Source organism: Actinoplanes sp. NPDC051537 (assembly GCF_055586105.1).
Map to the genome: position 1 here is coordinate 109,974 of NZ_JBVJIU010000015.1, position 110,963 is coordinate 220,936.

112 protein-coding genes and 2 tRNA genes (1 of these 114 only partly in view) are annotated in these 110,963 nt (G+C 71.3%); 61 read left to right on the forward strand and 53 right to left on the reverse strand.

Going from position 1 to position 110,963, the window contains the following annotated elements; all coding sequences use genetic code 11:
- The 5 genes from ACZ6TB_RS33075 to ACZ6TB_RS33095 form a co-directional block, all read left to right on the forward strand.
- Positions 1–393, forward strand: partial view of a M16 family metallopeptidase gene (locus tag ACZ6TB_RS33075; RefSeq protein WP_465561092.1) — the 3' portion only. Its footprint begins 927 nt before the window's first position; only the last 393 of its 1,320 coding nucleotides appear in the window; its start codon lies off the left edge, out of view; the stop codon is at positions 391–393.
- Complete coding sequence (gene nudC / locus ACZ6TB_RS33080) at positions 390–1,343, forward strand: NAD(+) diphosphatase (RefSeq protein WP_465561095.1); 954 nt, start codon at positions 390–392, stop codon at positions 1,341–1,343. The genes ACZ6TB_RS33075 and nudC overlap by 4 nt, the downstream gene beginning before the upstream one ends.
- 102 nt (positions 1,344–1,445) lie before the next feature.
- The gene (locus tag ACZ6TB_RS33085; RefSeq protein WP_465561098.1) at positions 1,446–2,339 is read left to right on the forward strand and encodes a phytanoyl-CoA dioxygenase family protein; all 894 of its coding nucleotides are present in this window, start codon (positions 1,446–1,448) and stop codon (positions 2,337–2,339) included.
- A 20-nt stretch (positions 2,340–2,359) separates the two neighbouring features.
- Positions 2,360–2,836, forward strand: coding sequence for a hypothetical protein (locus tag ACZ6TB_RS33090; protein WP_465561100.1), 477 nt, complete (start codon positions 2,360–2,362; stop codon positions 2,834–2,836).
- 419 nt (positions 2,837–3,255) lie between these two features.
- Positions 3,256–3,729, forward strand: a complete 474-nt coding sequence (locus ACZ6TB_RS33095; RefSeq protein WP_465561103.1) for a hypothetical protein — start codon at positions 3,256–3,258, stop codon at positions 3,727–3,729.
- Between the two features lie 10 nt (positions 3,730–3,739).
- Here the strand turns inward: ACZ6TB_RS33095 and ACZ6TB_RS33100 are convergent, their stop codons facing one another.
- Complete coding sequence (locus ACZ6TB_RS33100) at positions 3,740–3,982, reverse strand: mycoredoxin (RefSeq protein WP_465561105.1); 243 nt, start codon at positions 3,980–3,982, stop codon at positions 3,740–3,742.
- Between the two features lie 81 nt (positions 3,983–4,063).
- On the opposite strand from ACZ6TB_RS33100, the gene ACZ6TB_RS33105 reads away from it, so the two are divergent.
- From ACZ6TB_RS33105 to ACZ6TB_RS33115, 3 genes are all read left to right on the forward strand, one after another.
- A complete protein-coding gene (locus tag ACZ6TB_RS33105) occupies positions 4,064–6,211 on the forward strand; it encodes an ATP-dependent DNA helicase UvrD2 (RefSeq protein ID WP_465561108.1) in 2,148 nt (715 codons plus the stop codon).
- Positions 6,212–6,332: 121 nt separating this feature from the next.
- Positions 6,333–6,650: a hypothetical protein gene (locus tag ACZ6TB_RS33110; RefSeq protein WP_465561111.1), complete on the forward strand. Its 318-nt coding sequence runs from the start codon at positions 6,333–6,335 to the stop codon at positions 6,648–6,650.
- A 140-nt stretch (positions 6,651–6,790) separates the two neighbouring features.
- The gene (locus ACZ6TB_RS33115; protein ID WP_465561113.1) at positions 6,791–7,153 is read left to right on the forward strand and encodes a WhiB family transcriptional regulator; all 363 of its coding nucleotides are present in this window, start codon (positions 6,791–6,793) and stop codon (positions 7,151–7,153) included.
- Between the two features lie 284 nt (positions 7,154–7,437).
- Here the strand turns inward: ACZ6TB_RS33115 and ACZ6TB_RS33120 are convergent, their stop codons facing one another.
- The 4 genes from ACZ6TB_RS33120 to ACZ6TB_RS33135 form a co-directional block, all read right to left on the reverse strand.
- Positions 7,438–8,703 carry a M18 family aminopeptidase gene (locus tag ACZ6TB_RS33120; protein ID WP_465561115.1) on the reverse strand — a complete coding sequence of 422 codons (1,266 nt, stop codon included), beginning with the start codon at positions 8,701–8,703 and terminating at the stop codon, positions 7,438–7,440.
- Positions 8,704–8,716: 13 nt separating this feature from the next.
- Positions 8,717–10,066: an ABC1 kinase family protein gene (locus ACZ6TB_RS33125; RefSeq protein ID WP_465561117.1), complete on the reverse strand. Its 1,350-nt coding sequence runs from the start codon at positions 10,064–10,066 to the stop codon at positions 8,717–8,719.
- A gap of 112 nt (positions 10,067–10,178) precedes the next feature.
- Positions 10,179–11,177: a hypothetical protein gene (locus tag ACZ6TB_RS33130; RefSeq protein ID WP_465561120.1), complete on the reverse strand. Its 999-nt coding sequence runs from the start codon at positions 11,175–11,177 to the stop codon at positions 10,179–10,181.
- A gap of 199 nt (positions 11,178–11,376) precedes the next feature.
- Positions 11,377–11,538, reverse strand: coding sequence for a DUF5679 domain-containing protein (locus tag ACZ6TB_RS33135; RefSeq protein WP_015625326.1), 162 nt, complete (start codon positions 11,536–11,538; stop codon positions 11,377–11,379).
- 447 nt (positions 11,539–11,985) lie between these two features.
- Here ACZ6TB_RS33135 and ACZ6TB_RS33140 point away from each other — a divergent pair, with 447 nt between their 5' ends.
- Positions 11,986–12,519, forward strand: a complete 534-nt coding sequence (locus ACZ6TB_RS33140) for a M48 metallopeptidase family protein (RefSeq protein ID WP_465561123.1) — start codon at positions 11,986–11,988, stop codon at positions 12,517–12,519.
- A gap of 30 nt (positions 12,520–12,549) precedes the next feature.
- Positions 12,550–13,134, forward strand: coding sequence for a hypothetical protein (locus ACZ6TB_RS33145; protein WP_465561499.1), 585 nt, complete (start codon positions 12,550–12,552; stop codon positions 13,132–13,134).
- Positions 13,135–13,137: 3 nt separating this feature from the next.
- Here the strand turns inward: ACZ6TB_RS33145 and ACZ6TB_RS33150 are convergent, their stop codons facing one another.
- Entirely contained in the window at positions 13,138–14,430 is a 1,293-nt protein-coding gene (locus ACZ6TB_RS33150; RefSeq protein WP_465561125.1) for a zinc-dependent metalloprotease, read from the reverse strand.
- Positions 14,431–14,540: 110 nt separating this feature from the next.
- Between ACZ6TB_RS33150 and ACZ6TB_RS33155 the strand changes: the two genes are divergently transcribed.
- The 4 genes from ACZ6TB_RS33155 to ACZ6TB_RS33170 all read left to right on the forward strand — a co-directional run bounded on the left by ACZ6TB_RS33155 (position 14,541) and on the right by ACZ6TB_RS33170 (position 21,751).
- Positions 14,541–15,569, forward strand: a complete 1,029-nt coding sequence (locus tag ACZ6TB_RS33155; RefSeq protein ID WP_465561128.1) for a YlbL family protein — start codon at positions 14,541–14,543, stop codon at positions 15,567–15,569.
- 82 nt (positions 15,570–15,651) lie between these two features.
- Positions 15,652–18,612, forward strand: a complete 2,961-nt coding sequence (locus tag ACZ6TB_RS33160) for a UPF0182 family membrane protein (RefSeq protein ID WP_465561131.1) — start codon at positions 15,652–15,654, stop codon at positions 18,610–18,612.
- A 68-nt stretch (positions 18,613–18,680) separates the two neighbouring features.
- Positions 18,681–18,754, forward strand: a tRNA-Met gene (locus ACZ6TB_RS33165).
- A gap of 1,206 nt (positions 18,755–19,960) precedes the next feature.
- Positions 19,961–21,751, forward strand: a complete 1,791-nt coding sequence (locus ACZ6TB_RS33170; protein WP_465561134.1) for a beta propeller repeat protein — start codon at positions 19,961–19,963, stop codon at positions 21,749–21,751.
- 9 nt (positions 21,752–21,760) lie between these two features.
- On the opposite strand, the gene ACZ6TB_RS33175 is transcribed toward ACZ6TB_RS33170, so the two are convergent.
- Positions 21,761–21,970, reverse strand: a complete 210-nt coding sequence (locus ACZ6TB_RS33175; protein WP_465561136.1) for a putative signal transducing protein — start codon at positions 21,968–21,970, stop codon at positions 21,761–21,763.
- A gap of 160 nt (positions 21,971–22,130) precedes the next feature.
- Between ACZ6TB_RS33175 and ACZ6TB_RS33180 the strand changes: the two genes are divergently transcribed.
- Both ACZ6TB_RS33180 and ACZ6TB_RS33185 read left to right on the forward strand, forming a co-directional pair.
- Positions 22,131–23,399 (forward strand): GDSL-type esterase/lipase family protein, encoded by a 1,269-nt coding sequence (locus ACZ6TB_RS33180; protein ID WP_465561138.1) that lies wholly within the window; start codon positions 22,131–22,133, stop codon positions 23,397–23,399.
- Between the two features lie 67 nt (positions 23,400–23,466).
- Positions 23,467–23,817 (forward strand): YciI family protein, encoded by a 351-nt coding sequence (locus ACZ6TB_RS33185; RefSeq protein ID WP_465561141.1) that lies wholly within the window; start codon positions 23,467–23,469, stop codon positions 23,815–23,817.
- Here ACZ6TB_RS33185 and ACZ6TB_RS33190 read toward each other — a convergent pair.
- Positions 23,804–24,979: an RNA polymerase sigma factor gene (locus ACZ6TB_RS33190; protein ID WP_465561143.1), complete on the reverse strand. Its 1,176-nt coding sequence runs from the start codon at positions 24,977–24,979 to the stop codon at positions 23,804–23,806. The two genes, ACZ6TB_RS33185 and ACZ6TB_RS33190, sit on opposite strands and share 14 nt — an antisense overlap.
- 34 nt (positions 24,980–25,013) lie before the next feature.
- Between ACZ6TB_RS33190 and ACZ6TB_RS33195 the strand changes: the two genes are divergently transcribed.
- Positions 25,014–27,647, forward strand: coding sequence for an ATP-binding protein (locus tag ACZ6TB_RS33195; protein ID WP_465561146.1), 2,634 nt, complete (start codon positions 25,014–25,016; stop codon positions 27,645–27,647).
- A gap of 98 nt (positions 27,648–27,745) precedes the next feature.
- On the forward strand, positions 27,746–27,997 hold the full coding sequence (locus ACZ6TB_RS33200; protein WP_465561149.1) for a DUF4242 domain-containing protein: 252 nt from the start codon (positions 27,746–27,748) through the stop codon (positions 27,995–27,997).
- Here the strand turns inward: ACZ6TB_RS33200 and ACZ6TB_RS33205 are convergent.
- Positions 27,994–28,386 (reverse strand): MarR family winged helix-turn-helix transcriptional regulator, encoded by a 393-nt coding sequence (locus ACZ6TB_RS33205; protein ID WP_465561151.1) that lies wholly within the window; start codon positions 28,384–28,386, stop codon positions 27,994–27,996. The genes ACZ6TB_RS33200 and ACZ6TB_RS33205 overlap by 4 nt on opposite strands.
- A 102-nt stretch (positions 28,387–28,488) precedes the next feature.
- Here ACZ6TB_RS33205 and ACZ6TB_RS33210 point away from each other — a divergent pair, with 102 nt between their 5' ends.
- A complete protein-coding gene (locus ACZ6TB_RS33210; protein ID WP_465561154.1) occupies positions 28,489–29,901 on the forward strand; it encodes an MFS transporter in 1,413 nt (470 codons plus the stop codon).
- A 33-nt stretch (positions 29,902–29,934) separates the two neighbouring features.
- Positions 29,935–30,008, forward strand: a tRNA-Met gene (locus tag ACZ6TB_RS33215).
- A gap of 345 nt (positions 30,009–30,353) precedes the next feature.
- Here ACZ6TB_RS33215 and ACZ6TB_RS33220 read toward each other — a convergent pair.
- Positions 30,354–30,482, reverse strand: coding sequence for a TetR family transcriptional regulator (locus tag ACZ6TB_RS33220; protein WP_465561157.1), 129 nt, complete (start codon positions 30,480–30,482; stop codon positions 30,354–30,356).
- A 17-nt stretch (positions 30,483–30,499) separates the two neighbouring features.
- Here ACZ6TB_RS33220 and ACZ6TB_RS33225 point away from each other — a divergent pair, with 17 nt between their 5' ends.
- Complete coding sequence (locus tag ACZ6TB_RS33225; RefSeq protein WP_465561159.1) at positions 30,500–30,688, forward strand: hypothetical protein; 189 nt, start codon at positions 30,500–30,502, stop codon at positions 30,686–30,688.
- On the opposite strand, the gene ACZ6TB_RS33230 is transcribed toward ACZ6TB_RS33225, so the two are convergent.
- Positions 30,672–31,358 carry a pentapeptide repeat-containing protein gene (locus ACZ6TB_RS33230; protein ID WP_465561162.1) on the reverse strand — a complete coding sequence of 229 codons (687 nt, stop codon included), beginning with the start codon at positions 31,356–31,358 and terminating at the stop codon, positions 30,672–30,674. The genes ACZ6TB_RS33225 and ACZ6TB_RS33230 overlap by 17 nt on opposite strands.
- Positions 31,359–31,605: 247 nt before the next feature.
- Between ACZ6TB_RS33230 and ACZ6TB_RS33235 the strand changes: the two genes are divergently transcribed.
- From ACZ6TB_RS33235 to ACZ6TB_RS33250, 4 genes are all read left to right on the forward strand, one after another.
- Positions 31,606–32,076: a hypothetical protein gene (locus tag ACZ6TB_RS33235; RefSeq protein WP_465561165.1), complete on the forward strand. Its 471-nt coding sequence runs from the start codon at positions 31,606–31,608 to the stop codon at positions 32,074–32,076.
- Between the two features lie 71 nt (positions 32,077–32,147).
- Positions 32,148–32,570, forward strand: coding sequence for a hypothetical protein (locus ACZ6TB_RS33240; RefSeq protein WP_465561167.1), 423 nt, complete (start codon positions 32,148–32,150; stop codon positions 32,568–32,570).
- Positions 32,561–33,010: a hypothetical protein gene (locus ACZ6TB_RS33245; RefSeq protein ID WP_465561169.1), complete on the forward strand. Its 450-nt coding sequence runs from the start codon at positions 32,561–32,563 to the stop codon at positions 33,008–33,010. The genes ACZ6TB_RS33240 and ACZ6TB_RS33245 overlap by 10 nt, the downstream gene beginning before the upstream one ends.
- A 29-nt stretch (positions 33,011–33,039) precedes the next feature.
- Positions 33,040–33,357 (forward strand): hypothetical protein, encoded by a 318-nt coding sequence (locus ACZ6TB_RS33250; protein ID WP_465561172.1) that lies wholly within the window; start codon positions 33,040–33,042, stop codon positions 33,355–33,357.
- A 1-nt stretch (position 33,358) separates the two neighbouring features.
- Here ACZ6TB_RS33250 and ACZ6TB_RS33255 read toward each other — a convergent pair whose 3' ends face one another.
- The 6 genes from ACZ6TB_RS33255 to ACZ6TB_RS33280 form a co-directional block, all read right to left on the reverse strand.
- Positions 33,359–34,573 carry an ABC transporter permease gene (locus ACZ6TB_RS33255; RefSeq protein ID WP_465561174.1) on the reverse strand — a complete coding sequence of 405 codons (1,215 nt, stop codon included), beginning with the start codon at positions 34,571–34,573 and terminating at the stop codon, positions 33,359–33,361.
- Entirely contained in the window at positions 34,570–35,238 is a 669-nt protein-coding gene (locus ACZ6TB_RS33260) for an ABC transporter ATP-binding protein (RefSeq protein ID WP_465561176.1), read from the reverse strand. Before ACZ6TB_RS33260 ends, ACZ6TB_RS33255 begins: the two co-directional genes overlap by 4 nt.
- A 32-nt stretch (positions 35,239–35,270) precedes the next feature.
- Complete coding sequence (locus tag ACZ6TB_RS33265) at positions 35,271–36,425, reverse strand: efflux RND transporter periplasmic adaptor subunit (protein ID WP_465561179.1); 1,155 nt, start codon at positions 36,423–36,425, stop codon at positions 35,271–35,273.
- Positions 36,415–37,335 (reverse strand): hypothetical protein, encoded by a 921-nt coding sequence (locus tag ACZ6TB_RS33270; RefSeq protein WP_465561181.1) that lies wholly within the window; start codon positions 37,333–37,335, stop codon positions 36,415–36,417. Before ACZ6TB_RS33270 ends, ACZ6TB_RS33265 begins: the two co-directional genes overlap by 11 nt.
- Positions 37,336–37,406: 71 nt before the next feature.
- Complete coding sequence (locus ACZ6TB_RS33275; RefSeq protein WP_465561184.1) at positions 37,407–37,826, reverse strand: hypothetical protein; 420 nt, start codon at positions 37,824–37,826, stop codon at positions 37,407–37,409.
- 96 nt (positions 37,827–37,922) lie between these two features.
- The gene (locus ACZ6TB_RS33280; RefSeq protein WP_465561186.1) at positions 37,923–38,717 is read right to left on the reverse strand and encodes an AfsR/SARP family transcriptional regulator; all 795 of its coding nucleotides are present in this window, start codon (positions 38,715–38,717) and stop codon (positions 37,923–37,925) included.
- Between the two features lie 169 nt (positions 38,718–38,886).
- Between ACZ6TB_RS33280 and ACZ6TB_RS33285 the strand changes: the two genes are divergently transcribed.
- The gene (locus ACZ6TB_RS33285) at positions 38,887–40,998 is read left to right on the forward strand and encodes a galactose oxidase-like domain-containing protein (RefSeq protein WP_465561189.1); all 2,112 of its coding nucleotides are present in this window, start codon (positions 38,887–38,889) and stop codon (positions 40,996–40,998) included.
- 7 nt (positions 40,999–41,005) lie between these two features.
- Here the strand turns inward: ACZ6TB_RS33285 and ACZ6TB_RS33290 are convergent, their stop codons facing one another.
- Positions 41,006–42,130 carry a winged helix DNA-binding domain-containing protein gene (locus ACZ6TB_RS33290; protein ID WP_465561192.1) on the reverse strand — a complete coding sequence of 375 codons (1,125 nt, stop codon included), beginning with the start codon at positions 42,128–42,130 and terminating at the stop codon, positions 41,006–41,008.
- Positions 42,131–42,167: 37 nt separating this feature from the next.
- Between ACZ6TB_RS33290 and ACZ6TB_RS33295 the strand changes: the two genes are divergently transcribed.
- The gene (locus ACZ6TB_RS33295) at positions 42,168–43,109 is read left to right on the forward strand and encodes a GlxA family transcriptional regulator (protein WP_465561194.1); all 942 of its coding nucleotides are present in this window, start codon (positions 42,168–42,170) and stop codon (positions 43,107–43,109) included.
- 64 nt (positions 43,110–43,173) lie between these two features.
- Positions 43,174–44,163 carry a type I glyceraldehyde-3-phosphate dehydrogenase gene (gene gap / locus ACZ6TB_RS33300; RefSeq protein ID WP_465561197.1) on the forward strand — a complete coding sequence of 330 codons (990 nt, stop codon included), beginning with the start codon at positions 43,174–43,176 and terminating at the stop codon, positions 44,161–44,163.
- On the opposite strand, the gene ACZ6TB_RS33305 is transcribed toward gap, so the two are convergent.
- The 5 genes from ACZ6TB_RS33305 to ACZ6TB_RS33325 all read right to left on the reverse strand — a co-directional run bounded on the left by ACZ6TB_RS33305 (position 44,138) and on the right by ACZ6TB_RS33325 (position 48,096).
- Positions 44,138–45,058 (reverse strand): sigma-70 family RNA polymerase sigma factor, encoded by a 921-nt coding sequence (locus tag ACZ6TB_RS33305; protein ID WP_465561200.1) that lies wholly within the window; start codon positions 45,056–45,058, stop codon positions 44,138–44,140. The two genes, gap and ACZ6TB_RS33305, sit on opposite strands and share 26 nt — an antisense overlap.
- A 5-nt stretch (positions 45,059–45,063) precedes the next feature.
- Positions 45,064–45,441: an SgcJ/EcaC family oxidoreductase gene (locus ACZ6TB_RS33310; RefSeq protein ID WP_465561203.1), complete on the reverse strand. Its 378-nt coding sequence runs from the start codon at positions 45,439–45,441 to the stop codon at positions 45,064–45,066.
- A 63-nt stretch (positions 45,442–45,504) separates the two neighbouring features.
- A complete protein-coding gene (locus ACZ6TB_RS33315) occupies positions 45,505–45,978 on the reverse strand; it encodes an SLATT domain-containing protein (protein ID WP_465561206.1) in 474 nt (157 codons plus the stop codon).
- A gap of 21 nt (positions 45,979–45,999) precedes the next feature.
- Positions 46,000–47,553, reverse strand: coding sequence for a signal peptidase I (locus ACZ6TB_RS33320; protein ID WP_465561209.1), 1,554 nt, complete (start codon positions 47,551–47,553; stop codon positions 46,000–46,002).
- A gap of 105 nt (positions 47,554–47,658) precedes the next feature.
- Positions 47,659–48,096, reverse strand: coding sequence for a hypothetical protein (locus ACZ6TB_RS33325; protein WP_465561212.1), 438 nt, complete (start codon positions 48,094–48,096; stop codon positions 47,659–47,661).
- 473 nt (positions 48,097–48,569) lie between these two features.
- Here ACZ6TB_RS33325 and ACZ6TB_RS33330 point away from each other — a divergent pair, with 473 nt between their 5' ends.
- Together ACZ6TB_RS33330 and ACZ6TB_RS33335 are read left to right on the forward strand one after the other, a co-directional pair.
- Positions 48,570–49,124, forward strand: coding sequence for a pentapeptide repeat-containing protein (locus ACZ6TB_RS33330; RefSeq protein ID WP_465561215.1), 555 nt, complete (start codon positions 48,570–48,572; stop codon positions 49,122–49,124).
- 9 nt (positions 49,125–49,133) lie between these two features.
- Positions 49,134–50,378, forward strand: a complete 1,245-nt coding sequence (locus ACZ6TB_RS33335) for a TerC family protein (protein ID WP_465561218.1) — start codon at positions 49,134–49,136, stop codon at positions 50,376–50,378.
- Positions 50,379–50,388: 10 nt separating this feature from the next.
- Here ACZ6TB_RS33335 and ACZ6TB_RS33340 read toward each other — a convergent pair whose 3' ends face one another.
- Positions 50,389–51,435, reverse strand: coding sequence for a translation initiation factor 2 (locus ACZ6TB_RS33340; RefSeq protein ID WP_465561221.1), 1,047 nt, complete (start codon positions 51,433–51,435; stop codon positions 50,389–50,391).
- 158 nt (positions 51,436–51,593) lie between these two features.
- Positions 51,594–52,445 carry a spermidine synthase gene (locus tag ACZ6TB_RS33345; RefSeq protein WP_465561224.1) on the reverse strand — a complete coding sequence of 284 codons (852 nt, stop codon included), beginning with the start codon at positions 52,443–52,445 and terminating at the stop codon, positions 51,594–51,596.
- Positions 52,446–52,548: 103 nt separating this feature from the next.
- Here ACZ6TB_RS33345 and ACZ6TB_RS33350 point away from each other — a divergent pair, with 103 nt between their 5' ends.
- On the forward strand, positions 52,549–52,923 hold the full coding sequence (locus ACZ6TB_RS33350; protein WP_465561227.1) for a hypothetical protein: 375 nt from the start codon (positions 52,549–52,551) through the stop codon (positions 52,921–52,923).
- Positions 52,924–53,010: 87 nt separating this feature from the next.
- On the opposite strand, the gene malQ is transcribed toward ACZ6TB_RS33350, so the two are convergent.
- Complete coding sequence (malQ, locus tag ACZ6TB_RS33355) at positions 53,011–55,119, reverse strand: 4-alpha-glucanotransferase (protein ID WP_465561229.1); 2,109 nt, start codon at positions 55,117–55,119, stop codon at positions 53,011–53,013.
- Positions 55,120–55,201: 82 nt separating this feature from the next.
- Between malQ and ACZ6TB_RS33360 the strand changes: the two genes are divergently transcribed.
- Positions 55,202–55,459 (forward strand): hypothetical protein, encoded by a 258-nt coding sequence (locus ACZ6TB_RS33360; protein WP_465561232.1) that lies wholly within the window; start codon positions 55,202–55,204, stop codon positions 55,457–55,459.
- An 86-nt stretch (positions 55,460–55,545) separates the two neighbouring features.
- The gene (locus tag ACZ6TB_RS33365; RefSeq protein ID WP_465561235.1) at positions 55,546–56,778 is read left to right on the forward strand and encodes a chitosanase; all 1,233 of its coding nucleotides are present in this window, start codon (positions 55,546–55,548) and stop codon (positions 56,776–56,778) included.
- On the opposite strand, the gene ACZ6TB_RS33370 is transcribed toward ACZ6TB_RS33365, so the two are convergent.
- Positions 56,775–57,764, reverse strand: a complete 990-nt coding sequence (locus tag ACZ6TB_RS33370; RefSeq protein ID WP_465561238.1) for a carbohydrate-binding protein — start codon at positions 57,762–57,764, stop codon at positions 56,775–56,777. The genes ACZ6TB_RS33365 and ACZ6TB_RS33370 overlap by 4 nt on opposite strands.
- A 46-nt stretch (positions 57,765–57,810) precedes the next feature.
- On the reverse strand, positions 57,811–58,170 hold the full coding sequence (locus ACZ6TB_RS33375) for an ATP-binding protein (RefSeq protein WP_465561501.1): 360 nt from the start codon (positions 58,168–58,170) through the stop codon (positions 57,811–57,813).
- A gap of 123 nt (positions 58,171–58,293) precedes the next feature.
- On the opposite strand from ACZ6TB_RS33375, the gene macS reads away from it, so the two are divergent.
- Together macS and ACZ6TB_RS33385 are read left to right on the forward strand one after the other, a co-directional pair.
- Complete coding sequence (gene macS / locus ACZ6TB_RS33380; RefSeq protein ID WP_465561241.1) at positions 58,294–59,427, forward strand: MacS family sensor histidine kinase; 1,134 nt, start codon at positions 58,294–58,296, stop codon at positions 59,425–59,427.
- Positions 59,415–60,074 carry a response regulator gene (locus tag ACZ6TB_RS33385; protein ID WP_465561244.1) on the forward strand — a complete coding sequence of 220 codons (660 nt, stop codon included), beginning with the start codon at positions 59,415–59,417 and terminating at the stop codon, positions 60,072–60,074. The genes macS and ACZ6TB_RS33385 overlap by 13 nt, the downstream gene beginning before the upstream one ends.
- Before the next feature lie 3 nt (positions 60,075–60,077).
- Here ACZ6TB_RS33385 and ACZ6TB_RS33390 read toward each other — a convergent pair whose 3' ends face one another.
- The 7 genes from ACZ6TB_RS33390 to aroA form a co-directional block, all read right to left on the reverse strand.
- A complete protein-coding gene (locus ACZ6TB_RS33390; protein WP_465561247.1) occupies positions 60,078–60,635 on the reverse strand; it encodes a DUF5709 domain-containing protein in 558 nt (185 codons plus the stop codon).
- A gap of 22 nt (positions 60,636–60,657) precedes the next feature.
- Complete coding sequence (locus tag ACZ6TB_RS33395) at positions 60,658–61,368, reverse strand: ATP-binding protein (protein ID WP_465561250.1); 711 nt, start codon at positions 61,366–61,368, stop codon at positions 60,658–60,660.
- Between the two features lie 133 nt (positions 61,369–61,501).
- Entirely contained in the window at positions 61,502–62,092 is a 591-nt protein-coding gene (locus tag ACZ6TB_RS33400; protein WP_465561502.1) for a sugar O-acetyltransferase, read from the reverse strand.
- A gap of 184 nt (positions 62,093–62,276) precedes the next feature.
- Positions 62,277–63,146: a hypothetical protein gene (locus tag ACZ6TB_RS33405; protein ID WP_465561504.1), complete on the reverse strand. Its 870-nt coding sequence runs from the start codon at positions 63,144–63,146 to the stop codon at positions 62,277–62,279.
- Positions 63,147–63,238: 92 nt separating this feature from the next.
- The gene (gene hisN / locus ACZ6TB_RS33410) at positions 63,239–64,039 is read right to left on the reverse strand and encodes a histidinol-phosphatase (protein WP_465561253.1); all 801 of its coding nucleotides are present in this window, start codon (positions 64,037–64,039) and stop codon (positions 63,239–63,241) included.
- A 277-nt stretch (positions 64,040–64,316) separates the two neighbouring features.
- The gene (gene rsgA, locus ACZ6TB_RS33415; protein WP_465561505.1) at positions 64,317–65,387 is read right to left on the reverse strand and encodes a ribosome small subunit-dependent GTPase A; all 1,071 of its coding nucleotides are present in this window, start codon (positions 65,385–65,387) and stop codon (positions 64,317–64,319) included.
- A gap of 2 nt (positions 65,388–65,389) precedes the next feature.
- The gene (gene aroA, locus ACZ6TB_RS33420) at positions 65,390–66,682 is read right to left on the reverse strand and encodes a 3-phosphoshikimate 1-carboxyvinyltransferase (protein ID WP_465561255.1); all 1,293 of its coding nucleotides are present in this window, start codon (positions 66,680–66,682) and stop codon (positions 65,390–65,392) included.
- Positions 66,683–66,760: 78 nt separating this feature from the next.
- Here aroA and ACZ6TB_RS33425 point away from each other — a divergent pair, with 78 nt between their 5' ends.
- The 5 genes from ACZ6TB_RS33425 to rsrA all read left to right on the forward strand — a co-directional run bounded on the left by ACZ6TB_RS33425 (position 66,761) and on the right by rsrA (position 69,893).
- Positions 66,761–67,438, forward strand: a complete 678-nt coding sequence (locus ACZ6TB_RS33425; RefSeq protein WP_465561258.1) for an SOS response-associated peptidase — start codon at positions 66,761–66,763, stop codon at positions 67,436–67,438.
- Between the two features lie 192 nt (positions 67,439–67,630).
- On the forward strand, positions 67,631–68,026 hold the full coding sequence (locus tag ACZ6TB_RS33430; RefSeq protein WP_465561261.1) for a WhiB family transcriptional regulator: 396 nt from the start codon (positions 67,631–67,633) through the stop codon (positions 68,024–68,026).
- A gap of 96 nt (positions 68,027–68,122) precedes the next feature.
- Positions 68,123–68,737, forward strand: coding sequence for an alpha/beta hydrolase family protein (locus ACZ6TB_RS33435; RefSeq protein WP_465561264.1), 615 nt, complete (start codon positions 68,123–68,125; stop codon positions 68,735–68,737).
- A 93-nt stretch (positions 68,738–68,830) separates the two neighbouring features.
- Positions 68,831–69,613 (forward strand): sigma-70 family RNA polymerase sigma factor, encoded by a 783-nt coding sequence (locus tag ACZ6TB_RS33440; RefSeq protein ID WP_465561267.1) that lies wholly within the window; start codon positions 68,831–68,833, stop codon positions 69,611–69,613.
- Between the two features lies 1 nt (position 69,614).
- Positions 69,615–69,893: a mycothiol system anti-sigma-R factor gene (gene rsrA, locus ACZ6TB_RS33445; RefSeq protein ID WP_465561269.1), complete on the forward strand. Its 279-nt coding sequence runs from the start codon at positions 69,615–69,617 to the stop codon at positions 69,891–69,893.
- Positions 69,894–69,956: 63 nt separating this feature from the next.
- On the opposite strand, the gene ACZ6TB_RS33450 is transcribed toward rsrA, so the two are convergent.
- Positions 69,957–70,031, reverse strand: coding sequence for a 50S ribosomal protein bL37 (locus tag ACZ6TB_RS33450; protein WP_369814844.1), 75 nt, complete (start codon positions 70,029–70,031; stop codon positions 69,957–69,959).
- 95 nt (positions 70,032–70,126) lie between these two features.
- Between ACZ6TB_RS33450 and ACZ6TB_RS33455 the strand changes: the two genes are divergently transcribed.
- Positions 70,127–70,345: a biotin/lipoyl-binding carrier protein gene (locus ACZ6TB_RS33455; RefSeq protein WP_465561507.1), complete on the forward strand. Its 219-nt coding sequence runs from the start codon at positions 70,127–70,129 to the stop codon at positions 70,343–70,345.
- 2 nt (positions 70,346–70,347) lie between these two features.
- Here ACZ6TB_RS33455 and ACZ6TB_RS33460 read toward each other — a convergent pair whose 3' ends face one another.
- Entirely contained in the window at positions 70,348–71,883 is a 1,536-nt protein-coding gene (locus ACZ6TB_RS33460) for a tetratricopeptide repeat protein (RefSeq protein WP_465561272.1), read from the reverse strand.
- Between the two features lie 162 nt (positions 71,884–72,045).
- On the opposite strand from ACZ6TB_RS33460, the gene ACZ6TB_RS33465 reads away from it, so the two are divergent.
- From ACZ6TB_RS33465 to ACZ6TB_RS33490, 6 genes are all read left to right on the forward strand, one after another.
- On the forward strand, positions 72,046–73,092 hold the full coding sequence (locus ACZ6TB_RS33465) for an SIS domain-containing protein (protein WP_465561509.1): 1,047 nt from the start codon (positions 72,046–72,048) through the stop codon (positions 73,090–73,092).
- A gap of 9 nt (positions 73,093–73,101) precedes the next feature.
- Positions 73,102–74,661, forward strand: coding sequence for a sensor histidine kinase (locus tag ACZ6TB_RS33470; RefSeq protein WP_465561275.1), 1,560 nt, complete (start codon positions 73,102–73,104; stop codon positions 74,659–74,661).
- A gap of 284 nt (positions 74,662–74,945) precedes the next feature.
- Positions 74,946–76,640: a nitrite/sulfite reductase gene (locus tag ACZ6TB_RS33475; RefSeq protein WP_465561277.1), complete on the forward strand. Its 1,695-nt coding sequence runs from the start codon at positions 74,946–74,948 to the stop codon at positions 76,638–76,640.
- Positions 76,637–76,804 (forward strand): hypothetical protein, encoded by a 168-nt coding sequence (locus ACZ6TB_RS33480; RefSeq protein ID WP_465561280.1) that lies wholly within the window; start codon positions 76,637–76,639, stop codon positions 76,802–76,804. Before ACZ6TB_RS33475 ends, ACZ6TB_RS33480 begins: the two co-directional genes overlap by 4 nt.
- Positions 76,801–77,562: a phosphoadenylyl-sulfate reductase gene (locus ACZ6TB_RS33485; RefSeq protein WP_465561283.1), complete on the forward strand. Its 762-nt coding sequence runs from the start codon at positions 76,801–76,803 to the stop codon at positions 77,560–77,562. Before ACZ6TB_RS33480 ends, ACZ6TB_RS33485 begins: the two co-directional genes overlap by 4 nt.
- Complete coding sequence (locus tag ACZ6TB_RS33490; protein ID WP_465561286.1) at positions 77,544–78,479, forward strand: sirohydrochlorin chelatase; 936 nt, start codon at positions 77,544–77,546, stop codon at positions 78,477–78,479. The genes ACZ6TB_RS33485 and ACZ6TB_RS33490 overlap by 19 nt, the downstream gene beginning before the upstream one ends.
- Before the next feature lie 811 nt (positions 78,480–79,290).
- On the opposite strand, the gene ACZ6TB_RS33495 is transcribed toward ACZ6TB_RS33490, so the two are convergent.
- Both ACZ6TB_RS33495 and ACZ6TB_RS33500 read right to left on the reverse strand, forming a co-directional pair.
- Positions 79,291–79,545, reverse strand: coding sequence for a WhiB family transcriptional regulator (locus ACZ6TB_RS33495; protein WP_433369999.1), 255 nt, complete (start codon positions 79,543–79,545; stop codon positions 79,291–79,293).
- Between the two features lie 404 nt (positions 79,546–79,949).
- Complete coding sequence (locus ACZ6TB_RS33500; protein WP_465561289.1) at positions 79,950–80,900, reverse strand: diacylglycerol/lipid kinase family protein; 951 nt, start codon at positions 80,898–80,900, stop codon at positions 79,950–79,952.
- A 52-nt stretch (positions 80,901–80,952) separates the two neighbouring features.
- Here ACZ6TB_RS33500 and ACZ6TB_RS33505 point away from each other — a divergent pair, with 52 nt between their 5' ends.
- The gene (locus tag ACZ6TB_RS33505) at positions 80,953–81,348 is read left to right on the forward strand and encodes a hypothetical protein (RefSeq protein ID WP_465561292.1); all 396 of its coding nucleotides are present in this window, start codon (positions 80,953–80,955) and stop codon (positions 81,346–81,348) included.
- 38 nt (positions 81,349–81,386) lie between these two features.
- A complete protein-coding gene (locus ACZ6TB_RS33510; protein WP_465561295.1) occupies positions 81,387–82,112 on the forward strand; it encodes a FadR/GntR family transcriptional regulator in 726 nt (241 codons plus the stop codon).
- Here the strand turns inward: ACZ6TB_RS33510 and ACZ6TB_RS33515 are convergent.
- From ACZ6TB_RS33515 to sodN, 3 genes are read right to left on the reverse strand one after another with little or no spacing between them, the layout of a single operon-like run.
- A complete protein-coding gene (locus tag ACZ6TB_RS33515) occupies positions 82,090–82,494 on the reverse strand; it encodes an ATP-binding protein (RefSeq protein ID WP_465561511.1) in 405 nt (134 codons plus the stop codon). The two genes, ACZ6TB_RS33510 and ACZ6TB_RS33515, sit on opposite strands and share 23 nt — an antisense overlap.
- A 32-nt stretch (positions 82,495–82,526) precedes the next feature.
- Positions 82,527–83,024 (reverse strand): GNAT family N-acetyltransferase, encoded by a 498-nt coding sequence (locus ACZ6TB_RS33520; RefSeq protein WP_465561298.1) that lies wholly within the window; start codon positions 83,022–83,024, stop codon positions 82,527–82,529.
- A complete protein-coding gene (sodN, locus tag ACZ6TB_RS33525; protein ID WP_465561301.1) occupies positions 83,021–83,425 on the reverse strand; it encodes a superoxide dismutase, Ni in 405 nt (134 codons plus the stop codon). Before sodN ends, ACZ6TB_RS33520 begins: the two co-directional genes overlap by 4 nt.
- Before the next feature lie 86 nt (positions 83,426–83,511).
- Between sodN and ACZ6TB_RS33530 the strand changes: the two genes are divergently transcribed.
- From ACZ6TB_RS33530 to ACZ6TB_RS33540, 3 genes are all read left to right on the forward strand, one after another.
- Positions 83,512–83,820, forward strand: a complete 309-nt coding sequence (locus tag ACZ6TB_RS33530; protein WP_465561303.1) for a S26 family signal peptidase — start codon at positions 83,512–83,514, stop codon at positions 83,818–83,820.
- Between the two features lie 121 nt (positions 83,821–83,941).
- A complete protein-coding gene (locus tag ACZ6TB_RS33535; protein WP_465561306.1) occupies positions 83,942–85,228 on the forward strand; it encodes an NAD(P)-dependent malic enzyme in 1,287 nt (428 codons plus the stop codon).
- A 9-nt stretch (positions 85,229–85,237) separates the two neighbouring features.
- Positions 85,238–86,188, forward strand: coding sequence for a zinc-binding dehydrogenase (locus ACZ6TB_RS33540; protein WP_465561309.1), 951 nt, complete (start codon positions 85,238–85,240; stop codon positions 86,186–86,188).
- Between the two features lie 35 nt (positions 86,189–86,223).
- Here the strand turns inward: ACZ6TB_RS33540 and ACZ6TB_RS33545 are convergent, their stop codons facing one another.
- The 4 genes from ACZ6TB_RS33545 to ACZ6TB_RS33560 all read right to left on the reverse strand — a co-directional run bounded on the left by ACZ6TB_RS33545 (position 86,224) and on the right by ACZ6TB_RS33560 (position 89,317).
- Positions 86,224–86,601, reverse strand: coding sequence for a cupin domain-containing protein (locus ACZ6TB_RS33545; protein WP_465561311.1), 378 nt, complete (start codon positions 86,599–86,601; stop codon positions 86,224–86,226).
- Entirely contained in the window at positions 86,598–87,341 is a 744-nt protein-coding gene (locus ACZ6TB_RS33550; RefSeq protein WP_465561314.1) for an alpha/beta fold hydrolase, read from the reverse strand. Before ACZ6TB_RS33550 ends, ACZ6TB_RS33545 begins: the two co-directional genes overlap by 4 nt.
- Before the next feature lie 102 nt (positions 87,342–87,443).
- A complete protein-coding gene (locus ACZ6TB_RS33555; protein ID WP_465561317.1) occupies positions 87,444–88,313 on the reverse strand; it encodes an alpha/beta hydrolase family protein in 870 nt (289 codons plus the stop codon).
- A gap of 14 nt (positions 88,314–88,327) precedes the next feature.
- On the reverse strand, positions 88,328–89,317 hold the full coding sequence (locus tag ACZ6TB_RS33560; RefSeq protein ID WP_465561320.1) for an alpha/beta hydrolase family protein: 990 nt from the start codon (positions 89,315–89,317) through the stop codon (positions 88,328–88,330).
- Between the two features lie 134 nt (positions 89,318–89,451).
- On the opposite strand from ACZ6TB_RS33560, the gene ACZ6TB_RS33565 reads away from it, so the two are divergent.
- Entirely contained in the window at positions 89,452–89,616 is a 165-nt protein-coding gene (locus tag ACZ6TB_RS33565; protein ID WP_465561323.1) for a hypothetical protein, read from the forward strand.
- Here ACZ6TB_RS33565 and ACZ6TB_RS33570 read toward each other — a convergent pair whose 3' ends face one another.
- From ACZ6TB_RS33570 to ACZ6TB_RS33600, 7 genes are all read right to left on the reverse strand, one after another.
- Positions 89,617–90,735 (reverse strand): acetate/propionate family kinase, encoded by a 1,119-nt coding sequence (locus ACZ6TB_RS33570; protein ID WP_465561326.1) that lies wholly within the window; start codon positions 90,733–90,735, stop codon positions 89,617–89,619.
- Positions 90,732–92,822 carry a phosphate acetyltransferase gene (gene pta / locus ACZ6TB_RS33575; protein ID WP_465561329.1) on the reverse strand — a complete coding sequence of 697 codons (2,091 nt, stop codon included), beginning with the start codon at positions 92,820–92,822 and terminating at the stop codon, positions 90,732–90,734. Before pta ends, ACZ6TB_RS33570 begins: the two co-directional genes overlap by 4 nt.
- 47 nt (positions 92,823–92,869) lie before the next feature.
- On the reverse strand, positions 92,870–93,598 hold the full coding sequence (locus ACZ6TB_RS33580) for an AAA family ATPase (RefSeq protein ID WP_465561332.1): 729 nt from the start codon (positions 93,596–93,598) through the stop codon (positions 92,870–92,872).
- Entirely contained in the window at positions 93,585–93,764 is a 180-nt protein-coding gene (locus ACZ6TB_RS33585) for a DUF6104 family protein (RefSeq protein WP_465561335.1), read from the reverse strand. The genes ACZ6TB_RS33580 and ACZ6TB_RS33585 overlap by 14 nt, the downstream gene beginning before the upstream one ends.
- A gap of 52 nt (positions 93,765–93,816) precedes the next feature.
- Entirely contained in the window at positions 93,817–97,545 is a 3,729-nt protein-coding gene (locus tag ACZ6TB_RS33590) for a multifunctional oxoglutarate decarboxylase/oxoglutarate dehydrogenase thiamine pyrophosphate-binding subunit/dihydrolipoyllysine-residue succinyltransferase subunit (RefSeq protein WP_465561338.1), read from the reverse strand.
- A 133-nt stretch (positions 97,546–97,678) separates the two neighbouring features.
- Entirely contained in the window at positions 97,679–98,497 is an 819-nt protein-coding gene (locus ACZ6TB_RS33595) for an ABC transporter permease subunit (RefSeq protein WP_465561340.1), read from the reverse strand.
- Positions 98,494–99,411 carry an ABC transporter ATP-binding protein gene (locus ACZ6TB_RS33600; RefSeq protein WP_465561343.1) on the reverse strand — a complete coding sequence of 306 codons (918 nt, stop codon included), beginning with the start codon at positions 99,409–99,411 and terminating at the stop codon, positions 98,494–98,496. Before ACZ6TB_RS33600 ends, ACZ6TB_RS33595 begins: the two co-directional genes overlap by 4 nt.
- Positions 99,412–99,573: 162 nt before the next feature.
- Between ACZ6TB_RS33600 and ACZ6TB_RS33605 the strand changes: the two genes are divergently transcribed.
- The 8 genes from ACZ6TB_RS33605 (at position 99,574) to ACZ6TB_RS33640 (ending at position 110,673) form a co-directional block, all read left to right on the forward strand.
- Complete coding sequence (locus ACZ6TB_RS33605) at positions 99,574–100,335, forward strand: GNAT family N-acetyltransferase (protein ID WP_465561346.1); 762 nt, start codon at positions 99,574–99,576, stop codon at positions 100,333–100,335.
- Positions 100,332–101,093 (forward strand): lysophospholipid acyltransferase family protein, encoded by a 762-nt coding sequence (locus tag ACZ6TB_RS33610; protein ID WP_465561349.1) that lies wholly within the window; start codon positions 100,332–100,334, stop codon positions 101,091–101,093. Before ACZ6TB_RS33605 ends, ACZ6TB_RS33610 begins: the two co-directional genes overlap by 4 nt.
- Before the next feature lie 72 nt (positions 101,094–101,165).
- Positions 101,166–101,879, forward strand: a complete 714-nt coding sequence (locus tag ACZ6TB_RS33615; protein ID WP_465561352.1) for a response regulator transcription factor — start codon at positions 101,166–101,168, stop codon at positions 101,877–101,879.
- An 8-nt stretch (positions 101,880–101,887) separates the two neighbouring features.
- Positions 101,888–103,465 (forward strand): sensor histidine kinase, encoded by a 1,578-nt coding sequence (locus tag ACZ6TB_RS33620; protein WP_465561355.1) that lies wholly within the window; start codon positions 101,888–101,890, stop codon positions 103,463–103,465.
- A gap of 39 nt (positions 103,466–103,504) precedes the next feature.
- Positions 103,505–105,133: a S1C family serine protease gene (locus tag ACZ6TB_RS33625; RefSeq protein WP_465561358.1), complete on the forward strand. Its 1,629-nt coding sequence runs from the start codon at positions 103,505–103,507 to the stop codon at positions 105,131–105,133.
- Positions 105,134–105,357: 224 nt separating this feature from the next.
- The gene (locus ACZ6TB_RS33630) at positions 105,358–108,498 is read left to right on the forward strand and encodes a cyclic nucleotide-binding protein (RefSeq protein ID WP_465561361.1); all 3,141 of its coding nucleotides are present in this window, start codon (positions 105,358–105,360) and stop codon (positions 108,496–108,498) included.
- Positions 108,499–108,746: 248 nt separating this feature from the next.
- On the forward strand, positions 108,747–109,238 hold the full coding sequence (locus ACZ6TB_RS33635; protein ID WP_465561364.1) for a hypothetical protein: 492 nt from the start codon (positions 108,747–108,749) through the stop codon (positions 109,236–109,238).
- A gap of 73 nt (positions 109,239–109,311) precedes the next feature.
- Positions 109,312–110,673, forward strand: a complete 1,362-nt coding sequence (locus tag ACZ6TB_RS33640; RefSeq protein ID WP_465561367.1) for a chitinase — start codon at positions 109,312–109,314, stop codon at positions 110,671–110,673.
- Positions 110,674–110,963 lie beyond the last annotated feature (290 nt).

Below are 110,963 nucleotides of genomic sequence, written 5' to 3' on the forward strand. Positions count from 1 at the left end.
TCGGCGCTGCTGGTGGCGGCCGAGGTCGCGACCGAGGTGACCGGCCCGTCCCTGCTCGAGACCTTCTACGAGCTGGGCCGGATAGCGAGCCTGCCGCCGTCGGAGGAGGAGCTCGAGCAGGCCCGGAGGTACGCGCTGGGCACGCTCCGGCTCGGCATGTCGACCCAGGCCGGGCTGGCCGGGCTGGCCAGCATGTACGCGAGCTTCGGCCTGCGCCTCGAGCACCTGCGCCGGCACTCGGCGGCCCTGGCCACGGCGACGCTGGACGACGTGGCCGAGGTCGCTGCGCGCTTCCTGGCGCCGACCCAGGCGGTAACCGTCGTGCTCGGCGACGCGGAGAAGGTGGAGGCCCCGCTCGCCGCCCTCACCCAGGTCGTGCGCGGCGACGCGTGAGCACTCCCGAGTTCCCCGCGACCCCGCCGCTGGCCCGTAGCACGCTCGACCGCTCCGGGCTGCGTCGCCGCGACGAGGCCTGGCTGGCCGAGGCCTGGAGCCGCGGCCTCGTGCTGATCGTCGACCCGCGCGGCGGCCGGGCCCTGGTCGAGGACCGGCCCGAGGGCGGCGCCGGCCTCGTGCTGGTGCCCTCGGCCGACGCGCCGGAGGGCGCCGAGCACTGGTTCCTCGGCGTCGACCCGGAGGGCGCCGCGCTGTGGGCGGTCGCGGCCCCGCTGCCCGAGGTCGAGGGCGCGCGGGTGGTCAGCCTGCGCGACGTGGGCCACCTGCTGAACGACCGGGACGCGGGCCTGTTCACCACGGCCGCCGCGCTCGCCAACTGGCACGCCAGTCACGGCTTCTCGCCGCGCACCGGCCTGGCCACCACGGCGGTCGAGGCCGGCTGGGTGCGGCGCGACAGCGACGGCAACGACATGTGGCCGCGCACCGACCCGGCGATGATCGTGCTGGTGCACGACGGCGTGACCGGTCCGGAGGGCCGCTGCCTGCTCGGCCACAACGCCACCTGGCCCGTCACCGACGGCGTGACGCGCTTCTCCTGCCTGGCCGGTTACGTCGAGCCCGGCGAGTCGGCCGAGGCCGCGGTGCTGCGCGAGGTGGGCGAGGAGGTGGGCATCCCACTGCTCACCCTGACGTACGCCGGGAGCCAGTCCTGGCCCTTCCCGGGCTCGCTGATGCTCGGCTTCCACGCCACCGCCGACCCCGCCGAGGAGCTGCGTCTCGACCCCGAGGAGATCGACGAGGCTCACTGGTTCACCCGGGACGACATCGCCAAGATGATCGCCGGCGACTTCGTGCACCCGGAGACCGGCGTCCGGATGAGCCTGCCGATGCGGTCCTCGATCGCGTTCTACCTCATTGAGACCTGGTTGGGTGGTTTCACCCGATAACGCATCGGTCTTCATCGAAGTAGAAAAGTTTTTCGCTTCACCAGTAACCAAAACGGGCCTCTGCTGCGTCTCGAACTACAAAGACCGAGAGGTGGATTTTCGATGACGCAGGTGGAGGCGCCCGCCTGGGCGCCCATGACGGACGACGAGCGCGCCCAGTTCGACCGGGACGGCATTCTCGTCATCCCCGGCGTGCTCAGTGAGAGCGAGATCGAGGTCGGGCGCAACGCGATCCAGGCCGCTTACGAGCGGGCCCAGGAGCCCGGTGGCCACGGGCTGAACGCGACCGGCGCTCTGCACCAGCTCTCCGCGGTGACGTCCGTCCCCGAGCTGGCCTACCTGATCGACCACCCGGTCGCCTTCAAGTACATCTGGTCGATGCTGGGGTGGAACACCCACATCTACCACTCCCACGTGGACGTGCACCCGCAGATCCACGAGCAGCAGAAGGAATGGTGGCACTGGCACCAGGACGGTGGCCGCCAGAACCGGGAGATCGAGACCGACCCGCGCCCGATGTTCTCGGTGAAGCTGGCGTTCTGGTTCTCCGACGTCAGCGAGACCGGCCGCGGCAACTTCACCGTGATCCCCGGCAGCCACAAGACCAACTGGCTGCCCGGCCCGCCGAGCCGTGGCGTTCCGTGGCCGCAGCCCGAGGGCGCGACCCAGATCACCGCGAAGCCGGGCGACCTGGTCGTCTTCGACCGGCGCATCTGGCACGCGCGCTCCGACAACTACTCGACGTTCACCCGCATGGGCGCGTTCTTCGGGTACACGTACCGCTGGATCGCCGGCCGCGACGAGACCGCGCACCTGCCCAACGAGCCGTGGTTCGACAAGCTCAACCCGGTGCAGAAGCAGCTGCTCGGCCACTGCCCCGAGGGCGACGGCACCGGCGACCACGCGTGGGGCCACTACCCGGCGACGACGCCGCTCTACGGCGCGCTGAAGGAGCGGGGCCTGCTCGACTCCAGCATTCCGGCTCTCATCCCATAAGGACCGGTTAGAGTCCGCATGTGGGGCAAACCGGGACATTAGACAAAGCGGCGACCGCGGCCGGGCGGCTCATCCTCGAAGCACTCGGGGAGGAGTACCCGGCCCGGTCGCTGTCTCGTCTCAGCGACTCGCCGCGGGCCGTCCGGCTGCTGCGCGAGCTGTTCACCGTGGCGGTTCGCCGCAGCTTCGTCGGGCGTGAGCCGCGGGATGTCACGCGCTACGTGCGCGACCTGCTGGACTACCGGTCGCTCCCGTCCGGCGGCGAGCTCGCCCGCGAGGCCGAGGCCCTGATCCGGGCGGCCATCGGCGAGCCGGAGCTCGCGCACGGGCTGGCCGATCTGCGCCGCTTCGAGCTGATCTGCCACGTCGTCGGCGACCTGGCCCGGCCGCCGGGCATCCCCGCCGCCGACCTGCTGGCGCTGGTCGACCAGGCCGAGCAGCGGGTGGCCCGCTTCGACCGGCCGCGCAACCGGGTCGTCGGCCGGAGGACGATGTGAAGAAGAACCGGCGCCGCTCGCGCCACGACCCGAACAACGAAGCACACCGCGACGACTCACGCCCCGACGCGTCGGCGGCGCCGCGCGAGGCGGAGCCGGCGGGCCGGTCGCGGCGGCGTTCGCCGGGCGGCGCGGATCACGACGAGCCGGCGGCGCCTCGCGAAGCGGAGCCGGCGGGCCGTTCGCGGCGGCGATCGCTGGGTGGCGCGGAGCGCGAGGAGCCGGCGGGTCGGTCGCGGCCGCGATCGGACGGCGGCGCGGAGCCGGTGGGTCGGCTACGGCTGCGGTCGCAGGCCGCCGCGGAGCATGAAGAGCCGGCGGCGCCTCGCGATGAGGAGCGGCCGCGGCGGCGGTCGCAGCGTGGCGCGGAACACCAGGAGCCGGCGACCGCGGCGCCGGAGGGTGAGGCGCAGCCGGGGATGGGTGCGCTCTCCGGTCAGCTGCCGCCGGGTGCGGTTCCCGCGGCCGGCGTCATCGTCACCGAGGCGGGCCGCTACCTGCGCCGAGCCGCGCGGGACGAGGCTCCGGCCCGGTTCGGGTCGCCGGCCGGGGAGATCGACGAGTCGGCACGCCGGGTCTGGGAGATCGCTTTCGGTCTGGTCGTGCGCCGACGGTTCGAGGCCGACACCGCCCTCGCCGAGATCAGCCGAACCGTGGCCGCGGCCGTCCACGAGCACGCCCTCGCGGCGCTGCCGTTGCTCGACGCCGAGATGCTGGTGCGCGCGGCCCTCGGCGAGATCGTGCCGACCGGTGACATCGACGGGGGCGTCCTTCTCGGCGTACATCTGCTGCTGTTTGCTTCTCTTGCCGACGAGCTCGCGCTGGGTGACGCCGAGCTCGACGCGATCATCGCCGAGGCCGAGGAAAAGGCCGCGACTCTCGTCGCGGCCTAGCGAGCCGGGGTCAGGCGGCGAGGGTCGCCAGATGATCCTTGACCTGGACGATGGACGGGTTGGTCAGCGCCGAGCCGTCGTCGAAACGCAGGGTCGGAACCGTGCGGTTACCGCCGTTCACGCTCTGCACGAACTCGGCGGCCGCCTCGTCCTGCTCGATGTCGACGACGTCGTAGGCGATGCCCGCCCGATCGAGCTGCGACTTGAGCCGGTGGCAATAGCCGCACCAGGACGTCGAATACATGGTCAACATCGGTCAGGATCCCTTCGGATGGGTCACATGGCACTCCGCCTTCCGGCACAACGTCAGACCCGAGTGCCATGATTCCCTGTTGTGCGGACTGATGCGGTGCTGGCCGGGCTCGACCCCGAGCAACGGACGGCGGTGACCGCGCCCGCCGGCCCGGTCTGCATCCTGGCCGGCGCCGGCACCGGCAAGACCCGCGCGATCACCCACCGCATCGCCTACCGCACGCTCACCGGCGAGGTCAGCGCCCGGCACATCCTCGCCGTCACGTTCACCGCGCGGGCCGCCGCCGAGATGCGCGCCCGGCTCGGCGCGCTCGGCGCCGGCGGCGTGCAGGCCCGCACGTTCCACGCGGCCGCCCTGCGCCAGGTCCGCTACTTCGCGCCGCGGCTGCTCGAGGGCCGGCAGATGCCCGAGCTGCTCGAGTCCAAGGCCCGCATGGTCGGCCTCGCCGCGGCCCGGGCCGGCGTGCGGGCCGACCGCACCGGCGCGCGCGACCTGGCCGGCGAGATCGAGTGGGCGAAGTCGTCGCTGGTCGAGCCGGGAGAGTACGCGGTGGCCGCGGCCAAGGCGCTGCGCGAGCCCCCGCACGAGCCGGCCAAGGTCGCCGAGGTGTTCGCCGCCTACGAGACGCTCAAGCGGCGCCAGGGCGTGATCGACTTCGAGGACATGCTGCGGGCCGCGGTCTGGGGCATCGAGGAGCACTCGGACGTCGCCGAGGAGATCCGCAATCAGTACCGGCACTTCGTCGTCGACGAGTACCAGGACGTGAACCCGCTCCAGCAGCGGCTGCTGGACGCCTGGCTCGGCGGCCGGGACGACCTCACGGTGGTCGGCGACGCGAGCCAGACCATCTACTCGTTCACGGGCGCGACCGCGTCGTACCTGATCGACTTCCCGCGGTTGCGCCGGGACGCGGTGGTGGTCCGGCTGGTCCGCGACTACCGCTCGACCCCGCAGGTGGTCGGTCTGGCCAACGCGGTGATCCGGCAGGCGCGGGGCAACGAGGCGCGGCTGCGGCTCGAGCTGATCGGCCAGCGGCCGCCCGGCGCCGAGCCCGAGCTGAAGATCTTCCCGGACGAGGCGGGCGAGGCCGCGGCGGTCGCCCGCCGCTGCCGCGAGCTGATCTCGTCGGGCACCACGGCGAGCGAGATCGCGATCCTCTTCCGCACCAACGCCCAATCCGAGACGTACGAGGAGGCGCTGGCCGAGGCCGAGGTGCCGTACGTGGTGCGCGGCGGCGAGCGGTTCTTCGAGCGGCCGGAGATCCGCCAGGCGATGATCGCGTTGCGCGCCGCGGTCCGCTCGACGCCGGGCGAGACGCCGTTGGTTCAGGCCGTGGTCGACGCGCTGGCCGCGACCGGCTGGTCCCGGGAGCAGCCACCGACCGGGGGCGCGGCCCGCGAGCAGTGGGAGGCGCTGGCCGCGCTGGTGACCCTGGCCGAGGAGTACGCGAAGGCGCCGACCCTGGTGCCGATCGGTGACGCCGGGGCGGTGCAGCGGGACGTCACGCTGTCGGCCTTCAACGACGAGCTGGCCCGCCGCGCCGAGCAGCAGCACGCGCCGACGGTCGAAGGTGTGACGCTCGCCTCACTGCACTCGGCCAAGGGCCTCGAATGGGACGCGGTCTTCCTGGTCGGTCTCTCCGACGGGACGCTTCCCACGACGTACGCGAAGACGCCGGCCCAGTTGGAGGAGGAGCGCCGCCTGCTCTACGTCGGGGTGACGCGCGCACGCCAATACCTGTGGCTCTCCTACGGCCAGGCCCGTTCCGCGGGCGGCCGGACCCGCCGTCCCTGCCGGTTCCTGCCCCAGCTCGAGCGCACGTCGCCCACCGAGCGGGCCGGCGACCGGAGTCGGAAACCCGACCGGCGGCGCTCGCAGGTGGCCTCCTGCCGGATCTGCGGCGCCACCCTGCTGGCCGGCGCCGACCGCAAACTGGGCCGCTGCCCGACCTGCCCGTCCGACCTCGACGAGGACCTGTTCGAGCGCTTCCAGACGTGGCGCGCGCAGACCGCGGCCGGGCTGAAAGTCCCTGCGTACGTGGTGTTCACCGACGCGACGCTGGTGGCCATGGCCGAGCGCCGGCCGAGCACGCCGGCCGACCTGCTGGCGATCGCCGGGATCGGGCCGCGGAAGCTGGGTCAGTACGGCCCGGCGGTCTTCGCTCTGGTGGGTGGCGCGACCCCCGATGAGGCGGCGTCCCGGGGCGCGTCAGAAAACTTTGAAAACTAGTCCGTTAATTCGTTTGCCCTCGCCGTAGGGGCAGGCATAGCCTCAGAACACGCGTTGGCGAGCGGTACTGCCCGCCAGCGGAAACACCACTAGTGCAAGGCATATGGAGGAGGTGGCAACGATGGAGATTTACACGATGAGGCAGCGACCGTCGATGCCGCTGAACCGTGCCTGCGCTCTGTTCGCGCCTGCTGCTCCGGCTCAGGCTGCCCGGCCGGTAGTCCTCCTGGCTGCCGATGGGGCTCCGGTTTCGCGGGTGCACCAGGTCCAGATCCAGGCCGAGCTGGCTCAGGCCCTGCCGCTTACCAACGGGATCAACGGCACCACTGGCTCTACCGGCACCACCAGCACCACTGGGTTCGTGGGCATCAATGTCTCCAAGAAGCGTTACGCGGATGGTGGCACGGGTGTCCCGCCTCGAGGAAGGCCGGTCTGTTAAACCAGACCTCCGGCTCACCTCGAGGCCGCGGAACCCGTACAGGGTCCGCGGCCTAATTTTTTGCCCGGCTTACCGGCCGGATGTGTTACCAGCACTGCGATCCAGAAGATCGTCGAAGAAGAGAGAGGTGACCGGGCTTTATGAGTCTGGCGCTGGCCCCGATCGACTTGAGTGTCGACATCGAGGCAAACCTGCCCTGTCGGAAGTTCGACCCGGACCTGTGGTTCTCGGACTCCCCGGCTCAGCTGGAACTGGCGAAGTCGCTCTGCGGGGACTGCCCGCTGCGCGTCGAGTGCCTGGCCGGCGCGGTCGAGCGGAACGAGCCCTGGGGTGTCTGGGGCGGCGAGATCTTCGAGCGTGGAGCCGTTGTTCCGCGCAAGCGTCCGCGTGGCCGTCCGCGTAAGTCCGATGTGGCGCGCGACGCCGAGCTGGCCGTCGAGGTCGAGGAGCGGCTCGCCGCTAACGGCCTCGAGTCCCGCAACCAGGTTCGCCTGGCGGCCTGACCCCTTTCCCCCCGAACCAACGAGACGAAAGCAGAGACCCAAGATGAGCACGAATGGAGCTACGAAGATGAGACTTTTCCACGAAGCGTTGTCCAGGGCCCGAATGCGTCGGCCTCAGCGTGACTACACACCTGAGGCGCACCGCCCCGCTCGCCTGGTAGCCATGCAGGCCCATCACCGGGCCTCGCGCGAACTCGGCGGTGGGCGCTACTGAGACCCACTGACAACTCTTACTGAGAACGGAAAGCCCGGTCCGCCAACGCGGACCGGGCTTCTCTGTTGTTCTACGCGCCCTGGAAGAACGCCTCGGCGGCGGCCGACAGCGAGGCCGGGTCGTCGATGTGACAGAGCTCACGGGCCGAGTGCATGGAGAGCAACGGGACGCCGACGTCGAGGGTCGGAATGCCGAGCCGGGTCGCGGTGAGCGGGCCGATCGTCGAGCCGCAGGGCACCGCGTTGCTCGAGACGAACTCCTGATAGGACACGTTCGCCGCGGCGCAGACGCGGGCCCAGAGCGCGGTGCCGACCGCGTCGGTGGTGTAGCGCTGGTTGGCGTTGATCTTCAGAAGCGGACCGCGGCCGGCCACCGGGCGGTGCGTGGGGTCGTGCTTGTCGGGGCGATTCGGGTGCACCGAGTGACCCGCGTCGGCGGACAGGCACCAGGAGCGGGTGATCGCCCGGGCCAGGTCGCCGCGGTCGCCGCCGAGCCCGGCCGTGACCCGCTCGAGCACGTCGGCCAGGAACGGCCCGGACGCGCCCGACCGGCTCTCCGAGCCCAGCTCCTCGTGGTCGAAGGCGGCCAGCACCGCGATCGCGTCGCCCGGCTCGGCCCGCAGCAGCGCGGTCAGGCCGGCGTACACCGAGGACAGGTTGTCGAGGCGGCCGGCGGCGAACAGCTCGTTCTCGGCGCCGAAACGGCGCGGCGCCTGGGTGTCGACCGTCACCACGTCGAGGCCCGCGATGTCGGCGGCCGCCACCCCGGCGAGCCGGGCCAGGTGGGCGAGCACGTCCGGGCCGTCGACGCCGAACACCGGCTGCACGTCGCGCTGGCGGTCGGGGGCGAACGAGGTGTTGACGTCCCGGTCGAGGTGGATCGCGAGATGGGGGATTCGCGCGAACGGCCCCGTGCGTACGAGATGAAGGTCGCCGTTCTTCGTCACCACCCGGCCGGCGAACTCGAGCTCGCGGTCGAACCAGGACGCGATGATCGGTCCGCCGTAGACCTCCACGGCCGCCTGGAGCCAGCCGTTCGAGGCGAGCGCCGGCCGGGGCTTGAGCTTGAACGTGGGCGAATCGGTGTGGGCGCCGAGAATCCGGTACGGGATGGCCGCGTCCACCGAGGCCGGCAGCGCCAGCGCGAGCACGGCGCCGTCCCGGACGATCACCAGCCGCGCGCCGGGCACGATCGCCTCGCGCCAGTCGGCGGCCTCGTCCAGCGTCGTCCAGCCGGCCTCGATCAGGCGCCGGGCCGTCTCGGCGGCGGCATGGTACGAGCTGGGCGAGGCCGTGATGAAGCTGCCAAGATCGTCGATGTGTGCGGTGGCGTCCATGCCCCTTATCGAATCATGAGACGGCCGGCGCGAATCCCGGCAGCCACTTCTCGACGATCGCTCGATAGGGCGCCTCGGCCTCGAGCTGGCACAGCACCCCGATCGAGCCCAGCGTCACCCGGTGGATCAGCAGGTAGGACGGCGGAAGGTTGAGCTTGCGGCTCAGCTGGTAGGCCGGGGAGCGCGGGCTGCCCAGCCGGGCCGCCTCGCCGCGCAGCCAGGACCGGGTGAACCGGAACTCGTCGGCGGCGAGCGGCTCGATCATCGGGCGCAGGAAGGTGAGCACCGCCTCGGCGTCGAGATCGTCGTCGGGCTTGATGAAGCCCTCCTCGCGCAGGCCGTCGGCGACCCCGTCGGCATCGCCGTCGAGGGCCAGGCGCACCAGCCGGCCGATCGGCTCGGGGTGGCCGCCGGGCAGCCGGGCCACGGCGCCGAAGTCGATCACGCCGAGCCGGCCGTCGGGCAGGATGCGGAAGTTGCCCGGGTGCGGGTCGGCGTGCAGCAGGCCGGCCCGGGCCGGTGCCGAGAAGTGCAGGGTGGCCATGAGCCGACCGGCCTCGTCGCGCTCCTCGGGCGTGCCGTCGCTGATCACCTTGGCCAGCGGGGTGCCCTCGACCCACTCGGTGACCAGGACGCGGGGCGCCGCGGCGATCACCCGGGGCACGTGGATCTCGTCGTCGCCGGCGAACGCCTCGGCGAAGGCCGTCTGGGTCTCGGCCTCCATCGCGTAGTCGAGCTCCTCGGTGATGCGCGCCCGGAGCTCGGCCAGCAGCGGCTTGATGTCCATGCCCGGCTGGATGATCTTGAACATGCCGGCCAGCAGGGACAGCTGCTTGAGGTCGGCGAGCAGGGCATCGCCGGCGCCCGGATATTGCACCTTGACCGCGACGTCGACGGTCTTGGGCTTCGCGTTCTTGCGCTTGGCCGGCACCTTCCACGACGCCCGGTGCACCTGGCCGATGCTGGCGGCGGCGGCCGGGCTGTCGTCGAACTCGGCGAACTTGTCGCGCCAGTCCTCGCCCAGCTGCTCGGCGAGCACCTTGTGCAGGCTGGCCACCGGCATCGGGGGCGCGGCCTCCTGGAGCTTGGTCAGCGCCTGGCGGTAGGGGCCGGCCATCTCCTCGGGCAGGGCGGCCTCGAAGACGGACAGGGCCTGGCCGAACTTCATGGCCCCGCCCTTGAGCTGGCCGAGGACGCTGAACAGTTGCTCGGCGGTGCGTTGCTGGATGTCGGCCGAGATGACGTCGGTGGCGATCCCGACGGCCCGCTTGCCGAGTCCCAGCGCGGTACGCCCGGCAAAGCCCAGGGGCAACGCGGCCAGCTTCGCGGTGCGGGACGCGGCCCGGCGCGGTATATCGCTCACCAGATCATTGTTACCGACAGATCGCCGGGTAACCGCCCGGCCGCGTCGCCTTCGCACGGGCATGTCCGGGAAAGTCCGATCCGTAGGCTCTCCGAAGATGCCAATTTCGCGGTCATCGGTGGCGGCAGTCGGGATGCGGGAGCCAGGTGCGGCGGCGGAGGCGGCCGGGAGTGGTGATCTCGGTGGTCGCGCCGATGGTCTGGGGCGTGCCGCCGTCGAGGAAGGTGAGCGCCTCGGCGGTGGCGAACGCGGCGGCGGCCAGCAGCGTGGCGACGGCGCAGGGCTCGGCGTCGGACCGGCTGGGCGGGCCCGGCCAGGACGCGTCGCGGTCGCGGCGGTGCAGGTCCAGGCAGTGGAGACAAGGCGTGCCGGCGGCCGGGACGAACGGGCCGACCACGGCGGCGCCCTCGCGGATGGTGACGGCCAGGTGGGCCTGGCGCCGGGTGGCCAGGCGAGCGGCGAGCAGGCTTGCGGGCTCGTCGTGGCCGAGCTGGATGAGCAGGGACGGTGCCGTGCGGCGTACGCCGGCAATTGTCCCCGGCGCCGCGCGGGAGATGGCCTCCGCGATCGCCGCCGTCCTCGGCCGCCCCACGTCGGAACCGCGCAGCGGGCCGCCGGGCAGCTCGTCGTGCCCGACCGACCCGGTCAGCTCGGGCCGCACCTGGCCGACGCCCGCCTCGGCCAGCGCCACCGCGATCGCGGCGCCGAGCCGGCCGTGCCCGGCGAGCAGCACCCGGGAGAGCGCCCGGCGGCGAAGGACCTGGGCCGGGATCGTCACCCCCTGAAGTGCGAGCGCGGCCGCCTCGCCGATGAGCCGATGCCGGCCCGCCGCCATGATCGGCGGCACGAGGGAGGACGTCGGCATCGCGAGACCGGCGGCGGTGAGGGTGGCGAGCAGGGCCTGGCAGTCCTCATGGCGGACGCCGAGCTCGGCCGCGCGCATCAGCACGAGGCGCTCGGAACGGGTGCCGTCGAGCAGGTCGAGCACCTGGGCGACGCCCGGGTCGGGAAGGTGTAACAGCAGCGCACGGGCCGGATCGGCGCCGAGCTGGAGCTCGCCGGGCCCACGCCAGACGCGGGGCAGACCGGGGATGAGGGTGGGGCGGTTCACCGTGACAGGTTGTCACTGATGGGACGCGGAGTGAGTTCGTTGTCCACAGGACCGCCGGGCCCGTGAAACGTGTTATCCACAGCTAAACGCGAGTTATCCACAGGCGCTCGACGTTATCCACACTCACTCAACGTGTCGACTCCGACACGGTTACGGGGTAGGGCGACGCGCTCGGCGCCGCCCTACCCGCAAGCGTGAATCAGGCCTTGGCCTTGCCGAGGATCCGGTTCACGGTCGTGCCACAGACCGGGCACTTGCCCTTGGCCATGTTCATGCCCGTCTTCGACACCTCCACGGTGCCCTGGAAGTCGCGCTTCTCCTTGCACTTCACGCAGTAGCCGTTGTACGTGTTGTCGGCCACGGTTCCTCCTCGTCATATCGTCGGCCGGGTCGGCCCGATGCCTCTCGTGGCGGCGCTGGACCGCTCCGCGGCCACGTGGATGTGGCCTCCGTCAGGGGCGGTCACTACCCAGGTCCGGCCATTTCCATGTCAGTGCAGCGCCGGCGGTATCGCCGCCGTCGTGAGTGTGCCGGGAGAAATCGCCCATTTCGCGAAGTTGCCCCCAAACACGCCGGGAATTTCCGGCAAAGAGGGCGAAACGGACTTTGAACGCCTTGGCGGGACGTTCGAAGCGTGCGCTACGTTGGCTTCTTCGTCGCACATGTTGCGGGCCGGAAAATTTTTTCGGTTATACCGGGACGAAGCGCACATATCTGGCACGTGTCATCGGGCGTACCCTTGCGGTGACATGGGTCTCACGGATTAGCGTCTCAACGTGAACCCGAATCTGGGCCGCGCGAGCCGGTAATGGCCCGGACGCGCAAGCCTGTCGTCGAAGTGCGGCGTAGCCAGCGCCGGCGCCGGACGGTGTCCGCGTATCGCGACGGTGAGCGCGTGGTCGTGCTCATTCCGGACCGTTTCTCCCGCGCCGAGGAAACCGAGTGGGTCGAGCGCATGCTCGCCCGTCTGGCCGCCCGCGAGGAACGCATCCAGCGCACCGACGACGAGCTGCTGTCCCGGGCTCGCCGGCTCACGGCGCGCTATCTGCCCGATCACGTCGGGCTGGTGACGCCGGCCAGCGTCCGCTGGGTGACCAACCAGAACGGCCGGTGGGGGTCGTGCACGCCGGACGACGGGACGATCCGCATCTCGCACCGGATCCAGGAGATGCCGGACTGGGTCATCGACTACGTGTTGCTGCACGAGCTGGCGCATCTGGTCGTGCCGAGCCACAGCGCCGAGTTCTGGGACCTGGTGGCGCGGTACCCGAAGTCGGAGCGGGCCCGGGGCTATCTGGAGGGCATCTCGGCCGCGACGGGCATGGTCCTGGCCGACGACTGACGCCCCGGTAGGGTCGGTCCCGTGAACAGGCTGGTCGCGGTGCTGCTGGTGCCCGTTGTGTGGAGTCCGCCGGGTGTTGCGCTGGGGGCGTGGCGGGCGGCTCTGGCCGAGGACGTCGTCGACCTGCTCGCCCGGCTCGCGCAGGCCGAGCCGGCCATCGCCGCCACCGCCGCCGACCGGGGGCTGGCCGAGGAGATCGCCTGGCCGGGTATGCGGATCTACGAGGTGCCCACCGCGACCTATCTGCCGGTGCTGGCCGCGGCTGCCGCGGACGGCTTCGACCAGGCCGCGGTGATCGCCGCCGACGTGCCCGACATGCCCGGCATGATCCTCGGGAAGCTGCTGCGCCCGCTGGAGAACAAGTCCGTGGCGGTGGCCGGCGGCGGGCCGGGTAACGGGCTGATGGGCCTGGCCACGAGCCTGCCGGCGCCGGACTGGCTGGCCGACCACGAGCTCGACACGGCCTCGGCCCAGGTGCTGCGCAGAACGGCGCCGCAACCCGGGGACGTGAGCTCCACGCCCGAGTGGCGGCGCTTGCGTGGGCCGGCCGAGCTTGCCTCGCTCGACCCGGCCCTGGAGGGCTGGGAGAACACCCGAGCCCTCCTGGGCGGCTGATCCCTACTTGTCCTCGGGCTTCTCCCCGGGCTTCTCCTCGGGAGAGTCCGGCGGGCCGGCGCCCTCCTCGGGGGCCTTGCCGAGGTTGTCGAGCTCGCTGATGTCCCAATCCAGGCTGGTCTCGGCGAAGGCCTGCGGGTTGGCGAAGTCCTCGTCGGTCGGCAGCAGGTCGGGGTGGCCCCAGAGGGCGTCGCGGCCCTGGATGCCGCGGTGCTCGGTGACGGCGGCCCACAGGGCGCCGGCCTCGCGCAGGCGACGGGGACGCAGCTCGAGGCCGACCAGCGCGGCGAAGGTCTGTTCGGCGGGGCCGCCCGCGGCACGGCGGCGGCGGAACGCCTCGGCCAGGGACGCCACGCTCGGCAGGCGGTCGCCGGCGGCGGTGTCGACCACGTGACCGACCCAGCCCTCGATCAGGGCCAGCGCGGTCTCGAGGCGGGCCAGGCTGGCCTTCTGCTGCGGCGTGTCTTCCGGCGTGAAGATGCCCTCGAGGGCCATGGCCTGCATCGACTCGGGGTCGGCCGGGTCGACGCGACTCATCGCCTCCTCGATCGCCTCGCGGTTGACGGTGATGCCGTTCGCATACGTCTCCACGGCGGTCAGCACGTGCGCGCGCAGCCAGGGGACGTGACCGAAGAGCCGCTGATGGGCCGCTTCGCGGAGGGCGACGTACAGCCGGACCTGGTCCTCGGGAAGCTCGAGGCCCTCGCCGTACGCCTTGATGTTGGCCGGCACCAACGCGGCCGTGCCGCCCGGTCCCAGCGGAAGGCCGATGTCGCCGGCCGAGAGCACCTCGGCCGCGAGCTGGCCGAGCGCCTGGCCGAGCTGGCCGCCGAAGAGCGCGCCGCCGAGCGTGGCGACCATCGACTGCATCGGGCCGAGCTGCGCCTTGGCCTCGTCGGGCACCAGGTCGCCCATCGCGCCGACCATGCGGCCGGCGATCGGGTCGCAGAGCTTCTTCCAGACGTCGAGTGTGTTGTAGATCCACTCGTTGCGGTTCCAGGCGGCGGCCACGCGGATGCCGCTGGGCAGCGCCGAGACCGGGTCGAGCCAGAGGTCGGCGAGCCGCAGCGACTCCTCGACCTGGTGGCGCTCGAACATGTTCACCGAGGGATCGCCGGACGCGGACAACTGGCTCGCCGCGACCTGCCGGGCCAGGTCCCAGTTCACCGGGCCGCTGTCGGTGCCGCCCGCGAACATCCGCTGCAGGTCGGACATGAACTGCTGCATCTGCTGCGGGTCGGAGGGATCGGGCGGCTGGGCGCCCGGCAACGAGAAACCGAACGGGATATCAGGCACGTGTCAACCGTACGCGCGAAACGCCCGCTCCGGACCGCCGGTGGTGTCAGCTCAGAGAGAACGGGCGGCAGCTCAGAGAGCACTCAGGGTGGGGCGATAGTCTCACGCGCATGAGACGTCGCGGTGTCACTGTCATCCTCGGCGCCCTGCTCACCGCCCTGCTGGCAGTCGGTGTCATGGCGGCGCCGCTGCCCTACGTCGTGCTGAAGCCGGGACCGACCGTCAATACGCTCGGCTCGAGCGACGGCACCGAGGTGATCCAGGTGACGGATGCGAAGACCACGACCTCGGCCGGCCAGCTGCGGCTCACCACGGTAAATGTGCAGTCACAGGTGGAGCTGGTGTGGGCGATCAGCAGCTGGTTCAGCAAGAAGGACGCGGTGGTGCCGCGGGCGCTGATCTACCCGCCGGGCCAGACCGAGAAGCAGGTCGAGCAGCAGAACGCGCAGGAGTGGACCGAGTCGCAGGACAGCGCGGTGACGGTCGCCCTCACGAAGCTCGGTTACCCCGTGCAGACGTACGTGAAGAGCGTGACCGCCGGGGGAGCGGCCACCGGCGTCCTGCAGGCCGACGACGTGATCACCGCCGTGGACGGCACCAAGATCACTGACCCCAACAAGCTCACCGACGTGGTCCGGGCCAAGCCGGCCGGCACCACGTTCACGGTGTCCTACACCCGGGCCAGCAAGCCGGGCAGCGCGCCGATCACGACCAAGGCCAGCGGCGACGACAAGACGCCGCGGCTGGGCATCGAGATCGCCACGAAGCAACCGCACCCGTTCACCGTCAAGATCGACCTCGACAAGATCGGCGGACCCAGCGCCGGCCTCATGTTCACGCTCGGAATCATGGACAAGCTCAAGCCGGAGGACCTCACCGGCGGCAAGATCATCGCGGGCACCGGCACGATCGACGACGGCGGCAACGTCGGACCGATCGGCGGCATCCCGCAGAAGCTCGTCGGCGCGAAGGCCGCCGGCGCCCAAATCTTCCTCGTGCCCAAGGACAACTGCGCCGAGGCGCTGAAGAACGCGGTCTCCGGGCTGCCGATGGCCGAGGTGGCCACGGTGGACGACGCCCTCACCGCGCTCAAGACCTTCACGTCCGGCGGTACCCCGAAGCCGTGCTCGGCATCGTGACAGATGTCGTACTGTGAGACACCGGCCGCCCAAATGATGTGTGGAGCCCACGTTGGTCATGCGTAACAGCCCTCTACCGAGGATGAGCCGGCGCGGTCGCGTCACGGTCGGCGTCCTGGTCGGGGTCTTCCTTCTTTTCACGCTGCTCGGCTGGGGCATCGACGCGTACACGGACTACCTCTGGTTCAACGAGGTCCACTTCGTCAACGTCTTCTCCGGCGTGCTGCTGACCCGGCTCGTGCTGTTCCTGGTCATCGGCGCCGCGGTGGCTCTGATCATCGGCGGCAACCTCTACCTGGCGTACCGGCTGCGCCCCCTGCTGCGGCCGCACTCGGCCGAGCAGGCCACGCTGGAGCGATACCGTACGGTCATCGCCCCCCGCCTGGGCACCTGGATCGCCGTCCTCTGCGTGATCATCGGCTTCTTCGCCGGCCTCTCGGCGCAGGGCCAGTGGAAGCAGTGGATGCTCTTCCGGAACTCCCAGCCGTTCCACGTCGACGACCCGCAGTTCAAGGTGGACATCGGGTTCTACATCTTCGACTACCCGTGGTGGCGCTACCTGCTCGGCGTCGGCTTCACCGCCGTGGTGCTGTCCGTGCTCGGCGCGCTCGCCGTCCACTACATCTTCGGCGGGGTGCGGCTGCAGGGCGTCGGCGATCGGATGACGACCGCGGCCCGGGCCCACCTCACCACGCTCGTCGCGATCTTCGTGCTGCTCAAGGCGGTCGCGTACGTGCTGGACCGCCGTTCACTGCTGCTCGAGCAGCACGTTTCCCCGGGGCTGTACGGCGCGGGCTACACCGACGTCAACGCGCTGCTCCCGGCGAAGGAGATCCTCGCGTACATCTCCATCGTGGTGGCGATCGCGATCATCGTGTTCTCCAACGCGGGCATGCGCAACCTGGTCTGGCCGGGCGTCTCGCTCGCGCTGCTGGCCATCTCGGCGGTCGCGATCGGCGGCATCTACCCGCTCGCGGTGCAGAACTTCTCGGTCAAGCCGAGCCTCGCCGACAAGGAAGCGCCCTACATCCAACGGTCGATCAACGCGACCAGGACGGCGTTCGGGCTGGATACCACGCAAGTCGATCGCTATCAGGCCAACAACGTGGTCCCGCCGTCAGGACTGGCCGCCGACACCAGCGCGCAGAACGCCCGGCTCGTCGACCCGCAGCTGGTGTCGCAGGCGTTCACGCAGTCGCAGCAGTCCCGCGGCTTCTACGACTTCGGCAAGAAGCTCGACGTCGACCGCTACACGATCGATAACAAGACCGCGGACTACGTGGTGGGCGCCCGTGAGATAAACGATGACAAGCTGACCCCGCAGCAGCGCAACTGGCTCAACCGGCACACCGTCTACACCCACGGCTTCGGCCTGGTGGCAGCGCCGGCCAACCAGGTGGTCTGCGGCGGCCTGCCGTTCTTCGTCTCCGGCTTCCTCGGCGACGACCGGCCGCCCGGCTGCTCGGCGCAGACCGAGGAGATCAAGGTCACCCAGCCGCGCATCTACTACGGCGAGCAGTCCACCGAGTACGCGATCGTCGGCCAGACCGACAAGGGCAAGAACGTGGAGTTCGACCGGCCGCAGGAGGAGAACAAGAACGCGGAGGAGCTCTACACGTACGACGGCCGCGGTGGCGTGCCGATCAGCTCGTTCTTCCGGCGCATGGTCTTCGCGATCAAGCTGACCGAGAGCAACTTCCTGCTGTCCGACGCGGTCAACTCGAACTCGAAGCTCATGTACATCCGCGACCCGCGCTCCCGGGTGGAGAAGGTCGCGCCGTTCCTGACCATCGACGGCGACCCGTACCCGGCCGCGGTCGACGGCCGCATCGTGTGGATCCTCGACGGGTACACGACGGCGAACACCTACCCGTACGCGCAGAAGATCAATTTGGCCAACGAGACGCGCGACGAGCTGACCGGGCAGGGGCAGTTCGCGCTGGCCCGGGACGACGTCAACTACATGCGCAACTCGGTGAAGGCGACCGTCGACGCGTACGACGGAACGGTCAAGCTCTACCAGTTCGACGACCAGGACCCGGTCCTCAAGGCGTGGAACAAGGCGTTCGGCGGTGACCTGATCGTCCCGAAGGCCGACATCCCGCCGTCGCTGGCCGCGCACTTCCGCTACCCGCAGGACCTGTTCAAGGTGCAGCGCAACCTGCTCACCAAGTTCCACGTGACCGAGCCGCGGGCGTTCTTCTCCGGCCAGGACTTCTGGCAGGTGCCGAACGCGCCGGACGCGCCGTCCAGCAACACGAAGCAGCCACCGTTCTACCTGAACGTGAAACTGCCCGAGCAGAGCGGGACGTTGTTCCAGCTCACCGCCGGCGTGACACCGTTCAACCGGGAAAACTTGGCGGCCTTGGTCTCCGGCTACTACGAGAACAACCAGCCCAAGTTGCAAGTGCTCGAGTTACCGGATCAAACGGTCATTCCCGGCCCGGTCCAGGTCCATCAAAAGATGACCAACAACGCCGCGGTCAGACAGCAGCTCAGCCTGCTGTCGACCAACAACAACCAGGCGCAGGTCCTCTACGGCAACCTGATATCACTGCCGGTGGAGAACGGCATCCTGTACGTCGAGCCGGTCTACGTGAAGACCGGTAACCAGGACACGGCAGCGCCACTGCTTCAAAAGGTCCTGATGTCGTACGGCGATGGCGGCACCTACGTCGTGCTGGCCGACAACCTGAAACAGGGGCTCGACGCGCTGGTCGCCCAGGCCAAACAGAGCGGCACGAACACCGGCAACCCGGGCTCGACCAGCAACCCGGGCTCGACCGGCACCAACCCGCCGCCGGCGACGCTGAACAGCGAGCTGGCACAGGCGGCGGCCGAGGTCGACACGGCGATCGAGAACGTCCGGACCGCCCAGAAGTCGGGCGACTTCGCCAAGTACGGCGAGGCGCTGCAGGCCCTGGACACGGCGATGGCCAAGTTCCAGGCGGCCCAGACCGCCTCCGCCGGCGCCAACCCGACGGCGGGCGCGACGCCCAGCACGGGGGCTTCGGTAACACCGTCGCCGAGCGCTGGGGGATGACGTGACGAGCGCAACCCGGGGGCCGTTTTGCAGGCGTCCTCCGGGTTGCGCTAGTCTTAACAAGCCGACGCGGGGTGGAGCAGCTCGGTAGCTCGCTGGGCTCATAACCCAGAGGTCGCAGGTTCAAATCCTGTCCCCGCTACAAAGTTGGGAAGTCCCTGTCCGCGCACACCGCGGACGGGGACTTTTTCGTATGCTGGCTCAGGGGGCCGAGCCCCCTGAAACCCCCACGGTGTCTGATGGTTGCGGTCGGTGGGTGGGTCGATCTTGCGGCCTTCGGCCTCGATCTTGGATCCTCTTGCCGTTGGCCTTCGGCCTTGGCTGGCTTCGCCTGGGGAGTCGCTGGCGTTTGGGGGGCTGGTCTTGGGGCCGGGCGGCATTGACGTTTTCCTTCTTGAGAGGCCTGACGGGCTCTGAGCCCGCCGCCTCGCGCTTCGCGCCCGCTGCCTCACCCTTGGCCTCACCCCTTGGCCTCAACCCTGCGCGGCCTCAACCTCGCGCGGCCTCAACCCCGCGGCCTCAACCCCGCGCGGCCTCAACCTCGCGCGGCCTGAAGCCCCTCTGCCTTGCCGGGCGGCGGGGGCTGGGGCGGTGGGAAGGGTCCGAGCGTCTGGAAATGGGGGGCCGGATGGGCGGGGGGTGGTGGGGTGTCCTGATGGGATAGTGCGGGAAAAGGGCTCGCCGCTGGGGGTGCGTGGTGCCTGGGTTGGGGACTGGGAAATGGGATCTGGGGCTGGTTTTGGCGTCTGCTCGGATGGCTGCCCTGGGGTTGGCGGGGGTGGCTGCCGAAGGGGTTTTGCGGGGGCTTGAGGCTCTGCCGCTTCGGGGGTATCTCGAGCTTCTGGGGCTGCATGGGGTGGATCGAGTTCCGCCGGGGGCCGCTTCGGTGGAGCTTGTGTTCGGGCGGGTGGGGAGCGGGGACGAGCGGGTTGTCATTCCGGGTGGGACTCGGGTGGCGGCGGGGGCGGTGGTGTTTGTCACTGCCTGGTCCACGACTCTCGAGCCGGGGGAAACGGCGGTGGGGGTTCGGGCCTATCACGCGGAGCGGGTCGACGGGGAACTCGTGGGAGTGGGGCGCGGGGAACCGGGGCTGGTGCTTCGGGTGGGGCGCGGGCCCATCGCGGCTGTTGATGATGTGGGGGACGTGCTGCTGGGGGTTGAGCGGGCGGAGGGGGACGCCGGCGACGGGGCGGTGACTCGGGAGTTCGAAGGGGTCACCTATGAGATCTGGCGCGCGGTTTCGGCGTTTGAGGCGGGTGCGGGGGACGCGCGCGTTTATGTGCTTGATCGGGCGTCGGGGGCGGTGGCGTTTGCGCCGAGGCTGGATTTCGGGGAAGGGGGCGGAGCGGTGGGGGCCGTTCCGGCGGCCGGGGCCCGGATTCGCATGTGGTACTGGACTGGTGGCGGGGCGGCGGGGAACGTGGGCGCCGGCACGGTGACCGTGATGCGGGAGCCGATCGCGGGCGTGCGGGTCAGCAATCCGGCGCCGGGCGGCGGTGGGCGCGACCTGGAGAGCCTGGGGAAAGCGCTGGAGCGGCGGCGGTACGCGTTGGCGCTCGAGCGGCGGGCGATCACGGCTCGGGACTTCGAAGCGCTCGCCCTGGCCGGCTCGGCGGCGGTGGGGCGGGCGGGGGCGTTCGCGGGCGAGAGCGCGTGGCCGGTCGGGCGGGCCGGAGAAGTGCGGGTGCTGCTGGCGCCGGCGGTGGGGGCACCGGAGCGGCCGGGGTGGCGGCTGCCGATGGAGGCGCTGGTCGGGCACGAGGACGCCGGAGTGCTCGGGGAGATTCAGCGGCTTCTGGACGGGCGGCGGCCGTTGAGCACGAGGGTGGTCACGGGGTGGGCGCGGTACAAGCCGGTGTCGGTGCGTGGGCGCGTGGTTGTTCCCGCTGACGAGGACCCGGAGGCCGTACGGGCGCGCCTTCTCCAGCGTCTTTTTCAGGCGATCAGCCCGTTGCCGGCGGCCGGGCGCAACGAGGGGCTGCCGTTCGGGGAGCCGTTGCGCGCGTCGGACGTGATCGAGGTCGTCGAGCAGTGCGTGCCGGAGAAGTCGCGGGTGGAGGACCTGCGGTTCGTGGTCCGGGACGCGCCGGACAGCTCGATCCGGGCCGTCGGCATCGACCCGTCCCGGGGCGACGTCTGGTACGCGGGCGGCGGGGAAGTGCTGTTCCGCTCCGGCAACGGCGGCTCGGGCTGGGAAGCGGTCGGGCGGTTCCCGGGCGAGGAGGTGCGCCGGGTGGCGGGAAGCGGGGCCCGGTCGGGCTTGCTGGCGGTTGTCACCCGTACGGCCGAGGGGTCGTCGCGTTTGTATTTGTCGGGCGACTTCGGGGAGAGCTGGGCGAGACTCGGCGAGCTGGAACCCGCGGTGACCGGCGCGGCGTGGGTGGAGCGGGACGGCGACGTGATGTTGCTGCTGTCCACCGACAGTGGGCTCTACGAGGTGGCGCCGGTGCCGGACGCGATTCCGGCCCAGGTGATGGTCGAACCGGCCGACGCCGACCGGGGGTTCGCGGCGATCTCGTCGTTTGTCACCGCGGGCGGAGTCACCGGGGTCGCGCTCGCCAGCCAGGCGCGGCTCGGCGTCTACCTGTCGGTGGACGCGGGGCGCAGCGGCACGTTCACCGGCATCGGGCTGGCCGACGCGGACGTGCGAGCGCTGGCGGTGCAGGTCGACGGGGCGACGGCGGTCCTGTGGGCGGGGCTCGGCGAGGCCGACCCGCGCAAGCCGGGGCGAGGGTGTCAGCGGGCGCGCCTGCTCGGGGGCGACGTGCGCTGGGAGTCGCTCTCCACCGGGTGGGCCGGCGGCACCTGCTGGGATCTGGCGTTCGACGGCCGGACCGTGCTGGCCGGCACGCAGAGCGCCGGCGTCTCGCGGTGGGACGGGCAGTCATGGGCGAGCGCGGACGTCAACGACGGTCTGCCGTTGCGCGACCGCACCCGGTTCGAGCCGGTCGAGGCGCTCGCCGGTGCGGCCGGGGGCCGGGCGCTGGCGGGCACCGGCCACGGCGTCTATCTGCGGACCGGGACCGACCGGTGGGCCGCGACCGCGAACCGCGAGACCCACGAGTCGGTGACCATCCCGCCGACCTGGTTGCTGTGCTCGGACGAGCACGACATCGAGGTGGTACGCGAGACCGCGTGACCGCCGGAGCTAGCGACGCGAAGCCAGGAGCTTGCGGGCCGTTTCGGCGTCCTCGGGGGCAACGTAGACGTGCACGCCGCTCGTCAACTGGAGCTGAGGCTCCTGGGCGCCCGCGTCGTCGGAGTTGATACCGACCTTGATGCCGTTGCTCCGCAACAAGCCGGCGATGACCTCTGCCTCTATGCGGCTGTCGACCACCGCTATCTCTACTACGTCCACGCCTGCCTCCTCTTGGTGTGGGCCTAGGTTCGCATCTCCGGCGCGCGTGCGGCACCCGGGTAGGGCCCTGGTTTTCCCGGCCGGGGGGTCGCTTTGATCTAGTGATGTGTGTCAATGTGGCGAGGATATGGAGGTGATCACTGTGCGTGTTGGGCGTCGGGTGGTTGCTGGCCTTGCCGCGGCGGGGTTGGTTCTGGGCGCGGGGGGACAGGCGGGGGCGTCGGGCGGGCAGCCCGAGCGGGCGCCCGCGGGAATCTGGGGGGCCTCGCTCGAGGGCGTGCACGGCGTCTCGCCGGATGCGACGATCCGGCAGATTGCCCGGGTCTCGGTCGGTGGCGCGGGGATCCGGGTTCGGTTCGGGAACCCGTTCGGCAGCGCGCCGGTGGTGATTCGCGAGGCCTGGATCGGGCGGACGGTGGCTCCGGGAGCGGCTCGGCTCGTGCTCGGATCCAACCGGCGGCTGACGTTCCACGGCGCGAGATCGGTGTCGATCGCGCCGGGGCAGTCGGTGGTCAGCGACGCGGCCGCGGTGGTGGTCGGGGCGCAGGAGGACGTGGCCGTCAGCGTGTACGCGCCCGGCAGCCCGGTCGACGATCACACGTTCCCGCCGTTTGCCTACGATCCGCCCGCTTCCTATGTGGGCACGGGCGGGAACACGGCGGCGTCCACCTCGGACTCCGGGTTCCCGGGCTATCCGGTGGTGCCCGGCAACACCAGCAGCACCGCCGTGGGCTATCACCCGGGGCAGACCTGGTGGATGGATCTCGTGACGGCCGATGTGCCGGCGGCCAAGGGCGCGCTGGTCACCTTGGGCGACTCGATCACCGACGGGTACAACGCCTATGGGCCGCCCGGGCAGCGGTGGACCGACGTGCTGGCCGATCGGCTGGACGCGCTGCCGGCCTCGGCTCGGGTGTCGGTGGTCAACGCGGGGATCTCGGGCAACACCGTCAGCGTGCAGCCCAATCCGTACGACCCGACGGGGCAGTGCTGCGGGCCGCCGGCGCCGCAGCGGCTCGACCGGGACGTGTTGTCGGTGCCCGGGGTGCGGACCGTGCTGCTGCTCGAGGGGACCAACGACATCGGCGGCGGCGACAACGCGCCACCGGCGTCGGCCTCGCAGGTCATCGACGCGATGAAGGGGATCGCGGCGCGGGTGCACGCGCGGCATCTGCGGATCGTGGCGTCGACGATCCTGCCCATGTGCAACCCGGCCGGAAGCGAGAAGGAGCAGACCCGGCTCGCGGTGAACGCGTGGATCCGGAGCACCGACCTGTTCGACGAGGTGCTGGACTTCGACGCGGTGCTGCGCGACCCGGCCGACCCGACGGTGATGGTGGCCGACCTGCGGAACGACTGCTACCACCCGAACGCGGCGGGCGACCAGCTGCTGGGACGCTACATTCCGTTGCCGGCGATTCTCGGCTGACGCGGTCGATTCCGGCGGCCGCCGTTCGTCATGGGGGCAACCGAACGGTGCTACGGAGGGACATGGCGTGCAGTACGTGATGATCATTGCGGGGGACGAGGCGCACTGGTACGACGACGCGATCGCGTCGGGGCTGATGGAGGAGGTCAACGCCTGGTGGGACAAGTGGCACCAGGACGGGAAGATCGTGTCCGGCGGGGCCGAGCTCCAGCACTCGCGGACGGCCAAGACCATCAGCGCCGGGCCGGACGGGACGCCGACCGTGACCGACGGCCCCTACCTGGAGATCAAGGAGGTCGTCGGCGGCTTCATCCTGATCGCCGCCGATGACATCGACGAGGCCGTGGCGGTCGCCGGCGGCTGGCCGGGGATCCGGATGGGCGACAAGATCGAGGTGCGGCCGGTCATGGAGCGCTGAGCCGGGCCAGACGCCGGGAGAGATGCTCGCGCTCGGCCGCGTTGGTGGCCAGCGCGAGCGCCCGGCGGAGGGCCTCGCGCGACTCGGCGGTGCGGTTCAGGCGGGCCAGCAGGTCGGCCCGGGTGGCGTGCCACAGGCGGTAGCCGGAGAGACGATCGGACAGCGCCTCCACTTCGGACAGCGCCGCCGCCGGACCGTCGACGAAGCTGGTGGCCACCGCCCGGCTCAGCAGGACCACCGGCGACGGGCGGAGAACCAGGAGATCGTCGTAGCGGCGGCGAACCGACCGCCAGTCGGTGTCCCGGTAGGACGGCGCCAGCGCGTGGAGGGCGGCAATGGCGGCCTCGAGTTGGTACGGGCCCGGGCGGTCCCGGGTGGCGGCCCCGGCGAGCCGGCTCAGGGCGCTACGGATTAGGGCTTTGTCCCATCCCGTACGGTCCTGGTCCGCCAGCAGCACCAGGTGACCGTCGGCGTCGAGGCGGGCGCCGGCCCGGGACTCGTGCAGCTCCACGAGCGCGGCCAGCCCGGCGGTCTCGGGCGCGTCCGGGAGCAGGGCGGCCAGTTGGCGGGCCAGGTCCAGGGCCTCGTGGGCCAGCACGCGGGACTCGTCGAGATGACCCTCGTTGTAGATCAGGTAGATCACGGCGAGGACGGCGGGCAGGCGGGTCAGCGGGTCGCGCACCTCGAAATCGACGCCACGCAGCCGGCGCTTGGCCCGGACCAGGCGCTGGGCCATCGTGGCCCGCGGCAGCAGGAACGCGGCAGCGATCTTGTCGGCGGGCAGCCCGGCCACGGCGTGCAGGGTCAGGGCCATCTGGGCCGGCTCCTCCAGCGACGGGTGGCAGCACGCGAACAGCAGCGCCAAGCGGTCGTCGCCGGTGGGCGCGGCCGGTGGGGTGGCGGCCAGGACGGCCAGCTTCTCGCGGCCGGTGGCCTCGCGGCGCAGCCGGTCCAGGGCACGGTGCCAGGCGGCGGTGACCAGCCAGCCGGGCACGTTGCCGGGCACCCCCTCGGCCGGCCAGCGGCGTAGCGCGTCGGCCATCGCGTCCTGCAACGCCTCCTCGGCGCGGTCCAGGTCGCCGAGGCGGCGGGCCAGTACGCCGAGCATCGCCGCCGCGTGTGCGCGCCAGGCCGCGTCGAGTATCGGACGGACATCGATCACGCTGCGAGTTTCCCCCATCGGGCAGACTGGGCCCATGCCCCTGCTCGAGCGCGAGACCGCGCTCGCCTCGCTCACGGAGTACGCGGGCGAGGCCCGGGCCGGCGACGGCCGGCTGGTGCTGGTGCCGGGCGAGGCCGGCATCGGCAAGTCCAGCCTGGTCGAGGCGCTGGCCGGGCGGGTGCCGGACGCGCGCTGGTCGTGGGGGCTGTGCGACGGGCTCTCCACGCCGCGGCCGCTCGGGCCGCTCTTCGACATCGCCGCCGAGCTGGGCGGCGACCTGGCGAGACTCTCCCGGGCACGGGCGCCGCGCGAGGAGTTGTTCGACGCGGTGCTGCGCGAGGTCGGCGGGGCCGGCCGGCTCGACGTGCTGGTGATCGAGGACCTGCACTGGGCCGACGAGGCGACCATCGACCTGGTCCGGTTCCTGGCCCGGCGGCTGCGAAACACGGCGGCGCTGCTGATCGTGACCTACCGCGACGACGGGCTGCCGCCGGGCCATCCGGTGCGGGTCGCGGTGGGCGAGCTGGGAACGTTGCGGTCGGCACGGCGGGTCGGGCTGGGGCCGCTGTCGCCCGGGGCGGTGAAGGAGCTCGGCTTCGCCGGGCCGTACGAGCTGACCGGCGGCAATCCGTTCTTCGTGACCGAGCTGGCCCGGGCCGGCTCGACGTCGCTGCCGGCCTCGGCGCGGGAGGCGGTGCTGGCCCGCCTGGGCGACATTTCCGAAATGTCGCGGATGGGGTTGGAGCGGGCGGCGCTGATCGGGGCGCGCATCGATCCGCGGCTTCTCGAGGACCGGGTGGTCGACGAGTTGGTCGCATCGGGACTGCTCATCGAAGACGGGCCGGCCCTTCGATTCAGGCATGAGCTGGCGCGCCTCGCGGTCGAGCAAACCATTCCGGGGCATCGCCGGGTGCGCATTCATGAGTCGGTGCTGGCCAGGCTGCAAGAGCTGGGCAGCGAGGACGACGCGGGGATGGCCTTTCACGCCGAAGGGGCCGGGGACGGGGCGGCGGTGCTGCACTACGCCGTGCGGGCGGCGCGGCGGGCGGCCGAGCTGGCCTCGCATCGGGAGGCGGCGGCGCAGTACGAGCGGGCCCTGCGGTTTGCGGCGGGGCTGCCGGCGGCATCCCGAGCCGAGCTGCATGACCGGCTGGGCGACGAGCTTTCGCTGGTCGACCGGGGGGACGACTCGGTCACGGCGGCGGAGCGGGCACGCGACCTCTGGCGTACGGCGGGAGATCGCGTCCGTGCGGGAGACGCTCTCCGCCGGCTCTCGGTCGCCATGGTCAGCCAGTGCCGGGGCGCCGAGGGGATGGCGGCCGCGGAAGAGGCCGTGGCGGTGCTGGCGCCGCTCGGGGACGGGCCGGAGCTGGCCCGGGCCTACGCGCAGCTCGCCAACCAGCGGTCGCTCGCCAATCGCCGGGAGGACGCGGCGGCCCTCGGCGAGAAGGCGTGCGCGGTGGCGGGCAGGCTCGGGCTGCACGAGGTGGTCAGCGACGCCCTCAACACGCGGGCCTGCGCGCTGGCGTCCGGCGGCGGGGAATGGGTTCCGCTGATGCGGGAGGCGCTCGATGTGGCGCTGGCGCATCGGCTCGAGGAGCAGTCGGGACGGGCCTATCACAACATCTACGGGCTGCTGACCTGCGAGCGGCGGTACGCCGAGGCCGAGCCCTACTACGTCGACGGGGTGGCCTACTGCGACGAGCACGACGTTCCGGCGTACGGGACGAGCATGCGCGGGGAGCACGCCGTCTCGCTGGCGCGCACCGATCGCTGGGAAGAGTCGGCGTCGCTGGCCGGCCGGCTGCTGACCCGGTACGACGCGTCGCCGATCAACCGGATCAGCCCGCTGCTCGCCCTCGCGACCGTGCGCGGCCGGCGGGGCGAGGACGGCGTCTGGCCCCTGCTCGACGAGGCGATCGAGGCCGCCGAGGGGACGGGCGAGCCACAGTGGATCGTCTGCGCCCGGTGCAGCCGGGCCGAGATGCGCTGGCTGGCCGGCGAGGTGGACGAGGCGCGCAAGGAGGCGACCCTCGCTGCGGAGATCGCCGAGGGCGGCAACTCGTGGCAGCGCGGCGCGGTGGCGGTGTGGCTGCTGCGCACGGAGGCGAGCCCGGACTTCCCGGGGCCGTTCGCCGCGCCGTACGCGTCGCTGATGAACGGCGACCCGGAGCGCTCGGCGGCGGAATGGCTGGCGATCGGCAGCCGGTACGAAGCGGGGCTCGCGCTGGTCTCGGCGGGCGGCGAAGGGACGGGCGGCGCAGGGACGGGCGGCGCAGGGACGGGTGGCGAAGGGACGGGCGGCGCAGGGACGGGCGGCGAGGCGGCGCTGCGCCGGGCGCTGGAGATCTTCGATGAGCTCGGGGCCCGGCCCGCGGCGAGGGTCGCCCGGCAGCGGCTTCGGGAGCGGGGCGTGCGGTCGGTTCCGGTCGGGCCGCGCCGCGCCACCCGGGCCCATCCGCTCGGGCTGACCCGGCGCGAGCACGAGGTGCTCGACCTGCTCGTCGCGGGCCGCACCAACGCCGAGATCGCCGGGCACCTGGTGATCGCGGTGCGGACCGTCGACCACCACGTGTCGGCGGTGCTGGCCAAGCTCGGGGCGGCCAACCGCGCGGGGGCCGTCGACCGGGCGCGCCGGCTCGGCCTGGTCACGCCGATAGATGGGTGACGGCGGCCGAAAGCTAGGTGACCGGTACCGATTTTCGCTCGCTTCTCCCACCGTACGGTCGAATCGTCCGTTGAATTTTGTGGGTGAAGGGGCGAGAGATGCCGGTTTACATGGATGTGCACAGCGTGGACGGCGGGGTCGCGATCGAGGACGTGGCCAAGGCGCACCTGGCCGACCTGCAGACGCAGGGGCGCCACGACGTCAGCTACCTGCGGTACTGGGTGGACGAGGCGCACGGGAAGATCTTCTGCCTGGTCGAGGCGCCGTCCGCGGAGGCCGCGAACTCGGTGCACCGCGAGGCGCACGGGCTGGTCGCCGAGGAGATCTACCAGGTGCAGGAGGGCTCTTAGACCGTTGCCGCCTCGGTCGCCATCAGATGCGCGCCGAGGACCGCGAGCTGCGTCTTGCGGGCCTCGGCGTGCCGGCGAAGCCCGGCCTCGGTGAGCTCGACGAAGACCCCGCGGCGGTCGTCCTCGCAGTGGGTGCGCGAGACGAGGCCGCCCTTCTCCAGGCGCGCGACCGTGCGGGACAGGGCGCTCTGGCTGAGGTACATGGCGGCGGCGAGATCTTGCATGCGTCGCTTGTCACAGTCCTTGGTGGTGAGACGATCGAGGGTCTCGAAGTCACTCAAGGTGAGACCGTGCGCCTCCTGGAGAGCGCGCTCGAGCGGGACCGCCACCGTGTTGTAGCTGGACAACAGCGTGCGCCACCGCTCGACGAGCTCCGCTTCGGCCTCCATGTCGCGCCATCCTACCCGCGTAACACCACCGATGCACCTGCATTTGTTGCGCAGGACTCTTATGCGTTGTCATTCTATGCGTACGCATATAGCGTCGCCGCCGTGACTATCACAGAACCCATGCCCGTCGTCGCGGCGCCGTCCGAGCTCCGCTGGACCCCTCGGCTCTGGGGAGTGCTCGCGGTTCTCTGCGCCGTCCTGTTCCTCGACGGCCTCGACGTCTCCATGGTCGGCGTGGCCCTGCCGTCCATCGGCTCCGAACTGGGCCTGTCCACCACCTCGCTGCAGTGGATCGTCAACGGCTACGTGCTCGGCTACGGCGGCCTGCTGCTGCTCGGCGGCCGCACCGCCGACCTGCTCGGCCGCCGCCGGGTCTTCCTGATCGCGCTCGGCGTCTTCACCGTCGCGTCGCTGATCGGCGGGCTCGTCGACGACGGCGGCCTGCTGATCGCGACCCGGTTCGTGAAGGGCCTGGCCGCCGCGTTCACGGCGCCGACCGCCATGTCGATCCTCACCACGACGTTCCCGGAGGGCCCGGCCCGCAACCGGACGCTGTCGATCTTCACGGTCTTCGGGGCCAGCGGCTACTCGTCCGGCCTGATCCTCGGCGGCCTGCTGACCAGCCTCGGCTGGCGCTGGAACTTCCTGGTGCCGGTGCCGCTCGCCCTGGTCGCCCTGGTCGGCGGCATCGCCCTGATCCCCAAGGTCAAGGCGGCCGCGACCGGCGGCCACGACCTGGCCGGCGCCGCCACCCTGATCTCCGGCATGCTGCTGGCGGTCTACACCGTCGTCTCGGCCCCGGCCCGCGGCTGGCTCGACCCGGTCACGGTCGGGATGTTCGTGCTGGCGGTGACGCTGCTGGCGGCGTTCGTCCTGATCGAGAACCGGGTGCGGCACCCGCTCGTGCGCCTCGGCATCCTGCGGATCGGCTCGATCGTCCGAGCCAACGCCAGCATGATCGCGCTGATGGGCTCGTACGTGAGCTTCCAGTTCATGATGACGCTCTACCTCCAGGACGTGCTGCACTGGGCGCCGCTGCGAATGGCGCTGGCGCTGCTGCCCGCGGGGCTGGTCGTGGCGTTCGGCTCACCCTTCGTCGGCCGGCTCATCGACCGGTACGGGACGGCGCCGCTCATCGTGACGGCGATGGTGTCCCTGAGCCTCGGGTACATCTGGTTCCTGGCCACCGCCGGCACGCAGCCGCACTACCTGGTGACCGTGCTGCCCACGATGCTGCTGCTCGGCGGCGGTTTCGGGTTCGGCTTCAGCTCGATCATGGCCCAGGCCACGGATGGCATCGCCGACTCCGAGCAGGGCTTGGCGTCCGGCCTGGTGCAGTCGTCCGGCCAGGTCGGGACCGCCCTGGTCCTGGCCGTGGTCACGGCCCTGGTCTCCTCGGGCGGCGCTTCGTCCGGGTTCGACCAGTTCCACCCGGGTCTGAACCTGGTCACCGGAGTGGCCGTGGCGGGCCTCCTGCTGAACGTGATTCCGCTGCTTTCGACCCGCCGTTCGTAGGGTCCGCCCCGCGAGGTATGCTTTCCCTACCGACGCGGGGTGGAGCAGCTCGGTAGCTCGCTGGGCTCATAACCCAGAGGTCGCAGGTTCAAATCCTGTCCCCGCTACAGAGTTGGGGAGTCCCCTGTTCGCACACACCGCGAACGGGGGACTCTTTCGTATGCTGGCTCAGGGGGCCGAGCCCCCTGAAACCCCACGGTGACTGGTGGTTGCGGTGGGTGGGTGGTTGCGGTGGGTGGGTGATCACGGTGCCGGGCTGCGCCCTGCGAGGTCGAGCCTCAGGCTTGCGCGCCGGTTGCCGAGACCGAGGGAGCGTTTGGGCCCAGGCGTTGGTCGCGTTGGGTGGGGGAATAGCGGGACGGGGCTTCGGCGGCGTCGGTCATCGTCACGTCGGCCTCGGACCCAGCGCCGCAGCCGGGGCTCCTGGGCCTTCAGGACCTCGGGGTCGGTTATCAGGGTGCCGCTGAAGGTGCGGGCGCCCGTACGCCGAGGCGGGTCGCGACGGCTCGCACGGTTACCGCTTCGATGCCGTGCTCGTCGAGGACCGACAACGCCGCTGCCACCACGCCGTCGCGGGTCACGCCCGCTGGCCGTCTCGTTGTTCGCGCTGGTGCCGGGCGGCAAGCTGGCCGGGGCCGCCGTCGTGGTCGCGGCGGCGGGGCTGCTGTTCGTGCCGGCGACGTTGCTCTCGCTGATCCGCCTTCAGGTGTTCGTGTCGCGCCGCTTCCATGAGGCGGTGTTCCTGGTCGGGCTCGCGGTGACGGTCCTGATCAGTCGCGCACGATGATGCCGAGGGCGGCTGCCATGGCGTAGGAGAGGGCGAGCAGGTCGTCGGGGTGGACGATGGCGCCCTGCCAGTCGGTCAGGCCGCCGATCCCGTCCAGGGTGCAGTTCTTGATGCGGGCGCCGGTCATGGTGGCCTTGTGGAACTGGGCGCCGGTCAGGTCGCAGCGGGTGAAGGACGCGCCGCGCAGGTCGGCCTCGGTGAAGTCGGCGCCGGTCAGGTTGCAGTCCTCGAAGGTGACCACGTCGAGGCGGGACATGCGCCAGTTCGTGAGGTCGGCCTTGCAGTCGGCGAAGACGGCGTCGCTCAGGACGCCGCCATTCACGGCCAGCCCCGTCATCCGGCTGCCGGACAGCCGCACCCGCTCGAAGGCGGCGTCCTCGGCGCGCAGATTCGACAGGTCGGAGGCCTCGACCTGACAGTCGACGAGGCGAACCCGCGGCAGGTGCGAGCCGGCGAGCGTCGCCCGGCGGAAGCGGCACTGCCGGAACTCGACCCCCTCGGCCAGGGCGTCGCCGAGGTCGGCCTCGTCGTAGGCGGCGGCCTCGACCGTCTGCTCGTGCTCGAGAGCCAGCTGGATGTCGGTCGCCGGTGGGAGGTCCGCCGGCGTTGCGGGTGGCCGCGGCGGCCCTGGACGCGGGCGTCGTGCCGTGGTGCTTCGTCGAACTGCCACGGCCACACCCTACGAAATCGGCGTCACATGGATTTGCCCTTTTTGGTGCGGTAAAGGCTGACCAAAAGGGTGATCTCGGTCAAGCAGGGACCGGCTTAACTGTGTGCAGCGGCTCACGTGGGCCGCCGGGAAAGCGATGATCTGCCGGACGATTTGGTCGCCCTAGGTTCGGCAGGGAGCAAGAGGCGAAACCGACCCCGAAGGACTTCTCGGCCCGGTTGGGCCGACGCCCTCGAGGAGTACGGACATGAAGCTCAACTACCGCAAGCCGGCCGTCGCCGCCGCGATCGTGGCCGGCGTTCTCGCCGTCTCCGGCACCGCCGCCTACGCCTACTGGACCGCCCAGGGCTCGGGCACCGGCACCGCCGGCACCGCCGCCACCGGCCAGGCCCTCACGATCACGCAGGACTCGTTCAACGGATCCGCACTCGTCCCGGGCGGCGCCGCCCAGGCGATCAGCGGCACGGTGGCCAACGCGAACGCCTTCAACGTGCCGTTCACGCTCACCGCGGCGCCGACCGTCGACAGCACGCACGCGACCGCCGGCTGCCTGGCCTCGTGGTACACCGTCGCGCTGACGACGCCGCCCACCAGCGTCGCGGCGAACAACCACGCGGACTTCGCCGGCACCGTCGCCATGACGAACCTGCCGAACGACAACCAGGACGCGTGCAAGGGCGCGACGGTCACGATCACGTACACCGCCAAGAGCGTCTGACCCCTGGGGCTCCGGGCGGGCTGGTCCCGCCCGGACACCCGGCCGACCGAGCGAAGTGGAGGATGACGGAGATGCGGCGATATGCCATCGCGGCCGGCCTCGTGGCCGTCGCCGCGGTCGGAGTCATGGGCGGACGGCAGCTGGCCCTCGCCGGGTCGGAGAGCGCGTCGCCGGGTCATGCCTTCACGCTCAGCGGATCGGTCGCCGGGCTGGTTCCCGGCAAGCCGTCCACGCTGCACCTGACCGTGGCCAACCCGAACTCCCAGGCCATCCGTCTCACCTCGGCGTCGGTGACCCCGGGCACGCCGAGCTCCGCCTGCCCGGCGAGCCTGCTGAGCATCACCACCTTCTCGGGTACGCCGGAGACGGTCGTCGCCGCCCGCGGGCAGGCCGTCGTCGACCTGACCGTGACGTTGTCGGCCCTGGCGCCGGACGCGTGCCGGAAGGTGTCGTACCCGCTCACCTACACCGGACAGGCCGACCAATGGCACTGATCGGGCGGGCGGCCGTCGCGGGCCTGGCCGCCGTGGCCCTCGCCGGCTCGGTCGCCGCACCGGCCCAGGCGTACTGGCGCGCCTCCGGCAGCGGGGCCGGCACCGTGCGTACCGCCGAGGCCGCGCCGAAGGTCATCACCCTGAGCCTCAAGGCGCAGGGCAACCGTTTCCAGGCGACCGGCGCCGCGGGCACGTCGTCGGCGTTCGGCGCCGCGCCGGTCACCGTCACCGTGGTGCTGTGCAAGACCGACACCACCTGGCCGTGCCCGGCCGCCTCGGTCGTGACCACATTGGTCGTCACCGCGAGCTCCGGCGGCTACAGCGGCTCGACGCCGAACGGCGTGAGCTACAAGGGCGTCAAGGCCTACGGGCGGGCGAGCCAGACCCAGAGCACCGGATGGACCGACTACAGCGCGGTCGACGGCCCGGTGACCGCCTGACGTCGCCGCGCTCGTCGCCGGACCACAGCGTGACCATCCTGTCGATCGGCGCGCGCGCCCCGGTGGCGCGGAAGGTCGCCCGCGCCGTCATCATGGGCGGCGAGTACCCGAGCGCCACCGCGTCCGAGTGGAACTTCGGCCTCGATCTCGCCGCCACCCGGCACGTGGTGGCCGACTGGCCCACGCCGATCGTCTTCGACGGCTTCGAGACCGGGCTCCACGTGCTGGTCGGCAACAACGTGGTCACCCCGGACGGTCTCAACGCCTGGACCGGCGGCGGGCACTGCCAGCAGTACCTGGTTCTCTCCGATCCGGCCCGGCTCACCAGCCGCATCGACGCGGCGTAGCTCAGCGCCGCAGGGCGTCGGCGGGCTCGATGCGGCTCGCCCGCCACGCCGGATAGAGGCCCGCGAGCAGCCCGGTCGCGGCGCCGACCAAGGGGGCGGGCAGCACGGTGGCGGGCTGGAGCAGCGGCGTCCAGTCGTGCAGGGCGGCGACCGTCACCACGGCGGCCACGCCCACGCTGGTGCCGAGCAGGCCGCCGATCAGGCCGAGCGTGCCCGACTCGGCCAGGAAGTGGGTGGCGACGTGGCGGCGGCGGGCGCCGAGCGAGCGGCGCAGGCCGATCTCGCCGACCCGCTCGAGCACGGCGACCAGCGTCGTGTTGGCGATGCCGACGGCGCCGATGATCAGACAGACCGCGGCCAGCGCCAGGAAGAGCGTGCCGAGGTCGGTGTGCACGCCCTCGCGCAGGGTCTGCGGGTCGGGCGGCAGCACCACCTTGAAGCGGTCCGGGTTCTCCGGGCGCAGGGCCAGCGGTGCCTCGCCGCCGATTTGTCGGGCCGCGCCGATCTTCGTGTCGACCAGGGCCTGGGCCGACGTGCTCCCGCCGGTCGGCGCCGCGCCCCACAGCGCCTCGGCGGTGCCGGCCGGCACCACGGCGCTGAGCAGCGTGTCGGCCCGGCGGTCGACGTCGTCGACGATGCCGATCACGGCGAACGGGGTGCCGCCGATGAAGACGGCCGGCTGGTTGTCGACCCAGGTGATGCCGAGCCGGCCGGCCGCGCCCGAGCCGAGCACCACGACCCGCTGGTGCTGGGCGTCGTGCCAGGCGTCGTAGAACCGGCCGGCGGCCAGTCGCGCGTGGATCGCCCGCAGGTAGCCGGGCGTGGCCGCCAGCACCTTGAAGTTCTCGCCCGGGTCCTGGGCGGTCGGGCGGCGGGCGTCGAGCGGGCCGGGGTTGGGCACCTCCCAGAAGACGCCGGCGCTGCGCACCCCGTTGAGGCCGGCCAGCCTGCGCTCGGCGTCGCCGGGGAAGGCCGGCGTCGTGGCGTTGCCGGCGTCCTGCACGACCACCTCGGTGGCGACCAGCGCCGTGAACCGGTTGCTGATCTGCCCCTCGACGGTGCTGGTAAGGCCCAGGACGGTGACGAACGCGGCGACGCCGAGCAGGGTGCCGAGGACGGTCAGGGCGGCGCGGCCGGGGCGGGCCAGCATGCCGGCGACGGCCTCGTCGACCACGTCCCGGACGCTGAGCCGCGTCGGTGGCACCACGCGGCTCACGTGAGGACCCCGTCCTTCATCAGGACCGATCGGTGGGCGCGGGCGGCGACCTGCTGGTCGTGGGTGACCATGAGGATCGTCAGGCCGCCCGCGTTCAGCTCGTCGATCAGCGTCAGCACGGCGGCCGCGTTGGCGCTGTCCAGGTTGCCGGTCGGCTCGTCGCAGAGCAGCAGCGACGGGCGGTTCACCAGCGCGCGGGCGATCGCCACCCGCTGCGCCTCGCCGCCCGAGAGGTGCCCGGCCCGGGCCTGCGCGCGGTGGGTGAGCCCGACCCGGTCCAGGGTCTCCAGCGCCAGGCCGGCGCGGGTGCGGCGGCTCACCCCGGTGTAGATCATGGCCATCGTGACGTTCTCCACCACCGACCGGTGCCGCACGAGGTGGAACGACTGGAAGACAAAGCCGATCCGGCGGCCGCGCAGCGCGGTCCGGTCGCGTTCGGGCAGGGTGGCGGTGTCGATGCCGTCGAGCCGGTAGACGCCGCCGTCCGGGCGGTCGAGCAGCCCCACCACATTGAGGAAGGTGGACTTCCCCGAGCCGGACGGGCCGGTCACCGCGACGTAGTCGCCGGCGCCGACGACCAGGTCGGCCTCGCGCAGGGCCTGCACCGGCGGCGGGCCGGGGTAGGACCGGGTCACCCCGGCGAACTCGACGACCGGCGCCGGCACAAGGGAAACAAGGGAAACAGGGGAAAGAAGGCTCACGACGCGCCGGACCGTTCCCCGACGACCACCCGGTCGCCCTCGGCCAGGCCGTCGCCGGTCACCTCGACGAAGCCGCCCGAGGTCGAGCCGGTCCGGACCGTGACCGGAGAACGCCGATCGCCGTCGAGCACACGCAGCACCTGGGTCGAGCCGTCGGCGGCCGAGAAGATCGCCGAGACGGGCACCACCAGGACGGCCTTGCCGGTGGAGGCGGCCGTGATGGTGAGGCGTACGTCCTCGCCGGTGAAGCCGGCGGGCAGCGCCTTGGCCGGACGCACCGTGATCGGGTGGCCGGTCTCCGACCCCTGGCCCTGCTTCAGCGCGCCGATCGTCGCGACCTTGCCGGCCGCCTTCCGGCCGGTGGTCTCGTCCAGGATCTCCACCGGCATGCCCGTCTCGACCAGGTCGCGGTCGCCGGGGGCGAGGAGGCCCCGCACCACCATGTCGCCGACGGAGAGGCTCAGGATCGGGCCGCTCACCTCGGCGCCGAGCCCGGCCTTGACCGAGGACACCCGGGCCGGCAGTGACCTGACGTAGTAGACCTCGCTCATCGGGAGGTAGACCTCGGGCGGAGGCGGCGCGGTGCCGGAGGGTGACGGTTCCGGCGCCTCGGCGGCGGAAAGAAGGGGCGGGTCGTAATCGCGGGCCGCGTACATCTGGCGTACGGCATGCGCGGTGGAAGCGCCGAACGTGTCCGCGTGGTCGGTTATCCGGTAGCCGAGGTCGCGCAGAGCGGCCTGCAACTGCGAGACGTCCGAGCCGCGCATCCCGGCATGGATGTCGCGATAGGGCGGCACGAGCCCGGCGAGCGCGATGACCGGCCGGCCGGAGATCTCGGCCAGCACGGTGCCCTCGTCCACGGTGTCGCCGGCCTTGACCGTGCGCCGGGAGATGACCGACCGCCCCGATCCGAGCACCGTCTTGACGTCGAGCGCGCGATCGGGCTCGACCGTGCCCCGGGTCACCACCGCCTGCCGCAGCACCCGCCGCTCGACGTTCGCCGTGATGAGGCTCGGCGGCGGCGCGGCGGCCTCGGCCGCGACCTGTTGCGGCGACTTGACGAGGGTGGACGCGCCGAGGCCGGCCACCGCCATCACGACCGCCCCGGTGACCACGCCGATCAGGAATCGACGCCGGCCCCTAGTGTCCACTCACCACCGCCGCGGCGTTCTTCAGCGCGTCCTGGACGTGCTGGTGCGCGGCCTCCAGCCGCTCCAGGTTGGTCTCCACGATCTGCCGCTGGTACGCGGTCAGGAGCGCGGTCATCTGGTCGAGGTAGCCGACCTTCTTCTTGCACCGGACGTCGGCCACCGCGGTGCTCTTCTCCGCCTTGGTGGCCGGCGTCGTGTCGTCCTTCCACCAGCGCGGGTCGCTCGCCGCGTCGGTCGGCTTCGGGTACCGGTAGCCGGACGCGGCCATGCAGTCGCTCCAGGCCGCCATCACCTTCAGGGCGCGCTTGTCGGCGAAGCTGCGCTCGATCGCGTCGTTGGCCAGGTCCTGCAGCCACATGTCCTCGTCCAGGCTCCAGCCGACCTTGCGGTAGCCCTCGCCGGTGCAGCCGCCCTGGGGCACGCCCTTCGGGGCCGTCTTGCCCGGGTCGGCGCCCTGGAGGATGACCGCCACCTGGTCGGAGACCTCGCCGTTGTACGACTTGTCGTGCGCCGAGTAATCGTCGGCGTGCGCGGGATCGTTGTGGTAGCCGGCCCGCGCCGCCACCGCCTCGTCGACCAGGCCCAGCCGGTTGCTGCGGTCGCGCAGCGCGTTGAGCTTGAGCCGGGGACCGGTGTTCCAGTGGATGCCGAACCGCTGCATGCAGTCGGCCGACATCAGCTTCGAGGCGTAGTCGAGCTCGACGTACTCGTCCACGGTGGTCGTGTACCGGTCGAGCGGCAGGTCCACCTGGTTCAGGTTCGAGACCGCGGGCGTGGCGGTCACCGAGGGCGGCGGCGGTTGCGGCGCGCTCGCCTTCGGGGCGACGGCCTGGGCGTTTCCGCCGTGCGAGCAGCCCGCGGCGGCCAGCACGCCGGTCGCCAGCACGGCCGCGATGAGAACGCGTTTCACCTGGTTCCTTTCCACCGGTCGCCGGCGGGGACCCAACGAAGCCCCCGCCGGCCCGGCAAAGCGTCAAACGGTCAGCACGACCACGACATCGAGGAGATGGTGTCCTCGTCGGACGTGTTCTGGATGCTCTTCGTCGCGCCGACCGCCATCCGGAAGACCCGCGTGCTGTGCGACGGCGTGCCGTAGTTGTTGCCGAAGACGGCGACGCACGAGTTGCCGTGGTTCTGCAGGCCGCCGCTGTTGTTGTCGACCTTGTCGCCGGTCGACGGGTAGTAGTTGTTGCTGAGATTGGTGTCGGTGCCCTCGTAGTCCCAGGTCGCGTGCTCGAAGATGTCTCCCTCCCAGATGCACGCCTCCGACGACTCGCACTCGTTGTTGAAGTTCGTGTTCGCCAGCGCCGGCGTCGCGACGCCGAACAGGATGGCGCCGGACACGAATCCGGTCGCGGCGACCGCGCGCGTCCAGCGCACGCCCGAGCTCACCTTGGACAACTTGTCTCCCTTCCCCGTGCGGGGCGTGGTGGCCCCACCCATCGATGAGCCTCAAGCCGTCGCATAGGCGGAGCGGTCAGCTCGGCATAAGTAACGTCATGCACAGGTACGGTCGCGCTGCGTGATCAGACTCAGCAGGCGCTCGGCCGAGCGGGCGCCGTTGAGCAGCTCCCGCTGGAGCCGGTCGAGCCCGGGCGCGTACAGGCCGGTCTCCTCGACGAGGTGGCGCCGCGCCCGCCGGAACGTGGTCGAGGTCGCCTCCACGATCCGGTCGCTGAGCGCCTCGGCGACCATCAGCTGGAGCCAGAACCGTTCCCGCTTCGGGTTGAGCTCGGCCAGCTTCCGGGCCCGGGGCAGGGCGAACTCGGCGCTGCCGGACAGCAGCCGGCCCAGCACCACCAGCTCCTCGGCCTGACTGTGCAGCTCCTCCAGGTACGCCGCCTCGGCCCGCAGCTTGCGCACGGCCACCACGTCGGGCATGGCCTCGGCGCCGCGCCACAGATCGAGCGCGGTGAGGGCGATGCGGGCCGCGGCGGACGGGTCGGCGGGCAGCGTCTGGCGCGCCTCGCCGAGCAGGTGCCGGAACTGGTCGGCGTCCACGGCGCAACCGTCCGGAGTGACCCGGTAACCGGACGTGTTCGTGGTGAGGAGCAGCGCGCCGCGCAGGACCCGGATGTGGGAGCGCACCATCTGCGGCGCGTGGGACGGGGCGTCGTCACCCCAGATCCAGCGCACCAGCTGGCCGGTGGAGGCCGACCGCCCCGACGCCGCGATCAGCAGCGCGAGCACCTTCCGGCACTGCGGTTGCAGGTCGACCCGATCGCCGCCCGGCCGGGTGACCTCGACCGGCCCGAGAATCCGAACTTCCGGACGTTCTCCCACTGCATTCACGCACGAACTCCAGCCCGTCATGCATGCCCCGAAGTCGCGACGATACACAGTAGACGTCCGAAACGGTGACCCTTCGGTAACCGTGGCCACCCGTTCGTATATTGAAGGACTCCTTAACGAGGGTTTAACGTTTGCCGCCTACCCGGGTGCGGGGGAAGGGGCGTTCTGCATGCGCACGCGTCGTGGCCTGGTCGTTTCCGGAGTGCTCTCCGCCGTGTTCCTGTTTGGCGCCTCTGCCCTCGACTCGGCGAACGCGGCCGGGAGCCCGGTCCCGGCAAAAGCCGCGAATCACGCGCACGCCCATGCCCACGACGAGGGCGACGCCGACGAGCAGCGCGAGCACGCGGCCGAAGACCTGGCCGGCACGTCGATGCGGGACATCGAGGCGCAGACCGCGAAGAACGCGACCCGCATCCAGAAGCAGACCGGCACGCGGCCCGGCGCCACCCGGCTGAAGGCCCAGGTCGCCACCGATCCGGGGCTGTCCGGGTCGTGGAGCCCGGTCGTCGACACGCCGGTGGTGCCGGTCTTCGACGCGGTGCTGCCGAACGGCAAGGTGCTGATCTGGGACTCGGTCGGCGACAACGCGGCGGAGTCGTACCCGGACCAGAGCTTCACCCGCGCCATGGTCTGGAACCCGGCCGACGACACGTACAAGCGGGTCGACGTGCAGGGCTCGAACATCTTCTGCGCCGGCTTCGCCCACCTCGCGAACGGCAACATCCTGGTCGCGGGCGGCAACGCGGACCAGTCGCTGAACGGCGCGGTCACCACGTACATCTTCGACTGGCAGGCCGAGACGTGGACCCGGGGCATGGACATGGCGGCCGGCCGCTGGTACCCGTCGGTGGCCGAGACGGCGAACGGCGAGGAGGTCATCGTCGGCGGCGGTCCGGCCACGGCCGAGGTGTACGGGACGACCGGCGCCATCCGCCCGCTGACCGGTTTCACCCAGTACGGCGGCCGGCTCTACCCGATGATGGGCTCCCGGCCGGACTCCCAGCTCGGCCTCTACGGTCCGTACCCGACCGGCTACACCCTCACCACGACCGGCGCCGGCGTCATCACGGCGACCGCGACCCGCGATGCCATCACTCGCACGTATGGGAGCTTCTCGACGTACGACATCGGGAAGTCTCTTGTCGTCGGTGGCGGCGTCATCACCGAGGGTGGCGTCGAGAAGGTGCCGACCAAGACCGCCGTCGTCCTGAACAGCAACGGGCCCGCCGCCACGGTCACCACCACCGGCTCGCTCTCCACCGGCCGGCGGCAGCTGAACGCGACGCTGCTCGCCGACGGCTCGGTGCTGGCCACCGGCGGCCTGACCAGCGTCTCGACCTCCGACCTCGTCGACCTCGACCACGCCGCGACGGCGGCCGAGCGGTGGGATCCGGCGACCGGTCTGTGGAGGGTGCTGGCGAGCGCGGCCCGGGTCCGGCAGTACCACTCGACCGCGGCGCTGCTGCCGGACGGGCGGGTGCTGACCGGTGGTGGTGGCATCTGCGCGATCTGCGTGACCGTCGGCTACCTCGAGAAGAACATCGAGTACTTCTCCCCGCCGTACCTGTTCAAGAAGGACGGCAGCGGCGCGCTCGCGACGCGGCCGGTCATCACCACGGCGCCGGCGACGGTCGGCATCAACACGAACTTCAGCGTCACCTCGGCCCAGGCCGCGAGCGTCCGCAAGGTCGCGCTGGTCGGCCTGGCCGACGTGACCCACGGCGTCGACCAGGGGCAGCGTTACGTGCCGCTCAAATACTCGGTCTCCGGTACGACGCTGACCGTCACCGGCCCGCCGAGCGGCGGCGGGGCGCCCCCGGGCTACTACATGCTGTTCATCGTCGACGCGTCCGGCGTCCCCTCGGTCGCCAAGATCGTGCAGGTCGCCAAGGGCCCGAACCCGGTGCTGAGCCAGGTCAAGAACAGCGGCGGCCCGTGCGTCGACGTGCCGTCCTCGAAGATCGCGATCAAGACCTACCTCTGGGTCTACGCCTGCAACGGCACCAAGGCGCAGGGGCTGACCCGGATGCCCGCCGACCGGTCGATCCGGGTGTTCGGCAACTGCCTGGACGTGCCGTCGCAGCACTTCGTGACCGGGCAGAAGGTCTGGGACTACACATGCAACGGCTCGGCCGCGCAGACCTGGAACTTCGGGACGGACGGCACGATCCGGCCGGCCGCGAAGACCACGCTGTGCCTCGCCGCGGCCGCGAAGACGAACTACTCGGCGCTCATGCTCGTCACGTGCAACGGCGCCACGCTGCAGAAATGGGTGTGGTAGGGGTAGGTCAGGTCACTCGCGCCGGGCGCATGGCCGGTGACGCGTACAAGGACGGAACGCGGAAACCATCGAGCCACGCGGCCAGGCGGGCGGCCTCGGTGTCGAGCGCCTCGCGCGCCCGGTCGGAGACCTTTTCCAGCAGCCGTACGCGTACCGCGCCGTCCTCGTCCTGAACCCAGCAGCCCACCACCCGGCCGTCCACCCACGCGGTCGTGCCGGCGTTGCCGCTGCGGTCGAAGAGCGGCTCGCGATGCGGGCCGAGATAGAAGTCGCGCCCCTTCCAGCCCATGACCGTCGGGTCGAGCACCGGCAGCAGCGCCACCCACGGGCCCGGGTCGGCGACCTCGTCGAGGTCGCCCGGGAGCAGCCATCCGGTCGCGTTCCCGTCGAGGGTGACCGGGACCGCCTCGAGGCTCGCCAGGGCCGCCCGCACGACGGTCTTGGTGGCGCCCAGCCACCAGACGATGTCGTCCTCGGTGCCCGGGCCGAAGCTGTGCAGCCAGCGGCGTACGAGCTCGCGATAGCCCGCGTCCCCGTCGAGTGCGGGCGGCACCTCGCCCAGCCAGTCGCCCATCAGCGTCCAGCGCGGGCGGGAGGTGTGCCAGCCGGCCGTGTTCTCGCCGCGGGCGATGTCGGCCGTGGCGCCCAGGTGGACCAGCGCCCGGGTGACCGTGACCGTCCCGTCGAACAGCGGGATCGCCTTGCGGATCTCGGCCGCGGGCAGGCCGGCCGGGTGATCGGCGAGCAGGGTGAGCACCTCGGCCCGGGCTCGGTCCAGCCAGCCGGCGTCGGGGGCGTCCTTGGTGATCGCGGCCCGCTCGGTCGCCGCGACCCGGGCCGACGCCGAGGGCCAGACGGCCGGCAGCAGCTCGCGCGGGAAGACGAACAGGGTGCGGCGCATGGCCAGCTGCTTGACCAGGGACCGGTCGGCGTAGAGGGCGCGGTGCATCTCGCGTACGTCCGCCTGGTTGATCCTTGCCCAGGCCGAGAGATAGACCGTCGCCGGCTCGGTCGCGTGCAGCACCGTCATCGCCCTCGTGGCGTCCTCCGGCGTCGCCACCCGGTGGGCGGGCGCCAGCGCATGCCGGACGGCCAGCCGGGCCCGCCGCTCGTCGTCGGTCACGTGGCGCATCGCGTCATGGTGGCACGGCTCGCCTTACTCTTGCCCCGTGCGCCTGAACCGTGTCGCCGTCCTCGTGCTGGAGGGCGCGAAACCGCTCGATGTCGGCATCCCGGCGCAGGTCTTCACGACCAGGGCGAGCATGCCGTACGAGGTGCGCGTCTGCGGCCCGGCGCCCGGCCTCGTGACCGGCGGCGACGGCCTGTCCTACTACGTCGCCGACGGCCTCGACGCGCTGGCGTGGGCCGACATCGTCTTCATCCCCGGGTTCCGCTTCCCCGACCGGGAGGATCCGCCGCCGGCCGTGGTCGAGGCCCTGATCGCCGCCCACGACCGCGGCGCCCGGCTCGCCGCCATCTCGACCGGCGCCTTCGCGCTCGCCGCCACCGGCCTGCTCGACGGCAAGCGCGCCACCACGCACTGGCACTACACCCGGCAGCTCGCGGCCAAATACCCGCACGTGCTCGTCGACGAGAACGTGCTGTTCGTCGACGAGGGCAGCGTGCTCACCTCGGCCGGCGCCGCCTCCGGCATCGACCTGTGCCTGCACATCCTGCGCGGCGACGTCGGGGTGGCGGCGTCCAACCATGCGGCCCGGCGGCTCGTCGCGGCGCCGCACCGCAGCGGCGGCCAGGCGCAGTACGTGCCGCGCAGCGTGCCCGAGCCGGCCGGCGAGCGGTTCGCGGCGACCCGGGAGTGGGCGCTGGGGCGGCTCGACAAGCACCTCACGCTCGAGATCCTCGCCCGGCACGCGGCGGTGTCGCCGCGCACCTTTTCACGGCGGTTCGTGGAGGACGCCGGATATACGCCGATGCAGTGGCTGTTGCGCGCCCGGATCGACGCCGCCCGCGAGATGCTCGAGCTGTCGTCGCGCGGCGTCGAGCAGATCGCCGCTTCCGTCGGCCTGGGCACGGGCGCAAATCTGCGCCGCCATTTCCAGCAGGTTCTGGGCACCACGCCAACCGCGTATCGCCGTACGTTCCTTGGCTAGATCCTTGCGGACCGTGGCGCTCGCGCCGCTGTCGTTGCCCTTTCGATGCGGCGAGGCTTGATGCATGACTCGCATCGCCATCAACGGTTTTGGCCGCATCGGACGTAACGTGCTGCGCGCGCTGCTCGAGCGCGACACCAAGCTCGAGGTCGTCGCGGTCAACGATCTCACGGAACCGGCCGCCCTGGCGCGGCTGCTCGCCTTCGACTCGACCGCGGGACGCCTCGGCCGGCCGGTCACGGTCGACGGCGACACCCTGGTCGTCGACGGCCACCGCATCAAGGTGCTGGCCGAGCGCGAACCGGCCCGGCTGCCCTGGGCCGCGCTCGAGGTCGACGTCGTGCTCGAGGTGACCGGCCGCTTCACTTCGGCCGCCGCCGCCCGGGCCCACATCGACGCCGGGGCCCGCAAGGTGCTGGTCGGCGCGCCCTCGGACGGCGCGGACGTCACCATCGCGTACGGGGTCAACAACCAGGCGTACGACCCGAGCGTCCACACCATCGTCTCCAACGCGTCCTGCACCACCAACGCGCTGGCGCCGCTGGCCTTCGTGCTGGATCAGCTGGCCGGGATCGAGCACGGCTTCATGACCACGGTGCACGCCTACACGCAGGAGCAGAACCTGCAGGACGGCCCGCACCGGGATCCCCGCCGGGCCCGGGCCGCGGCCGTGAACATCGTGCCGACCACGACCGGCGCCGCGAAGGCCATCGGCAAGGTGCTGCCCGGCCTCGACGGCAAGCTCTCCGGCGACTCGATCCGGGTGCCGGTGCCGGTGGGCTCGATCGTCGAGCTGAACACGACCGTCGCCCGCGACGTGACCCGGGACGAGGTGCTGACCGCCTACCGGGTGGCGGCGGACGGGCCGCTCGCCGGGATCCTCGAGTACTCCGACGACGCGCTGGTGTCGGCGGACATCGTCGGCAACCCGGCCTCGTCCATCTTCGACTCGGCGCTGACCCGGGTCGACGGGCGGCACGTGAAGGTCGTGGCCTGGTACGACAACGAGTGGGGCTTCTCCAACCGGGTCATCGACACGCTGGCTCTGCTGTAAACCTTTGGACGATCGCCGGGTCGGTGAACACCACGGCCCGGCTGATTTTTTCTTCTTTGATGGTAAAAAGCTGGATTGAGTGCGGCTCTTCGGATACGTAGGCGATGGCCGCCATCTGTCCATTTGCGGCGATGTGTTCCATGCGCCAATCCGTGCCGCGCATCGCGTAGGCGCGGGCCATGAATCCGACAAAATGCTCGCGGCCCGCGAACCAGCCGGCCATCGGCGGCATCTCCAGCGTCACGTCCTCGGTGAGCAGCGCGCCCAGGGCGGTCAGGTCGGTGTTCACGAACGCCGTCATGTACCGGTCGATCAGCGCCCGCTGCTCCTTCTCGTCCGGCTCGTCCACCTGGTCCTCGCCGATCTTGCCGATCTGCGCCCGGGCCCGCTGAAGCCCGCTGTTCACCGCGGCCGGCGTCGTGCCGAGGGCGTCGGCGACCTCGGCCGCCGACCACTCCAGCACCTCGCGCATGATGAGGATCGCCCGCTGCCGGGGCGGCAGCATCTGCATCGCGGCGATCAGCGCGAGCCGCAGGCGGCTTCGGTCGGCGACGACCACGGCCGGATCCGGGATCGGCTCGACCCAGGTCACCTCGCGGGCCGGGATGAGCGGGGCGTTGACGTCGTCGCTCGGCCCGCCGAGCCCGGAGGGCAGCGGCCGGCGGCCGCGACCCTCCAGGGCGGTGAGGCACGCGTTGGTCGCGATCCGGTGCAGCCAGGTGCGCATCGAGGCCCGCCGGTCGTCGAACCGGTCGAAGGCACGCCAGGCCCGCAGCAGCGTCTCCTGCACCAGATCCTCGGCGTCGTGCACCGAGCCGAGCATCTGATAGCAGTGGGCCAGCAGCTCGCGCCGGTAGGGCACCGTGCGAGTCTCGAAGTCTTCCCTGGCCGTCACGGGAATCAGACCAGGGCGCAGTTGTGATAGGCCGCGACCCGCCAGTCGCCGTCGCCCTCGCGGGCCAGCACGTACGTCGAGCGCCGCTCGTCGGCCGTCGCCGTGCCGGGCAGACGGAAGGCGCTGATCGCCTCCACCACGGCCGCGTCGTCGCCCAGGAACCGGACCCGCTCGGGCCGCTCGGCCGAGGTCGAGCCGGCCAGCCGCCCGGCGAACCCGGCGGTCATGAACGCCCGGATCTCGTCCCGGCCCTGCGCCCGCCCGGTGGTCGTGACCAGGCTGGCATCGTCGGTGTAGTGCGCCGCGAAGGCCGCCGCGTCATTGGCGTCCCAGGCGGCGCCCATCTTCGCGAACAGTTCCTTGACGGCGATCTCGTTCGTCATTGCCGATCTCCTTCGAGCCGCAGAGGCAGTGTCGCGAATACATACCGCCGCCGCGTACTGCATTCATCGCTCGGCTTGCGTCTTCTCCCGCCGGCGCCGCCCCCAGCTGCGCGTCTCGTCGACCACGAGCGAGTCGATCGCCGACACCAGCTCCTGCTGCCGTTCGAGGGTCCGCTCGCCCACCGGCAGAATCCGGTACTGACTGATCGCGGCCGAGGCCTTGGCGCGCGCCTCGGAGGCCGAAAGCCAGTCGTCGTGCCACGAGACGATGCGGCGCAGACCCGCCAGAAACGCCACCGAGGCCGCCACCACCGCGGTGATCCAGGCCGGCGCCCCGAGCGCCGCCAGCACGGTGGCCGCCCCCGCCAGCAACAGAGCCGCCGACTCCGACACGACATACCGATACCGAGTGCGACGCATCTGCGCCCGATACCATTCGGCCTGCCGCAACGAGTAGACGAGCGCCCGATCGGCCAGATCCTCCTCGGAAAGCCGATCGTCGATCGCAATGAGCTGCTGTCGCTGAGCGCGGTTCACTGGCCCAGTCTGCCGGTCAGGTCAAGACACCTCGGACGAGGCCTTGCGCCGATGAGTCCCGGCCCCCGGCGGCCGGTTGATCATCTCAACGTTCTGCAGAAGCGGCTCATCGAGCGGAACCCGATACCGATAGGTGATCCCCTCATCCCGAACGACAAAGTCGTCCGCATCGGGGCGCCGCCAGGTGAGGATCATCTGGCCGTAGCGTTCGGCCAGCTTGACCAGGGCGGGAAAGTTGTCGACGTTGACGACCGGCTTCCCGGGAGGACTGGCCATCGGCTCGACCTGCACGAGCAACTGCGGAAAGCGGCGCTCGATCTCCGCGCGACTGTGCAACGGCTTCGTTCGTCGAGCGAACAGCAAAACGATGGCCGCGCCCGCCGCGGCGAGAAACACCAGGAACACTCCCCAGGTGCGGGCGCTCGCCGCGGTCAGGATCGGCCGTCCGAGGACATCGAGGGTGCGATCCGCGAGTTCCGGGCTGCTTACCCGCGTGTTCGTGAGGCTGCTCCCGCTGCCCATGGTCACGATGAGTGGGGTCACGCTGAGCCGGAACACCGGCGAGAAGGTATCGGTTCCGGCCGCGACGACCTTCGGAGCGACCGCGACCTCGATCGCGCCCGGGTCTAGGCCGATGGCCTTGCCGGCCGCCTTGGCGCGATCGTCGATGGCCTTCAGGTCGAGATCGAACGTTGCCTCGTACTCGGAACCCGTGAATCTCTTGGTCTCCGATGTCTGAAAGACGGTGTGCCAGCCGTTGGCGGCGCGGAGGGTGGTGACCGTGGTGACCGATCCGGCACGTCCCTGGTAGCGCATCCGGACGTCGATGCGGCTCGCAAGCTTGCGGAAGATCGGGTCCGGCCCGATGACCTTGGTGCCGTCGTAAGCCGGGGAATGCCCGACATCGGCCGAGTACGAGAAAGTCATCGACTGGCCGTCGGTCGCGGGTTTCGTGATCAGGACGGGCTTGAGCCATCCCAGCACGGCGAGAGCGATGCCGCTGAGGGCGAGCGCGGCCGAGGCGATCGCGATGATCCGAAGCGGTGTTGGAAGTCGCGACGTCGCTCGCACGGCCGCCATGAGTATCGCCTGCGGACCGCCTTGGCGTGCCATCGCCTTCACCTTCTTCTTCCTGCGCCCCCGGGGAACTTCGCGGCGATTACGAGGCGTCGTCGCGCCGGCGCTGACCACCAGGAAGCCGAGCATCCCGAGTCCGGTCGGGCTGAGCAGCGGCTTGACGAACATGCCCACCTTGGGCACGTGCAGGAAGGCACGCCCGATCAGTTTGTCGCCACGGGGCCGCGTGGGGTCGACGGACTCGTTGTTGTCTCCCTTGAAGACAAATCCGGACGTAGCGTCTCCGGCGATGATGCGGTGGAGAACCTTTTGCCCGGGCTTGGTGCCATGATAGGCAACGATTTGCCCCACCTGGTACGAATCGGCGCGAACGACCAGGACGAGGTCACCCTGGTAATAGACCGGATTCATGCTTACGCCGTAAGTGATGACGTAGGAGATTTGGCCGGTGAGGGCCACCCAAGCGCCGATGGCCGCCATCAGAATGATGGCGGCCATGGCATAACGTTTGGCACCCAGGTGAATCGCGACGTCCGTTCTCTGCTGCGGCCGCGGACACCCTTCATTACACCCGGTGGACCGGGGCTACATCACCGAACCAGGTCAGCTCGTGACGCCGATGGTCACGCTGGTGACGGCCTTGTAGAAGTCGTTGGTGTCGTGTGTGCTGCTGTTACCCACGGTGCAGATGGACTGGTGCGCGCTGACGTTCAGGGCGACAGCCGAGCAGTAGTAGCCATCGCCAGTGTTGGTGAAGTCCGGCGTGCCGTCGGAGGTCATGGTGACCGCCGCGCCGATCGGCGTGTTGGCGTCGAACACGATGGTCGCGCCCAGCACGTGGTTGACGCCGCTCGGGTCGGTCGCCTGCTCGAACTTCAGGGACGTGAGGCTCGCGCCGTGCACGGACTGGGCGACCGAGCCGCCGATGAACGCGTCGTCGGTGGCGCTGAGCGAGGTCTTGATGAGGCCGCCACCGGTGAAAGCGGTGGAGCCGGCGGCGACGGCACCGGCGACGGCGACTCCGCCGAGGAGCTGAAGCATGCTGCGCATAGGATCGTTCCCCCTGGTTTGGTAGCCATCTGGCCGGTCGGCCCCCTGGCTGAAACCCGGCTCCGCCGGGCTCGTGCTCGTGTTGGCGGGCTTCCTTGCCTGCCTGGACACCTGATGAATCGGCCAAGGGGCCGGAGCCGGTGAGGGTTTCTGGCACCGCTTTCTGGCTATTTCCTGTGAATTCGACACAGGCGCACCACGGGCCGTGCTACGGGCTCAGCCGTCTCGGGTCGGGCGCGCGGGACGCGGCGGCCATGCGGTCTGAGAGAGTTGGTCAAATGGGCGAACGACTCCTCGAAGCCGACTGCGGCAGCTGCGCGGGGCTCTGCTGCGTGGCTCCGGCGTTCGTTAAATCGTCAGACTTTGCGATCACCAAAGCGGCCGGCACGCCCTGTCCTAATCTGCGGGACGACTTTCGCTGCGGGATTCACGAGCGGCTCGAGGACAACGGGTTTCGTGGGTGTGTGGTCTTCGACTGCTTCGGGGCGGGGCAGCGGATCACCCAGGAGACGTTCGGCGGGCGGGACTGGCGGAGCGAACCGGCGATGCTCACCCTGCTGCATCGGGTGCGGCCGCTGCATGAGCTGATGTGGCTGCTCACCGAGGCCTTGAAACTGGACGCCGCGGAACGCGTACGGCCGAAGATGCGGGAGATGCTCGCGCAGATCGACCGGCTCGCGGGTGGTACGGCCGCCGAACTTCACAATCTTGACATTGACGCCGTACGCCGGGAAGCGAACCCGCTGCTGCAGGAAGCGAGCCATCTGGCCCGGGCCGGCACGGCGCGCAAGGACTACCGCGGCGCGCAGCTGATCGGGCGGAAGATGCGCGGCGCCGATCTGCGGGGGGCGAGCCTGCGCGGGGCGCTGCTGATCGGGACCGACCTGCGCGAGGCCGATCTGCGCCGGGCCGATCTCACCGGCGCCGACCTGCGCGGGGCCGATCTGCGTGGGGCCGATCTCACCGGTGTCCTCTTCCTCACCGGTTCCCAACTGCGCGCGGCGGTCACCGATCCCTAGGATGTGGCCATGCAGCACGTGTCGGGCTTGGTTTGGCTGCTGACCGTACTCGGCATCATCGGTCTGCTGCTTTTCGACTTCTTCTTCCACGTACGCCGGGCGCACATACCCTCGTTGGGCGAGGCGGCCCGGTGGACGGCGATCTACGTCTCGATCGCGATCCTGTTCGGGCTCGGTCTCCTGATCTTCGCCGGCGGGCAGGCGGGGGCCGAGTACTTCGCGGGGTACGTGACCGAGGAGGCGCTGTCGGTCGACAACCTCTTCGTCTTCCTGCTGCTGCTCGGCAGCTTCAAAGTGCCCCGGGCCGACCAGCAGAAGGTGCTGCTCGTGGGCATCGCCGTCTCGCTGGTGGCGCGCACCGGGTTCATCTTCCTGGGCGCCGCGCTGATCAACTCGTTCGCCTGGGTGTTCTACATCTTCGGGCTGATCCTGCTGGTCACGGCCGGCAACCTGCTGCGCCAGCAGGGCGGCGACGACGAGGAGACCCCGGACAACATCATCATCCGGCTGGCGCGCCGGGTCCTGCGCACCTCCGACGTGTACGACGGGGACAAGCTCTTCACCGTGCAGAACGGCCGCCGGGTCATGACGCCGATGCTGCTCGTCATGGTGGCGATCGGCGGCACCGACATCCTGTTCGCCCTCGACTCGATCCCGGCGATCTTCGGACTCACCCAGAACGTGTACATCGTGTTCACCGCGACCGCGTTCTCGCTGCTGGGCCTGCGCCAGCTGTACTTCCTGATCGACGGGCTGCTCGACCGGCTGGTCTACCTCTCCTACGGCCTCGCGGCGATCCTCGCGCTGATCGGCGTGAAGCTGGTCCTGCACGCCATGCACGAGAACAACGTGCCGTTCATCAACGACGGCGAGCCCATCCACACGGCGGAGATCTCCACCGGCCTCTCGCTCGCGCTCATCGTGGCCATTCTGCTGATCACGGTCGTGGTGTCGCTCCTGAGCCCCAAGGGACGGGCGCAGACGTACGTGGCGGCGGCGCGCCGGCATGCGACCGAGTTCCTGGACATCGAGACCGACCCGGCGTACTGCGACGAGATCTTCCACAAGCTCCTCGAGGAGGAGACCCACCTCAAGAGCCTCCCGGAGAAGTACCGGGCCCGGGTGCGGGCCGAGGAGGAGCTCATGGAGCTGCTTCAGAAGGCGCACGAGGTGCACGAGGAGCGGGTCGCGACCGGTCGCTGCTTCGCCCCCGCCGGCGCGGGTGGCGGGCGCTCCGGCGCGGCGGGCGCCTGAGAAGCAAGCGTCAAGCGTTGCGGGTCGGGGAGGTCATCCCGTCCTCGGTCGTGCGGCGCGGCCCGACTCCCCGGCCGCGAGCCGAGTTCGCGGCCAGGCGGGCGGCCGTGCGCCGCATCTGCTCGGCCCGATCGGGCTCGTCGCCCGGGCCGAGATAGGCCGACAGGTTCGTCGTCTCGGTCTCGTAGCGGTCGAAGCCGGCCACCAGGTTGGCGACCCGGGCGGCCAGGTCGGCGGCGCGCGCCTCGAGGTCGGGGGTGCCGCGCAGGGTCTCCTCGTCGGCCGGGCGGGCCGGGCGCGACTCGGCGACCGGGTCGAACCCGGGCCGCAGCACCTGCGGCGGCGTCGCGCCGAACTCGGAGAGCCGGTTCGCCGACCACGCGGGCTCCGGCGACGGGGACGGGGACGGTGCGTAGGCCGGGACCGCGGCCGACCCGTGCGCGGCCGGGAAGTAGGGGTCGAGGAACGGCTCGTCCTCGTAGACCGGGGGCGCCTGCACCACCGGCGTCGAGCCGAGCAGCGAGACGGTCTGGCCCTCGCCGCCCTGGTAGTTGGAGAACTCGGGGCCGATCACCAGACGGGACAGCATGCGCACCTGCGGCGCCGGGATGCCCAGCGACGCCGCGTGCTCGACCCGGTAGCGGGCGATTGCCTGCCGTAACACATTCGCGAGGCGGTCGGCGTCACCGACCGTGGTCAGGTCGCCGCCCGCGAAGACCAGGGCGGGAAACGTGCCGCCGGGGCCGGCGCAGACCAGCTGAATCTGGGTGACGGTGGCCGAGCGGCCGGTGTCGCGGTTGCCCGGCTGCACCCGCAGGTGCTGCGGCCACGGCCACTGCAGCTCGCCGGTGGCGCCGGTGGTGACGTCCCGGTAGACGACCCGGTCGTCGGTGACCACGACCTCGGTCTCTTCCGGCAGGGTCCAGCGGGGGAGCGAGCTGGGCTCCTCGAACGCGTACTCCGCGACGGCGCAGCGACCGCTCCACAACACGCGCGATCCCGGCGCGTCCCCCGCGGGTGCGGTCCCGGACGCGGCCAGGAAAAACTTGTCGCTCATGCGCCTACCCCCCAGTCGGCGGCCGCGCGAGTGACGCGGCTGGTTCGATTACAACCGTGCGACATCGACCCCGACAAGTCACCGGCCATGAATCACACGGGATTTCCTGACGAGTACACGACAGGCCGGAAATAGTTGAACCTTCGGCCTATCACCCGTCACTTTCGGTTACTGAACAGGCTCGCCGGCGGAGTAGGTGAAGCGACGGCGACACTGTCCGTAACCGGCGAGGTTCCCCCGGCGAAACGGTCGAGATCGGTCTCGACGCGGCCCGGGAACCAGTCGCCGGCGGCCCGTCGGGTGAGCTCGGCGATCGGCGGCGCGGTGCGGCCGGCGAGCACCACGAGGTTGCCGAAGCGCCGGCCGCGCAGCACCGCGGCGTCGGCCACGAGGCAGGCCTCGGGAAGGGCGGCGCGGATCGTGGCGACCTGGGCGCGGGCGTGGCGCAGGGGCGGGCCGTCGGCGACGTTGGCGATCAGCCAGCCGGCCGGGTCGAGCACGCGCGCCACCTCGTGGATGAACTCGACCGAGGCGAGATGGGCCGGGGTGCGAGCGCCGGCGAAGACGTCGAGCACGACCACGTCGTACCCGCCGTCGCGCATGCCCTCCAAGGCCGCGCGCGCGTCTGCCACCCGTACGCGCACATTTGCCTTGGGAGAAAGGGGCAGCTCCCGGCGGATCATCTCGACCAGGGGACCGTCGATCTCCACCACCCGCTGCGGTGACGCCGGCCGGGTCGCCGCGATGTAGCGCGGCAGGGTCAGCGCGCCGCCGCCGAGGTGCAGCGCCCGCAGCGGCTCGCCCGGCGGCGCGATCAGGTCGATCGCCGCGGCCATCCGGCGGATGTACTCGAACTCGAGGTGCAGCGGGTCGTCGAGATCGACGTAGGACTGCGGCGCGCCGTCGAGCATGAGGCTGAACGCGGCGGCGCGATCGGGGTCGGGGATCAGCTCGGCGACCCCGGAGGCGACCGTCTCGACGAGCCGTCCGGAACCCCTGCGCTGCGCCATCCGCCAAGTATGCCGGAGGGGCGAATTTCCGCGATTGGGACCAAATGCCCCAGAAAAACACGTTAAAACGGCCAAAAGCGCTTCTACCGTACGGAGGTGAGCCGTGTCGACCAGCAACGCGCTCGCAGAGATCATCGCCGGGGAGGCGCCGCGCCCGTCCGGGCCGCCGCCGGCCCTGGCGATGCCCGCGATCCTGGCCGCGGCCCAGCAGGAGGCCGGCCCGCCACTGCGGATCCGCCGGCATTTCTCCGACGAGGGCCTGCCGTTCTGGCGATGGGACTGCGAGACCTGCGGCGAGTACGGCGGAGGCCGGCACCACCCGGACGCGATAACCCGGGCGATGCGGCACTGCGGCGAGCACCCGCACCACCGATCGTCGCTGCTGCCGCCGGCCCTGTGCCGCCAGCGGGACGCCTTTCTGCCGCTGCACCCGATGTTGTTCGCGGTGGACGACGATCCGCCGCCTCCGCCGCTCTAGCTGTGGACGGCCGCCCGGAAATGTCGTAGGCGGGCCGTAGTCTCGCCCCCACCCAAAACGGGTGGGGGTCGGGCTAGGGGGCGGCGTTCAGCGGCGGGTGTCGCCCTCCCCGGTGCGCTTCTGGGCCTCGTCCACGCCCTTGTCGATCTGCGACGTGTACTTGTGGCCGGTCCGCTTGTCGACCTCGTCACCGACCTTCTCGAGGGCCTGGTCGACCTGCTCGTCGTGCTTGTCCAGGAAATCCTTGGCCTTGTCCAGGAAGCTCATCGGCTGCCTCTCCTTCAGGATCTCGGCGATCCGCGCGATCCGCGGGTCACCGGCGATTTGCTCAAGGCTAAGGCTCAGCCTCATCCGCCAGTTCGGGTACTCGTCCACGGTTCCGGGCAGGTTGGGCTGGTCGAGCTCGCCCAGCACGTCGTAGAGGGAGGCGGTCACGAACCGGCACGGGGTGCGGGCCAGGAACTCGTGCATGGCCACGATGACCTCGTCGTCGGGCGTGTCCGCCGTGATCAGGCCCTCGGCCCGCAGCGCGGCCTTGAGCTGGGCGCGGTCCTGGTCCGCGGCTTTCTGCTCGTCCTCGACCGAGCCGGCCAGCTGGCCGAGCCGGGCCCGCACCTTGACCTGCTCGCCGGTCAGGAAGCCGGCCGCGGTGGGCAGGTCGTGGGTCGAGACCGAGGCCAGGGCGTTCCGCGGGTACGACGCGGCCGGGATGAAGGCGTCCTCCGGGTCGTCCCAGTCCCGGGTGAACCACAGCACCGCCGAGCCGAGCATGTTCATCCGTTCCAGGCCCTCGGTGACGGCCGGCTGCACCGTGCCCAGGTCCTCGCCGATCACCACGGCGCCGGCCCGGGAGGCCTCCAGCGCCAGGATGCCGAGCATCGCCTCGGGGTCGTAGTGCACGTAGGTGCCGCCGGCCGCGCCCATGCCCGGCGGGACCCACCAGAGGCGCCACAGGCCGGCCACGTGGTCGACGCGCAGGCCCTTGGCGCCGGTGAAGATCCGTCGCAACATGTCGCGGTACGCCGCGTACCCCGTCTCGATCAGCTGGTCCGGTCGCCAGGCCGCCGCTCCCCAGTCCTGGCCGAGCTGGTTGAACGCGTCCGGCGGCGCGCCGATGTGCACGCCCTTGGCCAGCACGTCCTGCAGCAGCCACCCGTCGGCCCCGCTCGGGTCGGTGCCGACGGCGAGGTCGAGCACGATGCCGACCGGCATGCCACGCGCCGCCGCCTCCTCGTTGACGGCCGCGAGCTGCCGGCCGAGCAGCCGCTGGATCCAGGCGTGGAAGGCGACCCGGTCGCTGTGGAACGCCCGGACCGCGGGCGCGTCGGGGCGGCGGAACTCCGGGGGCCACTCCTGCCAGTTCGCGCCGTGCAGCTCGGCCAGCGCGCAGAACCGGGCGAAGTCGGCCAGGTCGGGGTCGTCGGTCAGGTCGATCTCGCCGGCCAGCGGCCAGAGCAGCTCGAGCGCGGCCCGCTTGGCCTGCCAGACGGCGGTGTAGTCGATCAGCTCGCCGGTCGCCGGCCGCAGCGCGTCGACCTGGGCCCGGAGCGGCGGGTCGGCTCGGCGGTACTCCGCGGTGTCGGCGACGCGGAGGTAGAGCGGGTTGGCAAAACGGCGGCTGCTCGGCGCGTACGGCGAGGGTGGCACCGGAAGTGTCGGGGTGATCGCGTGCAGCGGGTTGAGCAGGATCAGTCCCGGTTCGCCGGCCTGGCCCAGGAAGTCACGCAGGTCGCCGAGGTCGCCCATGCCCCACGAGCCCTCGGAGTGCAGGGCGTAGAGCTGGAGCATCCACCCCCACGTCTGCGGCGGGGCCGGCAGCTCGGTCGGCACCACGACGAGCGTGATCTGCTGGCCGCCGACCTCGAGCCGGTGCCAGCCGAGCGGGAGCGTATCCGGAATCTCCGGCAGATCGCGGAGAACGCCGCCGTCCTCGAGCGTGATCGTCGCCGGGCCGGGCAGAGCACGGCCGGCGCCGACCCGGACCACGATCGTGCCGGGCAGACGGCCCAGATCGTCCCGCTCGCGCACGGAGGCCAGCGCGGCGGCCCGAGCCGAAGGCGTGGTGGCGTCGACCCCCAGCAACCCGAGCACCCCGACTACCGACTCCGCCGCGACGTCCTTCCGCTTGCGATGCCAGTCCTCGTACCAGGTCGCCACCCCGTGGGCCTCGGCCAATGCCACCAGATCGGCGTCCATCCGCACCTCTTTCCTGTCGTGAACCCACACTTACCCTGCCTGAATCCGACCACGCTTGCGGCAATCGGTCACCATGGACCACATGTCTGCAGTGGTGAAGTGGTGGTCGCGGGCGGCCGCGGCAGTGACCGGCCTGGTGCTCACCCTGGTCATTCCGGTGCACGCGTGGGCCGCGAGCAATGGCGTGGGCGATGTCGCGATCGAGGCGGCCAAATATCGCCGGCGTCGCGGCGGGTTCGGGTTCTTCGGGTTCTTCGGCGGCCTGTGCTGCCTGCTGGTGGTGGCCGGGATCGTGCTGGCGATCGTCCTGATCAGCCGCGGCCGGCGAAAGAAGCCGTGATAAGCGGAGAAGCAGTGACAAATAGTCCTGGGTGATTTTGCGGAAAGCGGGGGCGGAGCGCGCCGGGCCCGACCTAGCGTTGCAGGATGCGGATCCGCACCGTCGCGCTCGGCGCCGGGATCTCCGTGGTGCTCTGCGTGCCGCTGGCCATCTCGGTTGCCGCGAGCGCGAACTCCGACAAGCTGCTCAGCCGCGGCCGGCCGGCCATCGCGTCGTCCGAGCGCGGCGGCGTCTGGCGGGCGGCCGAGGCCACCGACGCCGACCCGTCGAGCCGCTGGGAGAGCACGGCCGGCCCGGGCACGCAGTGGGTGCGGATCGATCTCGGCGCGGTCCGTCCGATCGACCGGGTCCGCCTGCGCTGGGACCGGTCGTACGCGAAGTCGTACCGCCTCCAGACCTCGGCCGACGGCGCCAACTGGACCGACGTCTACGTCACCGGCAAGGGCAACGGCGGCACCGACGATCTGAAGCGTCTGGGCGGCTCGGGGCGCTACCTGCGGGTGCTGGCCACCCAGCGGGGGACGACCGCCGGCGGCTATTCACTTTTCGAGATCCGGGCGTACGGGCCGTCCGCCGTCCCGCTGCGGGCAGCCGCCCCGGCCAGCGGCTCGCTCGCGGCCGGGCTCGAGGACCGGCGCAAGAAGGAGACGGCCCTCGAGCTGGTCTCCAGCGCCGAGAACTCGACGCTCCGCTGGCGGGGCGAGTACGGCTACATCGAGGACATCGGCGACGGGCGCGGCTACACGGCCGGCCTGGTCGGCTTCTGTTCCGGCACGTCGGACATGCTCGACGTGGTCAACGAGTACACCCGCCGCAAGCCGCAGAACGTGCTCGCCCCGTACCTGCCGGCGCTGCGCACGGTGGACGGCTCGGACTCGCACGCCGGCCTCGACCCCGGCTTCACCACCGCCTGGAAGACCGCGGCCAGGGACCCGATCTTCCAGAAGGTGCAGGAGGACGAGCGCGACTGGATGTACTTCGAGCCGGCCGTGCGGATGGCCAGGGCCGACGGCCTGCGGGCGCTCGGCCAGTTCGCCTACTTCGACGCCGCGATCATGCACGGCGTCTCGGGGCTGCGCGGCATCCGGCAGCGGACCCTGGCCACGGTGAGGTCCCCGGCCCAGGGTGGCGACGAGATCGCGTACCTGAACGCGTTCCTGAATGCCCGGGTGGCCGAGATGCGCACCGAGGAGGCGCACAGCGACACCACCCGGGTCGACACCGCCCAGCGGCTGTTCCTGCGGCGTAGCAACCTCGACCTGTCCGGCCCGCTGACCTGGAAGGTCTACGGCGACCCGTATCAGATCGCCAGGAACTAGACCTTCGCGAAGAGGTTGGGCAGCTTGGTCGGCTCCCAGCCGGGCAGCGACGTGTGCGCCTCGAGCACGCGGTAGGTGACGTTCTGGAACTTCACCAGGTCGCCCACCTTGTACGCGGTGAACGGCTTCCACTCGGCCACGGCCGGCGGCGCGGTGGTCGGAGGCACGGTCGTGGGCGCGGTCGTGGGCGCGGTGGTCGGTGCCGTCGTGGGCGCGGTGGTCGGTGCTGTCGTCGGCGCGGGCGAACTGGGCGCGGGCGAGGACGGCGACGACGGGTCGGCCGTCGGCGGCTCGGACGAGTTCGTGAACACCTGCACGAAGTCCACGATCATGCGCGACGCCGACCGTCCGTCGGTGGCGAGGTTCAGCACCAGCGTCAGCGGGCCGCCCTTGTCCTCGCGGACCAGCCGCAGACTCGGCTTCCCGTCGACCGACCAGGTCACCGTCTCCGGGGACCAGTCGATCGCGTACGTGTGGAAGTTGCGCCCCGAGGTCGGGTCGATGCCCCCGTCGATGGTCTCGAGCGTGCCCCGCGGCACCCGCCCGTTCTCGTCGAGCACCGCGAAGGCGCGCCACACGCCGTTCTCCCGGCGCACCTTGATGCGGGCCTCGGCGTGCCCGAACGCGTCGGTGAAGCTCTGTCGCGTGCGCAGGAGCCGGCTCACCTGGAGCTCGCCGTCCTCGATCTGCGCCCCGCCGGAGGCCGGGCCGCCGTCGTCGCGCAACAGCGACCACTTCGTGAGGTCGAGCCCGCCCCGGTCGCCGGTGAAGTTGTCGGCGAAGGCGGCGCGGCCGAACCGCATCGGGTTCAGGCCCTGGGTCTCGGCCGACGCGACGTCGCCGCGGCCCTGGACCGCGACCGCCACCGCGAGCCCGGTGACGACCACCGCGACCAGCGCAGCGGCCTTCGGACGGACCCACCACGCACGCGCGACGGTGCGATGACGTGCCTCGTGCACCACGACCCCCTCAAGTAACAGCAGCACGACTTTCTTGAGGTCGCGCGCACAAGGCAAGATCGGGCGAGCAGACTTAAGATTCGCTTAAGGAAACTCGGCTGGACACCCGAACCGTCGTTCCACCGTTTCCGGTCGTGAGCCGGAAGCTGTCGGTCAGTTCCTCGGCCAGCCACAGGCCCCAGCCGCCGGGCTGATCGCTCGCCGGGCGGGCCGTCGGCTTCGGCCGGGGATCGACGATGCCGGTCCCCGAATCGCTCACCTCGCAGACGACTTCGCCGTCCTGCTGCCACAGCGCGACCCGGCCCAGCCCGCCGCCGTGCCGCACGGCGTTGGTGAGCAGCTCGTTGACCGCGACCACGAAGTCGTCGAGCCGGTCGCCGTCGAGGCCGCCCGCGCGGGCCCGGGACGTGATGGCATGCCGCAGCACGGTGATCGAGCTGTGGTCGAACGTCTCGGTGAGAAGAAATTCGGTGCCGATGGCTTCGACGGTAGGCGACGTCTGATCTTCCTGCAGGGCGGGGCCCGCCGGAGAGGTGTGATGTGGGAACCTCCACCCATGCGGCAGGGGCGGGACACCGGGTTTCAGGCGCCGCTCTGGCGGGCGGTGGCGGTCTACCGCATCGCCGCGCTGACCTACGCCACGATCCTGGTCATCCGCAATTTCGCCGACTACGCGCGGCCGATGCTGGCGTGGCCGGTGCTGCTGGTCATGGCCGGGTGGACGGTCTTCACCACGTACGCCTATGCGAACCCCGCCCGCCGCAAGCCGCCGCTGCTGGTCGCCGATCTCCTGCTCACCATGGCGGCCCTGGCCGTCAGCGTGGTCGTGGTCGGGCGCCCGGGCCTCGAGCGGGGACTGCCCACGCTCGCGGTCGCCTGGCACGTCGCGCCCGTGCTCGCCTGGGCGGTCGCGTGGGGCCGGCGCGGCGGCATCACGGCCGCGCTCGCCATGGGCGCCACCGATCTGCTCGTGCGGGCGCACAACGACCAGGCGGCGTACACGGGCTCGGTCCTGATGCTCCTGGCCGCGATCGCGGTCGGCTACCTCGTGCGGATCGTCGAGGTGTCCCAGGAACGGTTGCAGCGGGCCGTCGAGATCGAGGCGGCCACCCGCGAGCGGGAGCGGCTGGCCCGTGACATCCACGACTCGGTGCTGCAGGTGCTGGCGCTGGTCAAGCGGCGCGGCGCGGGGCTGGACGGCGAGGCGGGGGAGCTGGCCCGGCTGGCCGGCGAGCAGGAGGCGGCGCTGCGCAATCTGGTGGCCGGGCATGCCGCGCACCCGGTCGACGAGCGTTCCGATCTCGACCTGATGACCCTCCTCGGCCCGTACGCGTCACCGGTCGTCACCCTCTCCGGACCGGCCGGCGCCGTCCGGCTGCCGTTCGCGACCGCCCGGGGCATCGCCGCCGCGGTCGCCGCCGCCCTCGACAACGTCGAGCGGCACTGCCCGCCCGGCACCAAGGCCTACATCCTGGTCGAGGACGAGCCGGAGGAGGTGGTCGTGACGGTGCGGGACGACGGCCCCGGCATCGCGCCCGACCGGCTCGCCGAGGCCGAGGCGCAGGGCCGGCTCGGCGTCGCCCAGTCGATCCGCGGCCGCATCGCCGACCTCGGTGGCGAGACCGCCATCGTCACCGCCCGCGGAGAGGGCGCCGAGGTGGAGATTAGGCTGGCCAAATGGTCCGGGTGATGGTGGTCGACGACCACCCGATGTGGCGCGAGGGTGTGAGCCGCGACCTCGCCGCGGCCGGCTACGAAGTGGTGGCCGCGACCGGGGAGGGCCGGCAGGCGGTGCGCATCGCCGCCGCGGCCCGGCCCGACGTCGTCGTCCTCGACCTGCAGCTACCCGACGTGTCCGGGGTCGAGGTGATCAACGGGCTGCGCGCCGAGGTGCCCGAGGTGCGCATCCTCATGCTGTCGGCCAGCGGCGAGCAGCAGGACGTGCTCGACGCGATGAAGGCCGGCGCCAACGGCTACCTGCTGAAATCGGCCGGGCTGCCCGAGTTCCTGGACGCGGTGAGCCGCACCGCGGCCGGCGACACGGTCTTCACGCCGGGGCTGGCCGGGCTCGTGCTCGGCGAGTACCGCCGGCTCGCGACCGAGCCGTCCGGCGCCGACCCGGCCGACCCGGCCGCCCCGGTCGCGCCGAAGCTCACCGAGCGCGAGACCGAGGTGCTGCGCCTCGTGGCGAAGGGCCTGTCCTACCGGCAGATCGCCGAGCGGCTCGTGCTGAGCCACCGCACGGTGCAGAACCACGTCCAGAACACGCTCGGCAAGCTTCAGCTGCACAACCGGGTCGAGCTCACCCGATACGCGATCGAGCAAGGGCTCGACTGAGACTCACTCGTAGTCGGGCGCGTTCGTCTCGTGGATGGCCAGCTCCTCGGCGCTCGCGCCGCCACCGGCCGCGCCCGCGTCGTAGGCCACGCTGTCTTCCTCGTTGTCGAAGCCGTAGCCCTCGTCCGGCGCCACGAGCCGGCCGACCGGCTGCGGGTCGTCGTCGTCGAGCTGGCCGTCGTCGTAGAGGGAGATCTGCGATTTCGGGTCCGAGGTCGGGCTCGCGCCCCACACGTCGGCGTCGAAGTCGCGCTGCTCGGAGCTGTCGACGGTCTCGTCGTACGGGTCGCGGCGCGGCGGCAGCGGGTCCTCGGTGCCGACGTCGGGCTCCTCCTGGCGCAGCCGGCGGTCGAGGGACTCGCCCTCGCGCGCCTCCTCGGCGGTGTCGCCGAAGCGGTTCGAGCCGCCGGGGCCGACGCCGGCGAGCGCGGCCGGGTCGGCGCCGTCGGCCCACCGGCTGCTCTCGACCTCGTCGTACGCGCTGGAATCGTCATCCGCGGTGTCGGGCAGCCCGGACGACTCCGGGTCGGACACCTCGGTCGGGTAGTCGTTGTCTCGCATGGGTCGCAATCTACCCGCGCGGTCAGCTCAGTAACGCCCACACCACCTTGCCGTTCGCGAGGGGCAGGCTTCCCCAGCGCGACGACACGGAGTCGATGAGCAGCATGCCGCGTCCGCCGTGCGCGGTGGCGGCCACGGGGGCGCCGGTGTAGGCGGGCGGAACATCGGATTGGTCCCGCACGGCAACGCTAAGTCCCTCGCCCATCGCGGCGATCAACACGATCATGGGCGTACGGGCGTGAGCCACCACGTTGTTGACCAGTTCCGTGGCCACGATGCACGCCGAACCGGCGAGATCGGGCCGTTGCCACCGCTCGCACACCTCGGTGATCACCTCACGGGACCGGCGAGCGGCGCTCACGTGCGGCTCGAGGTCGAGGGTCACCCGATCCTCGTCACCCGGCTCGAACATGGCGAGCGCCCGGTCGCAGTCGGTCTCGAGCCGCCAGCCCGAGTCCTGCCAGAGCGTGTCGTCACCGCGACCACACAGGGTGAGACGCGCGGCGGGCCAGTCGGCCGTTTCCCGGAACACGTCGCCCAGCACGCCGGCCGCCGCCGGATCGTCCACGGTCAGCTCGCCCACGTCGACCACCACGGCGCTGGGCTGACCCGCGAGCACGTCCAGCAGCACGTCACGCACCGTCGTAGCGGTGGCGCCGTCGAGCACGCCACTCAGCCGGACCAATGGGTGCGGCCGGGCGGTGTCCACCAGGTGCAGCACCTCGCTCGACATGATCGCTCCATTGTGCATAACGTGTCCCCTTTTCGCATTTCCGCGCGCGGGGCACCGGCGGCGGAATCGCCCGACCGTCATTTGGGACATATGCGCCTGATGGGCATGGTCGAGATGTACCCGTCCCGCTCGTTCAGAAACGCAGGCCGGTCCGGTCGGCGTCGGTGATCTGCCGCAGCACGCGCGCCGGGTTGCCCACGGCCACCACGCCGGCCGGCAGCGAGCGGGTCACGACACTGCCCGATCCGACCACGGTGCCGTCACCGATGGTCACGCCCTGGTTGATCGTCACGCCGCCGCCGACCCACACGTGGTCACCGATCGTGACGGGCTTGGCGTAACAGCCACCCGCCGCCCGCTCGGCGGCGTCGATCGCGTGGTTGCTGGTGTAGATGCCCACCCGGGGCCCGAACAGCACGTGATCGCCGATCGTGATGCCGCCGCCGTCGAGCATCACGCAGTCGAAGTTGGCGTAGAAGTGGTCGCCGATCGCGATGTTGAAGCCGAACTCGCAGCGGAACGTCGGCTCGAAGTAGCAACCCGCCCCCGCCGCCCCGAGCAGCCGGCGCAGGATCGCCTCCCGCTCGGCCGGCGGCCGCCCGAAGCTGGCGTTGTACTCGTCGGTCAGCAGCACGGTCCGCCGGCGCGCCTCGACCAGCTCGTCGGTGAGGTCGTTGTACATCTGCCCGGTCAACATGTGCGCGCGCTGCGCCTCGAGATCCATGCTCACCGGTTCCCGGCCGCCTTACTCGTCGCGCGCCGCGGTCGTCCCGCTCTGCTTACCGCTGCGTGCGGCGGTCGTCCCGCTCTGCTTACCGCTGCGTGCCGTGCTCGTCCCGCTCTGCTTACCGCTGCGCGCCGCGGTCGTCGGCCGCTGGTTGCCGCTCGGTCCGGCGGCGCGCTCGCGTTCATCGGCCGCTCGTTGCCGCGCGGAGGCCGGCCCGGGGATCGGGGCGGCGCGCCGGCGTTTTGGCGTGGTGGTGGTGCTGCGGCTCGGCGAACCGGGTCAGGCCGATCACGGAGGCCAGCGTGACCACGAAGCCGAGCACGGCTAGCCACTGGCGGCCGGGCTCGATGCGGTCGCCGAGCAGCAGCAGGCCGACGATCGCGGCCGGCACGGCGCCGGCCGCGTCCATGGCGGCGACGGCGGCCGTGGTCGAGCCGCGCTGCATGGCCAGGCCGAGCAGCAGCTGCCCGACCAGCGAGTGGACGACCAGCAGGTAGAGCAGGGGATTGACGAAGAACCCGGACACCGAGTGCTCGTTGGCCAGGGGCCGGGCGGCGATCGCAGCCGCGGAGAAGCCGACGCCGGCGAGCGAGCCGAGAACCACCGATCCGAGGGCGCCGTGCAGGCGTACGGCAAAGAAACCGGAAAGCGCGATGACCAGGACCGACACCGCCAGAAGAAGGACCACCACCGGTCCCAGACGGCGCGAATGCGCCGGTTGCGCCGCCAGCACCAGCGCGGTGATCCCGGCCAGGAGCAGCGTGAGCAGCACGACCTCGGCGGCCGGCAACGACCACTTGAGCACCAGCACGCCGAGCAGCGCCGTGACGCCGAGCCCGGCCGCGACGCTGGCCTGCACCAGGAACAGCGGAAGATCACGGCGGGCCAGGAAGGCGAGCACGAAACCGAGCGTCTGACAACCGATGCCGAGCAGGTACGTCCGCTGGCCGGCCAGCCGTACGAGCAGCGCCGGGTCGAAGGTGTGGTGCACGGTCGTACGCGCCGCAGCCGCCGACTGCAGCAGGTTAGCGACCCCGTACGCCAAGATCATGGCGGCGAGGAAGAACCAGCCCGGTGTCACCACCTGACGCACGATAGACCAGGTTCCCGCCCGGCCCGGCGGTTAACCCCGAACTCGGCCGATCACCGTTTGGTCGCCAGCGCGGTCAGCACCGTCTCGTGGAGCAGCCCGTTGGTCGCGATCGCCGGCGTCTTGTCGCCCGGCGGCCGCCCGGCGTAATCCGTGATCGTGCCGCCGGCCTCGTTGACGATCGGAATCAGCGCCGCCACGTCCCACAGCGACAGCTCGGGCTCGACCATGACGTCGAGGGCGCCCTCGGCCAGCAGCATGTAGCCGTAGAAATCCCCGTACGCCCGGCTCCGCCACGCGCTCAGGCTGAGGTCGATGATCGCGTCGAGCCGGCCGGCCTCGTCCCAGCCGTTGAGGCTGGCGAAGCAGAAGCTGGCGTCGGCCAGCCGCCCGACGCCCGAGACGCCGATCCGGGTGGCCGCATGCTGATGCTTGCCCGCATAGGCTCCGTGCCCGCGCGCCGCCCACCATCGCCGCCCGAGCGCCGGCGCCGAGACCAGCCCCGCGACCGGCGTGTCCCCCTCGAGCAGGGCGATGAGCGTCCCCCAGATCGGCACCCCGCGCACGAAGTTCTTGGTCCCGTCGATCGGGTCGATGACCCACCGCCGCGTGCCCGGCCCGGCGGCCGCCTCGGTCCGCCCGAACTCCTCGCCGAGCACCGAGTCCCGCGGCCGGGCCCGCGCGAGCGTCGCCCGGATGGCCTGCTCGACCGCCGTGTCCGCGTCGGAGACCGGCGTCAGATCGGGCTTCGACTCGACCCGCAGGTCGAGCGCGCGAAATCGTCCCATCGAGATCGAGTCCGCGGTGTCGGCGAGCATGTGGGCAAGCGCAAGGTCGTCCGCATATCCGGCCATGCACGGCACGCTAGCCGATCCGCCAAGCCCTCGTCCCGCCGCGGCACGGACGTCCGGCTCTGCTTACCTCCGCGCGGCACGGATGCCCGGCTCTGCTTACCTCCGCGCGGCACGGACGTCCGGCTCTGCTTACCTCCGCGCCGCACGGACGTCCGGCTCTGCTTACCTCCGCGCGGCACGGACGCCCGGCTCTGCTTACCTCCGCGCGCCGGCCGCACCCCGCGGCCTCGCCTACCCCGGCGCGCGATGCCCGGCGGTGGGCGTGCCCGGCGGTGGGTCAGCCCGGCTGCTCGGACTCCGGCTGGTCGCGCGAGTCGAGGTCGCCGGCCCGGGAGGCCAGCAACCGGCGATAGGACGCCAGGCGGCGGGGGTCGGCCCTGCCCTCGGCGATCCACGCGTCGAGACGGCACTCGACGTCGTTGGCGGTGTGGCCACAGTTCGGCTGGTCTTCGAGCGTGCCCTCGACCAGGTCCGGGAAGCCGTGCAGCAAGCTCTCGGCGCTCACGTGCGCCAGCCCGAAGCTGCGGATCCCCGGCGTGTCGATGATCCAGCCGGGATCCTTGCGCGAGCGGCCCACCGGCGGCAGGCGCAACGCCACCGCGCTGGTCGAGGTGTGCCGGCCCTTGCCGATCGCGCTCACCGCGCCGACCGCGCGCAACGCGTCCGGCACCAGGCGGTTGACCAGCGTGGACTTGCCGACGCCCGAATGGCCGACCATGACCGAGATCTGCCCGGCGAGCTTCCGGCGCAGCTCGGCCAGGTCGCTGTCGGGCTGGACCAGCACGTACGGCAGGTCCAGCTCGGCGTAATAGTCCAGCACCCCCTCGGGGCCGGCGAGGTCGGCCTTGGTCAGGCACAGCAGCGGCTCGACGTCGGCGTCGTAGGCGGCCACCAGGCACCGGTCGATGAACCCGGTGCGCGGCGGCGGGTCGGCCAGCGCGCTGACGATCACCATCTGGTCGGCGTTCGCCACCACGACGCGCTCGAGCCGGCCCTCGGGAGTCGTGTCGTCGTCGTCCGCGGTGCGACGCAGCACCGACGTCCGCTCGCCGATGCGCACGATGCGGGCCAGCGCGCCGTCCGCCCCCGACACGTCGCCGACCAGCGCCACCCGGTCGCCCACCACCACCGATTTGCGGCCGAGCTCGCGCGCCCGCATCGCGGTGATCACCGGGCTGTCGATGGCGCCGTCCTCGCGGAAGCACCCGTAGCGCCCCCGGTCCACGGTGATCACCAGCGCGTCGACGGCGTCGTCGTGCTTGGGCCGGGTGCGGGTGCGCGGGCGCGACGAACGGCCCGGCCGGATCCGGACGTCGTCCTCGTCGTACTCCCTCTTGCGTCCTGGCAGGTCTAGCTCCTCGCCACGAGTCCCGCCCAGAGTTCGGGGAACTCGGGCAACGTCTTCGACGTACACGCTACGTCGGTGAGCTCGATGCCCGGGACGGCGAGTCCGATAACCGCGGCCGCGTGCGCCATCCGGTGATCGGCGTACGTCTCGAAGGAAGCCCCCCGCAGCGTCCCGGGCTCGATGCGCAGCCCGTCGCGGAACTCGGTCACCGCGGCGCCGACCTTGGTCAGCTCGGTGGCGAGCGCCGCCAGCCGGTCGGTCTCGTGGCCGCGGATGTGCTCGACCCCGCGCAGCTCGCTCGGCCCGTCGGCCAGGACGGCCAGGGCCGCGACCACCGGGGTCAGCTCGCTCACCTCGGACAGGTCGGCCGTGATGCCGCGCAGCGTGCCGGTGCCGCGAACGGTCAGCCCCTCGTCGGTCTGGGACACCTCGGCGCCGAGGCTGCGCAGCAGCTCGATCACCTGGGCGACCGGCTGCCAGCTCTCGGCCGGCCAGCCGGACAGCGTGACCGACCCGCCGGTGACCATGGCGGCCGCGAAGAACGGCGCGGCGCCGGACAGGTCGGGCTCGATGACCCAGGTGCGCCCGTGCAGCGGGCCGGGCTCGACCGCCCACACGTCGGGCACGCTCTCGTCGACCACGGTGCCGGCGGCGCGCAGCATGTGGGTGGTCATGCGCAGGTGCGGCGCGGACGGCACCGGCGGCCCCTCGTGACGCAGGACCAGCCCCTTGGTGAAGCGGGGTGCGGACAGCAGCAGACCGGAGACGAACTGGCTGGACCCGGACGCGTCGATCACGGCCTCGCCGCCCTCGACCAGGCCGCCGCCGCGCACGGTCAGCGGCAGGCCGCCGGTGGGCGACGCCTCGATCGCCACGCCGAGCCCGCGCAGCGCGGCCACGATCGGGCCCATCGGCCGCTTGCGCGCATGCGGGTCGCCGTCGAACTCGACCGTGCCCTCGGCCAGCGCCGCGACCGGCGGCAGGAACCGCATGATCGTGCCGGCCAGCCCCACGTCGACCCGGGCCGGACCGCGCAGCGGCCCCGGCTCGACCCGCCAGCGCACCTCGTCGCTCGTGTCGACCGCGACGCCGAGCGCGCGCAGACCGGCCGACATCAGCTCGGTGTCGCGGGCGCGGAGCGGCCGCTCGATCACCGAGGGGCCGTCGGCGAGCGCCGCGAGGATCAGGGCGCGGGCGGTCATCGATTTGGAGCCGGGCAGGCGCACGCCGGCGCTGACCGGGGCGGACGAGGCCGGCGCGAGCCAGGGGCGAGGTTCAGCTGTCACGGTCGCCATTGTGCCGCCGGGCTACGACATTTTCCGGGAGCATTCCCGCCCCCCGGGATGGTTTCGGAAGGCGTACCGTTGCGCTCCATGTGCGGGCGGTACGCGACGACGCGGAGCGAGGCCGACCTCAGTGACCTCTTCGACGCCGTCGACGTCACCGAGGGCCTGGGGCCGAGCTGGAACGTCGCCCCCACCGATCCCGTGCCCCTGGTGCGGGTCTCGGCGAGCCACGACGCCCGCGTGCTCGACACCGCGCGCTGGGGCCTCGTGCCGCCGTGGGCGAAAGACCTGCGCGGCGGCGCCCGCATGATCAATGCGCGCTCCGAGACCGTGGCGACCTCCCCCGCCTTCGCGCCGTCCTTCGCCCGTCGCCGCTGCCTCGTACCCGCCGACGGCTGGTTCGAGTGGGTCCGCTCCGGCAAGGAGCGCCAGGCCTACTACATGACCCCGCTCGACGGCTCGCCGCTCGCGCTCGCCGGCATCTGGTCGGTGTGGGGGCCGGAGCCGGTGCGCACATGCAGCGTGCTTACGACGGCGTCGTCCGGCGGCCTGGCCCGGGTGCACGACCGCATGCCGCTGATCCTGCCGCGCGACCGCTGGGCCGGCTGGCTGGCCGGCGGCGGCGACCCCGTCGAGCTGTTACGGCCGATGACCGACAGTGAGCTGGAGGCCATCGAGGTGCGACCGGTGGGGCCTTCCGTCGGCAACGTTCGTAACAACGGACCGGAGTTGGTCGAGCCGCACGCCGAGGCAACACTTTTCTGAGAACTTCCTGATCAACGGGGGATTTTGTCGGCTTATGTGCGCTTTTTCAAAGGCTAACTTTGTTTCGAGATAGATAAGACCCTTGTTCTGATCTTCTACGGTGCGATACAAACCAGCGCCGGAGTGGTGCCGTTCCGCAGGGAGCGGACGGGTCACCATGCGCAACACCGGTCCCACGGGGGAGGTGGGCTGATGACACGGGCTCGTATGCCGCGTCCGCACGAGGTTGCCATCGCACGACGCGACCCGAGACTGCTCGCAGCAATCCAGGAACGACGCTCCGATGAGGCTTGGCGCACGCGTGGCGCCTGCCGCAGCGTCGATCCCGAGACGTTCTTCCCGGCTCCGAACGAGCCGTCGGAAAGCGCTGTCTCGCTGTGCGGCAGCTGCACGGTGCAAGGTCCCTGCCTGGCCTGGGCGTTGCAGGTCGGCGACTGTCACGGCGTCTGGGGCGGCACCACGCCGCGCGAGCGCCGGGCCATGCTCGTCGCCTGGCGTGAGCGCGTCAATCCGAACGGCGAACCGGTCGACGACGGTCCCGACGAGGAAGACCGCCGCCTGCTGACGCTGATTCCGATCAGCCGCTAGCGCACATACGCACCGATCCAGCGACCCGCGGCCGGAAAGTCGAGAAGAGGCCGCGGGTCGCTGGATCATGCCCGTGAACGCTGGTTACATAAGGCGGTGACCAGCACCGAGGAAGTCGCGACCCCACGTGGCCCGGCCGGCATCCGCGTCGTCGAGAGCGCCGGCCCGCCCGTGAGCGTGCTCTTCCTGGGGCACGGCGCCGGCGGCGGGGTCGACGCGCCCGATCTGGTGGCGGTGCGCGATGCCGCGGCCGCGGCCGGGGTGCGAGTGATCCTGGTTACCCAGCCCTATCGGATGGCCGGGCGGCGGGCACCCGCTCCGGCGGGCCAGCTCGACGAGGCCTGGTCCGCGGTGGTGGAGCATTTCGGCGTACGGGATATTCCGTTGATCTTCGGAGGCCGGTCCAGCGGAGCGCGCGTCGCCTGCCGGACCGCGCCCGGCCTCAGCGCCGCGGGGGTTCTCGCGCTGGCGTTTCCGCTGCACCCGCCCGGTAGGCCGGAGAAGAGCCGGGCCGATGAGCTGCCCGCCGACCTGCCCACGCTGGTGCTCAACGGCGACCGGGACCCGTTCGGCGTGCCCGATGCCTCCGAGAATGTCGAGGTGCTCGTTCGGCCGGGGGCCACGCACGACCTTCGTAAGGACGTCCGGGGTACCGCCGAGCTCGCGGTCGCCTGGCTCCGGCGGCACGGATGGGCCCATCCGCCCAGCTGACGCGGTGGGAATGCAACTTGCGGGGGCGCGGTTGTACAACCCGCGAGCTTGTACGTCGGAAGGGGTTTGGTAGAGGTGCGAGCCGGATACGAGATGGTCGAGCGTGGCAGTGGCGAAGTGGGGCGCATGCGCAACCTTCTGAGCGCCCCGGAGTGGCCCGCCGCCGAACCATCGCCCGCCACCCCATCGGTGAGTGTCACAACACCGGCGGTTTTCGAAGCTTCAAGTGGGGCACTACCCGTATCCTCGGCGGGGCGGTCGAGGGGGGAGTCCAGGGTGGCCCAGACAGAACGCACGGACGAGCGACGCGCACGCTTCGAGCGTGACGCGCTGCCGTTCGTGGACCAGCTATACGCGGCTGGGCTGCGGATGACGCGCAATCCGGCCGATGCCGAAGACCTGGTGCAGGAGACGTTCCTCAAGGCGTACTCCGCGTTTCACCAGTTCGAGGAGGGCACCAACCTCAAGGCATGGCTGTACCGCATCCTCACGAACACGTATATCAACTCGTATCGGCGCAAGCAGCGGCAGCCGATTCAGTCGCCGACCGAGGAGATCACCGACTGGCAGCTTGCCTCGTCGGAGTCGCACACGTCGGTGGGTCTGCGCTCGGCCGAGACCGAGGCGCTCGACCGCCTGCCCGACAGCGACATCAAGGACGCTCTCCAGCAGTTGCCGGAAGACTTCCGCCTGGCCGTCTACCTCGCCGATGTCGAGGGTTTCTCGTACAAGGAGATCGCCGACATCATGGGTACTCCCATCGGCACCGTCATGTCCCGGCTGCACCGCGGCCGGCGCAACCTGCGCAAGCTGCTCGAGCAGTACGCCGTCGACCGGGGCATCACCCGGACCGCTTCGGAACCTCTGGAGGCGTGACGTGAACGGCGAGGAGCACGAGCCTGATTGCGGCGTCGTCATCAGCGAGGTTTATCTCTACCTCGACCTGGAGTGCAGCGAGGACCGGCGGGCGCTGATCCAGAAGCACCTGGACGACTGCACCGGTTGCCTTCGCGAGTACGGCATCGAGCACGAGGTGAAGGCCCTGGTCGCCCGCTGCTGCGGCGACGAGACGGCCCCCAAGGAGCTGCGCGAGCGTCTGCGGATCAAGCTCGACCAGCTCGAGGTTCAGGTCGAGACCCGGGAGTACCTTCCCTGACCAGCGACGACAAAGCCCCCGGCAGCCACTGCTGCCGGGGGCTTTCGCGTTGGAGGCCCGAACTCAGGAGTTGGGGCGCTTGCCGTGGTTCGCCGCGCTCTTCTTGCGGGCCTTCTTCTTACGAGACTTCTTGGCCATAGGTGGACTCCTGTTCGTGGCATGTTTCCGGGCCGATCGTAGTCGTCCATGATTTGATGACGCGTACCGACTGCTCGACGAAGAGGGGTTCCGCGATGGCCGACGAGATCCGGGCCGAGATGGTGGCCAATGTGTGGAAGGTCGTCGCCAAGGCGGGCGATGCCGTCGCCGAGGGCGACACCCTGGTCATCCTCGAGTCGATGAAGATGGAGATCCCGGTGGTCGCCGAGTCGGACGGCACGCTTTCCGAGCTCGCCGTCAACGAGGGCGACGTCGTCCAGGAGGGCGACCTGATCGCGGTGATCGGCGCCTAGATCTAGGAACGCCGCCAGCGCAGCAGCAGCCGGCTGCGGCCCCGCACCCGCTGGCGGGGAATGATCGCGGCCCGGATCATGCCGGCCGCCGTGCCGCGCGCCTCGGCGCCGAGGTCGGGCGTGGCCAGCGCGAGCTCGGCCACCGAGCGCGCACCCGGCCGCCCGGCGACCTCGCCCAGCCGCCCGGTGACGATCGTGGCCACGTCGTCGCGCGCCGCCGGGTCGATCCAGGCGGTGACGATCAGCGCGAAGAGGGCGGCCTCGGTCACCCGGTCGGGCGCGCCGTCGAGCAGGTCGAGCAGCAGGCGGCGGCGCTCCGAGTCGGGCCAGGCGTCCTCGGTGCCGTGGTGCAGCAGCCCGAGACAGGCCCAGATCTCCGGCGCGGCCACGTCGGCCGGCGGGTGGGCAAGCAGGGCCAGCAGGTCGTACGGCTGCACCATGATCAGCTGAACCGCGGCGTCGTAGGCGGCCGGCGGGTGGGACCAGGACAGCGAGGCCACCTGGCGCAGCCGGCGGACGGCCTCGGCCGAGGGCTCGGACGTGCCGGTCACCGTGCCGCGCGGAAGCGGCGCGGCGGCGGGGGCGCCGCTGAGCCACGGGACGTCCCGGCAGCAGTCGGCCAGGTCGGTGTGCTCGTGCGACTCGTCGGGGTGGTCGCGGATGAAGTCGGCGAGGCGCACCAGGTGGGCCAGGTCGCCGTCGGCCCGGTGGCGCAGCCGGTGCGCGGTGTGCACGGCGCAGTCGTACTCGGGGTCGCGCTCGAGGGCGCGGTCGACCCAGTTCAGCGCGTCCTCGAGGCGGCCGTGGTCGGCCAGGGTGCCGGCGATGTCGGCGTACACCGAGAGGTCGTCGGGATCGTGGGCGACGGCCCGGCGGAGGGCGGCGAGCGCCTCCGGCACCCGGCCGGCGCTGCGGTACGCGTAGCCCAGCCAGATCTCCGCGAGCTTGGACGGCCGGGACCGTGCGCCGCGCGCCGCCCAGTCGACCGCCAGCGCGGTCTCGCCGATGCGCCGGGCCAGCGCGGAGCCGGCGCCGAGCAGCATCGCGTGCTCGGGGTGGGCGGCCACCGCATAGCGGGCGACGGTCAGGTAGGGCGCCAGCGTCGTGCGCGTGACCGCCGGCGCCGGATCGCCCACGGCGGTGCACAACCGCATGAGAAGTTGAACGAGCAGACCGGGCTCGATGCGTACGCCGAGGGCCGGATCGCCGACCCAGGGCACCCCGGCCCAGTCGCTGCCGGGTGCGCGCCCGCTGGCGGCGGCGAGCAGGGGCAGGCCGTCCTCCGGGTGGCCGGCGGCGGCGAGCAGGTGGGCACGCGCGGCCAGCCCGCCGGCCGTCACGTGCGGCAGCAGCGGGAACAGGTCGAGGCCGCCGCCGGGCTGCGCGGCGAGGCGGCCGAGCAACTCGTGCGCCTCGGGCAGCGTCGGCGCGTGCGTGAGCGCGCCGGCCAGGTGATCGGCGGCCGACTCCGGCTCGTCGCGCGCCAGGGCCGACCTTGCCTGCTCGATCGCGCGGTCGGCGGCACGGCGTTGTTCCACGGCGAGAACAGTAGGGGAAGAGAGCCCTGAATGTCAGTCCCGGTTTCCTGCGCATTGCTGCGCGAAACGTTGACGAAGTAAGCTCTTTCTTGCAAGACTGCGCACCAACTGCGCGAGAAGTGCTCAACTGGGGAGGAACACGTGGTGCAGCGGGGCCATGGCATGGCGGCGGACATCGCGGAACAACCGGCAGGTTTCGCCCGCCTGCTCGACGGCGAGAACGGCGCGCACGGCGGCCCGATCGCCGCCATCGCGGCCGAGGTGGCCCGTCGCAAGCCGCGCAGCGTCATGTTCGTGGCGCGCGGCACCTCCGACCACGCGGCCCTCTACGGGGCCTACCTCACCGAGATCCGCCTCGGCCTGCCGGTCGCCAGCGCCTCGCCGAGCGCGATCACGCTCTACGGCGCCCGCCCCGACTTCCGCGACACCCTGGTGATCGGGGTCAGCCAGAGCGGCGGCTCGCCCGACCTCACCGGCGTGCTCAGCGCGGCGCGGGAAACCGGCGGCCTCACCCTCGCGGTCACCAACAACCCCGAGTCGCCGCTGGCGCGGGCGGCCGAGCTGTCGATCGACGTCGCCGCCGGGCACGAGCGGGCGGTCGCGGCCACCAAGACGTACACGGCCGAGCTTTTCGCCCTGCTGCTGTTGATCGAGGGGATCCGGGCCGGCGACGGTCGGCTGCCCGACGACGAGCGGGCGGCGCTGGACAAGCTGCCCCAGCTGGCCGAGGACGCGCTCGCCGACCCGGCGGCCGACGCCCTCGCCCAGCGCTACCGGTTCGCCTCCCGCATGGTCACCACCGGCCGGGGGTACGCGTACCCGACCGCCCGCGAGGCCGCCCTGAAGCTGATGGAGACCTCCTACCTGCCGGCGCTCGCCTTCTCCGGCGCCGACCTGCTGCACGGCCCGCTCGCGATGACCGACCCGGACGTGCCGGTGCTGGCCGTGGTGGGCGACGGCCCGGGCGGCCGGTCGATGCGCGACGTGGTGGGCCGGCTCGCCGAGCGCCGCGCCGACGTGGTGACGATCGGCGCGTCGGACGTGGAAGGGGCCGCCGGGCGGCTCTCCGTGCCGGCCGTCGCCGACGAGCGGCACAGCGCGCTGCTCGACATCCTGCCGCTGCAGAAGCTGGCCCTGGCGCTCGCGCTGGCCCGCGGCGAGGACCCGGATGCGCCGCGCGGACTCAAGAAGGTAACCACGACCCTGTAGAAAAGAAGCGTGTCCACCCTGCGTGATCTGGCCGAGGAGCACACCCGCCTCGGCCCCGCCGACATCGACCACCTGCACCGGCTGGCCGGCGACTGGCAGCTGCTGTCCGACCTCTCCTTCGCCGACCTGCTGATGTGGGTGCCGGTCCGGTCCGAGCCGGGCCGGCCGCGGGACTTCCTCTGCGTGGCGCAGGTGCGGCCGACCACGGCGCCGACGGCGTACCAGGACGACCAGGTCGGCAAGATCGTCGGCGGTCCGGAGGTGGCGCACCTCGACATCGCCTTCACCCAGGAGCGCATCTGGCGCGAGGGCGATCCGGTCTGGTACGGCGACACCCCGGCAAGGCATGAGGCGATTCCGGTACGCCTTCGTGACGAGACCGATCGCGAGGAAGGCTGGAGTGAGGTCATCGCGGTCATCGGGCGCGACACGAACCTCTCCACCGCCCGGACCCCGAGCCAGCTCGAGCTCAACTACCTGACCACGGCCGACGATCTCGCGCAGATGGTGGCCGACGGGACGTTCCCGCCGCCCCGGCATCCGGGGGAGACCACGTCGGCGCCGCGGGTCGGTGACGGCCTGATCCGGCTGGACGCCAGCGGCAAGGTCACCTACGCGAGCCCGAACGCTCAGTCCGCGTACCGGCGCCTCGGTTTCAATGCGCATTTGGTCGGCGAGGAGCTCTCGACGCTGACCAGCCGGCTGGCCGCCGACCCGCTGGAGGGCACCGACACCGCCGAGAAGATCCTGGCCGCCCTGCGCGGGGAGTCCCCGGCCCGGCAGGAGGTCGAGGCCCGGGGCGCGACCGTGCTGACCCGGGCGTTGCCGCTGCTGCCGGCCGGCGTGCCGATCGGCGCGCTGGTGCTGGTCCGCGACGTGACCGAGGTACGCCGCCGGGACCGCGCCCTGATGACCAAGGACGCGACGATCCGGGAGATCCACCACCGGGTCAAGAACAACCTCCAGACCGTGGCCGCCCTGCTGCGCCTCCAGGCCCGCCGGGTGGACGCCCCCGAGGCCCGGATGGCGCTGCAGGAGTCGGTGCGCCGGGTCGCGTCGATCGCGCTCGTGCACGAGACGCTGTCGATGTCGAGCGACGAGGCGGTCGAGTTCGACGGCATCGTCGACCGGGTGGCGAGCGCTGCCACCGAGGTCGCGGCGACCAGGTTCCCGGTCAAGATGCGGCGCGAGGGCACGTTCGGCGTGCTGCCGGCCGAGATCGCCACCTCGCTCGTGATGGTCCTCAACGAGCTGCTGATCAACGCGGTCGAGCACGGCTTCCCGGCCGACGAGGGCGATGACATCGACGAGGCGGAGGAGGCCGAGAAGCCGGCCGACGACGGCGAGGTCGTCGTGTCGGCCCACCGCTTCCGCAAGCAGCTGCACGTGACCGTGGCCGACAACGGACGGGGCCTGCCGCCCGAGTTCAAGGCCGACTCGAGCGGGCGGCTGGGCCTTCAGATCGTGCGCGCGCTGGCCACCGGCGAGCTGCGCGGCAGCATCGAGCTGCGCAACCGGACCGGCGGCGGCACCGAGGCGGTCCTCGTGGTGCCGCTGGGCAAACGTTAACGGCGTGTTGCGACCCACACTCCCGGAATCTGGACCGCACTGGCCCAGAAGGGCGGGGCGTGAGAGGCTTCTCCCATGACCGCTGCAGTTGACCGCCGCTTCGTGGCACGTCGCCACGTTGACTACGGGCGTGTCCGCAGCGCGATGTGTCCGGCTTACTGACGCCGCCCGATTTGAGTTCGGGCGCGCAAGACGCGCCGGCACTCTCCTGACACAGATGTCACGAGTCCTCCAAATGCCGTGAGCGTCCCAGCGCGCCCACGTAAACCCGGAGGACCGCCGACATGGCGCCCAGCAGCACCCCAGGCACACCGGCCGCTCGCCCTCGCAAGGCGCGCGGCGAGGGTCAGTGGGCGCTCGGACACCGCGAGCCGCTCAACCCCAACGAGCGCAGCAAGAAGGACGACAACCCCCTCAACGTCCGCTCGCGCATCGAGAACATCTACGCGCACGGCGGGTTCTCCTCCATCGACCCGGCCGACCTGCGCGGACGGTTCCGCTGGTGGGGCCTCTACACCCAGCGCCGGGCCGGGATCGACGGCGGCCGCACCGCCGTCCTCGAGCCCGAGGAGCTCGAGGACGAGTACTTCATGCTGCGCGTCCGCATCGACGGCGGCGCGCTCACCCTCGCCCAGCTGCGCACCATCGCCGGGATCTCGCAGGACTTCGCCCGCGACTCGGCCGACATCACCGACCGGCAGAACATCCAGCTCCACTGGATCCGCATCGAGGACGTGCCGGAGATCTGGCGCCGGCTCGAGGCGGTCGGCCTGCAGACCACCGAGGCGTGCGGCGACTGCCCGCGGGTGGTGACCGGCAGCCCGGTGGCGGGCATCTCGCTCGACGAGAAGCTCGACGCGTCGCCGGCGATCAAGGAGATCCTCGACCGCTACATCGGCGACAAGCGGTACTCGAACCTGCCCCGCAAGTTCAAGACCAACATCGGCTGGCTGGTCGACACGCCGTACCTGGCCAACGACATCTCGTTCATCGGCGTCGACCACCCCGAGTACGGCCCCGGCTTCGACCTGTGGGTCGGCGGCGGCCTCTCCACCAACCCGCGACTGGCCGAGCGGCTCGGCGCGTGGGTGCCGCTGGCCGAGATCCCGGAGGTCTGGGAGGGCGTCGTCGGCATCTTCCGCGACTACGGCTACCGCCGGCTGCGTAACCGGGCCCGGCTGAAGTTCCTGCTCGCCGACTGGGGCACGGCCAAGTTCCGCGAGGTGCTGGAGAAGGAATACCTCGGCCGTACGCTCATCGACGGCCCGTCGCCGGAGCTGCCGGAGAAGCCGATCGACCACATCGGCGTGCACAAGCAGCGGGACGGGCGCAACTACGTGGGGGCGACGCCGCTCGTGGGCCGGACGTCGGGCACGCAACTGGCGCGCCTCGCCAGCCTGGTCGAGCAGCATGGCTCGGAGCGGGTGCGGCTCACGCCGTACCAGAAACTCCTTGTTCTCGATATCGCCGACGACCAGTTGGAATCGCTGGTCACCGGGCTGCGTGGCATCGGGCTCGAGGCGCGGCCGTCGGCCTGGCGGCGCGGCACGATGGCCTGCACCGGCATCGAGTACTGCAAGCTCGCCATCGTCGAGACCAAGCAGCGTGGCGCAGACCTGGTGACCCGGCTCGAGGAGCGCCTCGGCGGCTTCGACACCGACATCACCGTGAACATCAACGGCTGCCCGAACGCCTGCGCGCGCACCCAGGTCGCCGACATCGGCCTCAAGGGCCAGCTCGTGATGGACGCGAACGGCAACCAGGTCGAGGGCTTCCAGGTGCACCTCGGCGGCGCCCTCGGCATGACCAAGGGCGAGACCGCCGGCTTCGGGCGCAAGGTCCGGGGTCTCAAGACCACGGCCGAAGAGCTTCCCGGGTACGTCGAGCGCCTCGCCACGAACTACCTGGCCGACCGGTCCTCGGCTCAGGAGACGTTCGCCACCTGGGTGGTTCGAGCGGACGAGGAGCTCATCAAATGAGCGACGCCCGGTCCGCGCCCCTGTACTGCCCCTATTGCGGGGAAGAGGACCTGTACCCCAACGAGGCGTCGCACGGCGCGTGGGAGTGCCACTCCTGCCGCCGGGTTTTCACGGTCAAGTTCAACGGGTTGCTGTCGTCGCTCTCCAAGGGAGTCAATCGATGACCATCGTGGCCGCTACTTCACTGAACCTCGTCGCCCTGGGCGCGCCCGCCGTCACCGAGGCCGGTCGTCGCACCCCCGACGAGCTCAAGGCGCTCGCGCTCGACGCGGCCGCCGCCCTCGAGGGCGCTCCGGCCGAGCAGATCGCCAAGTGGGCGACCGACACGTTCGGCGCGCGCTTCTGCGTGACCAGCTCGATGGCCGACGCGGTGGTGGCGCACCTGTTCTCCCGGGTCTCGCCCGGCGTGGACGTGGTCTTCCTCGACACCGGCCTGCACTTCCCCGAGACGCTGAAGGTGCGCGACATCGTCGCCGCCACCATGGACGTCAACGTCCGCTCGATCCGGCCGCGGATGACCGTGGGCCAGCAGGACGGCGAGTTCGGCCCCCGGCTGTTCGCCCGCAGCCCCGACGAGTGCTGCTTCATGCGCAAGGTCGAGCCCCTCGAGCGCGCCCTGGTCGAGTACGACGCGTGGGCCACCGGCCTGCGCCGCGACGAGTCGCCGACCCGGGCCAACACGCCGGTCGTCGCCTTCGACCCGAAGAAGGGCAAGGTCAAGGTCAACCCGATCGCGGCCTGGACCCAGGCCGACGTCGACCGGTACATCAGCCGGTGGAACGTGCCGGTCAACGAGCTGTTCAAGAAGGGGTACGGGTCGATCGGCTGCTGGCCGTGCACCCGGCGCACCAAGGCCGGCGAGGACCCGCGCGCGGGCCGCTGGGCGATGTTCGAGAAGACCGAATGCGGTCTGCACGTCTGACCTCAGCCGACCGGCTCGCCGTGGTCCTGGTCGCCCACGGCAGCCGCGACCCGCGCGCCGCGGCGGCGACTTCGGCGCTGGCCCGGGCCGTCCGGCGGGCGTGCCCGTCGTGGGACGTCCACGCGACCTACCTGGACCACGCCGGCCCGCGCCCGCTGGAGGTGCTGGCGTCGCTGCCCGGCCGGCGGGCGGTTGTCGTGCCGTTGCTGCTGACCAAGGCGTTCCATGGGCGGGTGGACATTCCGGCCGTGCTTTCGGCGGCGGCGGCCGCCGATCTGCCGGTTTCGGTCGCTCTCGCCGACGTGCTGGGGCCGGTCCCGCGCGCGCCGTTCCCGGTTGACGCCGCGGGCTTGGGCTCTTTGGGCTTGGGCTCTGTGGGCTTGGGCTCTGCCGGCTTGGGCTCTGCCGGCTTGGGCTCTGCCGGCTTGGGCTCTGCCGGCTTGGGCTCTGCGGGCTTGGGCTCTGCGGGCTTGGGCTCTGCGGGCTTGGGCTCCGCGGGTTTCGTGCCGCCGCTGCTGATCGACGCTCTGGTCCGCCGCTTGCCGGCCGCGGGCCTCGACGGCGTAGTGCTGGCCGCGGCCGGAACCCGCAACGCCGCGGCCCGGGCAACGGTCGAATGGTCCGCGGAGTCCCTCAGCGCCCGCCTGGGCGTCCCGTGCGCCGTGGGCTATGCCTCGGCCGCCCCACCCCTCCCCGGCGGCGCTGTAGATCTCCTGAGGGCTTCCGGCGCCCGCCGCATCGGGGTGGCGTCGTACTTCCTGGCGCCCGGTCGCCTCTACGACATCGCGGCGCGGTCGGCCCTCGACGCGGGGGCGGTCGCGGTGGCCGAGCCGCTGGGAGACGCCCCCGAGATTGTCGGCCTCGTCACCGAACGGGTGAACGCCGCCGTGGCCGCTCCTGCCGCAGCCGCCGCCTGAGCCGCCGCCCGGGCGCTACTGCGTGAGCCCCCCGCCCTAGCTGCGTGAGCAGCCGGCTGAGCTGCTGGGTGAGCCGCCGGCTGAGCTGCTGGGTGAGCCGCCGGCTGAGCCGCCGTGGGCCGCGCCGCGTGAGCCGTCGTGTCAGGTCGGCGTCAGCCGCCGTGTCAGCCGCCATTCGGCTCGCCCGAACGCCGCCGACCTGCACCCCACCCGAAAACTGGGTGGGGCCGACTTTACGGCCGGGCTACGACAATTCTCGCGAGCTGTCCACAGGCGCTTCTTGCGAGCTGCCCACGGGCGCCTCCTGGGAGCTGCCCACGGGCGCCTCCTGGGAGCTGCCACGGGCGCATTGCCTTTGGTCGCCACGGGAGAGCGGGGCCACCCGGGGTTTTGGGGTGAGCGTCACCACTCACGCACGTCGCCCGGTCGGGGGGAGCGTTTTGGGCGCGCCAGCGGCCTGCTCGGCCCGGCCGGGTCCCGGCGGGAGCGACGGTCCGTCACCCACCACCCACGCACGACATCTCGATCTTGAGGCGGGGGAACGACACTCTGCGTGATGGCACCCTAAGTCCGATGTCATCGGCGGCCGTCTCCACAGCGGAGGGTCAGCGATCGTGGACTTATCGTTTGCGGCGCACGCTATTTCGAGATCATTTCGTGAATCTCGATGAAGCCGAACGTGATCGAATTAGCGCGCTCCGAGAGGATCTCAAGAAGCTCTCAGGAATCTGCGCTCTCCGTAATCGCGTCAGAACAGCAAGACGCCCCGGTGCCGATCGGCCCGGGGCGTAAATGCTTCGAGGGGATTGGTTCAGGCGGTGGGAGCGCCGACCCGGAGGCCGCCACGACGCTTCACGGCGCGCCGCTCGTCTTCGCTCATCCCGCCCCAGACGCCGGCGTCCTGACCCGACTCGAGTGCCCACTGGAGGCAATCGGAGGTCACGGGGCACCGCCGGCACACGGCCTTGGCCTGCTCGACCTGCAGGAGCGCGGGGCCGGACGTCCCGATCGGGAAGAACAGCTCCGGGTCCTCGTCGCGGCAGATCGCATCGTGACGCCAGTCCATGGCGGCAACACTCCTTGTTTCGGATGGGGTAATGAATCGCGTACTGGTATTACCTATGCGTGCGCAGTGGCGGCCGTCGGGCTCGGGCCCGTCTGATCGCCGTAGCGGCAGCAAGCTTTTGGTGTTGCTGGAGGCCGTTCGGCGCTTCTGGATTAGGAACGCGCGCAAGCAGCAACCGGTTACTTCTTATCGCTTGTGAATGCTTTCACGAACTCGTGCGATGTCAAGGGTAGCGGCGGAATTTTCTCCCGGCGGGTGAGCTGGCTCACGACCCCTTTGTCCGGTTCTGCGCGTACTGCCGCGGCCGGATGACCAACGCTCCCATCAATGTAGTACGGTCCGGGCCCTCTTGCCGACCTTTTGCCCGTCTTTCTGTAACGGATCGTGATGGTCCTACCCGATCGTCAGCAGATCACACGTAGCGCTTCGGGGACGGACACGAAGTGCACCTTCTGTCGCTCCCCTAAGTAGTCGCCGTCGAGCTGGAAAGCCTGCGGGCGATTGGCGACGACGGTGAACTCGGCCTGGTCGTGCAGCTGCAGGACCTGCTTGCCGTGCGGGTCGCCCTTGCGGGTGGCGAGCTGCGCGAGGGTCCGTGTGGTGCTCGTCACGGCCAAACGCCGCAAAGCGAGCACGTCGAGGCCGCGGTCGAAGGACGCGCCGGGGTTCGGGTTGATCGGCCGGTCACCCAGATAGGTCCAGGGGGCCGTGTTCTGCACGATGACCGTGCCGAGGTCGATCTCGGACGGCTCGCCGGGGCGCTCGATCGTGATCGGTGGCGTCTTGCGGTCGTCGCCGACCAGGAACTGCCCGACGATCGAGCGGAAGTAGAGAGAGGGTGTCGACTTGCGACCGCGCAGCCGGGACTGCTCGACCCGGCGCACGACGGCGGCGTCGAGGCCGACCCCGGCGGCGAAGGTGAAATAGCGGTCGTCGGCGCGGCCGAGCCCGATCACCCGGTGCCGGCCCTCGCGCAGCGCCTCGAGGATCACGCTCGTGCCGTCGACCCAGTCGCGGGGGAGGCCGAGGGCGCGGGCGAAGACGTTGGTCGACCCGCCCGGGACGACGGCGAGCGCGGGCAGGGCGTTGGCCCGCGGGCCGGAGACGCCGTCGAGCGCGGCCCGGGCGGTCATCAGCCCGTTGACCGCCTCGTTGATCGTGCCGTCGCCGCCGAGGGTGACCACGACATCGACGCCGCTCTCGGCCGCGGCGCGTGCCAGGGTGGCCGCGTGACCGCGGCGGGTCGTGTATTCCACGGTCAGATTGACCGCGCTGCGCAGGGCCCGGACCAGCACGTCGCGGCTGCGCTCGCTGGTGGTGGTGGCTTTGGGGTTAACCACCAGTAACGCTCGCATGGGCGGCACTGTACCTGCTGAGAGCGTTTTGAGCTGTCGGTATGGTGCTCGAGTGACCGGTGAGAAGTCAGTCGTTGACAATCCCGCGACGCTGTTGTGGGCGGTGCGTCTGCTCTTCCTGGAATGCGTCGGGCTCGTCGGCCTCGCCGTCTATCTCGTGGTGCTCGCCATGACGAGTGAAGACGTCCAGGTCGGGCTGGCCGTGGCGCTCACCGTGCTGCCGCTGATCGGCGCGGTGGCCGTCTTCTTCGTGGCCCGGGCCCTGACCCGCCGGTCGGTGCACGCCCGCGGGCCGGCGATCGTCGTCCAGCTCTTCGTCATCGCGGCCGGCGGCTTCTTCATCCAGGTCGATCCGCTGTGGCTCGGCGTCGTTTTGATGGCTTTGGGAGCCCTGGTCGGGGTACTTGTCGTTCTTCCGCCGACCACACGGGCCCTCGGCGTCGATTAATTGCCCTCGGGCGGCGGGCCAGGGCCTACTCTGTGTAGGTGACCGGATCAACGGTGCGTCCGCCCGCCTATCAAGTGCTGGCGGACGAGCTACGCGCGGATATCACCTCGGGACGACTGCAGCCGGGCGAGCGGCTGCCGCCGGAGCCTGAGTTGTGTGTCAAGACCGGAGTCAGCCGCAGCACGGTGCGGGAGGCTCTCCGGTTGCTGGCCAGCCAGCACCTCATCATCACCACTCGCGGCGTCACCGGCGGCAGCTTCGTCGCCCATCCCGACGCCGAGCAGCTCGCCGACGGCCTCTCGGCCGGGTTCACGCTGCTCACCAACTCGGCCGACGTGGGCCTCGCCGACGTCCTCGAGCTGCGCCGCGCTCTGGAGGTGCCGGTCGCCGCGCTCGCCGCCCGCCGCCGCACCGACGAGCACCTGCTCGAGATGCGGGGCGCGCTCTTCGATCCGCACGTCGACGACCTCGACACGATGCTGGCCGCGCACGCGGCGTTCCACCAGGCCGTCGCGAAGGCGACCTGCAACCCGCTCTTCGAGCTGGTGGTGCGCCCGCTCTACCACGCGGCGTTCGGCGAGGAGGTCACCGACCACGTGCCGGAGGGCTACTGGCGGCGCATCGACGCCGACCACCGGCAGCTTCTCGACTTCCTCACGGCGCGCGACGTCGAGGGCGCGAGCCGGGCCGCGGCCGGGCACCTCGACTACATCGTGGAGAGCACTCGCGAGACGAAGGTGATCAGCCCTCAGTTCGCCGAGTGAGCAGCCGGATGGTCGCGTGCCGGCCACTCGCCTCGGCCGAGGCCGAGGTGGTCAGGGCGGTCAGCACCTTCCACGCGAAGGACGACTCGGCCGGCAGCTTGGCGCCGCGCACGGTCGTCACGCTCACCTCGACGGTCAGTGCGTCGTCGGTCACCGCGAACCGGCACTCGAGCTCGGCGCCCCGGGTCGCGATCGCGAGCAGCATCGCGCACGCCTCGTCGACGGCGATGCGGAGGTCTTCGATCTCGTCGAGGGCGAAGTGCAGCCGGGCCGCGAGGCCGGCCGTGGCCGTGCGGAGCACGCCCAGATAGCCGCCGTCGGCGGGCACCGTCAGCAGGACGACGTCGTCGCCGAGCCCCGGATCCGGGTGTGCGTGCGTCAGAGTCACGTAGCCATCCTCCCAGTGGGATGAGCCTACCGGGAGAGCAGACTGCGCTCGGCCAGCCGTCGCAGCGGTTCGCCGGAAAGGCGGTAGGGCACCCAGTCGCCGATCGCGGTCGCGCCGATCGCGGCGTAGAACTCGGCGGCCGGGTTCCAGTCGAGCATCACCCACTCGAGGCGGTGATAACCACGCCCGACGCAGATCTCGGCGAGCGCGGCGAGCAGGGCGCCGCCCGCGCCGGTCCCGCGAGCCGCCGGGCGTACGTAGAGATCCTCCAGGTGGATGCCGGACGTGCCGGTCCAGGTGGAGAAGTTGAGGAACCACAGGGCGAAGCCGATCGGCTCGTCGTCCTCGTCGACGGCGACGTGCCCGAAGACCGTGGGCTCGTCGAACAGGACGCGCGTCAGCGAAGGAGCGGTGAGGTGGCACTCGTCGGCGGCCCGCTCGTACTCGGCGAGCTCGTGGACCATCGAGACGACGGCCGGCACGTCCGAGGGACGCACCGGCCGTACGGTGGCCGTGAAGCTCACGCCTGCTTGGTCTCCCAGAAGATCTTGGAGATCTCCTCGATCTTGGCGAGCAGCTGGTCGCCGACCGCCGGGTCGAGCGAGCCCTTGGCGCCCGAGGCGCCGGCCAGCTTGGTGGCCTCGTTGAAGAGCTGGTGCAGGTTCGGGTACTTCTCGAAGTGCGGGGCCTTGAAATAGTCGGTCCACAGCACCCAGAGGTGGTGCTTCACGAGCTCGGCGCGCTGCTCCTTGATCAGGATGGCGCGGGTGCGGAACTCCGGGTCGGTGTTCGCCTGGTACTTCTCCTGGATGGCCTTCACCGACTCGGCCTCGATCCGGGCCTGCGCCGGGTCGTAGACCCCGCAGGGCAGGTCGCAGTGAGCGCTGACCACGGTGCGCGGCATGAGGAAACGCGGAAGTCGCATCAGGACTCCTCCATACGGGTTTGCGATGATCCGCGGTTGACACTACCCCTTACATCTCGGCCGTAACGCAACGGAGGACTGATGCCTTGAGGTGGCAATTACCACTGTTCGCCGTGCTGGTGAACGGGCCGTCGATGGTGCCCGCCCTGCGGAGCGGGGACGCGCTGCTGGTGCGGCGCGGGGGACGCGTGCGCGCCGGCGATGTCGTGGTGGCGCGGTTCCGCGCGCGACCCGGCCTGCTGGTGGTGAAGCGGGCCGTCCGCGAGCAGGACGGCGGCTGGTGGGTCGAGGGTGACAACACGCTGATCGAGGACGACTCACGCCGCTACGGGGTGGCGGATGTCATCGGCCGAGTATTAATTCGCTACTACCCGAGGCCAGGTTGGGTAAGTTAGTGTCCAGCATCCGCAGCGCACACCCGCGCCGTGGACGCTTCCCCGGGTGATCCCCGCATCGCACCGCCGCTCGACGCACATTCGCGATCGAGGACCGCGCCGGTGCACCGTGTCAACGTCGATGCCGTGTGGAGTCACCGTGTCTTTCTTCAGTTTCGAGCTCGATCCCGCCCTGGCCGCCGATCCCGTCTTCGACCTGCACAAGCGGGGGAAGATGGCAATCAGCCCGACCGTCTCGCTGGCGAGCAAGGACGACCTGTCCCTCGCCTACACCCCCGGCGTCGCTCGGGTCTGCGAGGCCATCGCCGACGACCCCGCGCTCTACCCCGACTACACCTGGACGGCCAACGTGGTCGCCGTCGTCACCGACGGCTCCGCGGTCCTCGGCCTCGGCAACATCGGCCCCAAGGCCGCGATGCCGGTCATGGAGGGCAAGTCGATCCTGTTCAAGCAGTTCGGCGGGGTCGACTCGATCCCGATCTGCCTGGACACGCAGGACGTCGAGGGCATCATCGCCGCGGTGAAGGCCATGGCGCCCTCGTTCGGCGGCATCAACCTCGAGGACATCAGCGCGCCGCGCTGCTTCGAGATCGAGCGCCGGCTCGACGCCGAGCTCGACATCCCGGTCTTCCACGACGACCAGCACGGCACCGCGGTCGTCACGCTCGCGGCCCTGCGCAACGCGGCCAAGCTGCTCGGCCGCCGCTTCGCCGACCTGCGCGTGGTCATCAGCGGCGCGGGCGCGGCCGGCGTGGCAATCACCAAGACGCTGATCGCGGCCGGCGTCGAGGGCGCCAACGTGATCGTCTGCGACTCGCGCGGCATCATCCACGCCGAGCGCGGTGACCTCACCCCGGTCAAGGCCGAGCTGGCGGCGACCACCAACTTCTCCGGCCGCAGCGGCGGCATCGGCGAGGCGCTGATCGGGGCCGACGTGCTGATCGGCGTCTCCGGCGGCGCGATCGAGGAGAGCGCGCTGGCCGGCATGGCGCCCGGCGGCATCATCTTCGCGCTGGCCAACCCCACGCCCGAGGTCCCGCCGCACATCGCCCACAAGTACGCGGCGATCGTCGCCACCGGGCGCAGCGACTTCCCCAACCAGATCAACAACGTGCTGGCGTTCCCGGGCATCTTCCGCGGCGCCCTCGACTCGCGGGCCACGACGATCACCGACGCGATGAAGGTGGCCGCGGCCGAGGCGATCGCCGACGTGGTCTCCGACGACCTGCGCGCCGAGGCGATCGTCCCGTCGCCGCTCGACCCCCGGGTCGGCCCGGCGGTCGCGGCCGCGGTGGCCGCGGCGGCCGCCCGCGACGGCGTCGCCCGGCGGCACGTGCCGGCCGGACCGGAGGCGCCGGCGGTCCGGCAGCCGAGCCTGTCGCTGCTACGCGAGTCCGATCTCAACTAGTGTCGATCCATGCGTGCTGCCACCGCCGTCGCCGCCGATCCCGAGAACCCGCTCCGAGCGCTCGAAGTTGGTGAGGCTCCGGACCCGACGCCACCCGATGGCTGGGTGACCGTCGAGGTCCGGGCCGCCTCGCTCAACCACCACGACATCTGGTCGCTGCGCGGGGTCGGCTTGCCGGCCGACCGGCTCCCGATGATCCTGGGCTGCGACGCGGCCGGGGTCGACCCCGAGGGCAACGAGGTCGTGATCTACCCGGTCGTGGTGGACAAGGGCGACCCGCGCGGCTATTCGCTGCTCTCCGAGCGCTACCCCGGCACGCTCGCCGAACGCGTCGCGGTGCCGCCGGAAAACCTGATTCCCAAGCCGGCCGGGGTGTCGTTCCTGGAGGCGGCCTGCCTGCCCACGGCCTGGCTCACCGCGTTCCACATGCTGACCACGCGCGGCCGGGTGCACGACGCCTCCGCGGTGCTGGTGCAGGGCGCGGGCGGCGGGGTGGCCACGGCGGCGGTCGTCCTCGCGCTGGCGATGGGCAAGAGGGTGTACGCGTCGAGCCGCGACCCGGGCAAACGCGAGCGCATCGCCGAGCTGGGCGCCACGGCGGTCGAGCCCGGCGCCCGGCTGCCCGAGCGGGTCGACGTGGTCATCGAGTCGGTGGGCGCCCCGACCTTCGACCACTCGATGAAGTGCGCGGCCCCCGGCGCGCGCGTCGTGGTCTGCGGGGCGACCGGCGGTCACCTGGCCACCGTCGACCTGCGGCGGCTGTTCGCCATGCGGCTGGAGCTCCTCGGCAGCACGATGGGCACCCGCGACGAGCTGTCGGGGCTGCTGGACCTGTGCGTGGAGAAGGACGTCCGCCCAGTGATCGACTCGACCTACGGCTTCACCGCGGTGGCGGACGCCTTCGCCCGCCTGGAGGCGGGCGACGTCTTCGGCAAGGTGGCGCTGGACTTCCTGCACTAGGCCGCGCAACCCCGACCAGCAGCCGAGCGATGCCGTCAGTCCGAGCCGGCTTCGGTGAAGGTGGCCAACGGCTGTCCCGTCTCGACGAAATAGGTCGACAGCATTTCTCCCGGCCCGGGACCGAGGTCGCGTGCGTTGTGCGGCACCCGGGGCGGGATGAGGAAACCGTCACCGGCCTGCAGGAGGAGAGTGCGGTGGCCGGCGATGCGCATCTCGACGGTGCCGGTCACGATGTAGCCGACCTCCTCGCCCGGATGGATGTGCCAGCCGGACTCGACTCCCGGCGGTATCTCCGTCCGGACCTGCACGAACTCCCGGCCGGTGATCGACGAGGCGGCCCGCTGGATCTCGGTCCGCTTGAGCGTGCCCGCCAGCGCGTCGTGGGCTGACTCGCCGGACGGATGGCCGGTCATCGCCCCGTGCCCTCGCCGACCGCGGTGAGCGCGGCAATGATCGCGTCGGCAACCTCCCGAGGCTTCGAGATCATCACGACGTGCGAACCCTCCACCTCCGTGATCGTCGCGCCGGCTCGCTCGGCCATCGACCGAACGACATCGCTGCCGGCCGCCTTGTCCCCGGTCGCGACGACGGCCCACGACGGCAGCTTCTTCCAGGCCGGTGGTCCTGACCGCTCGTCGAAGGCGCTGGCCGCGATCGGCCGTTGCGAGGCGCCGAGGACGGCCGACTGTCGCGGCGGAAGGTCGCTGGCGAACGCCTGATGGAACTGGGCGGGATCGACGTACAGCTCGACGCCGGGTCCCGACGCGCCGGCGGGGAACTCGGCCGGCTTGAGCGCCGAGGACAGGACGCTGTCGCGTGACGTTCCCTCGATCTCGCCGAGAGTCTCGTTCTCGTCGGGAGCGAACGCCGCGACGTACACGAGCCCGACGACGTTCCCGGCATCCAGGGCCGCGTTGGTTATCACCGCTCCGCCGTACGAGTGCCCGACGGCGAGCACCGGGCCGGGAATCTGCCGGATCGCGCTGGCCACGTAGGCCGCGTCGGACGCGATCCCGCGTAGGGGATTGGACACCGCCTGCACGGGCAACCCGGCCGCCAGCAGCAGGTCCAGGACGCCGTTCCAACTGCCTGAATCGGCGAAGGCCCCGTGCACCAGCGCCACGGTGGGCGACGACGAACTCGCTGAGGTCATGGAAGCTCCTTGGGTGAGCAATTCGGACTGATCCCCGCCACGGGCGCTGATCCGCGCTGACCCATCAGCGGCTATAACCTACGCCTCGACCGGGACACGCGACTAGAGCTTGTCGGCGAGGGTGGCCAGGCCGCCGCGGGTGGCGTCGCGCGGGAGGCGGCCCTTGGCGGCCGCGTCGCCGTAGAGGGACCAGCGCAGGAAGTCGGTGCTGGTCGCGGCGACCACGTCGAGTTCGCGCCCGGCCGGGGTGTGGCCGCCGTCGGTGACGGTGAGGAACGCCTTGGGCCAGGTGACGGCGTCGTAGACGGAACGGCCGTCGGCGTAGGCGACCGTGGCGTCGCGCTTGCCGTGCACGAAGAGCAGGGGGACGGCGGCGCCGCTCAGCGGAGTGGCGAAGATCTGCCGGCCGGCGAGGACGACGCCGGCCCGAAGCCGCTGGTCGCGGTTGCCGGCGAAGAGGCCGAGGGTGGTCACGCCGCCGCCCGAGTGGCCGGCCGCCGCGATCGGGCCGGTGTCGCCGAGCCGCTTCACCACCTCGGTGATCACGTAGCTCGCGTCGGCGGGCTGGTTGACGAGGTCGACCGGGTCGAAGTCGGCGACACCCGCCGCGGTGTGCGGGTAGGCGGGCGCGGCGACGACGAAGCCGGCCCGCGCCCAGCTCGTGAGCAGCTCGTCGTATTGCCGGGGGCTCGCCTGAAGACCGTGGCTGAACAGGATCAGCGGGTAGACGCCGTCGGCGCCCGGCCGCCAGATCGTGGTGGGCAGCGGACGTTGCGCGCCGCGGGCGAGCGACAGCTTCTGCGTGCGAACCGCGAAGTCTCGCGAGGGAGCGCGATGCGTTGCCGAAGGCGCGGGAGAGGGCGAGACCGGCCGGGCGACGGGAGCGCGCGGTGCGGTGCAGGCGCCCGTGGCGGCTACTCCACCCCAAAGAGCAACACCCTTGATCACGGTACGCCGACGCACCCGACCCATTGTGCCCGGGCGCGTCAGAAGGGGCCGGTACGCGGGTAGACCGTGGGCGGCAGACGCCGGTGCGCGGCCTCGTCGCCCTCGAGCGTCCACCGCAGGAAGTCGACGACCAGATCGTTCATCAGCCGGTACCCGACGTCGCCCGGGCGCAGATAGGTGGCGTGCGAGTCGTGCCGCATCAGCACGTACGACTTGGGCCACGGCACCCGCGACCAGAGCGCCACGCTGCTCGCCACCGGGACGATCGGGTCGGCCTTGCCCTGCAGGAACAGCATCGTCGCGGGCGGCCCGGCGAACGCGCCCCGCGCCGCCCAGCCCGCCATGATCACGCCGGCCCGCAGGCGCGGATCGTGCCCGGCGGTGAACAGCCCGGTGGTCGTGTAGCCCCCGGCCGAGTGCCCGACGGCGGCCATGTGGTCGGTGTCGATCCGACCCCACAGCGGATCGCCCGGGGTCCGGTCCAGACGCTGCACGCGGGCCAGCACGTAGCGGGCGTCGGCCGGCTGGTTCCGGATGTCCGGTCGCCGGAAGCGGTGGTGGCCGGTGAACTCGCTCGTGTACGGGAACGTCGGCGCCGCCACCACGAAGCCGGCCGAGGCCCAGGTGGCGAGCGCGTCCACGTACCGCTCGGCCGACCCGCTGAGCCCGTGCGAGAACAGCACCAGCGGGAACCGGCCGCTCGCCGCCGGCCGGGCCGTCCAGACCTGGCCGCCGATCCCACGCGGCCGGCCCTGTTCGACGACCCAGCGACGGTCCCCGGAGCCCGGACGATAGGCGGCCGGCACCGTCGACGTGCCCGTGGCGGGGTAGAGCAGCAGCGTCGGCAGCGGCCGTTCGCGCCCGCGATGCAGGTGCAGGATGCGCAGCCCGACCGGATAGGTGGGGTACGCCGGCGCCGGCGTGACGGCGGGCGCCGGGGGAGCCGGCGGGGGCGGGGGCGGCGGCGTGGCTGAACAGCCGCCGGCAATCAGCCCGAAAACAATGGCCATTGCCCGGAACTTCCCCATGATCCGAACGCTACGGCCGAACACACCCACGAAGGGGTGAAATCCCCGGACCGGGTGCATTCCTCCTGGTAAGCGGGCGGCGAGGAGCCGTGCCGTCCGTGGCTTACGGGCGTTGCTTCGCTATGGTCTTGCGCATGTCTGACAACCACGTCGATCCGAGTGGCAACACGGAGGCGTTCCGCGCCTTCACCCAGAACCCCGCGCCGGAGGCCCCGGCGTCCTCGAAGACCCCGTTGATCATCGGAGGCGTCGTCGCCGTCGTCGTGATCATCGGCCTGATCGTCTGGCTGGCGTCCTAACTACTCCGCGCCGAGTCCCAGAGCCGCGCGGGCCTGGCCGGCAATCTCCAACTCCTCGTCGGTGGGCACGACGCAGACCGCGGTCGTGCTCCCGTCGGGCGAGATGATCCCGGCGCCGGACGCGTTGCGGGACGGGTCGACCGCGATCCCGAGCGGCTCCAGGCCGGAGAGCGACTCGGCCCGCACGTCCGGCGCGTTCTCGCCGACCCCGGCGGTGAAGGCGATGGCGTCGACCCGGCCCAGCACGGCCAGGTACGACCCGACGTACTCCCGGATCCGGCGGGTGTAGACGTCGAACGCCAGCGTCGCCGCCGGATCGCCGGCCGCCCGCCGCTTCAGCACCGCCCGCAGGTCGTTCTCCCCGGTCAGCCCGAGCAGGCCGCCGTGCCGGGTCAGCGACGTCTCGATCTCGTCGATCGGCAGGCCGGCGACCCGGTGCAGGTGGAAGATCACGGTCGGGTCGATCGCGCCGCTGCGGGTGCCCATCACCAGGCCGTCGAGCGGGGACAGGCCCATCGACGTCGCCACGCTGCGGCCGCCCTCGACGGCGCACGCGCTGGCGCCGTTGCCCAGGTGCAGCGTGATCACATTGGCGGCGGAAAGCGGCCGGCCGATCAAAGACGCGGTGCGGCGGGCGACGTACGCGTGTGAGGTCCCGTGAAACCCGTATCGCCGGATCTGCCACCGCTCCGCCAGGCTCGCGTCGATCGCCCACGTGTACCCCGCGGGCGGGATCGTCGCGTGAAAGGCCGTGTCGAAGACCGCCACCTGCGGCACCGACGGCAGTAGTTTGCGCGCCACCTCGATGCCGCTCAGCGCCGCCGGCTGGTGCAGCGGTGCGAGCGGGACCAGCGCCTCGATCCGTTCGACCACGCCGTCGTCGATGACCGTGGCCTCGGTGAAGTCGGGGCCGCCGTGCACGACCCGGTGGCCGACCGCCGCGAGCCCGTCGAGGTCGGTCTCCGCCATGATCCGCTGCAACGCGGCGTCGTGGTCCTCGGCGTCGCCGCCGGACTCGCCGATCCGCTCGATCAGGCCCTTGGCGACGGTCGAAGCGCCGTCGAAGAGCCGGTATTTGACCGACGAGGAGCCGCTGTTGAGCACCAGAACGCGAGTCATACCGAAGCCGCCTGACTGGTCGCCGCTTGAATGGCCGTGATCGCCACCGTGTTGACGATGTCCTTGACCGTCGCGCCCCGGGACAGGTCGTTGACCGGCCGCCGCAGCCCCTGCATGACCGGCCCGACGGCGACCGCGTTGGCCGAGCGCTGGACCGCCTTGTACGTGTTGTTGCCCGTGTTCAGGTCGGGGAAGATCAGGACCGTCGCCTTGCCCGCCACCGCGCTCCCCGGGAGCTTGGTCGCCGCCACCGCCGGATCGACCGCCGCGTCGTACTGGATCGGCCCCTCGACCGGCAGATCAGGCCGCCGGGATCGGACCAGCTCGGTGGCCGCCGCGACCTTCTCCACGTCGGCGCCCGCCCCCGAGCTGCCCGTCGAGTAGGAGAGCATGGCCACCCGCGGCTCGATGCCGAACGCGGCGGCGGTCGCGGCCGAGGACAGCGCGATGTCGGCGAGCTGGGCCGCGTCGGGGTCGGGGTTGACCGCGCAGTCCCCGTAGACCAGCACGCGGTCGGCCAGCAGCATGAAGAACACGCTGGAGGCGACCGAGACGTCGGGGACCGTGCGGATGATCTCGAAGGCGGGCCGGATCGTGGCCGCGGTCGTGTGGTTGGCGCCGGAGACCATGCCGTCGGCGAGCCCTTCGGCCACCATCATCGTGCCGAAGTAGTTCACGTCGCGGACCACGTCGTACGCGAGGTCGAGGGTTACGCCCTTTTTGCGCCGAAGCTCGGCGTATTTCGCGGCAAAGCCGTCACGAAGATGGCTGGACGAGGGGTCGACCAGCCGCGCCGCGCCGATGTCGACGCCCAGCTCGCGGGCCCGCCGGGTGATCTCGGCCGGATCGCCGAGCAGCGTGAGATCGGCGACGCCGCGACGCAGCAGGGTCTCGGTGGCCCGCAGGATGCGCTCCTCGGTCCCCTCGGGCAGCACCAGGTGGCGGCGCTCGGTGCGGGCCCGGTCGATCAGGTCGTTCTCGAACATCAGCGGCGTGACCCGGGCCGAGCGGGCCACGTCGAGCAGCCCGGCCAGCTCGGCGGTGTCGACGTTCTCCTCGAACACCCCGAGCGCGGCCTCGACCTTGCGCGGGGTGCGGGTGCTCAGCCGGGACTCGATCCGGTCGGCGGCCGCGATCGTGTGGTAGCTGTCGGCCCGCACCACCAGCATCGCGAGCCCGGTGTTGAGCCGCTCGATCACGGCGACGGCGCGCGGGTCGGGGAACTCGCCCAGCGTCAGCACCAGCCCGGCCAGCGTGACGTTGCCGGCGGCGTGCGCGGCGCTCGCGGCCACCAGCAGGTCGGCCCGGTCGCCGGGGGTGATCAGCAGCGACCCGTCGGTCAGGTGCTCGAGCAAGGCCGGCACGTGCGCGGCGCCGACCACGTAGTCGAGCACATCGCGGTCGAGGGCGCCGTCGGAGCCGGTCACCACGGTGGCGTCGAGCGCGGCGGCCACCTCGGCCACCGTCGGCGCGGCCACCGCCGGCACCTCCGGGATCGACCACATCGGCACCGGCAGGCCGGCGGCCGGATGCATCTCCACCTCCGCCGGTACCCGGTTGGCGATCACCGCGAGCACCGTCGCGCCGAGATCGACGAGCGAGTGGTACGCGCTGCGGGCCGCCGCGCCGAGCGACTCCTCGGTGCGACCCTCGCCGCTGACCACGGGGATCACGACGCTGCCGAACTCGGTCGCCAGCCGTGCGTTGAAGCCCAGCTCCCGGGGCATCTCGTCACCACCCGCCGCGGCGCCGGGGGTGAAGTCGCTGCCGATCACCACGACCGACGCGCAGCGCCGCTCGACCTCGCGGTAACGCTCGACGATGCGGCCGATCAGCTCCTCCCACTTGCCGTCGGCGATCAGCGTGCCGGCCTCGGCCGCGGTGACCCCGAACGAGTCCTCGTACGGCGCCATCAGCGGGTAGCGCTCGGTCAGCAGGGTCAGCAGCGGATCGTCGTCCGCCGGGAGCAGCGGGCGGAACACGCCGATGCGGGCCACCTGCCGGGAGAGCAGCTCGACCAGGCCGAGCGCGACCGTGCTCTTGCCGACGCTCGGGCCCAGCCCGGCCACATAGACGCTTCGTGCCACGCCCTCAACCTACCGGCCCGACCAGGAGCGCCGCCGGGTCGGAAGTCCTAAAGCAGATGACGCAGGTAGGCGGCGGGTGAACTGAGGAACAAACGCCAGCGGTTGGTCAATTCAAGATCATCCCAGGTGGTACGCCGGATGCCGTGCCCGCCGAGCTCCAGGATCGTGGCGCCGGGCAGCGCGGTCAGCAGCGGCGAGTGGGTGGCGACCACCACCTGGGCGCCGTCCGACCGCAGCGCGTCCAGATGGGCGATCAGGCGCAGCGTCGAGTCGAACGACAGCGGCGCCTCGGGCTCGTCCATGAGGTAGAACCCGTACCCGCGGAACTTGCGCTCGAGCAGCGTCAGGAAGCCCTCGCCGTGGCTGCGGTCGTGCAGGTCGGTGTCGGGGTTCTTGCCGGGCAGGCTCTCCAGGTAGGTGTACAGGCCGTGCATGGTCTCGGCCCGCAGGAAGTACGCGTTCGCCCGCCGCCCCGGCGTCCGGATCACCCGCAGCGCCCCGGCCAGCGGCGACTCGGTGACCCGGGTCGAGTGCATCGCGCCGCGCGACCCGCCCTCGGCGTTCAGCCCGTGCACGCCGGCCAGCGCCTCGATCAGGGTGGACTTGCCCGAGCCGTTCTCGCCGACCAGGAAGGTCACGCCGGCCGGCAGATTGAGCCCGTGGTCGAGGATCGCCGCGACCGCCGGGATCCGGGCCCACCAGGCGTCCTTCTCAACGGAGGCGTCCGCGGCCTTCTCCACCCGCCGCAGCGGCGGCGGCGTGCTACTCCTCGTCATCCTCGTCGGCGCGGGCCAGCCAGGTGGCGAACCGCTCGATCGGGGTCTCGAACTCGGGGTTGATGTCGACGAAGGTGCGCAGCTGGTCGGCCAGCCACTCGAGCGTCACGGTCTCCTCGCCGCGCCGCTCGGTCAGCTCCTCGATGCCCCGATCGGTGAAGTACACGGATCCTCCAACACGGAGAAGGGGCGCCGAAGCGCCCCTTCTCGTCAAAACGCTACGGACGGGGAAGTGCGGCCTCGATCAGCGCCGACTGCTCGGCGTCGTGCATCTTGGCCGAGCCGACCGCCGGGGCGGCCGCCGCGGGCCGGGAGATGCGTCGCAGGCGCACGCCCTCGAGGTGCTCGAGCAGGTTGAGCGCCACGAACGACCAGGCGCCCTGGTTGGCCGGCTCCTCTTGGACCCAGGCGAAGTCCTCGGCGTTCGGGTACTTCGCCAGCTCGGCCTTGAGCTCGGACACCGGCTGCGGGTAGATCTGCTCCATCCGGATGATCGCGGTGTCGGTGATGCCGCGCTCGCCCCGCGCCTGGAACAGGTCGTAGTAGACCTTGCCCGAGCAGAGCAGCACCCGCTTCACCGATCCGGCGTCGAGCGGCGTGCCGTTGACCCCGGCGTCGCCCATCACCGGCTGGAACGTGCCCTGGGTGAAGTCGGCGACCGGCGACACCGCGAGCTTGTGCCGCAGCAGCGACTTCGGCGAGAAGACCACCAGCGGCTTGCGCTTGCTGGAAAGGGCCTGGCGGCGCAGCAGGTGGAAGTAGTTCGCCGGGGTGGTCGGGTTGGCCACCCGCATGTTGTCCTGCGCGCAGAGCTGGAGGAACCGCTCGGGGCGCCCGGACGAGTGGTCGGGGCCCTGGCCCTCCTGGCCGTGCGGGAGCAGCAGCACCAGCGACGACTGCTGGCCCCACTTCACCTCGCCGGACGAGATGAACTCGTCGACGATCGACTGGGCGCCGTTGGCGAAGTCGCCGAACTGGGCCTCCCACAGCACCAGCGCGTCCGGGTTCTCGACCGAGTAGCCGTACTCGAAGCCCATCGCCGCGTACTCGCTCAGGAGCGAGTCGTGCACGAAGAACCGGGCGTTGCCGGTGGTCAGCGTGCTCAGCGGCAGGAAGTCCTTGCCGCCCGCGTCGACGATCGAGGCGTGCCGGGAGACGAACGTGCCCCGGCGTGAGTCCTGGCCCGCGAGCCGGACGGTGACGCCCTGGTTGAGTAGCGAGCCGAACGCGACGAGCTCGCCGAAGCCCCAGTCGATGCCGCCCTCGGCCGACATCTTGGCCCGGCGGTCGAGCAGCTGCTGGACCCGCTTGTGCGGGGTGAAGCCCTCGGGCAGGTCGACGTGGGCCTGGCCGACCAGGCGCACGACCGACGCGTCGACCGCGGTCTCGACCTCGGGCTCGGGCCCCTCGGAGATGACCCGCGGCCGTGGCGGCGTGCCGGCCGCGTCCCGGGTGGCCTTGAAGACCTGCTCGAGCTGGGACTGGTAGTCGCGCAGCTGCTCCTGGGCGTCGTCGACGGTGATGTCGCCGCGGCCGATCAGCTCCTCGGTGTACAGCTTTCGCACCGAGCGCTTGGTGTCGATGATCTCGTACATCCGCGGGTTGGTCATCGACGGGTCGTCGCCCTCGTTGTGCCCGCGCCGGCGGTAGCAGACCAGGTCGATCACGACGTCCTTGTTGAACGCCTGGCGGTACTCGAAGGCCAGCTTCGCGACCCGCACGACGGCCTCGGGGTCGTCGCCGTTCACGTGGAAGATCGGCGCCTGGATCATCCGGGCCACGTCGGTCGAGTACATCGACGAGCGGCTGTACTCCGGGGCGGTGGTGAAGCCGACCTGGTTGTTGACGATGACGTGGACCGAGCCGCCGGTGCGGTACCCGCGCAGCTGGGAGAGGTTCAGCGTCTCGGCGACCACGCCCTGGCCGGCGAACGCGGCGTCGCCGTGCACCAGCAGCGGCAGCACCGTGTAGCCGTGCAGGCCGAGGTCGAGGCGGTCCTGCTTGGCCCGGACGATGCCCTCCAGGACCGGGTCGACGGCCTCGAGGTGGGACGGGTTGGCCACGACGCTGACCGTGGTCGCGTGCTCGCCGTCCGGCGTCGTGTACTTCCCGGTCTGACCCAGGTGGTACTTGACGTCGCCGGAGCCGTGCGCCGACTTCGGGTCCATCTGACCCTCGAACTCGCTGAAGATCTTCTCGTACGGCTTGCCGACGATGTTCGCGAGCACGTTGAGCCGGCCGCGGTGGGCCATGCCGATGACCATCTCGTCGAGACCGGCGTCGGCCGAGGCCTCCAGCAGGGCATCGAGCAGCGGGATCAGCGACTCGCCGCCCTCCAGCGAGAAGCGCTTCTGACCCACGTACTTGGTCTGGAGGAAGGTCTCGAACGCCTCGGCGGCGTTCAGCCTGTTCAGGATGTGCTTCTGCTCGTCCTGGTCGGGCTTGGTGTACTTGATCTCGATGCGGTCCTGGATCCAGCGCCGCTCCTCGGGGCCCTGGATGTGCATGTACTCGATGCCGACCCGGCGGCAGTAGGTGTCGCGCAGGACGCCGAGCACGTCGCGCAGCTTCATCCGCTGCTTGCCGGCGAAGCCGCCGACCGGGAACACGCGGTCGAGGTCCCACAGCGTGAGGCCGTGCTGGAGCACGTCGAGGTCGGGGTGGCGGCGAATCTCGAACTCGAGCGGGTCGGTGTCGGCCATCAGGTGGCCGCGGACCCGGTACGCGTGGATCAGCTCGACGACGCGAGCGGCCTTGTCGATCTGGCCCTCGGACGTGCGAGCCACGTCGCGCACCCAGCGGACCGGCTCGTACGGAATCCGCAGCGAGGTGAAGATGTCGTCGTAGAAGCCGTGGTCGCCGAGCAGCAGCTCGTGCATGACCTTGAGGAACTCGCCGGACTGCGCACCCTGGATGACCCGGTGGTCGTAGGTGCTGGTCAGCGTGGTGACCTTGCTGACGCCGTGGTCGGCCAGGGTCTCGTCGCTCATGCCGGCGTAGGGCGCGGGGTACTCCATGGCGCCGACGCCGATGATCGCGCTCTGCCCGGACATCAGCCGCGGGATGGAGTGGACCGTGCCGATGCCGCCGGGGTTGGTCAGCGAGATCGTGGTGCCGGTGTAGTCGTCCATGGTGAGCTCGTTGCGCCGGGCCCGCCGCACGATGTCCTCGTAGGCCTGCCAGAACTTGCGGAAGTCCATGCCCTCGCAGTTCTTGATGGAGGGCACGACCAGGGTGCGGCTGCCGTCCTTCTTGGCGAGGTCGATCGCGATGCCGAGGTTGATGTGCTCGGGCTGCACCAGGGTGGGCTTGCCCTCGACCTGGGCGAACGAGTTGTTCATCTCCGGGTGCTCGCGCAGCGCGCGAACCAGGGCCCAGCCGATGAGGTGGGTGAAGCTGACCTTCCCGCCGCGCCCGCGGGCGAGGTGGTTGTTGATCACGATGCGGTTGTCGACCATGAGCTTCGCCGGGACGGCCCGCACCGAGGTGGCGGTCGGCACCTCCAGCGAGGCGTCCATGTTCTGCACGATCTTGGCGGCGACGCCGCGCAGCGTGGTGACCTTGGCGCCCTCGGGCGCCTTGCCGTTCGAGGCGGCCGTGGCCGGCTTGGCGGCCGGCGCGGGCTTGGGTGCGGGCTTCGCAGTCTCCGGGACGGTCGGCTTGACCGGGGCGACGGTCGCGGCCGCCGGGGCATCCGTGCCGGCGCGGGCCGCGCTGGCGGTCGCGTTCGCGGCGGTTGCCTCGTCGGGCGTGACGATCGAGCCAGTGGCCATCGCCGGCTTGTAGTCGGCGAAGAAATCGTGCCAGGCCGGGTCGACGCTCGTGGGGTCGGCCAGGTAGCGCTGGTACATCTCGTCGACGATCCACTCGTTGGGACCGAAGTCCGCGAGTGGATTGTCTTGCGAAGTCTGCTGGGTCGACACTTTCGTGTTCGCCTCTTTCACCATGTTGTCAGCACGCGACTGGGTCGTCACATGGGACGGGAAGGAATCGGTGTCAAGGCTACGCCGTGGGCGGGCGCGCTCGATCCCCGCGTCGGGTGTCCGAACGCGGAAAGATTAGCGTGCGCCCGCCGCTTGTTCAGCTGATGTCGCGACGCTTGGTGATCAGTGTTCCGATGACGCCGGCGACCACCGCGTAGCCGATCAGCACGATGGCGCCGACCCAGCGCGGAGGGTTACCGGGTAGTTCGGTTCCGGAGATCATGAGCTGCGAGGCGCTGGTCGGAATCAGCACCTGGAGGTTCTCGAACCACTCCGCCACGTACTGCGTGAGCAGGAAGAAGATGAGCCCGATCGCCGACGTGCCGACCACGTACACGATGCCCAGGATCAGCGTGGCCGCGAGCTGGCTTCGGATCAGCACGCCGAGGCCGACGCCGAGGACCGCCCACAGGACGAACGCCAGCAGGTTGAGCCCGATCGCCCGCCAGACCGCCGGCTCGCCGAGCAGCGACCCGAGGTCGAGGTTGCTCATGATCGGCGGGACCACGACCAGGTTGAGGATCGTGGTGCCGAGCCAGACCATCACGGCCACGATCACGGCGGCGCCGAACTTCGCCAGGATCACCGATTCCCGCTTCGGCGTCACCAGGAACGTGGACGTCGCGGTGAGGTGGAAGAACTCACTGGTCACGATGATCGCCGACAGCAACAGGATGATCAGCACGCCGAAGTACTGACCGCTGGTGTACATGCTGGTGGCCACGTTGATCGGCTCGAGCGCGGCCCGGACCTGCTCGGCCTGGTCGTCGTTGCCGACCTGGTTGGGGTCGGTCGAGGCGAACTGGGCCCAGTTGGCGAGCACGCTCGCCGCGTACAGCGGGACCAGGATGATCCCCATGATCCACCAGATCGAGGTGGTGCGCAGCTTGAACAGCTCGGCGTTGACCAGTCTCATCGTATGCCCGCCATTCCGGCCGTGAGCTGCAGGAAGACCTGTTCGAGGTCGCCGCGCTCGGGAGTCAGCTCGTGCAGCTCGACCGAGGCGGTGAAGGCGGCGTGCCCGATCGCGGCCGCGTCGGCGCCGCTGACCAGCATGGTGCCGTCGGGCTGGGGCGAGGAGGTGGCGTTCAGCGCCTCGAGCGCCTTGGCCAGCTCGGCCGGCTGCGGGGTGCGGACCCGCACCTGGGCCGCGCCCATCGAGCCCAGCACGTCGTCGACCGGGCCCTGCCGGATCAGCTTGCCGGCCGCCACGATCACGACGTCGTCGGCGAGCAGCTGCATCTCGCCCAGCAGGTGGCTGGAGACCAGGACCGTACGTCCCTCGGCGGCCAGCGCCTTGAGCAGGTCGCGCATCCACCGGATGCCCTCGGGGTCGAGGCCGTTGGCCGGCTCGTCGAGGATCAGCACCTTGGGGTCGCCGACCATGGCGGCCGCGATGCCGAGCCGCTGCCGCATGCCCAGCGAGTAGCCCTTGAACTTGCGCTTGGCCGCCGGGGTGAGCCCGACCAGCTCCAGCGTCTCGTCGGCGCGGGAGTCGGGCAGGCCGGCCGCGCGGCAGATCATCCGCAGGTGGTTGCGCCCGGTGCGGCCGCGGTGGGCGCTGGACGCCTCGAGGACGGCGCCGACGTGCCGGATCGGGTCGTGCAGCTCGGTGTACTTCCGGCCGCCGATCGTCGCGTTGCCCGCGGTGGGCGTGACCAGCCCGAGCAGCATGCGCAGCGTGGTGGTCTTGCCGGCGCCGTTGGGGCCGAGGAAGCCGGTGACCCGGCCCGAGCGCACGGTGAAGCTGAGGTCGTCCACTGCTCGCAGCTTCTTGTACTGCTTACTCAGGTGATCGACGACGATGTCGTCGGTCTCTGGCGCGCTCATCGGCGCTGCTCCCTTCCGGGCCTGGTGGTGAAGGGATCAACGTACTAGGCGGCCGCCATGCTTGGTGCCCCGTGGCGCGAAGCACAAGGCGTTCATGTTTCGGCCATGACTCCACACCAAAGCCGACATTCCATCGGCAGGTATTGCCCTTACACAGATCACATGAGCGTTCTCCTGACCGCCCCCGCATCGACCGGGACCAGCGGCTACACGCTGCTCCTCGCCGACGACCCCGATCAGGTCGCCGCCGCCCAGCGGTTGCGTCACGACGTTTTCGCCGGCGAGCTCGGCGCTCGCCTGCACGGCGCCGTCGAGGGCCGGGACATCGACGAGTTCGATGAGTTCTGCGACCACCTGATCGTGCGCGACGACGCGACCGGCGCCGTCGTCGGCACCTATCGGATGCTTCCACCCCGGGCCGCCGAACGGGCCGGACGTCGTTACGGGGACGGCGAGTTCGACATGGCCGGGCTGCGCCCGCTGCGCGACCAGCTGGTCGAGACCGGGCGCTCCTGCGTGCACCCGGACCACCGTACCGGCGCCGTGGTCAACCTGATGTGGGCCGGCATCGCCCGCTACCTGCACCTGAAGAACCTGCGCTGGCTCGGCGGCTGCGCCTCGGTGCCGCTCGCCGACGGCGGGGCGACCGCGGCCGGCGTCTGGGCCCGGGTGCAGTCCAAGCACCTGGCGCCGCCGGCGCTGCGGGTCACGCCCCGGGACAACTGGCTGCTGCGCAACGAACTGGTCGGCGACCCCAAGGCGCAGCCGCCCGCGCTGCTCAAGGGCTACCTGCGGCTGGGCAGCTGGGTCTGCGGCGAGCCCGCCTACGACGCGGACTTCAACTGCGCCGACTTCTACGTGCTGTTCTCGATGGACCGGATGGACCCGCGGTACCGCCGGCACTTCCTGGGGGCGGCGCGATGATGTGGCAACCCGTCTCCGGCTGCGGCGACCAGTGCCGCGACGGCGCCGACGCGCATGCCCCGCGCGGCCTGGCCGCTCTGCGGATGGTGACGCTGGCCGGCGTACTCGTCGGTGGCTTCCTGATGGTGCCGCTCCTGCGTGGCGCCGCGCTCCGCGGCCTGGCCCGCACGATGCTCGCGGTTCTCGGGATCAAGCTGGTCCGGCAGGGACCGGCGCTGCGCCCGGGCAGCCTGATCGCCGCCAACCACGTCTCCTGGCTCGACATCCTGGTGCTGCTCGCGGTGGCGCCGGTCCGGCTGGTGGCCAAGGGTGAGGTCGGCGCCTGGCCGGGGATCGGCGCGCTGGCCGGCCTCTCCGGGGCGATCTTCATCGACCGGTCGCGGCCGAAGGCGCTGCCGACCACGGTGGCCGAGGTGACCGCCGCGCTGCGGTCGGGCCGGACGGTCGCGGCGTTCCCCGAGGGCACGACGTTCTGCGGCGCGAACCAGGGCCGGTTCCGCCCGGCGCTGTTCCAGGCCGCGATCGACGCCAAGGCGCCGGTCGTGCCCGCGTCGATCGGCTACGACACCACGGCGGCGGCCTTCATCGGGGACGACACCCTCTGGGATTCCGTACGCCGGGTGGCCGCGCTACGGTCGCTGACGGTGACCATCGTGACGGCCCCCGCCCTGCGCCCCGGCGACGACGCCGACCGGCGCACCCTGGCCCGCGCCGTGCAGTCCTCGCTCGGCCCGTCTGGGTATCGCCTGGCAGCCTAGCTGAATATTTTCCCAGTCAACTTTCAGCCGCTGTGCAGCGTAAGTGCAGCGGGCTGATAAACAATTGGCTGCATGGCCGCTCAGACCCAGCCCAAGCAGAGTGAGGCGAAGCTCCTCGTCGTCGAGGACGACGCGAATATTCTGGAGCTTCTCTCCGCCAGCCTGCGCTTCGCCGGGTTCGACGTCAGCACCGCGACCAGTGGCAGTGCTGCCGTCAGCGCGGCGAAGAACGCGGCTCCCGACCTGGTCGTTCTCGACGTCATGCTGCCCGACCTCGACGGTTTCGAGGTCATCCGGCTCATGCGCGAGGGCGGTCAGCGCACCCCGGTGGTCTTCCTGACCGCTCGTGACGGCACCGAGGACAAGATTCGTGGCCTCACGCTCGGCGGCGACGACTACGTCACCAAGCCGTTCAGCCTCGAGGAGCTCACGGCCCGCATCCGCGCGGTGCTCCGCCGCACGACCCAGGGCGACGAGGAGCCCTCGCGCCTGGTCTTCGCCGATCTCGAGCTCGACGAGGAGACGCACGAGGTCTACCGGGCGGGCCAGCGCGTGCAGCTGTCGCCGACCGAGTTCAAGCTCCTGCGCTACCTGATGCTCAACGCCAACCGCGTGCTGTCCAAGGCGCAGATCCTGGACCACGTGTGGAAGTACGATTTCCGGGGCGACGACAACATCGTCGAGTCCTACATCTCGTACCTCCGGCGCAAGGTCGACAACGTGCAGCCGCGTCTGATCCACACCCTGCGCGGCGTCGGCTACGTGCTGCGCAAACCCGCCGTCTGAGGCCGGCAATGACGCTGACCGAGCGGGTGCGCAACACGATCCCGCCGCAGCCCAACCTGCGTCGGGTGTCGCTGCGCACCAAGCTCGTCGCTTCCGTGCTGGTCCTGGTCTTCGCGGCGCTCACGCTGATCAGCCTGGCCAGCACGTTCGCGCTGCACACCTACCTGATCTCGCGGATGGACGACCAGCTGCGCACCTTCGCGGGCGCGTTGGTGGCCGCCTCGGAGGCCAACGACCAGACGATGAGCCTCCGCTACACGGTGCTGGGGCCACCCGACTACATGGCCTCGCAGAAGACGACCACCGGCTTCGGCCCGGTCTACCCGAAGAGCCTCGCCGCCGCCGACCAGCCGCCGTTCCCGACCACGGTCAGTGAGATCGACGCGCACGCCAACACGCCGTACACGGTGCGCTCGACCAACGGGAAGTACCTGTGGCGGATGCTCATGGTGCGGCTCGACAACGGCACGGTGCTCTACGTCGGGCAGCGGATGACCGGCATCGACGAGTCGATCGCCCAGCTCGTGCGGGCCGACATCCTGGTCGGCGTCGGCGTGCTGATCGCGCTGGCCGCGGTCGGCGCCGCCCTGGTGCGGCAGAGCCTCATCCCGCTCTTGCAGATCGAGCGCACGGCCGCCGCGATCGGCGCCGGCGACCTCACCCAGCGCGTGCCCGACCCCGAGGACCATGACGGCGGCGGTGATCCCACCACCGAGCTCGGCCGGCTGTCCCGGGCGCTCAACGCGATGCTCGCCCAGATCGAGGCGGCGTTCATCGCCCGCGCCCAGTCCGAGCAGGCGGCCCGCGACGCGGCCGAGGCGGCCCAGTTCTCCGAGGCCCGGGCGCTGGCGTCGGAGGCCAAGATGCGGCAGTTCGTGGCCGACGCGTCGCACGAGCTGCGCACGCCGCTGACCACCATCCGCGGTTTCGCCGAGCTCTACCGCCAGGGCGCCGTCGCCGACCAGGAGGACGTGGCCAAGCTGGTGCGCCGGATCGAGGACGAGGCCGCCCGGATGGGCCTGCTGGTGGAGGACCTGCTGCTGCTCGCCCGGCTCGACCGGGAGCGGCCGCTCACCCTCGCCCCGGTGGAGCTGCCGGTGCTGGCGCTCGACGCGGTGCAGGCGGCCGAGGCGGTCGCGCCCGAGCGCGAGATCAAGCTGGAGATCCGAGACGAGGCGGAACGGCTGGTGGCGTACGGGGATGACGCCCGTCTCCGCCAGGTGATCGGCAACCTGATGACCAACGCGCTGGTGCACACCCCGCCGGACGCGTCGGTGACCCTGCGGCTGTTCGCCGAGCCCGGCAACCGGGCCGTGGTCGAGATCGTGGACACCGGTCCCGGGCTCTCGGACGAGCAGAAGGATCACGTCTTCGAGCGGTTCTACCGGGCCGACGAGGCCCGCACCCGGCGCATCGAACGGGCCGCGACCGGCACCGGATTGGGGCTGGCCATCGTGGCGGCGATCGTGCGTTCGCACAAAGGAACCGTCGAGGTGATCAGTCAGAAGGGCCAGGGAGCGACGTTCCGGGTCACTTTGCCCACCCTAAACCCCGACAAAAGCTTCACAGAAAACATCCAGCCGTAACACAGTCTGGTACGAGCGCGGCGGGGCAAGGTGGTGGACATGAACGAGAACGAGACCGAACCGCGGACCGAGAGCGCTTCCTCTGAGGGCAGCAGCCCGGAGCGGGGACAGTCTGAGCAGCCGACGGTCGCCGTCCAGCCGCACGGTGGCAACGCGCAGTGGAGCGCTCCCGCCGCCGGTGCCCCGCAGCCGGCTGCTCCCCAGGCCGCTGCTCCCCAGGCCGCCGCTCCTCAGGCCGCCGCTCCTCAGTCGGCCGCCCCCGCCGCCGGCACGCCGTGGCCGCAGCAGCCGCAGCCGCCTCAGGCCCCGCAGTCGCCCTGGCAGCAGGCGGGCTACCAGCAGCCCTACGGCTACCAGCAGTGGGCCCAGCAGCACCAGGCCCAGCAGCATCAGGCCCAGCAGCACCAGGCCTACCCGCAGCAGAGCGCCTGGAGCGGCGCCACCGCCACCCAGACGCAGCCCGCGCTCGAGGGCCAGCCGCCGATCTGGCAGGGCAACGAGAGCTGGCAGCCCACCGACGGCCAGCCCGCCTGGGCCGCCCCGGTCGACGGCGACCAGCGTCCGCCCGGCTCGGGCCGCGGTCGCAAGATCTTCGTGGCCGGCGCCGCCGCCGTGCTGATCGCGCTCGGCGCGGGCGGGGTCGGCGCCGCGACGGCGCTGGCCTTCGACGACAACGGGTCCAGCCCGACGGTCCCGACCAGCAACTCCTCGGTCACCCGGGTGGTCGACCGGTCATCGCTGGCCCAGATCGCCGCCGGCGTGCAGGACAGCGTCGTCTCGATCACCACCGAGTCGGGCGAGGGCTCCGGCGTGATCCTCTCCGCCGACGGCTACATCGTCACCAACAACCACGTGGTCGCGACCGCCCAGGGCGACACGGTCACTGTGATCTTCGCCGACGGTAAGAAGGCCCAGGCCACCATCGTCGGCACCGACCCGCGCACCGACCTCGCCGTGGTCAAGGCCTCCGGCGTCTCCGGCCTGCACGCCGCCAGCTTCGGCAGCAGCGCCAAGATGCAGGTCGGCGACACGGTGCTGGCGATCGGCAGCCCGCTCGGCCTCGAGGGCTCGGTGACGGCCGGCATCATCAGCGCCAAGGACCGCACCATCCAGTCCTCGAGCGAGGACCAGCAGACCCCGCAGAACCCGTTCGGCAACGGCAACGGCAACCAGCAGCAGCAGTCCTCGGGCTCGACCACGATGTCCGGCCTGCTGCAGACCGACGCCCCGATCAACCCGGGCAACTCCGGCGGCGCCCTGGTCAACACCAACGGCGAGGTCATCGGCATCAACTCGGCCATCGCCACCCAGGGCTCGGGCTCGGGCAACATCGGCCTGGGCTTCGCGATCCCGAGCGACAAGGCCAAGCAGGTGGCCGACGCCCTGATGGCCGGCAAGAAGGTCAGCCACGCGCAGCTCGGCGTCAGCGTCACGCCGGCGGAGAACGGCGGGGCCCTGGTCAGCAACGTGACGGCGAACAGCTCCGCGGCCAAGGCCGGCATCCAGCAGGGCGACGTCATCACCGCGGTCGACGGCAAGCCGATCGACGACTCGGACGACCTGGTCGCCGCCGTGCAGGCCGGCGCCGTCGGTCAGAAGATGACGATCGACTACACCCGCAACGGCGCGAAGAAGCAGGCGACCGCCACCCTGGCGGAAGCCAACTGAGACCGGAAATCCCTCCCCGCTGCGGGGGGGGGGGGGGGGGGGGGGGGGGCTTCCCCCCCCCCCCCGCCGCACGCTTTCTTATGCCGTCTTTCCCGAACTTATGGGGCAACCCTGACGATTCGCCACCCGAGACTCGCCTTTGACCAGGTGGACCGCCTACTCTCCAATCCGCCGTCGGCGGCGCCCGCCCCGACGAGGCTTGGCGGAGCGAAGGGCCCTTTCAGGTGACCTACGTCGAGACCCGGATGAACGTCTGGGAAGCCCTGGCCGGGCGCGCACCGGGTGAGCCGGGCGGACCGGTCGACCCCGGGTTGTGGGGAGCCGTCGTCGACCGCCTCAACCCGGCGAGCGCGCGGCCCGTGCTGCGCGCCGGCATCGAGGCCGTTCAGCTCGCGTCGGCGCGCGGTGACGCGTACATCATGTTGCGCTCGCCGGACGACGGCGCCCGCGCCGGATATCTGCGTCTCACCCCCGAGGAGTGGCAGCTCGCCCTGCTCATGGACGGCGAGAGCACGGTGGCCCGGCTGGTCGCCGAGTTCGCCCGGATCGCCGGCCGGCTCGCCCCCGACGAGGTCCGCCGGGTGGTCGCCGACCTGGCCGGCAACCGGATGCTCGACGAGCTCCCGATGGACGCGTTCCGCCCGCTCCAGGAAGCCCGCCGCAAGCCGCTGCCGGAGCGGATGGCCCGCGGCCGCCGCACCGTGTCGTTCGACGTCGACAGCCTGATCACGGCCCTCTACCGGGCCGGCGGCCGGCTGATGTTCGGCACCCCGGCCTTCGCCCTCACCGGCGTGCTCGCCGTGCTCGGCCTCGGCCTGTTCGTGACCACCTGGGTGCGCGGCAGCCGGTCGCTGTTCCTGACCGGCGACTCCTATCTGCTGGGCGCGATCGTGCTGGTCGTGCTCAACGTGATCGTGCTGGTCACCCACGAGCTGAGCCGGGCGCTGGCGACCAAGGCCGCCGGGCGCGAGGTGCCCGCCGCCGGCCTGCTCCTCTACTTCGGCATCCCGTCGTTCTTCGTCGACACCACCGACGTCTGGATGGCCGGCCGCCGCGCCCGCATGCTGGTCGCCGCCGCCGGTCCCGGCAGCGCCCTGTTCCTGGCCGGCCTCGTGCAGCTCGGCGGCCTGGCCGTGCCGGCGCTCTCCGGGCTCGCCTTCAAGATCGCCTTCCTCTGGTATCTGAACGCGTTCTTCCAGCTCAGCCCCTTCCTGCCGCTCGACGGGCACTACCTGCTGATGGACTGGCTGGAGATTCCGCAGCTGCGCGCCCGGGGCCTGGCCTGGGTCGGCGGCCGGCTGCGTGGGCGCCCGCCGCGCTGGTCCGCGCTCGACCGCGAGGGCCGGCTCATCGCGCTGTACGGCGCCCTCGCCGTCGCCTGGCTCGCCTTCGCCGCCGTGCTGACCTTCCGGGTGTTCTCCGACCGCGTCTCCGGCCTGGCCACCGGCCTCTGGCACGAGGGGCTGCTCGGCGCCCTGCTGCTCCTGCTCGTCGTGCTCGGCCTCGGCGCGCCCGCCGTCTTCTTCCTGCTCGGCCGGATCACCCGCTGGTGGGGCCGGTCCCGGCAGAAGCGCGCCGAGAACGACCGCGAGGCCGACAGCCCGCGCCGCCTCGCCGCGTTGCGCGCCTCCGACCTCGGTGGCCTGCCCGAGCCCGCGCTGGCCGGCCTGGCCGCCCGCGCCCGCTGGGTGCACCCGCCGACCGGCCGCCAGGTCGTGCAGGCCGGCGGCTCCCAGCCCGCCGTCTACGTCGTCGTCGAGGGCGCGCTCCAGGGCCGCCGCCCCGGCGACCCGCCCGGCACGATCCGGCACCACGTCGGCCCCGGCGGCGTCGTCGGCCTGGTCAACGCGATCACCGGGCGGTCGACCCAGCTCGACTGGCACACGGCCGGCACCACGCTGCTCTACATCCCGAGCGCGACCATCTCGACCGTGGTCGGGCCGCTGCCCGGGCCGCCGCCGCAGGACCGGGCCGAGGCCGAGGCGCTCTTCGCCGACACCCCGGCGCTGGCCTCCCTCGCCGTCGACCAGCGGCTCGCGCTGATCGCCTCGGCGCACCCGGTCGACCTCGAGCCGGGCGCGCCGGTGATCCTGCACGGGCCCACCCATGCGGTCGTCGTCGAGTCCGGCGTGATCGCGATGGGCGAGGGGATCGAGCTGCGCCGCGGCACGCTGGTCGGCCCGGTGGGCGAGGGCAACCCGGGCGCGGTGGCGCAGTGCCGCACACCCGTACGCCTGTGGGTCATCCCCGACGCCGCCGACCTGCCGCCGCTGGTCGGCTCCACCCACCGTCCCGGCTCGCCGATGCCGGTGGTCGCGGTCAGCGGTGGCCTTCGTCCGGGCGCCCCGGCCCCCGACGCGTACCCGCCGCTCGCCGTCCCGCCCGGCCCGCCCGGCGGCCCCGACGACCAGTCCGCCGACCGCCGCTACGAGAACCGGCTGTGGTGGCTGACCGTGGTGCTGCTCGTGCTGGCGCTGCTGCTGACCGGCCTGAGCTTCCGCCCCGGGCCGGCCTGGGCCGAGATGGCCCACGACAAAGTGCTGCTCACCGTCGACAAGGGCCGGGCCAACGCGACCTCGGACGGCGACGTGGCGACCCTCGAGCCCGGCGACCGGCGCTACCTCGCGAGCGGCGCCCAGATCGAGGTCCCGGTCCAGTCGACGGCCCGGCTCACCTACCCGGGCGGCGCGGTCAGCGTGCTCTGCGCCGGGACAGGGCTGACCGTCGGTGACCTGTCGGTCGGCTCGGGCCGCCACCAGAGCCCGCGCGGGGCGATCTCGCTCCAGACCGGGCGGATGCTGGCCGACACGACCAGCACCAGCGGGGCCTATCAGCCGCTGCGGCTGACCGTGAACCGCGCCGACGGGACCGTGTCCGCCTCGGCGGCGTCCTGGTTCTCGGTCGAGCCCGACAAGGTGACCGTCTCGTCCGGCCGGGTGCTGGTGGGCGGCAAGGCGACCGAGGCGACCGGCGCGCAGCTCAGCTGCGGGGACGGGGTCGCGGTGACCCAGCCGTCCCAGTCGACGCCGCCGACGGAGGAGCCGCTGCCGTCCGAGGAGGCGACCGTCGAGCCGTCGCTGACCGAGAGCGTCGCGCCGTCGACGAGCGCGACCACGCCGGCCACCACCGAGCCGACCGAGGCCACGACCACGACCACCGCGCCGACCGAGTCGACCACCCAGCCCACGACCCGTCCGGCGACGACACAACCCACGACCCGGCCGACCCGTACGACGAACCCGACGACCTCGCCGACCACCGCGCCCCCGCAGCCGACGACCCCGCCGACCACCACGCCGACGCCGACGACGCCGCCGACCACCACGACCGCCGCTTCGGGGATAGCACCCTCGGCATCCGAATAGGTACTGTCCGTAGTGTGCAGTGTTGGTTCTGTAGCGAGTCGGCGCGCGGGACCTGCCGGTTCTGCGGGCGCGGAGTTTGTGCCGAACACGCCCGCTTCGGGCCGTATCTGCTTCAGGTGAGCCACTCGGACTCGCGGCGTCGGATGGAAGCCCTGGTGGTGGACGATGCCGTGCAATGTGGGACATGCCGTCCACGACCACACCCGGTGGCGATGCCAGAACTGGACTGACGGCCCTATCGTCTAGGGATGACCCAACAGGACGGCGACGACCTCGGTGTTTGGTCGGAGTTCGGCACCGCGGCCGGCATGGTCGCGCGCAACCTCGCCCAGGGCTCGCACGGGTCCCCCGGGGACAGCTCCGGCTTCGGCGACAATCCCGATCTGGACGGACTGCCGCCGGTCTCCCAGGGGCTCGGCGACGCCCCGGCCGACCTCGGCCAGGCGGTGCGCGATCTGGCGCCCCCGCCGCCGAAGGGCTATCACAACCGGGTGGACGCCGACGGCGACGGTCATCTCGACAGGGCGACCTACCTCGGCGACGGCCACGGCGGCGCCGAGATCCTGGTCGACACCAACCACGACGGCCACGTCGACTTCATCGGCCACGACACCGACCTCGACAACCGGGTCGACTTCGCCGAGTACGACAAGAACCACGACGGCTTCTTCGAGAAGAAGATGTACGACGACAACAACGACGGGTACCTCGACCGGGCCGAGTGGACGCACGACAGCTGATCCGGGTTCATCTATTTACATTTACAGTTAACAGTCCTAATAATTGGCCATGCGCCGATCGATGATCTTCGCCATGGTCGTATCCCTCGCTGCCGCCGGCACCACCGTCTACCTCGCCTCCTCGGCCAGCGCCGCGACCGCCTGCGCCCCCGCGTGGAGCGCCACCGCCGTCTACGTCGGTGGCAACTCCGCTTCGCAGAACGGCCACAACTACGCCGCCAAGTGGTGGACCCAGAACGAGTCCCCGGCCACGCACTCCGGCCAGTGGGATGTCTGGGCCGACAACGGCGCGTGCGGTGGCACCACGCCCCCCACCACGCCGCCGCCGTCGACGACCCCGCCGACGACCACCCCGCCCACAACCGTGCCGCCCACAACCGCGCCGCCGACTTCCATCCCGGCCACCGGCATCCCCAAGCACGCCCTGATCGGCTACCTGCACGCGAGCTTCGCCAACGGCTCCGGCTACCTGCGCATGGCCGACGTTCCGGCCAACTGGGACATCATCGACCTCGCGTTCGGCGAGCCGACCAGCGCGACCTCCGGCGACATCCGGTTCACGCTGTGCCCCGCCACCGAGTGCCCCGGCGTCGAGTCCGAGGCCGACTTCATCGCCGCCATCCGGGCCAAGCGCGCGGCCGGTAAGAAGGTGCTGCTCTCCATCGGCGGCGCGAACGGCCAGGTGCAGCTCACCACCACCGCCGCCCGCGACAAGTTCGTGAGCTCGGTCAGCGCCATCATCGACAGGTACGGCCTGGACGGCGTCGACGTCGACTTCGAGGGCCACTCGCTGTCGCTGAACACCGGCGACACCGACTTCAAGAACCCGACCACCCCCGTGATCGTCAACCTGATCAGCGCCCTGAAGTCCCTCAAGTCCCGCTACGGCGCCGGCTTCGTGCTGACCATGGCCCCCGAGACGTTCTTCGTCCAGCTGGGCTACCAGTACTACGGCTCGGGCCCGTGGGGCGGCCAGGACCCGCGCGCCGGCTCGTACCTCCCGGTGATCTACGCGGTCCGCGACTTCCTGACGATCCTGCACGTCCAGGACTACAACTCCGGCTCGATCATGGGCCTCGACAACCAGTACCACTCGATGGGCGGCGCCGACTTCCACATCGCCATGACCGACATGATGATGGCCGGCTTCCCCGTTGCCGGTAACACGGCCAACATGTTCCCCGCGTTGCGCGAGGACCAGATCGCCTTCGGGGCGCCGAGCTCGGTGAGCGCCGGCAACGGCTACATCGCCCCGTCCGCGATCCAGCAGGCGGTCGGTTGCCTGGTGAGCGGCGCGAACTGTGGCGGATACACCCCACGCAGCGGCACGAACCCCAACTTCCGCGGCCTCATGACGTGGAGCATCAACTGGGACAAGTACTACGGCTGGGAGTTCCAGAACCAGAACGGCGCGTACGTGAAATCGCTCCCGTAGCCCCGCCGCTCAGATCTTGGAGAGTTTGTGCGCCCCAGGAGCAGAAACTCTCCAAGATCTAAAAAGGGTGACTCGCAGAGCGGTTAATTCGCGCAAATCGCGGGGGCGGAGAAATCGCAGTGTCATTGAGTGGCCCAACGGGCCGACCATGCAACGCCGGGCCCGTGGGCAGCTCTCCCTGCAGAGAGCGGGCGGCCCCCACCAGCCGGCCACGCACCGCGCCGGCGGCCCCTTGTGGACAGCCGACGAGAATTGTCATAGCCGGGCCGTAGCGTTGCCCCACCCAGTGA

What these genes read in the sequence shown, in the direction of transcription:
- ACZ6TB_RS33310 (WP_465561203.1), bottom strand. Translation starts at nt 45,441, where the DNA reads ATGACGAACGAGATCGCCGTCAAGGAACTGTTCGCGAAGATGGGCGCC.
- ACZ6TB_RS33595 (WP_465561340.1), bottom strand. Translation starts at nt 98,497, where the DNA reads ATGAGACTGGTCAACGCCGAGCTGTTCAAGCTGCGCACCACCTCGATC.
- ACZ6TB_RS33500 (WP_465561289.1), bottom strand. Translation starts at nt 80,900, where the DNA reads ATGCGAGCGTTACTGGTGGTTAACCCCAAAGCCACCACCACCAGCGAG.
- ACZ6TB_RS33205 (WP_465561151.1), bottom strand. Translation starts at nt 28,386, where the DNA reads ATGGAGGCCGAAGCGGAGCTCGTCGAGCGGTGGCGCACGCTGTTGTCC.
- ACZ6TB_RS33345 (WP_465561224.1), bottom strand. Translation starts at nt 52,445, where the DNA reads ATGGCGCAGCGCAGGGGTTCCGGACGGCTCGTCGAGACGGTCGCCTCC.
- ACZ6TB_RS33610 (WP_465561349.1), top strand. Translation starts at nt 100,332, where the DNA reads ATGATGTGGCAACCCGTCTCCGGCTGCGGCGACCAGTGCCGCGACGGC.
- ACZ6TB_RS33290 (WP_465561192.1), bottom strand. Translation starts at nt 42,130, where the DNA reads ATGCGCCACGTGACCGACGACGAGCGGCGGGCCCGGCTGGCCGTCCGG.
- sodN (WP_465561301.1), bottom strand. Translation starts at nt 83,425, where the DNA reads ATGCGACTTCCGCGTTTCCTCATGCCGCGCACCGTGGTCAGCGCTCAC.
- ACZ6TB_RS33465 (WP_465561509.1), top strand. Translation starts at nt 72,046, where the DNA reads ATGGCGGCGGACATCGCGGAACAACCGGCAGGTTTCGCCCGCCTGCTC.
- ACZ6TB_RS33405 (WP_465561504.1), bottom strand. Translation starts at nt 63,146, where the DNA reads ATGATCTTGGCGTACGGGGTCGCTAACCTGCTGCAGTCGGCGGCTGCG.
- ACZ6TB_RS33335 (WP_465561218.1), top strand. Translation starts at nt 49,134, where the DNA reads ATGCAGCACGTGTCGGGCTTGGTTTGGCTGCTGACCGTACTCGGCATC.
- ACZ6TB_RS33320 (WP_465561209.1), bottom strand. Translation starts at nt 47,553, where the DNA reads ATGGCCGCCATCATTCTGATGGCGGCCATCGGCGCTTGGGTGGCCCTC.
- hisN (WP_465561253.1), bottom strand. Translation starts at nt 64,039, where the DNA reads ATGGCCGGATATGCGGACGACCTTGCGCTTGCCCACATGCTCGCCGAC.
- ACZ6TB_RS33100 (WP_465561105.1), bottom strand. Translation starts at nt 3,982, where the DNA reads ATGTTGACCATGTATTCGACGTCCTGGTGCGGCTATTGCCACCGGCTC.
- ACZ6TB_RS33480 (WP_465561280.1), top strand. Translation starts at nt 76,637, where the DNA reads ATGAGCGACGCCCGGTCCGCGCCCCTGTACTGCCCCTATTGCGGGGAA.
- ACZ6TB_RS33115 (WP_465561113.1), top strand. Translation starts at nt 6,791, where the DNA reads ATGAGTCTGGCGCTGGCCCCGATCGACTTGAGTGTCGACATCGAGGCA.
- ACZ6TB_RS33360 (WP_465561232.1), top strand. Translation starts at nt 55,202, where the DNA reads ATGTCTGCAGTGGTGAAGTGGTGGTCGCGGGCGGCCGCGGCAGTGACC.
- ACZ6TB_RS33095 (WP_465561103.1), top strand. Translation starts at nt 3,256, where the DNA reads ATGGGTGCGCTCTCCGGTCAGCTGCCGCCGGGTGCGGTTCCCGCGGCC.
- ACZ6TB_RS33140 (WP_465561123.1), top strand. Translation starts at nt 11,986, where the DNA reads ATGGCCCGGACGCGCAAGCCTGTCGTCGAAGTGCGGCGTAGCCAGCGC.
- ACZ6TB_RS33195 (WP_465561146.1), top strand. Translation starts at nt 25,014, where the DNA reads ATGCCCCTGCTCGAGCGCGAGACCGCGCTCGCCTCGCTCACGGAGTAC.
- ACZ6TB_RS33385 (WP_465561244.1), top strand. Translation starts at nt 59,415, where the DNA reads ATGGTCCGGGTGATGGTGGTCGACGACCACCCGATGTGGCGCGAGGGT.
- ACZ6TB_RS33395 (WP_465561250.1), bottom strand. Translation starts at nt 61,368, where the DNA reads ATGTCGAGCGAGGTGCTGCACCTGGTGGACACCGCCCGGCCGCACCCA.
- ACZ6TB_RS33635 (WP_465561364.1), top strand. Translation starts at nt 108,747, where the DNA reads ATGACCCAACAGGACGGCGACGACCTCGGTGTTTGGTCGGAGTTCGGC.
- ACZ6TB_RS33555 (WP_465561317.1), bottom strand. Translation starts at nt 88,313, where the DNA reads ATGGGTCGGGTGCGTCGGCGTACCGTGATCAAGGGTGTTGCTCTTTGG.
- ACZ6TB_RS33625 (WP_465561358.1), top strand. Translation starts at nt 103,505, where the DNA reads ATGAACGAGAACGAGACCGAACCGCGGACCGAGAGCGCTTCCTCTGAG.
- macS (WP_465561241.1), top strand. Translation starts at nt 58,294, where the DNA reads ATGCGGCAGGGGCGGGACACCGGGTTTCAGGCGCCGCTCTGGCGGGCG.
- ACZ6TB_RS33285 (WP_465561189.1), top strand. Translation starts at nt 38,887, where the DNA reads ATGCGCACGCGTCGTGGCCTGGTCGTTTCCGGAGTGCTCTCCGCCGTG.
- ACZ6TB_RS33430 (WP_465561261.1), top strand. Translation starts at nt 67,631, where the DNA reads ATGACACGGGCTCGTATGCCGCGTCCGCACGAGGTTGCCATCGCACGA.
- ACZ6TB_RS33485 (WP_465561283.1), top strand. Translation starts at nt 76,801, where the DNA reads ATGACCATCGTGGCCGCTACTTCACTGAACCTCGTCGCCCTGGGCGCG.
- ACZ6TB_RS33640 (WP_465561367.1), top strand. Translation starts at nt 109,312, where the DNA reads ATGGTCGTATCCCTCGCTGCCGCCGGCACCACCGTCTACCTCGCCTCC.
- ACZ6TB_RS33160 (WP_465561131.1), top strand. Translation starts at nt 15,652, where the DNA reads ATGAGCCGGCGCGGTCGCGTCACGGTCGGCGTCCTGGTCGGGGTCTTC.
- aroA (WP_465561255.1), bottom strand. Translation starts at nt 66,682, where the DNA reads ATGGCGACCGTGACAGCTGAACCTCGCCCCTGGCTCGCGCCGGCCTCG.
- ACZ6TB_RS33155 (WP_465561128.1), top strand. Translation starts at nt 14,541, where the DNA reads ATGAGACGTCGCGGTGTCACTGTCATCCTCGGCGCCCTGCTCACCGCC.
- ACZ6TB_RS33580 (WP_465561332.1), bottom strand. Translation starts at nt 93,598, where the DNA reads ATGACGAGGAGTAGCACGCCGCCGCCGCTGCGGCGGGTGGAGAAGGCC.
- ACZ6TB_RS33120 (WP_465561115.1), bottom strand. Translation starts at nt 8,703, where the DNA reads ATGGACGCCACCGCACACATCGACGATCTTGGCAGCTTCATCACGGCC.
- ACZ6TB_RS33425 (WP_465561258.1), top strand. Translation starts at nt 66,761, where the DNA reads ATGTGCGGGCGGTACGCGACGACGCGGAGCGAGGCCGACCTCAGTGAC.
- ACZ6TB_RS33475 (WP_465561277.1), top strand. Translation starts at nt 74,946, where the DNA reads ATGGCGCCCAGCAGCACCCCAGGCACACCGGCCGCTCGCCCTCGCAAG.
- ACZ6TB_RS33615 (WP_465561352.1), top strand. Translation starts at nt 101,166, where the DNA reads ATGGCCGCTCAGACCCAGCCCAAGCAGAGTGAGGCGAAGCTCCTCGTC.
- ACZ6TB_RS33235 (WP_465561165.1), top strand. Translation starts at nt 31,606, where the DNA reads ATGAAGCTCAACTACCGCAAGCCGGCCGTCGCCGCCGCGATCGTGGCC.
- ACZ6TB_RS33400 (WP_465561502.1), bottom strand. Translation starts at nt 62,092, where the DNA reads ATGGATCTCGAGGCGCAGCGCGCGCACATGTTGACCGGGCAGATGTAC.
- ACZ6TB_RS33390 (WP_465561247.1), bottom strand. Translation starts at nt 60,635, where the DNA reads ATGCGAGACAACGACTACCCGACCGAGGTGTCCGACCCGGAGTCGTCC.
- ACZ6TB_RS33605 (WP_465561346.1), top strand. Translation starts at nt 99,574, where the DNA reads ATGAGCGTTCTCCTGACCGCCCCCGCATCGACCGGGACCAGCGGCTAC.
- ACZ6TB_RS33340 (WP_465561221.1), bottom strand. Translation starts at nt 51,435, where the DNA reads ATGAGCGACAAGTTTTTCCTGGCCGCGTCCGGGACCGCACCCGCGGGG.
- ACZ6TB_RS33440 (WP_465561267.1), top strand. Translation starts at nt 68,831, where the DNA reads ATGGTCGAGCGTGGCAGTGGCGAAGTGGGGCGCATGCGCAACCTTCTG.
- malQ (WP_465561229.1), bottom strand. Translation starts at nt 55,119, where the DNA reads ATGGACGCCGATCTGGTGGCATTGGCCGAGGCCCACGGGGTGGCGACC.
- ACZ6TB_RS33540 (WP_465561309.1), top strand. Translation starts at nt 85,238, where the DNA reads ATGCGTGCTGCCACCGCCGTCGCCGCCGATCCCGAGAACCCGCTCCGA.
- ACZ6TB_RS33565 (WP_465561323.1), top strand. Translation starts at nt 89,452, where the DNA reads ATGTCTGACAACCACGTCGATCCGAGTGGCAACACGGAGGCGTTCCGC.
- ACZ6TB_RS33200 (WP_465561149.1), top strand. Translation starts at nt 27,746, where the DNA reads ATGCCGGTTTACATGGATGTGCACAGCGTGGACGGCGGGGTCGCGATC.
- ACZ6TB_RS33560 (WP_465561320.1), bottom strand. Translation starts at nt 89,317, where the DNA reads ATGGGGAAGTTCCGGGCAATGGCCATTGTTTTCGGGCTGATTGCCGGC.
- ACZ6TB_RS33545 (WP_465561311.1), bottom strand. Translation starts at nt 86,601, where the DNA reads ATGACCGGCCATCCGTCCGGCGAGTCAGCCCACGACGCGCTGGCGGGC.
- ACZ6TB_RS33240 (WP_465561167.1), top strand. Translation starts at nt 32,148, where the DNA reads ATGCGGCGATATGCCATCGCGGCCGGCCTCGTGGCCGTCGCCGCGGTC.
- ACZ6TB_RS33550 (WP_465561314.1), bottom strand. Translation starts at nt 87,341, where the DNA reads ATGACCTCAGCGAGTTCGTCGTCGCCCACCGTGGCGCTGGTGCACGGG.
- ACZ6TB_RS33495 (WP_433369999.1), bottom strand. Translation starts at nt 79,545, where the DNA reads ATGGACTGGCGTCACGATGCGATCTGCCGCGACGAGGACCCGGAGCTG.
- ACZ6TB_RS33490 (WP_465561286.1), top strand. Translation starts at nt 77,544, where the DNA reads ATGCGGTCTGCACGTCTGACCTCAGCCGACCGGCTCGCCGTGGTCCTG.
- ACZ6TB_RS33600 (WP_465561343.1), bottom strand. Translation starts at nt 99,411, where the DNA reads ATGAGCGCGCCAGAGACCGACGACATCGTCGTCGATCACCTGAGTAAG.
- ACZ6TB_RS33455 (WP_465561507.1), top strand. Translation starts at nt 70,127, where the DNA reads ATGGCCGACGAGATCCGGGCCGAGATGGTGGCCAATGTGTGGAAGGTC.
- ACZ6TB_RS33325 (WP_465561212.1), bottom strand. Translation starts at nt 48,096, where the DNA reads ATGCTTCAGCTCCTCGGCGGAGTCGCCGTCGCCGGTGCCGTCGCCGCC.
- ACZ6TB_RS33620 (WP_465561355.1), top strand. Translation starts at nt 101,888, where the DNA reads ATGACGCTGACCGAGCGGGTGCGCAACACGATCCCGCCGCAGCCCAAC.
- ACZ6TB_RS33085 (WP_465561098.1), top strand. Translation starts at nt 1,446, where the DNA reads ATGACGCAGGTGGAGGCGCCCGCCTGGGCGCCCATGACGGACGACGAG.
- ACZ6TB_RS33535 (WP_465561306.1), top strand. Translation starts at nt 83,942, where the DNA reads ATGCCGTGTGGAGTCACCGTGTCTTTCTTCAGTTTCGAGCTCGATCCC.
- ACZ6TB_RS33570 (WP_465561326.1), bottom strand. Translation starts at nt 90,735, where the DNA reads ATGACTCGCGTTCTGGTGCTCAACAGCGGCTCCTCGTCGGTCAAATAC.
- ACZ6TB_RS33245 (WP_465561169.1), top strand. Translation starts at nt 32,561, where the DNA reads ATGGCACTGATCGGGCGGGCGGCCGTCGCGGGCCTGGCCGCCGTGGCC.
- ACZ6TB_RS33110 (WP_465561111.1), top strand. Translation starts at nt 6,333, where the DNA reads ATGGAGATTTACACGATGAGGCAGCGACCGTCGATGCCGCTGAACCGT.
- ACZ6TB_RS33365 (WP_465561235.1), top strand. Translation starts at nt 55,546, where the DNA reads ATGCGGATCCGCACCGTCGCGCTCGGCGCCGGGATCTCCGTGGTGCTC.
- gap (WP_465561197.1), top strand. Translation starts at nt 43,174, where the DNA reads ATGACTCGCATCGCCATCAACGGTTTTGGCCGCATCGGACGTAACGTG.
- ACZ6TB_RS33590 (WP_465561338.1), bottom strand. Translation starts at nt 97,545, where the DNA reads ATGGTGAAAGAGGCGAACACGAAAGTGTCGACCCAGCAGACTTCGCAA.